We start from the raw sequence: 80,854 nt of genomic DNA, 5'->3' as shown, positions 1-80,854 counted from the left end.
GCTAATATACTAAAAATATTAGGTGTGTTTGCGGAGAATCAGATAAATTTTTAATGATATCGTTCCAAATCGCGCCCTCCGCATATAATCTTTTTTTACCTATCTCTATATCGCTTGGAATAGCCAAAAATTTTGCTTCACCGATATCAGCAGCATTCGTTCGGGCAAATCTTCCTATAAATTGCATCGTGTTCGCTAAAGACTTTTTGGGGCTGTGTATCGCTGCAATTTTTAAATTTGGAAAATCAAAGCCTTCGCCTAACATATCCACACAGATGATACCGTCGAGTTCTCCCGCTTTTAGTTTTTCGATGGTTTTCTTAATAAAACTATAGGTTTTGGTACTATCAACTTTAATAAGACTTAATGAGGTATTCTCTTTATAAAGTGTATCCAAAGCATCGGCATGTTCCTTTGTTTCTGTTCTAACCATAATGAAATGTCGTAAGCCTGCTTCTTTGTCTTCCTTAAAAACAGCTTCTGTAGCTTTAGCTATCGCTAAATCAGGATGCTCATTATTTGGCAAAACAGGATAATATCCTAAATCTCCGAAAATTTTATCCTCATATGCCTTTGATAGAGGGTAACTGAATACAATCTTTCCCTTGATTTCACGCTTATCACGCCGAAATGGTGTAGCAGTAAAGAATATTTTTTTTGCGTGAGGAAATGCTTCGATGATATTAGTCCAAGTGAAAGCGGGAACGTGATGTGCTTCATCCACCAAGATTAAATCGAATAAATTCTTAGGTGGGCCAAACGCAAGGTTAATGCCCTCGTTTATACTATTAGGTATGCCAATAACCGCATCAAAATCTTTAAGGGCTTCCCACTCTTCCATAGACTTAATCGGGGATCTAATTTCCTTAACAGTCGGTGTCGGAATATCTTTCGCAAAGACAGACGATTCTTTTAAAGTCTTTAAAGTAGAAAATTCATTTTTAATCTGTCCCCTAACCAAAACACTGGAACTAATGACCAAAACTCGATTATCCCGCAATAAATACGCTGAGAGATTTAGAACAGCAGTCTTTCCTGATCCAGTTGGCATTACAATCAAAGCAGGTTCTTTATCGTGTATAGAAAAATGAGCCCCTATCGCGTGAATCGCTCCAATTTGAGCGTTACGTAATCCGGGAGTAGCACCGTCGCTTATTGGATAATTAATCCGGTTATAGTTTGAGGAGAAATACGCCATAATTTTTATATTGGTTTGTTAAATAAAATATCGGTAGTCATAGGTTATTCCATCACGCTTAGAAAGTAGACGTCCAATTCTTGCAATTTCATTGGAGGAATTCAAAGTAGCTGGTAATTGACTATATAAATCGAATGAATTCCAATTCATTTTTGTCAAACCGAGAATTTCGTTGGCAATGGTTCCAATGTTACTTTCTCCATAATGTTTCGTGATTTTTAGCGGGCCTGGTATATATTTCCCTCCTAAATAGTACCGCCAAGCCTGATTCCTAACGGATGGAACAATACCATGTGTCCATAGAAATGCTGAATACTCGTCGAAAGCAATACAGGTCCCTCTTGGAACGGCATAATCATCCGCTTGCGGCATCCCTACTGCTATTTTAGTAGCCAAAAAACGGATATCATCGGCAAAGTTTACCTCTATTAAATCGATGTTTGTTACACCGTTACTAAGCAAACTGTCCTTTAGCCCATTGATTTCGTCCTGAGTAAAATAGTTCCTCTTGTGAACGACGACCCGTTTAGGGAGTTCATCCATTGCATTAAAGAAAAGTTCCTTTATGGATAAGCCAAATCGAAAAGCGTCATTATAAGACAAATGGGGTCTGTCTTGTTTGTCCCAATACAATTGGTCTTCAACCTTTGAGAGCTTGTATTTTAATCCCTGACCCTCTGAGTTATAGATATGACTGCACCCCAAAACAATACTGCCTCTGGCTGATTTTTTATTTGAAACGCTATACCCTATGCCTGCAAAAGCGGTACTTTTATCCAAGTTTTCTAATACCCAAGGCGTACGTAAAGACTTGACATAGTAGGACAGTGATAGCCACCAATTGATTTGACACTGCAAAACGCTATTAATTGTATCCTGTTGAATGAATTGTGTGGCCACACCCTTTTCCGCACAATAAGCTTTGATATAATCGTGCAGATCGAAATCTTCATTTTCCTCTTGAAACGAAGTATAGGATAGCCATCTATCCGGTATATAAATTACAATAACCTTTTTAACTTCATTCTTAATTTGTTGGTCGATTCTATTGATGATTTTATCCCGAAGGTCAAAAGCAGTTTCTTTCAGAGAAGATTTGATTGTCGGTTCAGGACAAGTTAACCAATTTTCCGAATCAACTAAAGGTATATTCAGACTGACTTTATATACATTAAAAAAACCCGGATAGTCGATAAGATAATCGGCATTTTTATTATTTGAACTGATTATTGTATTGTGTTGATTCAGAAACTTCGAAAATGCTTGGCTGTCTTCACGAGGGCAAATCACACCCAAGTTTATTTTTTCGTCATATAAATGACCTGTTAATCCACTGTCCGATGGAGCATTGTCTTTCAGTCCTCTCATGGGATGAAAATCCTTTGGAACTACACTCATAGCAGCATTTTTAGGAGAAAAAGCTAACTCTGGCTCTTTATATTGAATACCATTAAAATGCAATACGGCTTTAGGGAATTTTTCGCTAAGTTGTATCTCCGGTTTGTTTCCTGACTGAGAAACCTTCGAAAATAAAGGCAATCGGTAGATTTCGAAATTGAATCCAGATGCAGAGGAATGTGGATACTCTACGAGCAATTTATCGTTAGAACCTTTCAACAACAGTTTTCTCCATGAAAATAAATATTCGTCAAAGGCTTTGTTTCTTAACTTATCGAAATAGGTCCTACCTACGTCCTGCCTAACTTCCTTAGAAATTTTCGCATTTGGATCATCGGAATTTATTCTGAAATCGGGTAATAATGATAAATAATAGCGTTTTCCGTCAGTTGTGATTGACAACCTTATGGCTTCATGCGTGGAATACATGATATTTTGGAATATCCTATGAGACGTGGGCTCGGTTTTCCAGATCAAGTTTTTTCCGTTTGAACGCAATCCCTTAGGCGCTGACAATGCTCTCGTTAAGGATGATAACAAAAGATTGTATATTGCTGTGTCTTTCCACAATTCTAAATTATCAATTGGTGCGCGTGTTATCGATCCTTCAATATGTCCTTCAAAACACGTGTTTATATCGGATAATGTTCCCAACGCCCATACGTAACCTCTATGTGGAACGGCAACTATAGAATAGGGCTTAACCAAGTTTTTAATCTCTTTCCATGGCTGTAACCCCGTGGCCAAATCTGACTGGAATTGAAAGGCCTCCTTTGGTAATTTGAGAGGAAAAAGATTTCCTTTAATTATGGCATTCAATTTCCCTGTCTCAATAGAAAACGGAGAACGATTAATTTCTTGCTTTTCAGCCTTTAGGCAATCGCTAAATTTTTCAACTAATTTAGTATGATCTTTACAACATTCCTTTGCCAAACTTATCATCAGCTTGTCAAAGCCATCTGTTGGTATATAAAAAGCAGAACGTCCATGTTGTCTCGCCCAAGTTATCAAATCAAGGACTTCATCCGACGGATTCTGTCCGTACCCGCACCAGTATAATCTTCCTGATCCTTGCTTGGAATAACTTTCTTTTAACGCAGACATGATAGATTTATCTCTGCCACTATAACCTGAAACAATAAGATGCTTATCTTTCAAATAATCTATCAAATGTGATCTGAATGTTTCGTCTTGAGTCTTTAACTCTTCGTCGGTATTTTTCAGCTGTCCATACTTGTAGTCACCATGTAATTTTATCAATAGCAATTCAGATGTATTAATTGGGCGAATAATTCTTTCAACCGAATCCAACGTGACGTCGATAATTGTGTTGCCAGTCTTTATGGCTGCGTCACGACAGAGATCATCGAAGTTTGTAGTCCATATCGATTTGACTGTACCCAATTCACTAAGCAAGCACAATAACTTATAACCAACAGAGGGTTCTTTTCTTTCGCATAAACGTTGGAAATATTTACGGCGATCATCTTCAATTGGAAAGCATTTTTCTATGTAAAAAGAGTACTCTTCTATTGAACCTGCATCGGGATAAATACCTTCATTATCGAGCCATGTCTGTACAGCTTGTCTCACCTGTTCAGACTTATCATCTAATTTACCAAGTTTGTGTGTTGTTGCCTTTGAGGCGTAGATATCTCTTTTCCATTCCCACACACATTCGTCAGCAGACTTTATACCAGAGTTAATAGAGGCACCCGCACCAAGGAGTACAGTAAAAAAATCCGTTTTGCTGATCTCCACCGACCTAATGAACTGATCAAGTTCTAATATGTAATTGTTGCTCATTGAATCCTATTTCTTAAAATTCATACCGTTACAAATGTACAAATTTTTATATTTACAACGATTTTTTCGTTATACTTGCATCAAAATTACAAAAAATAATATTTTTTAAACAACATTATAGCGATATAATCGTTTTTACATACAAACAACGACGAAAATGTTAATTAGATTTGTAGCGGACAATTTCCTGTCTTTCAAGGATGAGACAGAATTTAATATGTTGACAGGGGATGTAAGACGGCATCCAAACCATGTATATTCATTCCCAAAAGTCGACATTTTAAAAAGTGCCGTCATTTATGGTGCTAACGGTGCAGGGAAATCAAATCTGATCTTAGCCATTAATTTTTTATCGGAGCTTGTGACGGCAGGATCTCTCGACAGTTTTAATGATGATGTATCATTTAAATTATCAGAAGATGAAAGACCCTCAACACTTGAAGTAGAATTTCTTATCGAAGAAGTAGGTTACTCTTATGGTATGGTCTTCATAGGTAGTACTATTCAAGAAGAATGGCTATATCTTTTAAATTATGGGAAAAAGGACGATGATCTCATTTTTGAAAGAAAGATTGATAAATCTGGGAATACTAAAATAAATATGGCACCCAAATATCTGAAAAGTCAAAAGGATCGATTGCTCATCCAAGTATATGAGGAAGATCTTCTAGAGCCAAGTGTTCCATTTATTTCGTTGGTTAAGGACAAGAAATTCAAGGAAATCAATCGGGCCTACAAGTGGATCGAGAAAGGCTTGATTGTAATCTTGCCCGGAATGCAATATGCCGGTCTAACATATAGTTTTATCGATGATGAAGATTTCAAGTCTTTCACAAATGGTCTTATAAGCAAATTCGATACTGGAATAAAAGAATTGGATATCCAAACACTTGACTTCGATCAATATTTTGGCGAGGACAACAAGCACGAAAAAGACAGGATTCTAAAATTGATAAAATCTGGGGAAATGGAACGTGTTGGAGATAGCAAAAATGCTGTCGCTATGCTCGAGGACGGGAAGCCAGTAATCAAAAAAGTAGTATCTTATCACATGACCCCATCTGGAAAAAAAGTCAAGTTTGAACTTTTTGATGAGTCTGATGGAACGTTGAGATTGATTGATTTTATTCCAGTTCTGTATATTTTGGAAAAATTTCCAATAACCGTCATGATTGATGAAATCGACCAAAGCATACATCCTACTTTATTAAAAGAATTTGTTGCGCAGATACAAGATAATCCAAATAAAGTTGGCCAATTGATTTTTACCACACATGAGTCGAACCTCTTGGATTTGGATTTATTTAGACAAGATGAAATATGGTTTGCAGAAAAAAATAAAGAGGGAGCTACCCATCTGTATCCATTGAGTGAATATAATGTAAGACCCGATTTGGACATAAGAAAGGGGTATCTTTCTGGCCGATTTGGTGCTATTCCGTTTCTCGGAGATTTAAGGAAATTAAGACTTGAAGAGTATGCCGAGGAGTAAGAATAGAGAATACAAAAAAGGAAAACCTCATAGGGATTTCCGTAAATTTGTCATTGTTGCCGAGGGACAGCGAGAGGATGACTATTTTAGCTTTTTTGGTGCTATAAATCAGCGAGTAGTTGTTGAAATCGTTCCTCGCGAAGAAGGAAAATCAGCTGCGAAGTATTTGACTGAGAGACTGGCCAAATACGACGAGGAATATGGCGTTGAGCCTGAGGACTTTGTTTGGTTTGTTTTAGATGTTGATCGATGGCCTCGTAAGGAGATAGATGATTTGCACAAACATAGCGAACAAGAAGCGAATTGGTCTCTTGCCATAAGTAACCCTTCCTTTGAAGTATGGTTACATTATCACATATTAGATGTGATTCCAGTTGAACTCGATTCTGCTAGGAAGTTGAAGAGGAATCTGGCAAACTTGGTTGTCGGAGGGTACAATAAGGACGATTTCGCAATGCTTATTGGAACTGCTACGATAAACGCTTCCAATGCTGATTTGCATAAAGATCATTACTTTCCAGAGAAATTTGTCAGCAAATTATATCAACTCTCTGAAAAACTGCTAACCTTTTTGGGTAAGCATTGGCAAACCAAGGAGTAACCGTTCTATGTTTTAATAACTTTAAAAAACTTAAGTATGAATAAACCGTATGAATTAGAATTTTATTACAAAGGTGACGTTATTGACCTAAAGTCTTTCGATATACTCCCGAATGTACCGGATATAGGAGAGGAAATATATCTCCAATGCGAAAATGAAAATATGAATGACGATGGGTATTATTTCAAAGTAATTGAAAAAAGAAGTCTTTTCTTCTCGTCACCAAGATTGAGGCAAAAGGTGATGATAAAATTGGACCGTATTGAACCTACTGATTGGTAAAATGTATTATAAATTAGGTAATTTAGTGAGAACTCAGGGCTAAGCAGATACTAATTTTTCAACAACTATTACAAGACTTATGAGTAATCAAAATACCGCAGCTCAATGTTATGATATTACAACTGCATTAGCTGGCAAAAATATCCCAGAATTTGAATTTTTACCACGTATTGGGATGATGGTTAACCTTGCTTTGCATTTACGTGGACTACCTCTTTTGGAATACGAAAAGCTAAAACTTGTTTCGGATTATTATTTCAAAATACCTCCAATTTTATTAAAGGATATTCTAAAAAATCTTGAAGAAATTGAATTCGTTAAACTCTACTCTCAAAAATCGACGATTAAGCAAATTCAACCGCAAATTCCATTTTTCGACGATATCTACTCCACGGTGGGAGAATATGCTGTTACAGAGATGGGATTTAATGAACCTGAACAATTAGCTTTAAGAATACTTTCGGAACTGACTAATTCTCCTACCGAACGCAGTAATATATACTCCCTTGGTGCTGAGAAAAAAATTGTTGATCGAAACTTACAGTTCGGAACAGAAGGCGGATATATAATGTCCAAAAGAGCAAGAGGTCGAGAAATATTGATCAGTCCTTTGTTTTTTTCAGAAAACGTTGATGTTTTTGCTGACTTAACCGCAAAATCCGGAGCCAGTACAATTAAGAGGGTATTAGAATTAGTAAAAAAGGCACAAGGTTGGCCATTAAGTATTATTGAGAAAACTATGAGTATTAACGGTGAATCAATTACCGTTCAAGAGCTCCAGATTCTTAAAAGATTGGCTCAAGATGGTGCGGTGAAACCACCAGCAATTACAACAGGTCATGCAGGACAAAATTTCTTTTTATTTACTCCCGCTCCTGGTTTGTCAAAGTTGAACCCAACTAATAGGGAAATTTATGAGCGAGCTATGGCGCTCCTCGCGTCTGTAAGACAGGGGCAGTTATTAGCTAATAAATATCCAATAAGGTGGCCTAGTGCCTTATTGAATGCATTAAAAAGAGACGGATGGCTAAAGCCAACGTCAGAAACGTATGCTCAGTATTATCAGTTGTCTGTTTTAAAAGTTGGACGTCTTGAAAAAATGCAGGATGATCGATACAGATTTGTTCTCATAAATTCTGAAGAAAATATCAGAGCATTAGATTTAGCAATTAGGTTGCTAAATGAAGGAAGCTTATCTAATATGGAAGTAGACCAAGAAGCAAGAATTGCTTTACAACAGGATCAAACTTATATTGAATCTATCGTATCTTCTGCAAGATTACGACAAACCGAAACAGTAATGTTAGGAGAAGAAGCAAAAGAAGAGTTGGATAATCTCTTACTAAAAAGTATTTCAAGATGATAAAAGATAGAAATTTAAAAATCAGAGTAATTGAGTACTTTGTTCGACGAAATTGGTATCCACATTTAGAAGTGAATGTACTTTCTCAAACTCAAATTTCAGCGGCCCCCAAGTTAGTTACAGATATTGATGCTCTTGCGCTTGCACCAGAAATAACAGGTCGGTTTCAAATTATTTTGGGCGATTGTAAAACATTAAAAGGCCAATCTGGAATTACTAGGGCTTTATGGATGAAAGGATTAATGGAGTACTTCGGAGCTAAGAAAGGGCTTATATTATTAACCAAAGATATTGAGAAGGAACACCAATTAACTGCGAATACTTTCGATGTTCAGTTGTTTTCTGATAACGATTTTAATTTCTATTCTCATGCAACAGCAGACTATTTAGAACCGCTATTTAGTTCATTAATTGATATAGATCATTGGGATCGCTTTATGGAAATCGACAAAAAATTCCCAAGATTAAAGCAGTTGTGCGAATATGCTAGAACTAATTTTTGGAACGATAAAATAAGTAATTTTCAAGTTCGATCAGGATTGTCAATCCTTAGAGTACTAAAAGGAGAATTGGACCCAGCCAATAAACTTCATCTTTCACTCGTAATGCACCATTATTCACTTATGGCAATTAGTCTAAATCAAATTATTACCGAAGTCTTTACCAGATACATTTCATTAAAAACCAAGGATGATTTAAGTAACGATTTGAAAATAATAATTTATGGAGGCATCGCTAACTACGAATACCTCAATGAACTACGCAAAAGATCCAGTGGTAATACAATACCAGATAAAGATTTAGCCTTACCTGAATGGGATACTTTCGTCGAGCTTGTAAGACTGGTGTTTGAGAACCCAATGAATTTTAATATACTTCCATTGTATTTAAAGGAATTGTCATTTTGCTTTTTATCTACTGATCCTACTAAGTATACTTATGCTAAAGGAATCTCTGAAAAAGATAAACATACATCAAATTTTGCACTTCGACTCTCTGAATATTTAAATAAAGCTTGTGGGTTACCACCAGAGTTTCATGAAGTTTATTCAAAAGCAATTGTATTTGGAGAATATTAATATACGCTTAAACCACTATTTGATTAGAGTAATTATTCAATCTACTATTAGCACTTAGAACGTCATTAGTAATCTTTATAAATGACTTTGCTTATAAATCCCCTTCAACAAAATCAAAAAACCCCCTTACTTTTACCCCTGACCCAATAAAGGATCAGGGGTTTGGGTAGGCTGGTTCAGATTAACCCACGTTTGTAAAGGATTGATAGAACGTTTCAAATGGTGCTTTTGGTTTATGGGTCCTGATACCTGCACGGATACCCGATAATTTTTCAAAACGGTTCAATGAAAAAATACTGACCGGGATACGATACTTCTTTTTGTTGCAGTAAAACTCTCCGTGGTCATCAACAATACTAAACCTTGCGTTCTTACCAAGTTGCCAAGTCGCAACTTTACAATCAGCTACACGACCACTTATTCCCCCGTCAAATACCGTATGTATTTTGGCATTGGTGAAAAGGGATTTTAGCCAAGTAAACTGTTCTTTGGTCGGCAACAACCCCAATGAAGCAAACGCACTCGAACGGTGTGGATTAATCCAATTGGGGTAATAATGGCAGAAGCACATTATATCACAAGCAGAATGACCGATAAAAAGGTCGGTGACGGATAAAGGCAAGCTATCCGTCACCAACCATACACCTTTGCTTACCGGAATACGAGCGCCGTTTTCGTTCCAACGTTCATGGTCTATGACCTGATTTCCCAATGTATAAGTAAACAGAATTTTATCTTCGACCATACCCACATAGGGAGCAAAGAAGTTCCGTACTTCGGGTTTTAATTGGAGAAATAACATTACCTCGCAACGGTGCGGGTATAGCCCCTGCTCTCTTGTTTATCATGAAGATGTTGCGCAAGGTCTTGAACGGTTTTCTCGTTCCCTTTTTCCCTTAGCTTTTTGTCGGCCATCATCATATCGGACAAAGCACGGTTATACCCCTCGCTGTACCCCTCACTTTGTGGTTCGAGCCTACCTCTTAGGTTATTGATACCACGGAATACCAAGTATGAGATACCGCCGTCCAATAGCACGGATAGGATAAGCCGTTTACTGTCTGAACGAATCCCCTTATTGTCCGTTGCCGAGTGCTGAATTTTCGTTCCGTCTTTGAGTTCCACGACTTCGCCGTTACGGAAAGCCTCCTGTTGCTTTTCCGAAAGTTCTTCGCCGTTTACTCTGATCGGGGCCTGCACTTCGTCGGGTTCATACGCAACAAATTCCCTTGTCAAGTCGTCATACTCAATGATGACTTTTTTCTTTTTGTTTCCTCCGATCTCCTGTTCCTTGCTCACTACGTTTTTTTCTCCGGCGATCAATGCTTTTTCCTCGTCGTCACTTAATAACGGGTGCCATTGTGGTTCACGATAGATCGGATGTATGTTAAGCTGGACAGTACCGTCCTCACCTCGGCTAAGGGATAACTTCGCATCCAGTTGTCGGATGGCAAACCCGTCGATATTCAGACCTGCCATACTCAACATATCGGTTCTTCTTCCTGCAAGCAGGGCATCGATATTCTCCGGACTGATACTGAACCCTCCGTCTTTGTAAAGCCCCAATTTTTCAAGTTCATTTAGGGGCATTTCATTTTCGTTGATGGGATATTTCATGATGTAATTGTTTGTTAAGTTTTAGATTTTATCTTCTGATACCATAGGCGGCAACAGCCTCCTTTTCGGCATGTACCGGGCGGTGCAGGTCTGCACCTACCTTGACAGCTTCGGGGTGCTGTTTGGCTTGGAGCAGGGAATTATATAGCCGGTCTGTCTTGGACAGGGAAAATACATTTCCAGTCGTTACGTCTTCCACACGCATACGTCCACGTTTCAGATGGCCTTGCACCCTGTACACCGTATTGTTATAGGCGATTTCATCACCCATAGAAAGGGCGGCTTCTTTCGCCTTTTGTGGTTGTGTTACGGTGTGTTCTTCGACCGCCACATCGGCGGCTGCCTTGATTTCCCTTTTTTGCTCAAATGCCAATATGTAATTAAGGATTTTTTCAGCATCGGCAGCGGCGGCGTGTATTTCAAAAGGTGTATCACGCAATATCTGAATCCAACTGTCCACGTAGGCAACGTGTTGGCCGGGATCGTGGCCGATATGGAGCTCCTGACCTATGAGCATGGATGCGATTTCGGCGCGGAGTTCCTCGCGGGCATACCCCTCTGTTCCATATCTGTTTATAAGGCGTCTGTCCAGACGGTTTTCGTGTCCTGTCCAATGGCCGAGTTCATGGAGTACGGTGGCATAGTATTTATCCGGTGCATCGAATTGCTCACGAAAAGGCATGGTAATACTGTCACGGAGTGGGCTATAAAATGCTTTATCGCCCGCTCTGTGGGTTATGGTCGCTCCCGAAGCCTGAATGAGATTTTCTGCCCTTTCGATAGGGCTCCATTGAAATTGTTTTACATCGGGTTTAACCAAAGGTTCGATACCGTTGATCTGCTCCGCATTGAACACCCAAGCGGTTGTAATGATCGGTCTGTCCAACCTTACCTGAACCTTTACGGGTTTTCCTTTTTCGTCCAAAATTGGTTTACCCTGTTCGTCTTTTTTAGGTACCAATTGGTGTAGTTTGACATACTGGATAAGGGAAGCCTTTTCACCTTTCCGTACTTGCCAGCCTTTTTCCGATGCTTGCTTAAAGGTCATCCATCGGGGGTCGTCACGGTCGGCCATCGCAAGGGAGAAAATGTTTATCCCTTTATAGCGTTTTCCTGTTGTGGCGTTGTACGGAAATTCAAAGGCCGGGCCGTTGTCATTCCACGGCTTCTGCCACGGTGCTGTGCCTTGTTCGAGTTTCTTGATGATATTCTCTGCAACTATTTCATGCAGGGATTTTGAATTTTTACTGCTCATATTCATCCACCTCCGGGGATTCGTCTTCCGGCCATTCGTCGGCGTATTCCACGCCATAAATGGCGGCTTCCTGTGGGGTTATACCAATATCCTCGCCACTGGCTAGGATACTTAGTTTTTGTTGTAGTGATCTTAAATGATAGTCCATATTATTCGATGTTTAAAGGTTTATCCGATTGTTCTCTAAGGCTGTCCAGGAATTTCAAAGGGTCAAGGTATCTCCCTTTGAATTTGACCGAGAAATGCAAATGCTCACCCGTAACTCTGCCCGTTGCTCCCGTAATACCGATGGGTTGCCCCACCGTTACCGTATCACCGGGCGAAACGAGTATTCGGGAAAGGTGTCCGTAAATGGTTTCCACGTCTCCGTGAAGTACCCGTACATATTTACCAAGTGCTTTATGCTTTCCGGTTGCTTTGACCCGACCGTCAAGCACATTGAATACAGGGTCGGAACGGGCGGCGAAATCGGCACCGTTATGGTGCGATGCCTTACCATTGATTGGGTGAATACGATACCCGAACGGTGATGTAACCTTTAGCTTGTCCAATGGCGGACTGTAATCGATAACCTGTCCATAAAGCATAAAGGGTACAAGTAGCAACCACCCGAAAACAAGGCTTGGGATAGTTAATATGTTCCGCTGATCGGCAGAACGTTCTGTTTTCTTCATGATATTTTAGTTTCGGTTGGAGTGGGAATCTGGGGTGTGTCCTGTGTCGGCATTAACTGCTCGACCATCTCCTGTACTTCTCTGTTGATACGGAAAAAATTGGACAGTAGGATTTCTTCTTTTCGATCTCCGAAGTCGTAATAGGTCGGCAGTTCGCGATAATTCGCTTCTTCCTTTTTTATGGCTTCCATGTCCAGATTGACACGGCAGTTAACCGCCGTAGTCTCGTATTTTCCCGTATAGGTTTCCATCGTATCACGGGCAACGATACCAACGATTTCACCCGCTTTTAACGATGCTATCTTTCCGGCAGGAATCAACGGTTCGAGCTTTTCGTTCAAGGAAAGCGAGGTTCTTGTACGGTCGATGCTTAGGCTTTCACCCGTTTGCTTCACCTTACCAAAAAGACGTTCCAGCCACTCCAAAGTTTCCTTGCTCCTGACCGCACCGGACAGCACATTACCCATAATGGACGTGATGGTTTCCGCTGTTTCTTTGCCGTACTGTTGGCGTAACATAGGCAACTCTTGAAGCCCCAAAACGACCCCAGATAAATTGGATCGGGCCTGTGCCACCAATATGTCCACTCGGTGAATATATAAGCTGGGGGCCTCATCCACCACTAAACCTATGGGCAGGTTACCCTTTGTATTGATAAGTTTGGTAACCCGATTAAGCACCACTGACAAACAGGTGGAATTAATGCTTTGCGTGCTTGGGTCGTTGGCGAGCACCAAGATACCGGGGTGCTTGGGGTTACTGATCTGGAGCTCGAAATCATCCGCACCGAAAACCCAAAACGTTTCTTTGGTGGCCATTCGGCTAATAAAGATTTTGAGGGTACCCACTTGCCCCTCCAACTGATCGAATGCTTTTGCCTTGTAGGCAGACATGAACGGCGATAAAAGGGAAGCGAGCTCTTGGTTACTGAACAGCGCCGTAAAAATCTGTTCATACGAAAGATTAAGAAAGGCAAGTACATGGGGCAGGCTGGAATAACGCCCATCTTCGTACCTACTGAAAAAGAAGATACAGGCGGCAAGGAAATTGACGGCGGACTGCGTAAAGAATTGGTCACTACCACCGCTTTTGTCTCCCTTTTTCAAGGCCTCAACAAGTGCTTCGGCCGTTTCCGAAGCATCGGCAAGTGTGTTTAGGTAAGCCCGCTTCATCGGGTTTACCCGTCTGCTCTTTGCGGGATCGTTGAGATTGATAACATGGAATTTGTAATCTCTGCAACGACCGCCCTGTTTGGCAAGCAGATAGTGATAATAGGCCACCTTGCCGAGATCGGGGTATTTCAGATCGTATAGGCACATCGTGAACGAATTGGCCAGCATTTGGCGGATGATCGGCATGATGATCCCGAACGACTTCCCACTTCCCGGAACCCCGCAAATGAGACACCCCCTAAATATGTTTTCAAGCGGTATATACCCTTTACGGACTTTCCCTCTGTAATAGAACAAGGTCGGGATGTTGATCGAGTACGGTGTTATAACGGGTTCAGTCGGCTGCATAAAGGATTCTTCCTCAATGTTCCAACGATCCTTTCCCAAATTGGAGCTGATGATCTTGGACACGTTATCCATTGCAACGTGTACCAAAACGGCGCCCGCAAAAGCACTCGTGACATAGGCAAGGTCACACCAATTCACTTGCCCCCATATCGGAGCCGCCCCACGCCCTTGTAACCACAAGCCCGAAAAAAGAATGAGCACCCCCAATACCAAAGGGTAACCGATCTGGCTCTTGGGATTGAGGTCTTTTTTCTTTCGGCTTAACGTTCCGACGGAGACCAAACAGATCAGTACAAGCGTAAAAAGTTTGCTGTTTATCAATTCGGCATAGAACGGCACCCTCGAAAGCCTCTCCGCAAAGAGTAGCAGACTGTTATTTGCTACCCCTGTCAAGAGGAATCTATCTACATAGAAAAACAAAAAGACTTCGAGGACAACGGATAGGTATATGCCAAATTGCAGGGAACGGTAAAGCCCCTGTTGCTCTTTGGTTTCTTCCATAAGTGTTTGTCTTTAAAGGTTGGAAGTCTTCCGCCAATTGGCGGAGGTCTTCCATGATAATTGATTTTCAAAGGTTGGGTAAAGCCGATTTAAAAGGTGTCGGCTTTCAGAATATCTCCGTACTTTATCTTTAGGTTGACCGTCCGGCCTGAAATCTGTTTTTCGGTGAGTGTTACCCGAAGTACCTTACTGCCGGGAAAGGTGGCCTTTTTCAGTACGAATATATTGCGGTGTCTTTTCTTAAACTCCGTCAATGGTTGGTATTGCCACAGGGGTTTGATTTCCACGGTCTGCACGTTCGTTGCTTTGGTGATCTTCTTGTCCTCAATGAAAAACCGGAGTTCATCTACATTGTAAGAAAGGTTCGATGTGTTGGTAAACGACACGTCAAGGAAAATATAATCACCTATCGTACTGATGCCGTTCAATGCGATACCCACACCGTAATCCCTCGTGCTTCGTACTGCACGGTGAACATTTTTTGTAAGCAGACCGAGTGCAAGGTTTTTCATCTGGCTTCGGCTCAATCCGATTTCCGATATTTCCAACGGTCGGGTGTGTTCCGGTCTGATTTCCAACATGGCCGGGATACTCGTGTCACTAATCCACAATGGGACCGTTAGGCGGTATTGCGCCACGAAGTTATCGCCGACAATGGTAATTGTTCCAAGTTCATAGTCAAGGTGTTCTGTCTGCGTGGTATCTTCATTTAATTTGATCCGCAATACATTTTCAAGGGGTAGGTCACCCGATACATGGTGCGAAGCGATGTCAACGTATTGGATGGGTTCGGGTGAAAGGATATGCACCGTATGGCCACGGTGCAGGCTTAATTCGGGAAGTGTTCCCAACCGGGTTTCCGTCGCTTGTTGACTGCGGGCGGAATATCCTACAAAACATAAAAGGAAAAGGATTAGAAAATGATGTCTCTTTTTCATGGTGAAATATTAATGGTTTTACTGTTTGTAATTCTGTTGGCTTTGGCGGAGTGCCTGCGGATCGATAAGGTACACCATCGTATTGTATTTCAGTTTGGCCCTGTTCTTCCGTATATGCTTTGATACGGCGGTCGTTGTGGATTGGAACATCCGCTGAATGGCGCTCATGACCAGTTGGCTATTGTTTTCCGCTTGCTGTTGCAGGGTAATTCCCTGCGTGGTGTTACCGCCGAGCTCTCGGCTAAACTCCCTGAATGCCGAAGCGGGCACGTACAGTCCGGGGGAACCGTCATTGTCGTACACTTCCAGCCGGACGGGCAGTATGTTGTTTCCGTGCATGATGGACGTGATGGTGAGCAGCACACGCTGTCCTGAAAAGCCTGAAATCCTTGCAAAGACGTGGCTGCCTTTCTTGACCACGTGCGGGCCGACCAATAGGTCATCCATGAGTCGGATACGTAAACGTGAATCGGCATATCCTGTCATGTTTTCGTCGATAATGGCCTGTATGAAAGTGTTGTCACTTTCGGCGCGAATGGTGTTGAACGCCCCTTGATTTGTAGCGTATTTGGAGACAGATAAGAGGGGTTGGTTTTCGAGTTCCCGTTTCGCTTCTTCCATGCGTTCACGTTCCCTGCGGGCTGCCTGTTCGTCGGGATCGTTCGCCCTTGCCATACTGTCCGCATAGGCCATCTGCATACGGAAAAGTTCCATTGGGTCGGTTTTCTCCGGTTCTTCCCTTATCGGTTCGGGTCTTCGCTGTAATGAGGAAAGGGCCTGTTGCAAGGCGCTGTCGTCGTCATCCTCCGAATCTCCATTGCCCGAAAATGGTCGTTGGTTTTTGAGTGCCCGCTCGATGGAATCAAGTCTGTGCTTTTCTTCTTCGTTGTACATTTCATCGAAACGGAATTGTTCGGCTCTTTCATCCTGTAACTGGCCTATTGCCGTATAGCCGTCTCCTCGGCGGTACTGTTCACGGTAGGCAGCAAGTTTGTCGGATAGCGCGCGGTTCTTCACGTCCTCCGATACTTCGGCAATCTGTCCCTGTAAGGGATCGCCCTCTTGCCGGGGTGCTTCCTCCTTTGCAAAACCTGTCTGGTAGACATAAAAAAACAGGCATAGAAAGGGCAGCACTATGAGGGGCAGCACATAGCGTGGTTGTCTGAAATTGATTTTCATATTGTTGAATTGTATTAAGGTGAATTGTGGGGTTTGTTGGCTTCGGACAATCGCTTTTCGAGTATCTGCATCCTGTCGATGGCGTTTTCCATCAGCAGGCTATCGGAGCTGTCTAAACTGTCTTTGTCAATCAGTCCATCAAGGACGGTACGGATTTCCAACAACTCCTTTAAGGTCGAAACGGTGGTGACGATACCGCCCATTCCATCCGTTAAGGGTTGTTGTACGAAAAGATTTGTACTGTCTTTCTTGGGTGTTTCCTTTGGGAGAAAAAGAAAACATCCAACGGAAACGAGAATACTTAGGACCATTGCTATAAATACTGTACGCGGCCGGATTTCAAGGAAATGTTTGGCACGGTGTGTACCTCCATCGATGTACTTGCCAAACTCCCTGTAAAAAGCTGTCCATACCGATGTGTCTGGCGGACGGTTAGAAGTTATTTTTTTGAACATAGGATATATCTTTGTTTTCGAGTGTTTTCCATCGGGTTATCAGTACACCGTGACCGTTGTTCTCCGTACGCATTTCGAGGTCCCGTAAATAGCCCTCGGTGACCAGCGAGCGTATTACGGTAGAGCTGCGCCGATCTATGGTCTGTTTGCCATAAAACTTAAAGTATTTCTTTACCGGATCGACGTGGATGGAGTCCGTCTGGATGGTGAGTACGGAGCTGGACGATAGCACGGAGTTAAAAAAGCCTTTTTCCCGCAGGTTGTTGTACTGCAATGCACCGGATTCATCGATCAGGTACATGGCTTTTTTCATTTGGTATTCGATGAATTTATCATCAGGTGCAAGGGTGAAAAACAGCGAATGGAATAGGTTGATATGTGTACGGTACTCGACGGGTCTGTTCACCTCCACGTCTGTCTGCCGTGCGGACATGGGTACATTGTTGGCATCGAGTATATACACCGATTTACGTGCATTGCCGACCTGTTTGTAGGCAAAAAAAGATACCGCCACTACCATGAGCAGGGCGGCGGTCAGACTTGCTCCCGCAATAAAGGTGGCAAGCCTGATCTTGGCTTCGATATTTTTTATTATCATGAAAACAGATGCTTAAAAGGTTCTAAAATTTGGCGATCATCCTCCTTGCCATGCGGGTCGCATTGGTTGCGCCACGCCCCATTGTGCTTGCGGCCGAGGTGATACCGCTTGTCGATACGATCCATGTGCTGATGCTCGGTACCGTGAGCATAGTCAGCCCTCCGATCAGGAACGTCACGATGACGATGCCGAAACTCAAAAGTCCATTACCAGCAAATACAGCCATCTTCTCCATCGTATCGCCTGTGCTGTCAACGAGTTGCTGATACCTTGTGATCTCGGCCTCCATTGCATACTGTTGGAACAGGCTGGCTATGTGCATGACCAGATAGGCAATTCCCGAATACAGGTTTACGCTAATAAACCGGGCGATCCATGTACCAAAGGAATCTCTAAAGGCAGGCAGGATTGATACGGCGACACTAAACGGGCCTAATATGATAAGGATGGTCGAATAGATGATCTGGATAATGAATATGATATAAACGCAGATACGCAATATCCAAACAGCCAACGTTTCTAAGGTATAGGTTGCCAATAGCTGTAATCCGACCTGCATACGGTTTTTAAGTTCGACTATTGGATTCCATACAGAAGCAAAACCCTCTTTTACCGTTGAGGTGACCGCATCCCATGCCTGACCGTACCACGTATCCGCTTCTTTTTCGGCGATCTCGGTTTCGGCCTGTATCGTCGTCAGTTGGTCTGCAACCTCCATCATGAGTTTTGCACGTTGCAGGCGTAAATTGTTCACCTCGATCTGTCCGCTGTCGAAAAGGCTTTCCGTTTTGGCGGCCACGATGTCGGTGGGATATGCAAGTACGCGGGTAAACGTACCCCACCAGATAATGACCATCACGAGCCCAAACGGCCGTAACAAAGGCATGACTTCCATTTTCTTGTCGCCCGCCATCATTTCGTATGATTTAATGGCAAAGAATATGAGCATAAAGATGGCAGCGAGGGCCTGCGCATCGGTTATGAACGTGTCGAAGTGCGTCCATACCGTGTTTTTCATGCCTTTGAGAAAGTACATTACACCCTCTTCGTAGACACCGTTCCCCTGCAAAAAGTTGAACGTTTCCTTAAAGGAATCGGGCACGCTTACAGGGTTTCCTTGCAATAAAAAACGTGGCATTAGCCCCGTCATGTTGATAAAGTCCATAAAGTAATCTGATTTTGGTTATTGGGTTCTTTTTAGGATGTTCTCCGCAATTTGTACGTCGGAGCGATTGCCCGAAAACTCCGGATGGTCGGGATTGTCACTACGTAGGCGGTCACGGTTCTTGGCCAATGAAAGGAATTTGGCGGCATAGTTCTTTTTGGCTTCCCATGCGGACAGTAGTTTCCTGTGTTCTCCAAGCAAACGATGGTAGGCCATTATTCGGCTGCCTCGGTCGAGTGTAGTCGTCCGGGCAGCTTCCAGCCGTTCTTTCAGTTCCGCACGTTCTTCGCTGTACCATTCCAATAGACCTTTGTTCCGCAGATAATCCCTGACATCCGGTGAAAGTCCGGCGAGCGGATCAGTGTCTGTACCGCCCGTCAAGTTTCCAAATTCTTTACGGTAATATAGAAGCCATAAGGGGTCGGCATCTGCTACCAGACCGGAATAATTGAGGGCTTCGGTTACCGCAACTTTTCGGATGGTGTCCGTATGCTTTTTATAGGCTTCGTCCGTTTGTTGCATGGCCAGTACCATACCCATCCTTAGAGTTTGCGGGCCTGTACCGCTCAACGGTCGGCGGTCGGTCTTGGGGTAGTTGGGGTGCCACGCCCAGGTGAGCCAGTAATTGGGGTTTAGACCGAGAAAGCCACTTGTCGGCGTAAACTTCTTGCGATCCCATTGCTTGTGAACCATGCGTTCCTGTTGGTGTACGATATGTTTGTCGGTCTGTCGCTTCACGTTCTGCGCCATTGTTCCCATAATGGAGAACAGGCACAACAGTAGCGTTGTGATATATTTCGTTTTCATATTCAGTCTTTAAGTAGATAATAGTTCCGTATGATCTCGTCCACTTTGCGCTTGTCCATATTGATAAAGTTTCGGTATGGGTTCGCCGTTTTCAGTACGCCGTTGATCTTCGCCCAATACATGGACCTTTCCATGCTGAACACCAACGCCCGAATTACTTTCAGTTCAAGAATGATCTTGCGCATGAGGTGGTCTCTTTTTTCGTAGTCCATCAGTACGTTCTTTCCCTCTTGGAGTACAAACTCGGAGACCTCGGCGGCAAGGTTTATTCCTCTGTCCTTTATCTGACGGGCAACGTCCTCGGCAAAGAGCAGCAGCCACGGTTCGCCTTTGGCGGTTTCCAACATTTTTGTACTGTGGGTGGCGATGTCCTGCACGAGCCTCGAAATATGGAGCGCAGAGCGGCCGGATTTCAGCGCCCGATCCACTTCGGTCAGTGATCGGTGTATCATGTTCTGCACCAGAACCACGGAAGAAAGGTTGACATTAATATCGTCTATACTTCCACGGATGTTACCGAGCATATTGTTATGGGCCTGTTCGGAAACCAACCTGACCGCACCGTTCTCGTTTACGATGGCAAGGTGCTTGGCATCATAGACTATCGTCACATAGCTTTGCCCGAAAACCGACATTGAAAGATAGATAAACAGCAGGGTTATGAGTTGCTTTTTCATGGTTTAAATTCCTCCAATTGCCTTAAAATATTATCGACTATGCGCTTGTCCTCGTTGATATAGGCCGAAAAGGGATTGAGGGAATCGAGCAGTTTTTTTCGTGTCGAATAGTACATGGTAACTGCAAGTCCACGTGATGCTCCGGCTATCTTCCGAAGCTCCTGCAGGACGTGTCCGTAAAGTATTCGCCTGTCGCTTGCTTTCATCTGGTTAAGGTCGCCGATACTGATAAAAAGTCCGGTCAGGTAGCGTGCGAGCTGCACGGCTTTTTCTGCCATATCTTTTTCTGCATCGATGGCAAGCAACATAAATTCGGGGTGTGTGGAAACGATGCCTATAATCCTTTTTTGTTGGTCTATGATCTCGGTTACGATTGGCGCGGATTCAAGCCCCATGCTAAGCCCCTGCAATGCCGTTCCCAAAACATGAAAACGGCTGTGCAGTTCTCGGTAACGGGTTTTGAGCTTTGCCGTTTCCTCACGGTTCACTTCTTCGTTGGCCGTGGTGATCGCCTGTCGGTTTCTTGCGGTGATCTGGCGGTCGTATTCATCCTTGCTGTGTTCGACCAATTGGTGGAGCAGTTCCACATTGAGCTGTGCGTTTGCTCTGGTCAGGGCGATGACCAAAAGAAACAGGGTCAGGATAAAGTATCTCATCGTTTGAGCAATCTTGAATTAAAGATAATGTCATCGGCAATCTGTTTGTCGATATTGATAAAACCAGCGTATGGGTTGAGGGAGTTAAGGATACCGCGCTGTTTCGCCCAGTACATACTCCGGTGCATCCCAAAGGCTACGCCCCGCAAGATGGTCAGTTCCGTACGTATCCGGTTGAGCAGTTTCGCCCGCTCGCCCGAATCCATCAGGTTGTCCTTTCCTCCCTTTAGTATAAAGGCGCTGACCTCGGCAGACAGGTTGGTCGCCCGTGTCTTAAATTCCCGTGCGCCCGCTTCGGCGAACAGCAGGAGTACCGGATTTCCCCTTGCGATGTTCATTGCCTTTTCTACGTCGTTAACGATGTCAAGGGAAATGCTGGCAATGTCCTTTACCGTCAGCAGGGAACGGACAACGCCGGATACCTCGCTCAATCCCTTGTAGATCTTGTCCTGTAGATCGTTCACGATCAGGAGCTGGCCGGTTACGGCGAGCTGTCCACGTTGGATAAGCGTTAGGTTGTTATTCACGCTGTTTAGCTGGCTGTTCATTACTCCGGCATGGACGCCCGTTGCGGCTGCCACAGCAGGGTCGATGTAGATCTGCCCCCTTGCATAGAAAACGGCAAAGGACAGAAGCGTTATTGCAATAAATCGTTTCATGTAAAATCAGGTTTAAAGTATTCTCTTGGTGTTTCAATGGGGGCGTTTGTCTGGTTTACCCGTCGTACAAACGTGTCCAGAGCAAGTCCGCTACTTTGCAGATCGGACACAAATGCTTCCAGTCCCGATTGATAGTTCCCATAGTGGTTTACATAGATTTCCACGGCACTTTTTTCGGGTTTCTCCGTGGTAAATGCGAGGTATTGGTAAATGCTCACTTCTACACCGAATACCTCACCCATTGACCCACGCCGGATGTAGACCTCCTTAAATCGGGAGCGACCAACGGTATTGTCCAGTTTTCCGATCGTGAATATTTTCTTCCGTTCCGTTTCCGTGATGGCAAGGAGCTTGGCAATGTCGCCATAGTTCTCTATAAACTTACTTTGGTCAAGGAGACACACGGTATCGGAATTGTTTAGGATACTGTCCTTTACCACGGCATTGCCGATTATATCCCCCAATTCCTGTGTGACCACGACCGCTTCGCCCCAAAACTTCCGTACCGTCTTGTATAGGTACAGGATATAGGAGCCCATCAATGGCGAAGCTATTGCTTTCCATGCTTCCTCGATAATCAGCGCTTTCCGTTGGTCTTTTCGATGGCGCATCTTTTGGATGAACACGTCCATAATGACCAACGTAACAATGGGGAACAAAATCTTATTTTCCTTGACCGCATCGATTTCAAAGACAATGAATCTTTCCGAAAACAGGGATGAATCGGCGGCCTCGTTCAATATGGCATCAAATTCCCCTCCACGGTAGAATTTTTTCAGCACATAGCGAAACTCGTCGAGGTCGAACGGTATCCTTTCCTCGCTCTTGATCTGGGGTATCTTGTGCAGGGCAAAGTCGTAGAACGAATTAAAGTCGAGCTGGTCGGTACCGTTCTGTTTCTCGCCGAAATAATCAGCGTAATAGGCTGAAATAACATTGGAAATTACATCACGTTCTACGGGTGATATCGTTCCGTCCGCACCTTTCCACAATAGGCAGACCAATGTGGCCAAAAAATCTTTTTTCTCGATATTGTATTCATCCTCGCCGATGGCAAAGGGGTTCATGGTGATCGGCTTGGTATCTGACCAAGTGATGTACCTCCCCCCGAAGTAGGCGCATAGACCGGAATAGGAATGTCCTGTATCAACGATGACCACATCCATATTGTACAGCATATATTGCTGTACGAGGGCATTCATAAAGAAACTTTTGCCCGAACCGGACGGCCCCAATACAAACTTGTTCCGGTTATTGATACGGTTAGTTCGCATCGGCAGGTCGGCCGGATCGATACCGACGGGGATGCCCTGTCTATCCGTGAACCGGATCAGAAAATCCGATTTTTCGTCTCTCGGCAGTGCTTCCCGAAAAAAGAAGCAAAGGGCGGCATCTGCGGTCGTCAGGAACCAGTCGTATTTTTTCAGTTCCACACCATTGCCCGGCAAGGCACAGCGGAACAGTTCCAGCTGGTTGTAGGCATTCCGCGAGGGAATGATCCCTTGCTGGAAAAGGGCGGCTTCGATAAAGTTGACCGTTTTATCGATCCTGTCCGTATCGGCACATACGATCATAGAATAATGGGCGTTCACCAGCAACTGGTTTTCACGGGCTACGTCCACCAATAAAAGGTCGATGTCCTCCACGCACATGATGTTGGCCGGATCGGGTACGCTCGAATGTCTTTTTCGCTTTACTTCAAGTTTGCCCAATGTGACCTGTTGGCCGGGTATCTCCATTAACTGGTTATAGACAATGGTACGATAACCGGGAACATGGTGCATGAAAAACATATTGTCCACCGGGAAACCACGCATACCGCTTGTCTCGGTTCTTGAAGTAAATGCCCCGACCTTTTCGGGCAGGTCTACGGAATCCGTATTGACCAAGCTAATACAGCGAACGGTCTGTTCTCCTATCTGCAACTCGCGGTCTCCGCAACGGAGATTGTTCAATGTGATATGGGGCTGTTCAAACTCCATTCCGAGCACCCTGTTCATAAAGCGGTTTATTTCGGCTTCGGTCAGGTAGGCAGGCGAAAGCCCCGCACCTACGAGCAGGTCGAACACTTTGGCCATGTTCTGTCCAAAGTTTACAAGTACCCGCTTGTCGTATGTATAGAAAGCCCCTCTTTTGATCTGGCGGGTGATGGTCAGGTAGGTTCTGATCTCGGTGTACTCCCGTCCGTCGAAGTGGTCCTGGTATTTCTGTTGCAAAAATTCAGATGCTGGTTCGGCTCTGTATTTTCGCCGGATGAACACATCCTGTTTTTGGATGATATGCCCCTCGCCAAGTATTTTGACGACACCCAACAACACCTGTTGGAATGCGGTATAGGCTTCGGGATCGGCACCATACTGTAGGACGGGATTGGTAAGCCGCATGATGACCGAAAAATCACCGCGGCTACCGTACAGCATGGCCATCCCCTGATAATGGTCGATACCCACATAGGGCATTTCAAAAGTTGACTTTTTCTCTGACTTCATAACGAATTGATAAGTGGATGGGATGTATGAACACTCCGCGATGACGGGTTTTGTCGTGCAGGCCGTTACCCTGTTTCATGAATGTGTAGGCAAGTCCGGCACCCATCAGGGCAAGGGTGGCAAAGCCGCCCAAGAACAGGTTGGTCAGTGCGCCGACAAGTCCACCGAGGGCCAGACCACCGATAAGGGAGCCTATGCCCCAATAGATAAACTTGCCCTTGAAACCGCGGTAAATAAGGGGCTTTTGCAGCCCCTTATAGATCGGATAACGCTCTTGTGTCATACGCCGAAAAACGCTTTGATGACCACCGACACGAGCACCAAGAAAAGGCAGGAACCGCCCCACGACATCAGTTCTTTGTTGATGTCCTGATCTCCGCTGTTCCACTTGATGTAAACCCGTATTCCCCCAATGAGCCCAACGACCGCGCCGATGGCCAGAATGAGTGTCGAAATAGGGTCTACGTAGCTGGTCAGCGATGACGTGGCGGCATCGATACCCACGGTACCACCTTGCGCAAATGTTGATTGAACCGCGGAAAGGCAAAGCGCGGCCATTGCAAACAGTTTTTTGGTTTTTACTGTCATAGAGATAATGGATAAAAAGTGAATAAAAAATGATTGGGCTGTTAGTGTACCCCGAAAAGGGCCTTTAATGCGGCACCGACGAGCGACAGGAACAGGCAGGAAAAGAACCATCCCATGACCTGCGCATCGATGTGGTGCTTGCCGGACTGCCAATTGCTGTACACCCGCAGTCCACCGAGCAGTCCGCATACGGCACCGATGACGAGGGCAAGATCGGAGAAACTGAAATAAAAGCGGTTGACTTCTCCGCTGACCTGATAAAACTCGTCAAGGCCGGGCTGGGCGGTGGCGCAAAGGGCAAAAAAAATGACAGTAAAAGATACTGTCACAAAACGGATTGATCGCATAACGGATTTAATAAGGAATGGCTTTGGTGTACTCGACCACGTCGTTCTGTATGAGCGATACGAGTTGCTTTAGGTTGATGCCTCCCGTGGATTGCAGGGGGCCGGACGAGATAACCGCTTTTCCCTCTTTTGCCGTGGGTTCGTTTTCTCTTTTGGATGGTTCGGGAATAACCCTTTCGGGCGGCGAATCTTCATCAAATGTCAATTCGTTTCCTCCGTCGGCCGCCCGTGGAGCGCGGCGGTGGATAAACAGGTCATACAGTACGTTTAGGGCATAGTAAATGCCATAGATGGCGGTAACGCCGAGCAGGAATTGTGTCCAGTTCATAGATCAAGGGTTTTAATGTGTTCTTTGATGTATCGGGTCAGTTCGGGATGGTTTTTTAGAAATTGGTGCAGGCTGTAAGATATGATCTTGTTCATGTCGATACCTTTGGTAACTTTCAGTTGTTTGAGCAGGAAAAGCGTCTTGTCGTCCAAACGGATTAGTAGCTTTTCCCGCCCGGTCAGTTCATGGCTTAGGATATTTTCAAACAGACGTTCCAAGTTTTCCGTTTTTTTCTTTGGTGTGTCCTTTGGTGGTTCTGCCAAGGGAATTTCTTTTGCCTGTGGCGGTTTCCCTTTCCGCATGGAATCCCGAAGCTCGTCGGCAAGGCTTTTTATTCCGCTCATACTGTTTCCTCCTTAGCAATATATTGTTCATAGATCAGGTCTAAGAGCGGCAGGATAACGGGATATAATATGATCGGTGTCTGGAACGTATTTACCCGCTGGAAGTCGATGCGGTCTGGCAGACCGGGTGCGACCGTACCGAAACCGCGCAGGACATTTTCAACTTCTGTCCGGGTTTCGTACTTGACGGTGTTCTTGATACGGTTGGGTACGAAAATCAGCGGCGCCCGCTTGTTGATCCGGCCGATGACCATTGCAAACAGCAATGTGGAATCGACGGAAAATTCGTCAAAGGCAAACGGACAGATTACCGCATCGGCGGCGGCAAATATGGGGATCAGCCCATCGTCGTCCATCTTGCCGGGCAGGTCGATCAGTACGATCTCGTTCCGTGATTTCCCTAATTTCCGCTGCATTGCCGGAAAATGGCTGAGGTCGGCGGGTACGATTTCGTACAGCGGTTCATTTTCCAGAATCTTTGCTTTCTCGGCTTTGGCGGAAAGTGATTGCTGATAGTCCATATCGAGCACCGTAACCCGCCGTTCTTGTTGTTGGGTCAGGTAGTTGGCGAGCAGTAGGGTGAGAGTACTTTTTCCCGCTCCGCCCTTTTGGTTTCCTATTAATATGAGCATAGTTTATCTGATTTAATGGTCTGTTGATGGGGGTCATCGGGTATTTGTCCGGCTCTTGCGTTTCCGTCTACGTCCGTGGACGGCCTCATCGTCAATGTCGTGGGCAATATCGATCTGGATATTCGGGATCCAATGCTCCGATGTTTCCTGCGCATGATCGGTATAGGCAGCCATTTCTTCGGATACCGATTTCCGTTCTCTTTCTGTTGGTTCCGGTCTGTCTGCTTTGGCCGATATTTCGGGGCTGTCTTCGGATGATCTGATAAATTCTGCCAACGGCATGAGGTCTTTGCCTTTATATACCATTTTCCTCGAATGGTCAATGACGGTATAACCGTATGGCGGCTTTCCGTCCTTGCCGTGGAATATGATCTGCACGCCGAATTTTCCCGATAGCATCTGCGCCATTGCCGACGTATAGCCGGATGGTGCGGACGGCCTGTTACCGGGAAGTGGGGCCGGAACATGGACGATTGCCGGATCGTACTGGCTACGGTACTTGGCAAAGACGGCTCGGAGCTGTGCCAACCGATCGATGTCTTTGTCAAAAGTGCTGATTTTGGCATCCACCTGTTCCAAAGAGACCGTGCCTTGTCTTTTGCCGTAACGGCTGATCTGATATACTCCATCGGACAGTTTAAGCGAATACCCCCGTGCTTCAAGGAGCATCATAAATTGGGCGCGTGTGGAGAAACCATAGCTCAATGCTTTTTCGATATTCTTGTCGATCTCCTGTTTTTCATCCACGCCGACGATACGGTTCAATACCTCGTAGGCACGGATTTTCTCGAAGCTGTCGTTTATTTTCTTGCCGTCTCGGTCTACCCGTGTGGAAACGATATGGATATGGTTGTTTGCGGTATCTTTATGGAATACCAAGAGGTAGGGTTGTTCACCGTAGCCCATTCCTTTCAGCCATTGTTCGGCGATGGCTGTAAGTTCTTGCTTGCTATGGGAACGTCCTTTGCAGGAAATGACGGCGTGGAGCTGTGGGTATTTCGTCCGTTTACTGGCTGCGGATTGGGCTTCCAGATAAATGACATAATCCTTTGGGCGGAGATTTTGCAGGGCCTGCAATGTACCGAAATTTGCTGTTTTCATCAGTTCGCCCTTATCCTTGTCCACTTTGTTCGTGTTATAACGAACGCCTTTGAACGTGGCGGACGGTTTCAATATTTTGACGATCATGTCTGCCCCCTCATAAGTCTGATGAGCCGTCGAACGGACTGTTCCAGCTTCCGTTGCAACCTGATGTATTCGGTCAGCAATGGGGCAAGGTCACGCATAATAGCGGAGTGCAACATTCCCTGTTGTTGCAGGGAATTGGCGTGTTTCGCCAGTTGGTTGATATTGTTGCCGGACCGCCCGATCTGTGTGCCGATACCGTCCAACAGTTTCATGATCTCGGTGGTATTGACCAGCATCTTTTTGGAGTGTTGGAGCACACGGATACGCACGATGTCCGCACGGCTTAGGCCAAGCGCTTTTTCAAGTTCAAGAAACTGCGCCCGTTCCGCTTCGCTCAACCGGAGTTCAAAGCGTCGGGTACGCTGTTCGCTTGGTAGAGGTTTTCTGTTTTGTTTGCTTTTCTTCATGTGGCTTAGGGGTTTGGGGTAACGGCTTGTATTGCCTTGAATATTTCAAGGGCGACCTGCGGAACGATGGCATTGCCGTAGGCTTTTATGCTTTCGGCCCGCCACGTAGGAAAGGTAATTCCGTCCAGTCTTTCGGAAAGCCCATCATCTCGGCCACAAAACGGGGGTTCACTTGGCCATCCCGTCCATAGGGGAATGCCGTTCCATCGATCTGATCCGCTGTCGGCAGCACTTTCAGCAAACGCTTCTGTATTTCGTTGGGCATCATCTCGGCTATTTCCTCGGTCGGTGTCCAAAGGGAGATCAGCGCATGGTACACCAAAAAATCCGTCAAGGACACTTGACCGCCATTGCCCCGTTCGTTCTTCCTGTCCTTTAGCCGTCGCCTGTCCTGTGCCTGTTCCATCGTTGTTTTTATATTGCTTATCTCGGTGGCGGTCGGCGTGGGCAACAAACCAAACCCGATCCCGTTGGTGTGGAGCGCCAACGGCAGCAGCCGGAATACACAGAACGATTGGTGTGCCGTCTTCAAGTGTGGGGAGTACATATCCTGCTGATCCGATTTCTGAAATGATGTTTCCGATAACCCGTCGTTGTAATCGGATGATGGTACTTGTTGCAGGCTGTTTGTCGTCCTCACAAAAAAGCTCAACCGCTTTGGTTTCCATTTCAGAAAGACTATCGGGTTCGAGAATGGTGAACAGTCCAGTAACGTTTTCAAGAACGATCCAATCCGGCCTTGCTTCCTTAATAATTCGGATAGTCTCCGGGAAGAGGTAACGGTCATCTTTCGCCCCCTTTCTCCGTCCGGCCTGACTGAACGGCTGGCAGGGAAACCCTCCGCTGATGATGTCGATATGTCCTCGATAGTGAGTTGCCCGAAAATCGTAGATGTCTTCATAGTGTGTTGTATTGGGCCAATAGTGTTTGAGAATGGTTCGGCAGAACGGGTCTTTCTCGCACGAGAAAACGTTTCGCCAACCCATCCATGAAGCGGCAATGTCAAAACCGCCGATGCCACTGAATAGGCTGCCGTGTCTTAGCATGGTAATGGTTTTAATGGTTTATGGATGTTCGTCGCCCTGCGGCGGTTATGGTTCGCTTTGCAGGAGAAAAAGGGAGTTGCGACCTTTTTCCTACCCTGGTACGGCCATTCCCCAGTGGGGTGTGGCTGTTCCGGGGCAAGTTGGTTTTTGTGGGTACTGCCGAGGTACGAGCGCTGTACGTACAAAAACACAACTTGCACAATACGAAACAAAAAAGTGGGGTTATACCGCAAAGGGCAAAAAAGTGGGTTAGGGGGCGTGTTTTTGGTACATAGGTTCGGGGATGGCCGATTGATAACCCACGTTTCGATCGGTCATATATCCATACATACAGCTATCGGTGTGGATGTCTGTTCGGATAACTGTATATCTGTATGCGTAACAATGTGGATAGCTATATATGTGGATATGTGCCTATATGGATAGACTGATATGTATCTATACATATATCCGTATGGCTATCTATTTGGATGTGTGTATATCGGGATATATGAATATCTGTATGTACTGCTATCTGTATAGCTGTCTATCGAAATATCGGGATATACAAATACCCGTATACGTGTATATATGGTTATCCGATTATCGGTATATACCTATATACAGTTATCTATATATCGGAATAACTGATTTCGTCCCCTCCGAAAGTCAACGTCTGGGGCCTGCCCGTTGGTGCTGTATTTCATGCTCGTTTAGGACTGCCTTTAGCATATCGTTATAATCCTTGTACGCCCCATAAACACCGGAACGGTCTTTGGCTTGTGGTACGGCTTCGATCAGCCTTTGAGTACAGTTGCGGCCGGGATCGTCGTTGTCGAAATAGACGTCCACGGTTGGTATGCCCTTGACCCGCTCGATGGCATTCTTCAATTGGACAATGGAGTTTAGGACAATGGCGGTAGGTGCAGGATCGGGGCGGTTCACTTTGAGCCAACTTAGGTAGTCCATATAGCCCTCGAAGAGAACGGCATGGCTTGGATTGCCGGGTATCACAGATATTCCCTTTTTGCCGATACTGCTCTTGAAACCTTTGGCATTGGTAAACTCCCAATTGCCTTGATCGTTCTGCCAGCCAACGGCATAAAAGGTACTTTTATTTTCGTTGTCAAGACGGTTTCTGTAATAGATTTCTTGCAGGTGTCCGTGTGCAACGTCCAATATCCCACGTTCTTCGAGGTATTTGGTCAGGACAAAGTTTCGGCCGATTGGCTGTGTTCGGACAAGTTCAAAGGTATAGCTTCTATGTTCCTGTTCCGCTGGTAGTTTGACAGGTTTGTAGGCCGGTATCATGGAGACCTGCATATCGCAGATTTCCTTTATCTTGTTTAGCACCTCGATAAAGGAGTGCTGGGGCCAATAGGCAAGGCCGAGCTGGACGATACTACCACCCTGTATGCCCGTCGAGTTCGGGCCACCTCGGTCGACCCATTTTCCACCCTCGTCCCATACCGTCAGGGATGGGGTGTCTTGCTTGGTTTCCCGTAGCATACTGTGGTAAAAAAGTTCCTTACCCGATTTGCGTACCGGATGGTGACCGAGCCGGGCCAGGAAGTCCGAAATTGGGATTTCCCGCAGATCGTCCACGTTTACATATTTTGACATAAGCAGAGATTTGGGTTATCAAAGGGGTATTACTTCTGTGTGCGGCAGTTCGTTCTTGAACATTTCCGCAAGGGATTGGTAATCGCCTCCTGTTTCATCGGTGTACAGCAGCACTCTTTGAAAATGGTGCGCACGTTTCAGCGATGCGGATATGAAATCGGGATGGTTCAATATCAGTACCGATGCGTAATGCAGATATTTGTCGCTCCGCCTTTTCAGATAGTCCACATATTCGGGGAATATGGCAAGCGCGGTTTCACTTGCCGGAATAAAGGTCATTCCTCTTGTGCCGATACAGCCCGTATAATTTTGGGCTCGTACTTCCCAACCTCCGTTTTCGTTCTGCCAACCAGCGGCACAGAAGTCTTTGCGATTGCCCTTTTGGTCGGTAGTATAATAATGGACTTCTTTGATGTTCAGATCGGCGAGTTCCCAAAGGCCGCTTTCCATGAGAAAATCCGTGATCTCTCTATTGTACCCCAATGAGCCGGTACGTTCGATCTGATAATGGGGTATCTTGGTCGCTTTGCGCTTGCGTAGTGGTCTATCTTTTTTAGTTATTTGAATTTGTATGTTACGCAATCTTTCTTCGATCTGGTCGGGCGACAGATCAGGCCAATAGGTACGGGCAAAATCCATGAGGTTGCCACCTTTGCCAAGCAGGCCAAGTGAGCTGTCAAACCAAGTATTCAATCGGTTATTGACCGTTAGGACTATTTTGTTGTTGGTTCGGTTTCTTAATACGCTTGCGTACTGAAATTCATCGCCACCCGTCGATACGGGTTCATGCCCCAATGCTTTGAGCAGGGCGGCGATGGTCAAAGGCTCATCGTGCGGTGTGTTGCTTTTGTAAGATGTCATGAGAAAAATGTTTTTGATGTGGTGGATAGTTTTTACAGATAGCGCATGGCTTCACGGGATTTGCTCACGGCTTCGATCTCCATGCGGTCGATGCGCCAAGCTGCGGAGTGGTTGCCGTCTTTGCGCGGCGTGATCAGACCGAGACCAATCCAATGCTCTACATTTTTTCGTCCATACCGCTTGAACGCTTCTGATTTTTTGAGGTACGGCCTGATGTGTCCGGTCTTGGAAAGGGCAAGTTTTGCTCCCATTTCGGCTGCATAGGAAAGCAGTGTCTGCAATTGCAGCGGTGTCAATAGTATGTGCATAGTTTCTCTGGGGTTTGATGGTTTACGGATAAAGGGAATAGGGTTTTCCCACGATGGAACCGGCAACGGGCAACGAACCCGAAATGATCCGCTCTTGTAGGCCGGTCGGTCTATCTGTCCGTTACGGGCAGATAGGTAATGCGGTTGCTTGAACCCGAAACGGTTTCAAGTTCCGATCTGTCAAGGAAAGTCTTGGAGCTGTCATCTGTATGTGTCGAGATCAGCCCTTCCCGTAACCATCTGTCAATATTGCTTCGGCCGTAAAGGCGGTAAGCCGTGGCTTTGGTCAGTTTTTCGAGAATAGGTTGTTCTTTTTTTATGGCATTACCAGCTCCCTCTTGGACTGCATTTTTTAACAGTGTCGCCAGTTCCTTGCTCGAAAGGTTGTTTGTCCGTGTTGGCATAATTTTATGGTACTGGTTTCTGAATGGCCGTTTGTAAAATAAGAGGGGGCATCATACCCCCTCCGTATATTATATTTCTTGGTCAATGAAGGTCTTTCATTTCGCTGTAAAGTCAATAACGTATCGCTACGGAGCGGACCGCTCTATATATTTCACTCGGGAATACTCACGTGGGTACATACATACCCGCCGAAACCGGCTGCCTATGGTTCATCGGAGCGGTACCCCCTGCATACAAGTATGCGGTGATAATACTGCCCTGACTGCACAATAATTTCCGGTTCTTCACCGGAAATGCTTCTTCCCCCAATGTCAAAGAACGTGTCCTTACTTGGGTCAAAATTGGCAAGCGGGCAGACGGAGCTTTCCCAATATGGGGACATTGGTATCGATTTTTTTGGTGAGGATTTTTTGCGTTTTGTAAGGGATTTTAGGTAGGTTTTGGGGTTGGGATTGGTGGATTGTCTGCGAATTAGGAGATAAATAGCGTATTCTTTCCGCTGTATGGATTTTATGGGGTTTTCGGGAATGGTATGGGTCAAACCCTTTCACAAGATGGGTATATTGGTAAGGTTATTTTTTTTTTTGGATATAACGGATATTCGGTTGATCGCTCAATTTTTTGAGCGTCTTTTATGGGGTTTGTATTTCAAGGATTCTTCGATATGTACTTGAATGGCACCGCGCATCTCATCGAGATATTTGGTGTGGCTGATGGTCTTGCGCCGGGTTATATCGACAAACATACGGTAAGCCTGTGCCAAATCTTCGCTAAAACTTTCTTCCAGCCATGCGATTATATCTGAAATATCGGCCTTTCCTCCATTGACACGTCGTGTAAAATAGATACCGTAACCAAATTCCACCAGCTCCATTTTGGTGCCTGACCACCATCGTTTGCGGCCTTGCATCATCTCTTTTAGTAGTACATTATTGGGTTCTTGGTATAACAACCGGATTCGTCCTATCAAAAAGTCTCGGAGCATCTCGTATGCCCGGAACATACCGAAAAGATGATCGAGGTCGGTAGAAAATTCGGGGTCGTCAGGCAGGAGCTCCCGCCCTGGGGGAAATAACGAACTGTTACGGCGAAGAAAAAATTGTTTGTCTTTGCTGTGCTCGTCCGTAACGTAGTATTGGTAATGAAAAGCATGCAAACGAAAGAAACGGTTCACTACGCTTATTTCTTCCATATAATAATCCCTTACCGTTTGGTCGGTACCGACTGGAACCGAGGACAGGATCTTGTGCAATTCCACTACATAGGTTTGCCATGCGCAGAAACGGGGTTTGGTATATTTGAAAAAATTGATTTCGTCCGTTTCCTCCTCGAATGGGTGGCGTCTAATGCGCTCCCTTAATTCGTTGATCGTGTCGGCAATACAGGAAAGTGATTCATTTAGGTTCTGTACGGATTCTCTGATCGATCCATTGATATACCCCAATTGCTCCAACATACCGGAATAAAGATTTTCGATTGACGCCTCTTTCATAACCACGAAGTTTATAATTCCACATAGTGCTATCCATCTAAAAGTTTATATGGTAATACCAAAGTAGGGTGAAACAAAGGCGGTTGCAAGGACGGATTATCCGTTCCTTTTCCGTCCCCGTGGGTGTTTGTTTATTTTTAATCCGAATTAGGAGCAGAGATTAAGGCTTGGGTTGTGTAGGCTAATACTCTCTGATCCTCTGTATGATTCGTTCCAACGTTTCGATGGCGATCTGTCGGTCTCTTTCTTCGGGGTTATACGCTTTGCTTCTCATTGCTTCATGAGAAATATCCTCTTTATAGGGGGTGGATAGATGCGGTGCCATGGTTCTGAAAACCTCGGTAAGTGATTTGGCGTGGATAATCCTTAAGTCATCCGTTGCCCGCAGTATCAAAGCCATTTGATCGGTAGAAAGTACACAGAGGATTTTTTGTATTGTTTTCGTTCCGTTCCTTGATGTTGTTGCTGTACTGCCTTGCAATGGTATCACGGTTAATCTCAACTTCTTTTCCAGATAAACTATCTCCTGCGAAAACCAGTTGTTGATTACCGTGTCTAAATCCCGATATTTGGGATTTAGCTTCGTGTCTGGTTTGCGGTGCAATTGGTTATAAGCCTTATAAAAGTACAATAGCTTATCCATTCTTTCTACGGTGTGTTCATAACAATTGACTTCATTTGCAAGACGGTCGGTAAGTATGTTCATGAATTTTTTGCTGTTGAAATTCATGTATATCAGCAATTGTTCCAATTGGGAAAAATCCTCTCGATTACTGCGTATCCAGTCGATTTCTTCCAATCCGTTTATAAGTTCCCTTAGGTATAATACAACTCTAAACGTTAATTCATAAGGGTACGTGGATGCTGTCACAAAATGCGTTAACTTTTTAATGAGCAGTTTCACAACAGGGTCGTGCGATATACACTTCTGTAATCTATCTGTCTTAACTTTAAATTCATGTTTGGTAACCTCAAGATAGGTGACAGGTACCCTTTCATCAAGACTGATGTATTTTGAAAATCGTGTTTCTAAAAATGAGAGCAGTTCATCAATATTTGTAAGAAGTGATTTATTCAAATCTTGTATTAATTTGATTTCTGATGTTATTTGTTCTTGGTTCCTAATAGTCTGGTCAAGCAAGGCAATTAGAGAAGCATGGTATTGTTTTATGAGCAGGTCTATTTCGTTCTCTTTATTAATTGAAAACACTTGACCTTTTATAAACGACTGCAAACACAAGATTTCTTCCCTCAAACGGCTTTCGATATGGTCTGCCTGTTCTTGGGTTATGACAGAGACATCCGTATTAGAGGGATTGAGCGTAACTGTTATTAATAAATCCAACCATTCTAATGGGTATTTTTTATATTCCATATAGATATTAAATTTGAGGAATATATCATTCCACACTATTCTTTTAATATAAATTTACTTCCTCCATAACTATATCTATTTTCTAACGATGATGATGGTGCCGGTGTTGAGGCTGTATTTTACCTGTAAAGTGAAGATAAATATGTCGGACAGTAACAATAATTACCAATATCAACACCGCAGTCAGGAAAATTGCCATAATCCAATTGAGTATTCGATGATGCAATCTTTGTACTTTTTTAACAGGCTTTTTTGAGCTAAAATTATACCGATTGGGGTCATATTTTTTCTTACGTTTTTTGCGGTTCTTCTTCTAAGCCCATAAATTGAAATCTTTTAAAATTTCATTCGCTGTATTCTTACTGCATTTAATATAGCCAATAACGCTACACCTACATCTGCAAAAACAGCTTCCCACATCGTCGCCAGTCCTCCAGCTCCGAGAACAAGTACAATCGCTTTTACACCGAATGCCAATCCGATATTTTGCCAAACAATCTTTTTGGTCTGCTTACCGATATTTATAGCCATTGGTATTTTGCTGGGCTTATCGTCTTGTATCACCACGTCTGCTGTTTCAATGGTGGCATCGCTTCCCAATCCGCCCATTGCGATACCCACATCGCTCAACGCCACAACAGGGGCATCGTTCACACCGTCGCCCACAAAGGCAACACTTTCGCCTTTGGCTTTGATTTCCTTAACCCGATTTACTTTATCTTCGGGCAATAGGTCGCCAAAGGCGTTGTCTATGCCCAACTGCTCTGCCACATATTTTACAACGGTGCTTTTATCTCCGCTAAGCATAGTTGCTTTAATATTGAGCTTGTGCAATAGGTCAATAGTTTGCTGTGCATCTTCTTTTATGCTGTCTGCAATCGTGATATAACCGACAAATTTGTTATCGTAGGCTACAGCAATAGTCGTATATACAATGCTGTTCGGGTCTAAATCGTACTGTATGCCGAACTTGTTCATCAGTTTGAAATTGCCGACCAATAAATCTTTACCGTTTACGGTTGATTTCAGTCCGTGCCCAGCGATTTCCTCGGTATTTTCCAAACGGATTGTATTATCGGGCTTGCCAACGTATTCGTGAATGGCAGTCGCTACGGGGTGAGTACTGTGGCTTTCCAATATATTGACCATTTGCAACATTTCATCTTTGTTGAATGCCGGGTCAAATACAACCTCCTGTACTTTGAAAACGCCCTCCGTCATCGTTCCCGTCTTGTCCATCACGACGTTTTGGATATTGGAAAGAGCATCTAAGAAGTTACTGCCTTTAAATAAAATACCGTTCCGTGAAGCGGCTCCGATACCCCCGAAATATCCTAAAGGGATGCTTATGACCAATGCACATGGACAGGAAATGACCAAGAATACCAACGCCCTGTACAGCCATTCTTTAAATAGATAGTCAGATACGAAAAAGTATGGCAACAGGCAAATGGCTATCGCTAAAAACACCACAATAGGTGTATAGATTTTGGCAAACTTGCGGATAAAAAGCTCCGTTGGTGCTTTCTGCGAAGTGGCATTCTGTACCAATTCCAAAATCTTGCTCAGCTTACTATCGGTGTATGCTGTGGTAACCTTGACCTGCGATACGGTATTCAAGTTTATCATCCCTGCTAAGACGACCTCACCTTTGTTTTTGGTGTCGGGTTTGCTCTCACCTGTTAAAGCCGAGGTATTGAACGATGATGTTTCGGACAATAGTTCTCCATCCAATCCCAATTTCTCCCCTGGCTTTAGCTGTATGATTTCCCCGATCTCTACGGTCTCTGCCTTTACGGTGTGCGGTTCGTTGTTTCTCAACACCGTTACTTCATCGGGTCTTTGGTCGAGCAATGATTTAATATTTGCTTTGGCTCTTGACACAGCCATTGTCTGGAATACTTCGCCTATCGAATAGAACAGCATAACGGCGACACCCTCGGGATATTCGCCAATGGCAAATGCACCGATAGTGGCAATTCCCATAAGGAAAAACTCGGAGAAAACCTCGCCTTTACCAATGCTTTGTACGGCTTCTCTGATAACAGGAAAACCGACAGGAGCATAAGCCATCACGTACCAAACAATCCTTACCCAATCGGTAAACCACGTTTGCGGAAACCAATTATCCATTGCGATACCTGCAAGCAACAGTACAAGGGAAATTAGGGCAGGCAGAAACATTTTGAAAACGTTGTCCGTACCTCCCGAATGTGAATGGTCGTGTCCGTCATCATCGCTGTGTTCTTCGTGCTTATGCTTTTTGGTACTGCAACATTCATCGTCCTGTATCAAGTGTTTTGCACCTGCTTTGGTGTATATTTTTTCTTCCTGTGTGCAACATAGCTGTTTGCCCTGTGCATCGTATTTGTGTTGATGTTCCATTTCTGTTTTGTTTAAATGTTAGCATCTGTCCGACCACTTCTTATTCTCTCCACATTGTTGTTCATGATATGCCGAACGATGTTCTTGGGAGAAAGTCTGTACCAAGTTCTTTTAGATAGTTTTCCATGATGCTTCTGTCTATGTATTACAAAGTTAAATAAGGAGAGCGTGCAATGCTATTGCAAACCCTCTTTTAAGCAATTCTCGCAAATGCCTTTACCGAACAACTTTATTTCGTCGATTCTGTAATCCCTCGTTTCACTTTGAGGGATTACAAAATCTTCTTTACAGGTCGTGTGCTTGCAAATCTTACAGTAGAAATGCAAGTGCCAATCTTTATGGGTCTTTTCATCACACCCGTCGTCGCATAGGATATACTTTGTCGTTGTATTCTCCTGTATGCTATGCACAATGCCTTTTTCTTCAAAAGTCTTCAAAGTCCGATAAATAGTGACCCTATCGGCTTTGTAAAAATGGCTTTCGATTTCTGACAGGGACATTGCCACTTGCTGTTGCTCCAAGAAGTCGTACACCAATATCCGCATACTTGTCGGATTGGTGTTTTTTTGCAACAATTTTTGTTCAATGTTCTTTTTCATGGCAAATAGATTATCAATACTCCCATCTGTACAGTTCTGCCAATGTGATATGTAAATTCATTTTTGTTTGCAGGTACTTTTGGGTCAGTTCAAAATACATGGACTGCTCTACCAAATATTCAAGGATCGTAATCTCTTTGAGGTCAACAGCCTTTTTCAACAGCTCAAGACCTCTGGTCTGCGAAATGGTGCGTTCCAACTCGTTCATGACCTTATAGAGTTCGCTTGCTCTGCTCTGCAACAGCTTCACTTGTAGGGTGTACTGACTTTGGGCGTTTTCCTGTGTTTCTTTCAATGCTTGGGTGTTCATCCGGGCATACTTCTTGGTGTTTTTTTGTTGCCACAGGGGAATGGTCATCCCAAAGCTCACGCCCCTAAAGTCTGCTTCAAATTCCTGTCCCCAAATATACCCCACATTAAATTCGGGCAGGGTCTGGGCTTTGGCCAATCTCTCCTGTGCTTCGCTCAGTTCTATCTGCTGTGTAACAGATTTGAGCACATCATTACTGGTCACAAAACGACTTTCCTCTGCAAACAGCATAGCCACATCATTGCTGATGTCTGGAAAATCTGTTGGCAGATTGACATAGGGATTCCCTTGGTTGTATCGCATCAGTTCTTGATAGGCCGTGTTCATTTCGATTACATTGAGTTCATGTTCCTTTTGGGCATTTACGGCATTGACCTGCGCCTTGTTGCGGTCAAGTATATTTACCCCTCCTGCATCGAAAGCTTTTTGGTACGATGTGGCTATACTTTCGGCATATTCCTTTTGCTGTTTGAGCACCTCTCCGAGCTGATTGTAATACACCCAATTCAAATAGGTATTGATGGCCTGATTGATAAGGTCGGCTCTATAGATATGGTAATCGGTGTTCACGATTTCGTTCTGTCTGTTCGATACATTCCTCTTATGTCCATAGACGGTCGGGAACTCGATGCTCTGCGATATGTTGTAATCCATCAATCGGCTTCTTGTAAACCGAATCGGTCTTGTATAGTTGACCCCAATCTGAGGATTGCTCGGTGTCAGCCCTGTCCGGTTCAACATTTTCTGCGCTTCGGCACTCTTTTGGTAGGCTATCAACCCTGTATTGTTGCTGTCGATAGCCTGTACGAGTGGTGCATAGTCTCCCTGCGCCTTTGTCTGGCCAATCAAGCCAAACAAAAACAGGAATACAGCTATGCACGTATGCAACGTTTTTTTATGATAGTGTTTCATGTGCTGTATCTTTATCTTTTGCGATCCATCCATATATAATTGGGATGACGACCATGTTCAACAATGTTGAGGTAACCAATCCTCCTAAAATCACCTGTGCCATCGGACTTTGAATCTCATTGCCCGGGGCATCTGCATTCAACGCTAACGGCAACAATGCCAGACCTGTGGAGATGGCCATCATCAATATCGGATTGAGCCTGTCCAAGGAACCTTGTCTAATGGCTTCGTTGACCGTATTGCCTTCGGCGACCAAGACATTGTAACGCTCGACAAGCAACAGTCCGTTTCGGGTGGCAATACCAAACAGTGAAATGAACCCGATAATGGCCGGTATGCTTATCACTCCCGAGGACAGCCATATAATGATAACACCACCGATGAGTGCCATCGGTAGATTGAACATAATCGCTGCGGCTTGCTTGGTGTCCCGGAACTGGTTATAAATAAGCAAGAAAATGATGAGTATAGCAAAGATGGATACGGTCATCAACGTGCGTGATGCTTGTGCTTCGCTTTCAAACTGTCCTCCGTATTGGATATAATAATCCTCGGGCAATTCAATCTGCTGTGCGATTCGCTCCTGTATTTCATTGACCACACTACGTAGGTCTCTTCCTGCGACATTTGCCCCGACGACGATATTCCGCTGTACATTTTCGCGGTTGATGGTATTCGGGCCGACAACAGATTTGATTTCGGCTACCTGTGACAAAGGGATTTTTTTACCGTTAGCGTCAATCATCAGGTTGGATATGTCGTCAATGGATGTCCGTTGGTCATTATTGACTTTGACGGTAAGGTCGAAAGTCCGTCCATCTTCAAAGACTTGGGAAACGACTTGCCCCGCAAGCATTGTCCCTACAAACTCCTTAAATTCGGGAACGGTAATTCCGAATTTTGCCATGATTTCCCTATTGGGGCGTATCATCAGTTGGGGACGTTCCACCTGTTGCTCAACGTTAAGGTCGGCTATTCCCTCTACATCCTGCACGGCAGATTTGATTTGGTTTCCTATGGAAAACAGTTTGTTCAGGTCTGCTCCGAATATCTTGATAGCTACGTTGGCTCTCGACCCCGAGAGCATCGCATCTATCCTATGGGATATGGGCTGTCCGATTTCAAGATTGACTCCTGATAGGTCTTCGAGTTTTTCCCGAAGTTCATTGGCGACCACATCTCTTTTTCTTTCGTCCAATACGAAAGGGGCTTCAATTTCGGAAACATTTACTCCCAAAGCGTGTTCGTCAAGTTCCGCTCGCCCCGTTTTCCTTACCGTAGTCTGTACTTCAGGAACGGTCAAGATAATCTCCTCTGCCATCCGGCCGATCCTATCGGATTCTTCCAATGAAGTCCCCGGTGTGGTCGCTACACTAATGGTAAACGAACCCTCGTTGAATGGTGGTAGGAATGACCGCCCAAATGTGGTAAATAGGGCAATTGATGCCACTAAGACCACTGCACAGGCTATGAGTACCGTTCTTTTGTAGTTCAATATCCATCCGAGCAATCTACTGTATCCAGACTTCAGATGTCTTGCCACAAAAGGCTCTTTATCTTCCTTTTTGTCTTTTTTAGCATCTTTGGCCAATAGGTAACTGCACAACACAGGTGTTAAGGTGAGTGCGATAACCGTTGAAGCAAAGAGGGAGACGATAAATGTCACGCCCAATGGGGTCAGCATTCTGCCCTCCATTCCCGATAGGAAGAAAAGGGGTAGGAACGAAGCTACGATGATAAGCGTGGAGTTCAATATCGGCATCCGTACCTCTTTGGATGCTTCATAGACCACTTTAAGGACGGACAGGCGTTCCGCAGGCGGTTTTAATCGGTTTTCCCGTAGGTGTCTAAAGACATTTTCGACATCTACAATGGCATCATCTACCAACGAACCGATGGCAATCGCCATACCGCCCAGACTCATCGTATTGATGGTCAGTCCCAATGCTTTTAATATCAATATCGAAGATAACAGTGACAAAGGAATGGCCAACAGGGAAATGACCGTCGTCCGAACATTCATCAAAAAGAAGAAAAGTACAATGACCACGAACAAACATCCCTCGTAAAGTGAAGATTGCACGTTGCCTATCGAGCTGTTGATGAAACGGCTCTGTCTGAAGGAGTCTGTCGATACGCCCACATCATTGGGCAGGTTTGCCTTTAGGTTTTCGATTTCTTCATCCAATTTGTCCGTCAGTTCCAAGGTACTGGTCGCAGGCTGTTTGGTCACGGTAAGGAGTACGGCAGGTTTTCCCTTTTCGGAAGCCAATCCCATTTTGGGTGCTTTGATCCCTATCTGTACGTCTGCTATATGTTCCAATAGGATGGGTTCGTCATTAACGGACTTCACAAGGGATTTGCCTAATAGTTCGGTATCATTGGAAGCCACCGCACCATTGATGATGTATTCATTGGCGTATTCATAGATGATACCGCCCGATTCGTTTTGGTTGAAGTTGTCCACAGCGGCAAGTGCTTCATCCAATGTCACTCCGTAGTGTTTCATACGGAATGGGTCGAGAAGTACCTGATACTCTTTGATGTCACCTCCCAATACGGTTACCTGTGCTACACCTCCTGTTGACAGTAATCTTGGCCTTATCGTCCAATCTGCAATCGTCCGTAGATCCATTAGACTTGTCGTATCGGCCGTCAGGCCGATGATGAGCACTTCCCCCAAAATGGAAGATTGTGGCCCTAAAGTTGGTTTTCCTATATTTTCGGGCAATGATTCGGCAACGGTGGCAAGTTTTTCGGACACTACCTGTCTGGCTTGATAGATGTCCATTCCCCAATCAAACTCGACCCAGACGACCGAAAAGCCTGTGGTGGACGAAGACCGAACCCGCCTTACATTGGTCGCACCGTTGACGGCGGTCTCCAAAGGAAAGGTCACCATACGTTCCACTTCCTCGGGAGCCATCCCGCTTGCTTCGGTCATGACGACGACCGTTGGAGCGTTTAGGTCGGGGAAAACATCTACCTCGATGTTGTACGCAACATATACACCTGCAAGTGTCAACAGGAGCGACCCCAAAAGAACTGCTAACCTGTTGTTAAGGGAGAATAAAATAATTTTATTTAGCATAGTTTTATCCTCCTTAATGACTGTGACCGTGTGGAATAGCCGAACTCATACTTGCAAGTTTCAGATGGTAGGCACTCGTCGCTACCAATTCCTCTCCGCTCGCTAATCCCGAAAGTATCAAAGCTCTCTTGCCGTCATCTGCTCCCTTTTTTATCTCTTTCTTCTTATAGATATGCTCCCTGTCCTTAACGTAGACAAAAAACAGCCCCTGTTCTTCTATAATAGCTGTCAAAGGTGCAGTGATAGCCTGTTCTATGGTGCGTGTCTTGAGATAGACCGTAACGAACGCACCTGTTAGGAAATGCCCTGTATTGTTGAACTCGAAAATAACGGGAATGTAAAAGGAAGAACCGTCCAAAAGTTTTCCGTATGAGACCAATTTACCGTTCAGTTCGTCTATGGAATAGCTTTCCCGGCCATTAGCTGTCTTGAAGTTGGCCGAGGTGATTTGCGATATGATACCTGCGTTCTGTTCGGATACATCCGCTTTCAATTGAATCCTTTTGTTCTTGGTTACCGTCAGTATAGGCTGTCCGACGCTGACATATTCACCATCGCTGACCAATAGGTTTTTGATATAACCCTGTGTGTTGCTCGTTATGTTCACACCACTACCTGTTGATTGGTTTGCGAGCGCATTGTATGCGACCTGTGCATTTTCATAATTGAGCTTAGCTTGGTTGTAATCGGCCATAGATATAAGGGTATCTTTCGCCAAAAGTTCGGCTCGCTCAAATTCTTTTTTTGCCGTTTCATACTGTAACCTGCTTTTTGCCACAGGGTCTCCATCCACGATGTTGCGAGCCGAAACGACCGCTATCCTCTGGCCATTGTTGACGGCAGTTCCTGCGTTCAATCCACCACCTGTAAACTTGATAATACCGCTTGTAGATGCTACTATGGTGCTTTCCTCACCAACGGGTGCAATGAGCTGACCGGAGGTTTTGATGATTTGATAGAACGGTTGCGGAGCAACTTTCTCTATGGTAAGATTTACCCGCTTCGCCTGTTCATCGGAAAATGCGACTTCGTTATCCCCAAGTTCTTCTTCGTCATGATCGTGTCCAGAATGGTCATCGTCATCTTGGCTGTGGTCATGCTCCGAATGGTCGTGGTCATCATGGCTGTGGTCGTGTCCCGAATGGTCGTGGTCATCACCGCTATGGTCATGCCCCGAATGGTCACTTTGGGTTGTTTCTTTATTATCTGATTGTTTTGTGGCAGAATTACACGCTGATAGAAGATATAACAGCACGAAGACGCCTAAAAATATTCTTTTCATTCGTTTTTTTGATTAATCATTAATTTAAAATGTAGATTATAAAGGCAATGAATCTGAGCTGTACCAAAGTAGCCCAAAAAGGAATTAGCCCGATACTTTTCCATATCAAGCTGTTATTGCCAAAACATTAAAAATTATGCATTAATCTTAGGCGGTTGCCATATTTCCCCAAAGTATCGGGGGATAAAAACAGGTTTATAATATGTAATAAACGTTGAAAGGTCAAAATCAATCACCTCACCTATGTCTGATAGGCTCTCTTGGAGAACTATTCCCGAAATAGCTCCACAGCAACCACATACGCAAAAGGGGGTACACATATCGGTAGTGTCTGAATGGTCGTGGTCATCATGACTATGGTCATGGTGGTTATGGGATGCTTCGGTCGTGTGTTCGTGACCATGAAATACATCTTCTTCAAAGTTGTCGTCACATGGTGTTACAAACAACACCATCATATACATAGCCAATATGGAAGAAAAGAATTTCATGTTATTGTCCAAAGTTAGTAAAAAACTTTTGCAATGGTATTGCAAAGTTGCATACGCTGAGATAATGTGTATTAAGATGCTTTGTAGTGTCCGCCTTAAGTCAACAATTATTATCTTTGTGTAAAGATATTCTTGAAGCGTTTTAGCTTTGAGTCCTGTACTGAAACTTAGGAACTTTCAATGCAACCGGGGCGACAAGTGGAAAACGCTCATGCTTTGGCGTGGGCGCGCTTATTGGTTGCCGGTTTCCTAAGACCTCAGTACGGTAAGTTGTTGCCTACGCTTTTTAAAAGACGGCAACGTGATGGTTTGAAATTAACTTTTTATAATATGGTGGCCGTAACACATTTCCCTAATTTCGAATACCCCGCCTCGGAAGTTTTCAAATACCTACATATCCTTCAAGATTTTACCTTGATGCTGAATGATGGGAATATTGTAAAATTTACTCCTGATGACGAGGATGCTTTTAAAAAATGGCTGGATGATAATGTAGTACAGAATATCAGAGAGGAAAAGGATTGGGTGGTGAAATAGCAATAAACCATATCACCGCCTGATAATATATTAACGTCTCCGTCTTCTTGGCTTTGTGGTTGTCCATATAAAAAACGCCCAGACACCAAAAGCTACGGCGTAACCCGGCCACGGGTTTTGCATACTCAAAGCGGCGAAATATCCAAATGTGGCAATGATACAGGTAATAAAAAATAAAATTACAGTTCTCATAGTATTTCAAATTTACGTTTTTTAATCAAAAAAGAACTACATGGGGGGTGATCCCCATGCAATTCGGTTACACTTATTAGGCAGCGATGTGCTCCGTTTTGTTCTCTTGTTGTTTTTTCTTCATCACCTTGATTTCAACTTTTCTAAGCTGTGCAATAACTTTCCGCTGTACGTCATCCACAATCTTCCAATCTTTGGCAATGTAAATATCTGTTGTGCGGTTACCCTCGTCAACGTGATTTAGTGCAAGAGCCACGTCGTCTTTGCTCATACGACAATCATTCCTTGCTGTGTTTGCAAATGTGTGTCTTGCCCAATACAAAGTAAGTTCGGGTATGCCGGTCAACTTTCGTAATTGCTCCATGCCTTTACATAATGCCCAATTAAGGGCATTGGCACTTGAATAGCGTTCACGTAATTTGCCTAAATATTTTTCCAATAAAAGCTTGGCTTCATCGACAATCTTAATACTGATAAAGGCATTGTCCTTACGCTTGCCCTGTGTCTTGGAACGGTTATAGTCTAAACGTCCGTTTCTAACATCACGTTCTGTTATTTGATACAGGTCTACGGCATTTATGCCACAAAGGTAGAACGAAAGTATATAAAGTTCCTTTGCCAATTCCGCACGGCTTCCGGGGACGGTTACACAATCCCGAATAGTCAAAACTTGTTCAAGTGTATTGTTCCTTTTCTTTGTGAGGGGTGAGGAACCAACCTTGTATTTCTTGAATGGATAATGCTTGATGCGGTATATTCCGAGGTCTTCGTTATTATACATTTCCCGTGCAGCATTGAACAATGTTCTTAAATCCCTCATGTGATTATGCAGTCCACTATCAGACAATCCTTTTTCGGTTGTGACAACTGGCTTGTTGTCTTGGTTGTAACGTGTCATTGTACGCTCTGATCTTAAATAACGCTCATACGTCATCAGCATATTTGAATTGATTTCCTTGATGGAAACTGCTGACCGATTAAAATAATCGACCAAACTGTTGCGGATTTTCCGGTGGTTGTTTGCGGTTCCGGTTCGATTTTCTTTTCTTAGACGTTCGATATGCTGATCGCAAAATTTGATAAAGTCGACATCTTCATCTTTGTCCCGTAGATAATCGCGTAGGGATTCAGCGGTAAAATAATCCAGCCGGTCGTCGAGTTCGCTAATCATCTTCCGATAATCCCGAAGCTGCTTCTCGACCTTGTCTGCGATAAACGGGTCTTTGACTTTAAAGTCTTTGGTTAATTGTTTCCTGACTACGAAATGAGTTGTGTCAAGATACTTTCTTAATCTTTTGTGCTGTACACAAATTTTCACATTGTAGGTGCCATCGTTTTTTTTGTGATGCTCGAACACCTTTGCACTAACGGTTGCCATAGTTCTTTCGAATAGGCACGTAAAAGCTGTAACACATTTGTAACACTTTTACGTGAAGTTCAACAAAAATCTATGCAAGTCTCGCCGTATCGAGGTATCCGAAATGGCGTAGAGCAGATGCTCCTAAAGTGCCCTAAGAAACGAAAAAAGCCGTTTTCCTTACGGGAAAACGACTTTTTCGACTTGTGCGCCCACCTGGGCTCGAACCAGGGACCAAAAGATTATGAGTCTTCTACTCTAACCAACTGAGCTATAGGCGCAGTGCAAACTATATATTGTTTTGCGGCTGCAAATGTACATATTTGCATATAGAAGTAGAAATTTTCATGAAAAATATCCGAAACATCATCCTTGATTACGGCAATGTCCTATTCGATATCGATTTCTCAAAATTGCGGCAATCGTTCATTGATCTCGGCATCTCGGACGTAGACGCTTTTTACGGCCACCGGGCTCAACACGCCCTATTCGATGCGTTTGACAAGGGCATCATCACCGCTGCTCAATTCCGCGACGAACTACGAAACGCCACAAACAACAGCGCGCTGAGCGACGAAACCATTGATACCGCATGGAACAGCCTGCTAATCGGCGTGAGGCCTCACCATCATGAATTGCTCCACCGACTGAAAACACAGTACCGTACCTTTTTACTCAGCAATAATAACGAAATCCATTATCAATGGATCATGGGTTACCTTAGCCGCGAATTCGGCCTCGCAGGCAATGAAAGCTTTTTCGAAAAGGATTACTATTCGCACCTTATGCGTATGCGAAAACCGGATGAAGAGATTTTTAAATTCGTATTAGACACCCATATGCTGAATCCTGCAGAGACGCTTTTCGTTGATGATAGTCCACAACATATCGAAACGGCCAGGAAATTGGGCCTCCAAGCGCATTTGCTGGATATCGACGACTCTTTGCCAAAGCTATTGAACCGATTGGGATATGCCGGTTGATTTCTGTATATTTACTGAAATAAAAGGAATGGAGGTCACACGATGTTCAACAAAAACACGCCCCAAATAGCCAGCCTGCTGCTGTCGGAGCCTTTTATGCTTGATCCAAATTTCCAGCGTTCGGTCGTGTTGCTATGCGAACACAACGACGAAGACGGAACCGTGGGGTACGTACTTAACCAACCCGCTACTATTCAACTCAGCGACGTCATGGGTGAGTTTCCGGATGCCGATTTCCCCTTGTTCCTCGGCGGTCCCGTGGCGCAGGATAGCATCCACTTCATCCACACATGCTACGACAAGTTAAATAGTGGTATCGGACTCGGAAATGGCATCTATTGGGGAGGCAACTTCGAAAGCTTGCAAATCTTGATAAAAAACGGTGACATCACCACAGATGAAATCAAGTTCTTCCTTGGTTACTCCGGCTGGAGCCCCGGCCAGTTAGCCAACGAACTGAAGGAAAATGCGTGGGTGATCAGCAACCATTATAACCCCGCCATCACCTTTGGAGATAATGGCGAGAACCTGTGGAAGGAAGCCATCGTGTCCCTTGGGCCGAAGTATGCTCACGTCGCCAACTTCCCCCAGAACCCCATGTGGAATTAAAGACAGGTTGAATCTAGGTGGAAGGGCGTATCCGCAACGGTTTGGTATCCTACCCCATTTTCCCTATCTTTGCGTGGCCTTGGGGCTACGTATGCCTCCATAATCTGCATATTCCTTTACGATCTCACCCCACATAAAGGAACAGGTCTTGGCTTTGTCTCAACCAAGCGCACAGCATTTCCATTGCGGATGCCGTTCGCTTATAAAGAAGGAAAAACGATGATGTTATTAGCAACTGATCTCGATGGCACTTTTCTCGGCGGTTCCCTCTCCAAAAAACGAAAACTCTATCGATTAATCAAGAACCAACCGGATATCAAGCTCGTTTTCGTCACCGGTCGAGGAATAGAAACCGTACTGCCCTTACTGCACGACCCCACCATACCAATACCCCACTATATCATTAGCGATGTAGGAGCTACCGTGGTGGACGGTCTGACGCTGGAACCTATCGCTACCATACAGTCTGAGATTGAGCAGCGTTGGCCCGACGAACACCTCTTGAAACAACAGTTAACCAACATCCCGGGCATCCAACCACAGGAAGTACCTCAACAACGGCGCTGTTCATTTTATTACGACGATAGTGCGGACCTCGAAGCGGTGCGTGAGATCGCTAACCGCTATCAATGTGACGTCCTCCTGTCTGCCGGCAAATACCTCGATATTTTGCCCGGCGGCGTCAATAAGGGGACCACGCTCAAAGAACTGATTAAAGCCATCGACTTTCCGGAAGACAAAGTGCTCGTGGCCGGCGATACCTATAACGATTATTCGCTTTTCGAAACTGGCTACAAAGGCGTAGCCGTGGGCAAGTCAGAACCGGCACTGCTGACGGCAATTGCCCACATGGACCATGTGTTCAAAGCCACCAAAGAAGGGGCCGGCGGCATATTGGAGGCGATGCTGCATTTCGAGCCCTTCCGTGGATACCAGCCCGTTCGGGAAAAGGAGGTCAAAAAAAAGGACATCAGCAACAAACAGCTCCTCATGGTGTACCACCGGTTGCCATTCGATATCATCACCGAAAATGGCAAGCCCAAGCGCGTCGCTCCGCGCAGCCCCAACGGCATCATCCCTTCACTCTTGGGCTTTTTCAATACGGGCCGGCCAGGGGTATGGATCGGCGAAGAAGTGGCCGGGTTGCTTGGGGATAACCCCGAACTTAGTCAGTACATTGATAAAAAGCGTTACCCTAACCTGAAAGCATCGATCATTCCGCTACCCAAAAAAGACATCGACCTATTTTATCGGGTATTTTCAAAAGAGGCTTTCTGGCCGACGATCTTCTCGTTTATCAGTAAAGCGCAGTTCAACCACGACCATTGGGAACATTACCTTAAAATCAACAAGTTGTTTGCCAAACGAGTAGCTGCCGAAGCCGAACACGGCGCATACGTGTGGATCCATGAATACAATCTGTGGATGGTGCCCGCTTACCTGCGGCAGCTACGTCCCGATCTCAAAATCGGCTTCTTCCACCATACGGCATTCCCCCCTGCGGATATTTTCAACATCATTCCTTGGCGCCATGAGATCATCGGCAGCCTGTTGCAGTGCGATTTTGTCAGCTTCCACATTCCGCGGTATGTCGAAAACTTCGTGGATGTGGTGAAAAGCCATGCACCCACCAAGGTGCTTAGCCGTGTCAACGCTGCCAAACAGTTCCTTACCTACAGTTGCGCACTCGGCATCGACCAGATGACCAAGCAGATAGCTGTAGGCGATAATACCATCCGGCTGGGCGCCCAACCCGTGGGCGTAAACATGGATAATATCCGCCGCATCTGCAAAAACACAGACACCGAAGCCCTTATAAACACCCTTCGCCAACAGACCGTTGGGAAGCGCATCGTGCTATCGGTAGAGCGGCTGGACTACGTGAAGGGGCCATTGGAAAAAATCGAGGCGTTCGGCGAATTCCTCGATGAGCACCCCGAATACCATGGCACATTGGAACTGATCAATATCTGTACACCCCCATCGCAGGGCATGAAAGTATATGAACGTATACAGGAAGAGTTAGAGCAAGCCGTGGGAAAAATAAACGGCAAATACGCCAGTATGGATTGGACCCCTATCCGTTTTTTCTTCCGGTCGGTTCCGTTCGAACAGGTCATTGCCTACTACGCCATTGCCGACGTGGCTTGGATTACCCCACTGCGCGATGGATTGAACCTTGTAGCGAAGGAATACGTGGCCGTACGTGGACTACAGGAGGATCCCGACGGCGTACTCGTTATCTCCGAATTTGCGGGCGCATCCGTCGAATTGCCCCATGCCATCCGCACCAACCCGTATGACGGCCGGAGTCTCAAAGACAGCCTGCACAGCGCATTGAGCTTAGACATAACCGAAAGGAAACTCCGCATGCAACGGCTGTTTGAAACCGTAAACCACTACGATGTGCAGCGCTGGGGAAAGGACTTCCTGGATGGGCTGAAAAAGGCGACGGCAACACGTACGCCCTGACGGTAGTACTGGATTCAAGCTACTTAAACCATTTTCGAGCACTGGCCCGCCGGTGCGGGCACCCGGGCCAACAGCACGGTCGTTTCTTACCCTCAGCGATATCTCCACTCAGCCGTTTTATATGTTCTGCCCGGGTTTTTTGCTGCTTTACAATCGTTGTCCAGCAAATCCATTCATTGCGGGCCAGCGGGGTTAGTTTATTCCATTTTTCCAATAGCTCCGCATTGGAGCGCAGTGCTCTTTTCAAATCGTCCGGCACTTCATGCACTACGCCCTCTTCAATTGCTACGTTTGTCATTTGGCATTCATTTATAACTCAATTTAGTGGGGGCCACTTTACGACTTGCAGGTCGGAAATACCAGGAAACGATAATGGCCGTCAGCAGTGTCAACGAAGGTACCACTTCCACAAACGGCTCCTTCATCACGATGTGAGAAATTGCAGCACCCGTCATCACAAAGAAAAAGCCTGCATACGCCCACTCCTTTACCATGGGAAATCCGGGCAATAAAATGACTACAACCCCCAATATTTTCCAAGTCCCTATAATGGATAGCATGTAAAGCGGGTATCCCAGCTGGGTTACGATTTCATTATAGCCACCGACCTGAAGCATTTGCTGGGTTCCACCGGCAAGCATCCCCAACGATAAGAACAGGGTTGCCACCCAATAGATGATTTTACTTTTTTTAGACATACCAAATCATATTAAGTTAACCATTACTTGCTGCAATTGATCATGCGCCATATTCAGGCCGTATGCAAACGGCATTTTCAATTGTACGGCCCGGTGTTCCGCAGACCGGTAAATAATTTGCATCGTCAATCTGCTTGTCTGTTCCGTCAATTGCTCAAACTCCAAAAACTCGAGTTGCACACCAATTTCCGAATTTTCCATTTCAAAGGTCCGTATAATCGCTTGGTTGGGCACAAATTCGTGTATGGTTCCATTTGCCCGAAACATCACATTACCCTGGTGCGAAGTTTCAAATAAATATGAGCCATGCTTTTTGTTTTCCAGTTTCAACACTTTTGTTCCCATCCATTGCTCGATAAATTCCGGCTCCTGGTAGGCCTTAAAGAGCAATGTCAAAGGCAAATCAAATTCCCGCGTTATCGTCAATTCCTGTTTGCCTTCTTCGGCATTGATTTTTGTTTTTTGTTCCATCTTTAGTTGTTTGTAGACTTTTTCATAACAGCTTCCAGTTTGTTGAACCGGTCATCCCACATTTTCCGGAATGGTTCAACGAAGTCCGCTATCTCCTTCATTTTTTCCGGATTCAAATGATAATAAACCTCCCGTCCCCGTTGCTCCTGTTGTAGTAAATCACATGCTGTCAATATTTGCAGATGTTTGGAAACCGTGGGTCGGGCTGTATCAAAATTTGAGGCTATGGCCCCTGCGGTCATTGCCTGCGTAGTTACCAACAAGAGAATGGCCCTCCTTGTCGGGTCGGCTATCGCCTGAAATACATCGCGTCTTAATTTCATCATGAAGCTATTTGGCTACAAATATAAACGTAGCTATTCGACTACACAAATTTTTATTAATTTTTTTAGGTCAGCTGCAGGCAATGCCGGTTTGTCGGAAAAAGGGATAGGCACAACAGACGGCACCCTACTGTTCCGCAAGGCGCTTCACTTCTTCCAGACCCTCCGTAAACCCGCGGTCCATTATCTCCTCCCCATCGTCTCCTTCTGGAATCTGTACAGATGTGCGGAGTGTAGTAACACCATTCCATTCAGTAAGGTAATATTCTTCCAAGGAACCGGCCCAGGCTTTCACCCTTTCACTCATCGCATCTTCCCCACCATCAATCATCTCGCCCAGATGCTCGAATACCAGTTCATAAGGCTCGTCTATGGATTTTATGGTGGCTACCATTCCATTGCCGCTACCACTTAGAAATAACGTTTTGCCTCCTACCTGCCAATCGGTCTGCATAGACCCCCCCTCCGGGTCATCCGCATTAAATGCGCTTGTCCATTTTGAATAGGTACCCGGATTCCAAAGCACGTCCCAGACTTTCTGAGCCGTCGCTTCGATCTCTTTTGTAAATTGCAATGTTTTCATCTGATGTTATGTTAACCCGTCTAACGTGCCTACTTGGCGTATCAATAATACAAACAGTTCCATAGGCAACTTAGTTTGATAACGGAACGATTTTTTTGGCTTAAACCGCAACTCGCTCAAATGTTAACTTGCTTCATGTGCCTTGCGTATGGGCTGGGTAAACCGGGCGGGGTATCCCACTTTTTAGTACCTTTATCGCCATGTTTAATACACAAACGTACCAATCGCGTCGGGAAGCACTCCTAAACGGGGGAAAACCCTCGGCTAAAACCGCGACCGAAATAGAAGAAACACGAGTTAAGTAAAATGAAGCTATTCTTAACGATATCCTTATTAGCATGCGTGTTTACGGAAAGCCACGCGCAATTGCTGAAAGCGCGCGACCTGTTCGGTCGCGCCGACTCCCTCCGTGGCCAGCTTACCCCACTGCGTACGTGCTACGATATCAATTATTATCATTTGGACGTTCGCGTGGACCCCGACAACCGGTACATCGTTGGCTCCAACCTATTTTTGTTTACGGCAACCACCGATTTCGACCGCCTACAGTTCGACCTGTTCGACAATCTCCACCTCGACAGTGTAAAATACCGCGGACAGCAGCTCCCCTTCGAGCGGGAGTTTAACGCTGTGTTCATCGATTTCCCCAAACCGATCAATTCCGGCCAGCTCGATTCGTTCACCGTATATTATGCAGGTCATCCCGTGCAAGCCAAACGGGCACCGTGGGACGGCGGCTTCGACTTTAAGAAGGACAGTAACGGAAAGCACTGGATTGCGACGGCTTGCCAAGGGCTAGGTGCCAGTGTGTGGTGGCCCAACAAAGACCACCAGTCGGACGAAGTGGATAGTATGCTCATCAGCATTAGCGTACCCAATGGCCTTACCAACGTGTCTAACGGCCGGTACCGCGGCAGTGAAGACCTAGGCGACGGCTATACGCGTTTCAACTGGTTTGTGAGCAACCCAATAAACAATTACGGCGTGGCAGCCAACATCGGCGACTACGTGCATTTTGCCGATACGTTCCAAGGTGAAAAAGGGGTGCTCGATCTCGACTACTGGGTGCTACGTGAAAATGAGGCGAAGGCAAAAAAGCACTTCGACGCCAATGTAAAACCGATGCTCCGCGCATTTGAATACTGGTTTGGCCCCTACCCGTTCTATGCCGATGGATTCAAGCTGGTGGAAACTGCCCACCTCGGCATGGAACACCAAAGCGCCATCGCCTACGGCAACAAATACCAAAACGGTTACCTGGGCCACGATGGATCGGGCACGGGATGGGGCAAGAAATGGGATTTCATCATTGTGCATGAAGCGGGGCACGAATGGTTCGGCAATAGCATCACCTCCAAAGACCTAGCCGATATGTGGATACACGAAAGTTTTACCAACTATTCCGAATCACTGTATATCGAATACCACTTCGGCAAGCGCGCAGGACAGGAATACATTCACGGCAACCGCCGCAGCATTCAGAATCTGACGCCAATTATCGGCAACTACCACGTAAACAACGAGGGCTCGGGCGACATGTATAACAAGGGCGGCGTGCTGCACAACATGGTGCGTACCATCATCGATGACGATGAAAAATGGAGGCAAATACTCAGGGGGATCAACCACAAGTTCTATCACAGCACGGTAGATTATAGTGACATCGTCAACTACATCAGTGAACAGTCGGGGAAAGACTTCTCACAGTTGTTTGCACAGTACGTACGCTACGCCAGCATCCCCACTCTCGAATTTACCTTTGCGGAAGATGGCAGCGCATTCTGCCGATGGATTGCCGACGTGCGCGATTTCGATATGCCAGTACGTGTCCGTAAACGAGGGGGCGCCTATCAGTTCATCCAGCCTACGCGGCAGTTTACGCCCGTCAACATCCCAGGACTTACGCGCGACAACCTCGACGTGGACACATTCAACTTCTACATTGGCGTGCTGGTTGAATAGTTACGCTATTCTTTGCTAAGTACCACCTTATGGCGATCAAACGCACTGACCTCGTTGATGAATCTACACAATTCCGCATACTGGTCCGCGGGGTAAGTACCCCCATATAATACCAGCCGCCGCTGATAGGAAAGCTGGTTACCTACTTGCTCCATGGTGAGCGCATAGCAGCCAAAAGGGCTGTCCAAGGTAATTTCCCATGGTCCACTCACCACGGCATAACCTGTCGGGAGCGTATAGGTAAGGTGGTCTTCATCTACATAACCCCTATTTACATAAACAGCTTGTTTCCTATCACTTAAGAAAGGTATACTAAACTGTCTATTAAAAATGTTGGGCGTCAGAAAGGTTTGGGTACCGTTTGAGGGTGCGTAGCGTGGCATCGTTACATCCAGGTTTTCTATAAGCGTGGGGGCGTCATCCATCGACTTCTGGTAATCAACGTTGCTAAAGCCGATGTGATCAACATCATATGCGGCCTTCAATAGCTTCATCTGCTCACTCCCGCTGCTTTCAGCGATCTCAAGATGGTTATCATATTGCCCACCAGAAAAGGTGGTCTGCATATGTCCGGAAACGGTGCCATCTTCTGCCAACTGCAGGTCGGCATCGCGTTTTTGCATGCTTGCCAGTGCCGCATAGGTCGGCGTGTGCAGCAGCTTCCCGCCTTCGGGCGTACAGGCCCATACGGTGCGGTCGTCTGTGAATGACCCCAAGAAACCAAATGGCAGCCGCTGGCTGGTACATTCCAACCAAACGGTATCTTGCTCAAGCGGCACACATAGGATCACATGGTTCCCCTGATCCATACTCGCAAAATCGGCCCGGATATCACGCTTGGCATTTCCCGCCTCCACTACACAATAGTAAGAAGGGATATCCACCACCGCCAATAGCGCCCGCATGTAATTGACCAGCCCCTTGCAATCCCCGTAGCCTAGCCGGTCAACCACTGCTGCCGCCGTAGGCTTAAATCCACCGATACCGATCTGCACACTCACATATCGGGTTTTGCGTTGCAGATAGCCGTAGAGTACCGCAGCTTTTTCCTTATCGTTCGCCAATCCGTCGACCAGCGCGTTAACCTCAGCGACCGTCTGCGCAGGAAGCTCCATCCCATCCGAAAGAAGTGCATCAAACATCCAACCACCAAGCTCTTCCCAGTTGGTATACTGTCCGTCATGTTTATAATAATCAAAATTAACAGGAGCAACCCTTACGATCGTCTTATAGGTTTCGGGGTCAGGACTGTAAGGCTCATACCGCCTTGCCGGGAGGTTATCGGCGGCCCACGTCGTGGCGTGACGGCCGTCATCCACATGATGTACCGGCTCGCCGGAGTAGTTCGTTACAATTACCCGCACCTCATCTTCTTCCGCGCAAATAAACGTGTATTGGCTATGCTGCACCGCAACATCCCAATAGGCGTCCGGGCGCCAAGCGGGGATAATCAGGTTCTGTTTCCGCTCCACTTCGTAGCTATAGGCCACCGTGTAGGGATAACCCGCCACTACAGGGAGGAAATGCTTTACCCGGCTGTCTTCATATAACGAAAAACCATTTACCGCGCTCTCATCCCGGCAATCGCGCTTCGTGAATTTCCGCAGTTGGAAACCCATCTCATCATACACCATACCGGAAATCTGCTTAATAGAGGTCGCTTTGTCGTAGTGAATGACCAGCCGCGCCCGTTCCTCACCAGCGCGATTGAGAACGGTGATAGCGCGGTCTACGCGGTAGCGCACCTTGGTCGGTGACAGCATGTCCACCACAATTTCCTCATGACGAACCACAGCGTCGGCGTGGCTTCTGAGTGCATGGGGAATGTGCGCCGCGGCATAATCCGATTGGGCGGCGGCACGCAACAAGCCAACCGACACCATCAACAACATCGCCAGTGTAGCTTTCATTGCCTCTCCTTTCTGCGCAACACCATATCGATCTTTTCCTGCTGGATAATCCTACTGAAAAATTCCTTTAATGCAAAGTAACTTTCGGGTGGGTAAGTCGATTTATTCAGCGCCAGCAACTGCGAAAATGTCAATATATTGTTAGACAAATCGGTTTGCGTGAGGTATCGACCGCCGCGGTCTTCCAATGCCATATTGTAATCTTCGGGCTTGGAAACCAGTTCGTAATCCGACGGCAGCTCGATGGTCATCAATACGCGTTCTTCGCTGGTCGATCCCATGTCTACGGGATAGGTGCGCTCGTCCAGGTTGAATGGATTTCTATTTACCCGATTGATAAAAAACGGATTGAAAAACAATTCTCTCACCTGCAGACTATCGTATGGTTTCACGGTAATATCATAGCGTTCAACGAACGGTTTATCCAACTCGGTAGCCCCCAAGATTTCACCTGCTTCGATCTGGAAACCCGTAAGTTTCTCATTGCGGTGTTCAATATATTCCGCCGTCGTGTTGTAATTGGCCAGCTCCTTGCGTTTGCGCCACGCGGCATAACCATAACTATTCGTCGTCAGCCGACCCCGCAATCGGCCATCAGCATCCAATTTGGCTGTCAACATATATTGGGTGGTGGATTTCTGTGTAGATTCCGGAACTATCCAATAAGAGGGTTCTGTCAAGCTGATGACACGTGTTTTTCCATTGATACAATGCAAGGGCAACAACCCAAACGGCAACAACGGATCCGACGCATCCAGCAGATAATAGGCATCGCCGATATTGACCTTGGCCACGACATAGTTGAAATCACTGAGCACAGGGTGCACATCGTTCACTACGCCATTGTCGCGTGTGGATAGAATCACCGCCTCGGCATCCAGCCCCGCGGCGAGTAACCCCGCAATTAGCGTAAGGTTAATGTCGCCGATATTGCCCACCCGCCGTTCCAACGCTTTGCTGACCCCCAATTCACTATATTTCCCCACATATCGGTTCCATCTGATATGTTGTTGGATATAACCGTAAACGGCCTTTGCTTTGCCCAGCTCGTCCAACGTATCCGTCAAGATGGTAGGGAGGATTGATTTGAATACGTTGTCGCGTTTCATTTGCCGGCCGAAGTCGGGATGGGTCACCAATTCCCTGTCTACATTTTTCCATTCCTTCGTAATCTTAATATTGGTTCCATTGAGCCTGTAAATATCAGAAAGCTCAAAATAAATAGCTGATTTAAAATTACTTGGTGCCGTCATATAATCTTCAGACACAAATGCGGGTATGTTTTTCATCCCATAGGTCATATGCGAGCAATCGATATCACGGCCGACAATCCGGAATGCACGCCGGGCAAGCTCGGCATCAGACACATCGAGTGGATACGGGCCGCGCAGAATAACGTTATAGTTATACATCGCCGGGATGATAGCCTCAAACAAACTGTTGACTTTAGGGATGTCTTCTTGCAAGTACCACGTACGGAAGTTGAAAATATGTGGGGATTGTAACCGGTAACTGTACTCGATGATACTTCCATCTTTCAGATCAGGAAACGTAAACTTGGTATGGGTGAGGTATTTACTCACCGCTTCGGTAAACAATTGACTATTGTCGAGTGGCACCTTTACGAGCTGACCACCTTCGACATTGATGGTTACTGCCTTCACTTCCGAGATCTCATCAACCCGCTCGCCGCTCTCATCCTTATGAGCAGGTATTACAATCGTGGCATGCCTATAGCCGTCACGGTTGAAAATCTTGATACGCACGTGGTACTCCATCACCAGCTGCGTATACCCTCTCGTGTCATCGTAGACCATATAGGCTTTACCATATTCATTCAATACCGCAGCATTCGAAAAACTGTCCAAGTCATTTTTTTCGAGTTTCAAGTCTTCTGCGGCAAGCGAACCGAACGCAAAATCTTGGCTATACACAGCATTGCCCAGCAGCGTCCAAATGGTTAAGGCTAAACAGGTTCTTATCATCGTTGAGGCAATATATTAACAGATCAATACAAATCGGATTTAAATCGGGTATTGTGGATAAAGTTATCAGTTTTTTTGGTAGGTTTGCACATTATTTAAAAATCTTATCATATTTGCCGGATGGGCTTATTTAACTGGTTTACACAAGAAGTTGCTATTGATTTGGGTACGGCAAACACCCTCATTATCCATAATGACAAAGTAGTGGTGGATGAGCCGTCGATTGTAGCATTTGACCGCACCACCAACAAGGTCATTGCGATAGGGCGCCAAGCCATGCAGATGGAGGGTAAAACACATGACAACATCCGGACGGTAAGGCCCTTGAAAGACGGGGTGATCGCCGACTTCAACGCGGCCGAACATATGATCCGCGGCATGATCAAGATGGTCAACAACGGCAAGGGCTGGTTTTTCCCCTCGCTCCGTATGGTCATCTGTATCCCCTCGGGAATTACCGAAGTGGAAAAACGGGCCGTGCGTGACTCGGCCGAAATCGCTGGTGCTAAGGAAGTCTACCTAGTGCACGAACCCATGGCAGCCGCTGTAGGCATCGGCATCGACGTCGAAGAGCCTATGGGGAACATGGTGATCGATATCGGTGGTGGCACCACTGAAATCGCGGTCATCGCGTTATCCGGCATCGTCTGTGACCAGTCGATACGGGTAGCTGGCGACAACTTCGACTCCGATATCGTACAGTATATCCGCAGGCAGCACAACATCATGATCGGCGACCGTACAGCAGAAAAAATAAAAATCGAAGTGGGTTCTGCCCTACCCGAATTGCAGGAGCCGCCGGCCGACTTTGCCGTACAGGGCCGCGACCTGATGACCGGCGTACCCAAGCAGATCACCGTATCGTACACCGAAATTTCCCACTGCTTGGACAAATCCATTTCTAAAATCGAAGAAGCGATCCTCAAAGCATTGGAAATCACGCCCCCCGAGCTTTCCGCCGATATTTACCAAACCGGCATCTATCTCACCGGTGGTGGCGCACTGTTACGTGGTTTGGATAAACGGGTCCAGGCAAAAACCAAGCTTCCGGTCCACGTGGCCGAAGACCCCTTACGGGCGGTCGTGCGGGGAACCGGTATCGCCCTGAAAAACATCGGCTCATTTAAGTTTTTGATGCAATAAACAACTGTTTGCTAATTGCCACTCGTCGTTTACGAGGGCAAGCGCAATGATAACGAGCAAAAAATAGGAACAGCAAAAAAGCAGCAAATGAATGAAGAACCTGTGGCTCATTCTAACTAAATATAATGCCTTCTTCTTTTTCGTGCTTTTCTTTGTATTTGCGGTATATCTCGTCGTCCAAAACAACTCATTCCAGCGAGCGTCTGCCATCAATTCGTCCAACGAGTTCATTGGCTCGGCCTATGCACGTATCAACACTTGGCAAAGTTACCTTCACCTTCGGGAAGTAAACGAACAACTGGCCAAAGAAAACGCGGGCTTGCGGGAACAACTGCAACACTTCACGGCCCCCGACAGCGTGGTGGGCGGTGCCGTTTTCGACAGTGCAGGAAACATACAATACCGCTACGTAGTGGCCAAGGTGACCAATAACAGCATCCATCAAAAAAACAACTATATCACGTTAGATAAAGGCCGGAAGCAGGGCATCGAAAAAGGCATGGGGGTAATTAGCTCCAATGGAATCGTGGGCATCGTACTGAATGTCTCGGAGCATTTTTCCACAGTGCAATCGCTGCTCCATAGCGAAACGCGCGTCAGTGCCGCCCTAGAAGACAGTGGTGCGTTCGGTTCGTTGATGTGGGGCGATAGTTACGATGCACAAGTGGGTGTGCTTAAAGACATTCCCAACCATGTGAAGGTGCGGGAAGGCGAGCAGGTATTTACGTCTGGGTTCTCGCTATTTCCACCTGGACTATTGGTAGGTCACGTCGCGCGGCTGGGCACGTCAGGTGGCGACAGTTTCCTTGACATCCATGTCAAGTTCAGCACACCCTTCCACAACCTGCGGCAGGTGTACGTGGTGGTAGATATGCTCGCCAACGAAAAGGAAGTATTGGAATCTCAAAGCGAAAACGATGGCTAAGGTGCTCACATTCAACATCGTGCGTTTTTTTGTACTGGCAGCATTGCAAGTATTCCTATTCAAAAACATGGGATATTACAATCTAGCCACCCCCTTTCCTTACATCTTGTTTGTTTTATTACTCCCAGTGGGCATCCCCAATTTCATCCTATATGTCCTCGCTTTTCTTACCGGTATTACCATCGATGGATTTTACGACACCCTTGGTGTCAACGCGGCGGCATGCGTAGCCCTGGCGTGGGGCCGCATCCTTTTTATACGCGTTACCCTACAAAGCGACCAGCACGAAAACTACATGACTCCCCTGCCCGGAACGGTGCCGTTCCGTTGGTATTTCCTTTACGTTTTTGTGCTTACTCTATTCCACCATTCGGTATTATTCATGCTCGAAACGTTCACATTCCATCAATTCCAATACACCATTACCCGTATCTTATTAAGTTGTATATTTACCGTCGTTATCATTTTATTGTTCAGTCTGCTTTTTTACCGGAAAAAACAGCGTTAAAACAAGCAGCCGCCAAGGCACATCCGTATAAATGAACGCATTTTTTGAGCGAAAATACATTGTACAAGGTATATTCATCGCCGTGGCCATCGTCATTGCCGCGCGCCTGTTTTACTTGCAATTGATAGACGATAGCTACCTGTTGTCGGCCAACAACAATGTGCTGCGCAAGATGGTCATCTACCCCGCGCGCGGCGTTATCCTCGACCGCAACGGGCAAGTGCTCGTACAGAATGAACCGGTTTATGACCTTCTGGTAACGCCCCGCGAGGTTAAAGACCTCGACACGGCATTGCTGTGCGATTTGGTGGGTATCGATCGGGAGGGTTTCGAAAAGCGGATGAAAATCGCCCGCGACTACTCCCCCTACAAAGCATCCCAATTCGAAAAGCAAATCCCTTCAACCGCCTACGCCAAACTGCAGGAACACCTGTATAAATTCCGTGGGTTCTACGTGCAGAACCGTACGGTGCGCAGCTACCCGGATAGCATCGCAGCCCAGTTCCTGGGATACATCCAGGAAGTCAACGATCGCGACATTGAACGTTCCAACGGGTTTTACCGACCAGGTGACTACATCGGGGCCAGCGGCGTGGAACGGGCGTATGAAGAACTCCTCCGGGGGCAGCGGGGGTTGAAAAACGTAATGGTCGATGCTTTCAACAGGCCCCAGGGCTCATTTGCCGACGGCAAATACGATACGTTAGCCATAGCGGGCGACGGCCTGGTCTCGTCATTGGATAAGAACCTGCAAATCCTTGCCGAGAAATTGATGCGCAATAAGATCGGTAGCGTCGTGGCCATTGAGCCGGCCACCGGCGAAATCCTCACATTTGTAAGCAGTCCAAGCTACGACCCCAACATGATGGTGGGCCGCGAACGGGGCAACAACTACATGAAATTGCTCTACGACCCTTACAAACCGATGTTCATCCGACCCATCCAAGCCCAGTACCCACCCGGGTCGGTGTTCAAGGTGGTAAGCGCCCTCACTGCCCAGCAAGCCGGCATCATCGAAGCCAACACCATTTTCAACTGTCCCGGCGGATACCGTTATGGGGGCGGTCGAGCCATTATGCGATGTACACATGTGTGTGGTTCCATTCCATTGGTCTCCGCCATCCAACGTTCGTGCAACACATATTTTGGCCATACTTATGCCCGTATGATAGACCACCGCAACAACTTGCCATCTGCCGAGGCCTACACGCTTTGGCGCGATGCGACCATGAAGTTCGGCATCGGGCATGAACTTGGCATTGACCTACCGGGCGAGCAGGATGGCCTATTGCCTACAGCCGATTATTACACCAAACACTACGGAAATGCACGATGGGGATCAGGCTTTAACATATCTTTGTCCATCGGTCAGGGAGAAATGGGCATTACCCCCTTACAGATGGCCAACATCATGGCTATCGTAGCCAACCGTGGTTTTTACTACCGGCCGCACCTCATCAAAGCCATCGGCGAAAAGAAAATCGTTAAACCGGAATTTACCGAAAAGATTTCAGCGGGGGTAGACGCAAAATATTATGATCCGGTGGTAGAAGGGCTCAGCCGGGCGGTCAACGTGCCGGGTGGCACAGGGTATTCCGTACGGATTGCCGATATCGAGATGTGCGGCAAAACAGGCACCGCCGAAAATCCACATGGAGCCGACCACGCGGTATTCTTTGCATTCGCCCCCCGCGAAAACCCCAAAATCGCTATTGCCGTGGTGGTCGAGAACGCCGGGTATGGTGGTGTATGGGCAGGGCCAATCGCTAGCATGCTGGTAGAGCAATACTTAAAAGACACCATTACCCTGCCCAAATACATCCAAGATCGCATCCACAACGCCGACCTGCTGCCTAAGGTAGAGGAAGAGGAACCAACGGAATCGGTCAAGGCAGCCCCCAAACGCCTTACAGATCCAAGGAAAGAACCGGAGGAGGTTGCGGCATGAGTAATCCCCATCGCAATAGGTTCTTCGGCGGCGAGGTAGACTGGTTCACTGTATTACTGTGGTTGCTGCTCTGCGTCATCGGTTGGTTCAATATCCATGCTGCAGTTTTCGACCCCGAACACCCGGGGCTGTTCAGCATGGAAACCAATTACGGCAAACAGTCTATCTATATCTTTTCAGCCATGCTGCTCGCTGTGGTCATCCTGATTGTAGACGCCAAGTTTTACAGTTCCTTTTCCCCAATTTTATATGCCATTACCATCCTATTGCTCATCACGGTATTGATTGTGGGGCGCAATGTGGGTGGGAACCAGGCCTGGATTCCCATAGGAAGCTTCAGATTACAGCCCTCCGAGTTTGCCAAGCTGGCCACCTGTTTGCTGTTGGCACGGTTTCTAAGTGCCCACAGCACGAAAACCCCCAACCTTAAAACCCTGTTTGCCGGTGCGGCTATTGTGGCGTTTCCGGTGGTGTTGGTTTTGCTGCAACCCGATACAGGGTCGGCCTTGGCCTTTTTTGCACTCGTATTCGTGTTCTACCGAGAAGGATACATTTCCGGACCTTGGATGTTGTTCGGGGCGCTTGCCATCATGCTGTTCGTGCTCACCCTGGCATTCAATCAATGGGCAGTGGTTACAGGGGTTGCCGTGGTCATTGGACTCGGTATTTATTATTTCCGGAAGAAACGGAAGATCATTACCAGTCTGGCTGTTCTTTTTGTCATTGCCACAGCATATGTGCTCTGCGTAGAATTTGTCTATCAAAATGTGTTGCAATCGCATCAGCGCAATCGCATCGATGTCTTATTGGGCAAGATCGACGACCCGCGGGGACAGGGCTATAACCTCAACCAGTCCATGATCGCCATCGGCTCTGGTCAATTCTGGGGAAAGGGATACTTGCAGGGCACACAGACCAAGTATAATTTTGTACCCGAGCAAAGTACCGACTTCATCTTCTGTACCGTTGGCGAGGAATGGGGGTTTGTGGGATCCATGGTGGTCATCGGCATTTACCTTACCTTATTGCTACGCATCGTCAATATCGCCGAGCGCCAGCGAACCGCTTTTGCCCGTATCTACGCGTATGGTGTGGCGAGTATTCTGTTTTTCCATTTCGCCATCAATATCGGAATGACCATCGGTATTGTCCCTATCATCGGTATCCCCTTGCCGTTTGTCAGTTATGGAGGTTCGTCTTTGTGGAGTTTCACCATCCTGCTTTTTATCATGCTCAAATTCGATGCGAATAAAAAAGGAATTGTTTAAACGCTGTGAAACAAAAAAAGCGAAGCCCAAAAAGCAAAGAAAAGCGTAATGGTTAAAAATTAAAACATAAAACAAGAAAGGTAAAATACCAAATGCGCGGCCCCCAGGGACGGGGGCACTACGCAAATGGCTGCACACATGAATGACCACAAATTTAGGAGATTTTTAACAAACTCCTAATTTTTTTGTGATTTTTTTATTTTTATTTTCACTCCGCTATAAATCTTCCTGTTCATCTACGGGTACACTACGAATAAAGTCGTCATAATAAGGGTTATCCTGATTGGAATATGTGCCATAAGCGTTCACCAGAAAACCTTGCTGACCATCGCTCGAACGGATCGCATAGGCCACAGACATATCGGCCGGATCCGATTCGCCTTCAAACCGGTAAATCTTGATAATGGTGAGCTGGTTGGGAGGAAATAGCTGTTTGCCATCCTCAAAACGAGCGCCCTCCTCTGTGATGAGGAGTTCCCGACCGTAACCTTTTTCTTCAAGCCGCTCGATCACCCGAGATAGCGGCGTCATGGGTTTGGGCATATTCATCATAGCTTTTTATTGTTACAACAGGGAAGGCACACAAATGTTTATTGGAAATTCCTCCCCTTGTGGAATACCCCCGCAGTATCAATCCCTTCGGGCTTAGCTAGGCCATGCAGCCAGCCGTTCAGGTTGGTGCAGTGATTCACGATTACATGGATGACCTCACCTTCAATCTGCAGTTTGCCTGCCACCATCAGCAGTCGCGATTGCAGGATTTCGCGGCGGTACTTCTCGAACATAGGGCCCCATACCACAAGGTTGGCAAAGCCGGTTTCGTCTTCGATAGTAACAAAAAGCACCCCCTTGGCCGTACCCGGCCGCTGCCGCACAGTGATCATTCCGCATACCTTCACAAATACCCCATTTTCCATAGTAGGTAACTTGCCGGTGGGCGTCACGCGTAGCAGCTCGAGCTTTTCACGCAGGAAACTCACAGGATGCGCCTTAATAGAGAGCCTTGTACTGGCATAATCCTGTACCACGTGCTCACCCGGCGTCATCAGTGGCAACTCAATTTGCCCTTCTTTGGTGCATTCGGACGGTTGGCCACTAAACAAAGCAACAGGCCTATCTTTCAAAGCCGAGACCATCCATAGGGCTCGGCGGCGGTCTAACCCCATCGAACGGAAAGCATCAGCATCGGCTAGCCGCTCCATGGCTGCCAGCGAAACGCCGGCATCGACCAATGCCGGGAGTACCATATACCCACGGCCACGGCCGTTGATCAAGGGCTCGCTGTCTTCCTCGCGCAGTCCTTTCACCTGCCGGAAGCCGAGACGCAGGGCATGGTGTTTCACATCGAATTCACCTTCTAGCGTGTGGTCCCAATGGGAATGGTTTACATCTACGGGCCGTATCTCAATGCCATGCTTGCGGGCGTCGATAACGATCTGTGCAGGCTGGTAAAAGCCCATGGGTTGGCTATTGAGTAGTGATGCTGCGAAGATATCGGCATAGTAGCATTTGATCCACGAAGAGATGTAGACTAACAAGGCGAAGGAAGCGGCGTGGCTCTCGGGGAAGCCGTAGCTACCAAAACCTTCCAACTGCTTGAATACGCGGTTGGCGAACTCCTCCTTATACCCCTTTTTAACCATGCCGGTTACCATCTTTTCATGAAATGCAGAAACCTGCCCCTTGGCTTTGAAAGTAGCCATACTCCGCCGGAGCTCATCGGCATCGGCAGCCGTGAACTCCGCCGCTACCATGGCGATTTCCATCGCTTGTTCCTGGAATAAAGGAACGCCTTTTGTCTTTTCCAGGATGCCTTTGATTTCTTCGGATGGATAATCTTCCGCTTCTTCCCCATTGCGCCGCCGCAGGTAAGGGTGTACCATGTCGCCCTGTATCGGACCCGGCCGTACGATAGCCACCTCGATGACCAGATCATAAAAGTCTCTGGGCCTCAGCCTTGGCAGCATGGACATCTGCGCCCTGCTTTCAATCTGGAATACGCCGAGTGTATCGGCACGGCAGATCATGTCGTATACCTCTGGTTTGTCTTGGGGGATATTGGCCAGCGTGAGGTCGCGACCGTAATGCTGTTTGACCAGGTCGAACGCCTTCCGGATACAGGTGAGCATACCGAGGCCCAGCACATCCACCTTCAGGAACCCGAGAGCCTCGAGGTCGTCCTTATTCCATTCGAGGTTCGTACGGCCTTCCATCCGGGCATTGATGATGGGGCACAGCTCGTCCAGCCGGCCCTGCGTAATGACAAAGCCACCGGTATGCTGCCCCAGTTGACGCGGGAAACCGATGTATTGGGCAATAAGCTGCAGTACCTTCCGCAGGTGTGGGTCGCGAGGATTGAACCCTTGCTCCACAAGCAACTGCTCATCGATATAATTATCCCAATGGCTGCTCACCGTGCCGGCGAGCCGCCCCACGGCATCCAACGACAGTCCCATCGCTTTGCCCACATCGCGCGCGGCGCCCCGGGCATGTACATGCGTTACCGTAGCCACGATAGCCGCCCGGTCGCGGGTATACTTTTCATAAATGTATTGGATGACTTCCTCCCTCCTTTCGTGCTCGAAATCCACGTCGATATCGGGCGGTTCGTCGCGGGCATCAGACATAAACCGGGCAAACAGCAACCGAACCTTGGTCGGATTGACCGACGTGATTTCTAAACAATAGCATACTGTCGAGTTGGCCGCAGACCCCCGTCCTTGGCAAAGGATGTTGCGCGAACGCGCGAACCGTACATAGTCGTGTACCGTAAGGAAGTAGGAAGCATAGTTTTTCCTAGCAATGAAGGCCAACTCCTGGGTGATGGCTTCCCGCACCTTATCTGGGATGCCCCCCGGGTAACGCTTTCCGGCACCTTCCCAGGTCAGCCGGGTGAGCTCCTCCTGTGGGGTATGGCCCTCCGGCACCAACTCCTCGGGGTATACATATTCCAGCTCGCTCAGCGAAAAATGGCAAGCATCGGCAATGGCTGTCGCGTTCTGGATGGCTTCGGGGTACTGTCGGAACAGACGCGCCATTTCATCGGAGGGCTTTATATAGCGCTCCGCATTGGAACACAGGCGGAAACCTGCCGTCTGGATGGTGCATTTCTCCCGAATGCACGTCAGCACATCCTGCAACTCCCGCCGTTCCGGCACGTGATAATGCACGTCGTTGAGCGCTACCATGGGTATATCCAACGTTTCACACAATTGATGGATGCGGAACAGCTTTTTAGCATCATCGCCCGTATAAGTGCGCACGGCACCGAGGCAGAAGTAACTACCCAAGGCCTCGCGGTATGCCGTAATGTGCTGGATATAATCCGGTTCCAGCTCAAACGTAGCTGTCAGTTTATCAGGCGGCACAGCGATGAAGTATATCCCCTCGCCATGCGCTAGAATATCGGCCCTATACAGGTGGCACTGCCCTTTCACGGCCCGGCGATTGCCCTTGGTAAGCAAGCGGGATAGCTGCCCGTAAGCTTCGCGATCGGTAGGATAGGCCAGTAGGCTGGGCCCATCTAAGAGGTCGATTCGACAGGCCGGGATGAGACGTATACCATGCTTGTTGGCCGCCACATGTGCCCGCACGATACCTGCAAAACTGTTTCGGTCAGTAACAGCCACTGCGCGGTAACCCAATGCCGCAGCCCGCTCCACCAGTTCATCGGGGTGCGAAGCCCCGCGGAGGAAGCTGAAATTCGTCGTTATCTGCAATTCTACATATGCCATGCGCCTGCTCCTTCCTAAGCAAAAAATCCGTGCAGGAACCATTGCCGTGAGCGATCATCTCCATAATGCCCCGCGCGAAAAAGCCAATATCGTCTTCCTTTATCATCCTCAACGCAGTAATAATCCCGGTGCTCACCAGGGTCCATCCACCATTCGCGCTCGATGCGCTCCGGTCCGTCAGCCCGCTTGATGGGATGTAACACGCCCCGGTACCGGAACAGCATCGGCGGATAATCCGGTATGGGTGCCGTTACGTCGATGGGTTCTGGTCTGGGCAATAGTCGTGTGGGCCGTAGCCCTTCAATTTTCCAGCCGGTACGCGGTAGCTCCGTAATGGATGACGCCTCGCGGAAAGCCCGCTCGGGCCAGTGATGCTCGTCGGGTAGGTAGCGGTAGACCGCTTGAATCCCAGCTCGGCCTTTCAGCCGGTCGATGAGCTCAGGCAGTGCCGTGTCCTCCAGTCCCGTGGTACTGCTCCATAACGCTTCCTGCATGGGGTCGATATCCTCAACGCCGGATGCTTCCAGCATAAACAGCTCGATACCCAGGGCGGGTTCGATCTGGGGTATTTTCAGCTTGAACAGTTTGGTCAGGTGTGGGATACTGGCCGTAGCGCGGCTGGTGGTGATATCCACCTGCACAACCTTACCGTCTACACGGTAGCCGCTAAGAATCGCCGCACGCAACCCCTTGCCCTCGCCAGAAAGTCGCTTGCAGAGCGACTCCAACAATCGCTGTATCGCGATTTCCATACCCGTTGCCGTACGGATGGGCTCGAGGCAGGGCAACCGCTCCACATAGGGCGGTATGGGCTTGAGGGGTACCATAGACTCATCTTCCTGGCCCAATGCCTGCCGCAAGCGCAGGGGCAGGCCGTCGCCGAAGCGCCTCCGCAGCACAGACGGCGGCATGTGCATGAAGCTACCGATCGTGCATAGCCCCAGCTTGTGCAGCTTCGCCGTCACTTCCGGCTCCAGCCGGAGCGCTGCAGGAGGCAGGTCCATGAGCACATCGGCCTCCCTACCGCTGTGGATAATGGGTGTTTCCCCGCCGAAACGAGCCATCGCCCAAGCTGCGCCAATGGTGCCGGCAACCGCCATCCGCACGTGGAAACCCCGCGATTGTAACCTGGACATTACGTCTTTCAGGTACCTACGCTCACCACCCCACAGGTGGGCACAGCCACTGATATCGAGGATCAAGCCGTCCGGCGATGTCAAGGCTACGGTGGGTGTATAACGGATGCACCACAAGCCGAGTACGTTCAGTAGCCTGGCAGCCAGCCCCGGCCGAGCATCTGCAACCTCCAGCACAGGCAGAAACGCCATGGCATCGGCTACCACCATTCCGGGGGTGACCCCCTGCGCTTCGGCTACCGCATTTGCCTCGGTGATGACCATCCGGCCATGCACGGGTGCTGCCAATGCGAATGGAACCGTGCGCAGGCCGGGCTTACGGATAGCATGCCTGTCTGTAGTAAGGTAGCGGAACCAGATCGACGCAAAACGCTTTTCCATATCAACTGATTTTCTTCATCCTGTTGGATGTGGAACTCATGCGCGTAGGCCGCACAATGGGTACAAAACGCCCATCGACCCACTCCAGCTGCCAGCAGCCGGGGTTACCATTGCGCACTTTCAGCAGCTCCACCTCCCACCGGGGAAAACCAACACCCGGTAGGCCCTCGTCCGGCAGGCTGGGTAGCGGCGCAATGCGCCAGCGGGCGGCGCAGGCTGTAGCGCCGATAATACGGGGGCAACTCCGCAGCATCAAGCCGGTTACCCGGCTTTTCTCCACGGCCAGCTGCAATCGGCGCGACTGTGCAAAGTCCATCTCCTGCAATTCGGCCACCACGGCCGCTAGACCATTGCATTTGAGAGCTTCCTCGGCAGCCCACAGTACATCCCGCTCGCGTGCCACCTCTACAAAAATAACACGATCTGCCTGTACGCCGAATGTACCCAGGGAGGGCGGAAACAGCATCCTTGAGGTGCTGATCCAAAGGCAAATCCCACCACCTGCCATAAGTTCGGCCAGCAACCCACTTATGAAACCACAGGTAGCCGCACTTTCTTCCCGGCATCTGTAAATGAATTCATGGACACCGAACGAAGGGAAAACGGCATGGGGAAAGGCCTCTTCTACCGGACCGAGACCAATCCGCATAGTTGTGTCGCCAGATGGGGCACATCCCTGCAAGCGCAGGATATCCCGTTTCAGCCGATCGACTATCTCACGTGTATTTTTAGTTGTCGCTGTCATGCCCTACCCAATGAGGATATCAAAGATAAGACTAATATTTTTAGTAACCAATTAATAAATAGATTCGGTCCTTGGATATTGGTTTCGATGGTTTCTCCGATTTATTACTATCTTCATCGCGTCTAACAAATTGTTTATTTTATATTTTACGAAGGTTATGAAAACAACACTTATGATTGCTGCCACGCTAGCAACCGCCGTATGTGCCTGTACGAATGCGGGGCAATCGACGAAGACGCCAACACCAGAATGGATACAACTTTTCAATGGAAAGGATCTTAACGACTGGACCGTTAAAATAGCCAAGCGTGAAGTTGGCGACAACTATGCGAATACATTCCGCGTGGAGGACGGCCTCATGAAAGTCCGTTACGATGGCTATACCGATTTTAATTTCCAGTACGGCCACATCCACTATAACACTCCTTACTCGGCCTACCTCCTCCGCGTGGAATACCGCTTTACAGGAGAACAGGCGCCTGGTGGCGAAGGCTGGGCGTGGCGCAACAGCGGGGCTATGCTCCACGGACAAGACCCCCAAACCATATTGAAAGACCAAGATTTCCCGATTTCCATCGAAGGGCAACTGCTCGGTGGCGACGGCACCAATGAACGGACCACGAGCAATTTATGCACCCCGGGAACCAACGTATTGATGGAAAAAGATGGCGAGTTGTTCACCCCCCATTGCACCAACTCCACGTCCAAGACCTACCATGGCGACCAATGGGTAACCGCCGAATTCCTGGTGCTGGCCGACTCGGTGGTACACCACATTATCGAGGGCGACACGGTGCTGACGTATTATCAACCTCAAATTGGTGGCGGTAATGTTTCCAATTACGACCCTGCGGTAAAACAAGACGGGAAAGTACTCAAAAACGGGTATATTTCCCTGCAGAGCGAAAGTCATCCCATCGATTTCCGAAAAGTGGAATTGCTCGACCTGGAGCCCTACCTGCACGATCAGGCGAAGCTACAACAAGTGTTGGAAGCAGTACGAAATGAGGATTAAAAAACCAATGGGTAGCACAAAAAAAAGCCGCTCTGCAGTGCAGGGCGGCTTTTCGCTTATTGTATCTGTAGTATTTATTATGACAAGCTATTCACAAGTTTAGTCAACTTCGACTTGTTGTTGGAAGCTTTGTTCTTGTGGATGACGTTTTTCTTAGCCAAGCGATCCAGCATGGAAACCACGCGTGGCAACAGCGTCTTTGCTTCACTAGCATCGGTGGTGTTACGTAATTTCTTAATTGCATTACGCGTTGTTTTCGCTTGGTAACGGTTCCTTAAACGCTTCGCAGCGCTGGAACGGATTCTCTTAAGTGATGATTTATGATTTGCCATGTTATATGAGCTAAATTTTCCTATCAATTTTCAGTCTGCAAAGTTACCACCTTATTTTTAATATTCAAAACAAATACGGCAAAATTTGAAACGCCCGACTTTCGCTATCTTTGCCCACTGCAGAAATGTTCACGCATGAATATTCTATATGACTAATAGGCAAATCATATGCATGTAAAACTATCCATGGATGAGTTGAAACGTCCATCTATCGAAACGTTTAAGAAACAGGCGAAACTTCCGGTCACATTGGTGCTCGACAATGTCCGCAGCATGCACAACGTCGGCTCGGCATTCCGCACTGCAGATGCATTCGCATTGGAAGAAATGATCTTATGCGGCATCACTGGCACCCCACCCCACCGCGAAATTGAAAAAACAGCACTCGGTGCTACGCAATCCGTTGCTTGGCAACACATTGCTGATACGGCACAAGCCATCCAACAGCTTCGGGATAAAGGGTACCGCGTGATGGCCGTTGAACAAGCTGCAGGCAGTTGTGCATTACACCAATTCAACCCTGTCCCAACCGAAAAGTATGCATTGGTCTTCGGCAACGAGGTGCACGGCGTGTCGGACGAGGTGATGGCGCTGGTGGATGGTTGTATTGAAATTCCCCAATCGGGCACCAAGCATTCCCTCAACATCGCCGTATCGGTGGGAATTGTGTTATGGGCATGTTACGCCAAACTGCAGCTCAGCACCTCGGTATGATGTCTGTTCGTTTACACCGCGATGCAAACCGGTAGGTGTACCATCGAAAAAATTGCTTTTCGCATACGGCCACCAGCTTGCATATCAACGCAATTTTATCTAAGTTTGCGGTGCAAAAAACCAGAACAATGAGCGTACTAGTAAATAAGGACTCCAAGGTAATCGTACAGGGTTTCACGGGTAACGAGGGCACATATCATGCCTCTCAGATGATTGAATACGGCACAAATGTAGTCGGTGGTGTCACCCCCGGCAAAGGCGGCCAAACCCATCTCGAACGACCGGTATTCAACACCGTTGCAGACGCCGTTGAAAAAACCGGTGCCAATGTATCGATCATTTTCGTTCCGCCGGCATTCGCTGCCGATGCCATTATGGAAGCAGCAGCAGCGGGCATTACCGTCATCGTCTGTATTACGGAAGGTATTCCTACAAAAGATATGATTCAGGTAAAATCATACCTTAGCGATAAAAGCGCGCGGCTTATCGGTCCGAATTGCCCCGGCATCATCACTGCCGACGAAGCGAAGATCGGTATCATGCCAGGTTTCATTTTCAAAAAAGGTTCGGTGGGTATTGTATCCAAGTCGGGCACGCTTACCTACGAGGCCGTAGACCAAACAGTCAAAGCCGGACTGGGCATCACCACGGCCATTGGCATCGGTGGTGACCCCATCATCGGCACCACTACCAAAGAAGCCGTTGAGCTGCTCATGAACGACCCGGAAACGGAAGGCATCATCGTGATTGGTGAAATCGGGGGCGGTATGGAAGCCGAAGCGGCACGCTGGATCAAAGAAAACGGCACCAAGCCGGTGGTTGGATTCATTGCCGGCCAAACAGCGCCTCCGGGACGCCGCATGGGCCACGCTGGTGCGATTGTTGGAGGCGCGGACGACACGGCCGCTGCCAAGATGAAAATCATGCGCGAATGTGGCATTCGTGTGGTCGAGTCGCCCGCCGAAATCGGCAAAGCGATGGCCGAAGAACTTGGCGTGAACGCCTAACACAACAAGATATACCGAAATATGAATGAGTGCCGGAGGAAACTTCCGGCGCTTGTTTTTTTGTCCCCTCAGATTCCCGCAGGACGACGACTTCTTTCGGGAGAAGCCCCAAACATTTCCTAACAAATTCCCTACCTTTGCCGCTATGCTATCGGATACCGAGGAGAATTACTTGAAGGCTCTGCTTCGCATCACAGCCGAGCACGACGGTGCAGGTGAAGCGGGAACCAACCAGCTGGCAGGCAGGCTGAATGTACGGCCTGCCACAGCAACGGATATGTTGAAAAAATTGCGCGAAAAGCAGCTGGTCAACTACGAAAAGTACGGAAAAATCACCCTCACCAACAAGGGGCGAAACCTCGCTGTCGCGATCATCCGGCGACATCGACTATGGGAAACATTCTTGTTTGATAAACTGGGCTTCAGTTGGGACGAGGTACATGATATTGCCGAGCAATTGGAACACATCAAATCGGAAAAACTGGTGGAACGGCTCGATCGGTTCCTGGGGTTTCCCCAATTCGACCCCCATGGCGATGCTATCCCCAATGCCAAGGGTGATTATGTGCATGAGGCGCGCCTTACCCTCGCCGAAGCCGCCGAGGGCACCCCGTATGCCATTATCGCCGTAAGGGACAACAGCCCTTCGTTTCTCCAGTATGTGAGCCAGATCGGCATCGGCATCCACAGTGAGGTAACTGTATCGCAACGGTATGAATTCGACCATTCGATCGCATTGGAAATCGGAGGTGCGAAAATCAACATCTCGGACAAGGTGGCACAAAACATTTATTGCAAACCGGTATAAGGCTTTGAACAAACGGCACTAAGCCACACACCAGGTACTAACGACTACATACTGAGCAACAACATGGCACTATCTTCAGCGATCCATATCAAGAATAAAAAGGCATATTTCGAGTACCATATCCTCGATACGTACATCGCCGGTATCCGCCTCCTCGGCACAGAAATCAAATCCATACGGGAGGGAAAAGCCAATATCAACGATGCCTTCTGCTCGTTTTTCGAAAGCGACCTCTATATACGCAACATGCACATTGCCGAATATTCCCACGGTTCATTTTACAACCATGAGGCCAAGCGCGACAGGCAATTGTTGCTCACCAAGAAAGAGCTTAAAAAGCTGAAAACGAAAGCAGACGAGCGGGGGTTCACGATCATCCCCTTGCGCATGTTTATCAGTCAACGCGGTTTTGCCAAAGTGGAAATTGCACTGGCACAGGGCAAAAAAGACTTCGATAAGCGGGACTCCATCAAGGAGCGCGATTCCAAGCGTGAGCTGGCTCGGGTGATGAAACGATGACCTAACTACCCGGCGGCCACATCGATGCCGATATTTTTCAACAATATGGAGGCATTGAAAATGGTGCACTCGCCCGGTTTGAGCTTGTAATCAAACAGCATTTCTCCTGTTCGCACCTGGATATCGAAATGGAAGTTGGCCAGCTTGCCGGGGTAATCGTCGGCCAATTTGGCAAGCTGCAGGTCGTGCGTGGCCACCATCCCCACCCCACCATCGGCAATCAGCCGTTCAATGATGGCCTTCGACCCCAGGTATTTGTCTTTGGAGTTGGTACCACGCAGCATCTCATCGATGAGAAAAAACGTATCCGCCTGGGTGCGCACGGCCCGCAATACCCCTTCAATCCGGTTCAGTTCCGCTTTAAATGTCGATGTACTCTCATTCAGCGAATCAGCGATGCGCATATAGCTTACCACATGGAAAACCGAAAGCCGCATGGAGGTGCCACATACAGGTGCTCCGCAAAGCGCCAGTACCGCATTGGTGCCCACAACACGGAGGAACGTACTTTTTCCGGCCATATTCGAACCCGTAATCAATGCCACCCGATGATCGTCCATCGCATAATCGTTTGGCACGGCCGTGTGCGGCGCAATGAGCGGATGCGATAAGCCAGCAGCTGCCACGAACGGCTGCGCCGATGCCAAAATCTCTGGAAACACCCACTTTGGGTGGTTACGCCGGAGCGTTGCTAAACTCACCAGCACCTCCAATTCAGCCACTACATCCAGCGCGCCCAACACTTGGTTACCGTATTGCTTGCGCCAGTCGAGCACCGCAAAAACTTGTTTAAAATCCCACAACGCTGCCATATTGAGCACACCACCCACCAGCATGTTCAACCGGTGGTCGAGCCGGTCAATCAATGTGGCCAGCTCGCGGAAAATCGCCGAAACCGGCTTATCGCCACCCCTCGCTCGCAACGAAGCAACCAATGCTTGCCCCCGCCCGCTTTGCCAATGGCGACTCTCTATCTGTTCGAACGACTTGGCAAAAGCACCCAGCGTCCGCCCGGCACGGTCAACCTGACCAGCGATGCGTCCTATTTTACCGCCATACGCCATGGCGGCTAACAGGTGAGCCAGTGCCAGAAAGACAGCTATCGGGATAGCCACTGGCCAAAAGACGGCCAGCCCGACAACCAGGACCATCAGCCATGGAACGATTTTTATGTAACCCCTCAAGAACGCGCTCTCCAAGGTATCGCCCCCTTTCAGAAAGCGAGCAAACTGTTGCTTGAAATCGGTACGCTGCGCCACGTTGAATAGCAGGTCTGCTTGGAATTGCTGGCACCAGGCGGTATCCGTTGCCAATTCACCAACCACCGCCTGCCGTGCCACGATGGCATCCCGGTCCGCCGGTGCGGATAGCCATGTAGCCAACAAGCGATTAGCCGCTGGAGTAGCGCATCTGTTGACCAGGGCGAACACGGACGAGGTACCGAATATATCCAGATCGCCACTATACGGATGCTTACCGTCCATATAGGTCGCACCATCAGGGTAAAGATTGGGATTGCCGTCGGCCATCGCCAGTTCGTTCTGGTTTACCGCCCGGAAATCCTCGCATGCTGCTTTCTGCGCCTCCAATTTGCTTTGCCGCCATACGAGTGCCATAAAGCCTACCACGATAAGCAGGAAAAGGCCTACAACCAACCACACGCTTTCGGTCTGCACCGCAACAAATAACGCCGCACCTCCACCAACGATGGTTGCCAGCCGCAACAGCGAATTCGTGTTTATCAACTTCCGTAAGCCCGCAAGGCGATGATCGGTCTCAGCGATATTATTGCGGTACGCGTCAAATATATCTTCCATTCCATTCATTTAAAAAAGGGGGCGCATCACCACGCGCTATCCCCGACCAGCGGAACAAACCGGAACGTATCCAGCTCAATACGTTCATATGCCTGCTCACCCACTCGCAAAACCGTCATCATCTTTTGTTCTTTCTCACTGCCTACCGGAATAACCAACAGACCACCCACGCGCAGCTGTTTCAGCATGACATCAGGTACAAACGGAGCACCTGCCGTCACCAGGATCTTATCGTACGGGGCGTGCTTCGGAACACCCTTGGAGCCATCGCCAAGGAAAAAGTGCGGCTTATAGCCCATATAGGGCAACACCTGCACGGTACGGTTATACAGGTTTTTCTGCCGCTCGATGGTATAGACTTCAGCGCCCAGTTCAACCAAAATACAGGTTTGGTATCCCGACCCGGTGCCGATTTCCAGTACACGGTCGCCGCTTTCGATATGCAGCAGCTCCGTTTGGTAAGCCACGGTGTACGGCTGCGAGATGGTCTGGCCGTCCCCTATTGGGAAAGCAATGTCGCGATAGGCTTGGTTCCAAAAGGTTTCATCAAAAAAATAATGCCGGGGCACTTTACCAATCGCCGCCAGCACACGCTTGTCTTCAATTCCACGCCGCTTGAGCAGCTCGACCAACTGCTTGCGTGCGCCACGCTCACGGTAATTGTCAATAAACTTATATGCCATTATGGTCCCAAAAATACACAGATTAGCCGAGATTACCGCAGCAGTAAAGCGTTACCCGATTTTATTTATTATTTTCGCACGGTATAAACGATACGACGAATGAGGTATTTACTTTTGGTTGTTCTCCTATCTTTTGGGGCAGCGCAACTGTCTGCCCAGGTAACGAACATCGATACCATTGCTTACCCGGATCCGATTATCCCAAAAAGCAACACATATAACTTCAACACCGATTATTGGTACACCATTGCTGTTCGCGCGTACGCGTATGAGCAATTCCCGCAGTTGCTAAACCAGCCGTCGGGACAACCCTACCACTCTTCGTATCTCAATGGCCTCCTGTTTAAAATTAACGACAACCAAATCAGCTACCGGCTCCAAGCCGCCCATTTCCGCAACAGCATCGCCTTTGATAATGAGTGCGAAGGGTGCCTGCCGCAGGTAAAGGGCAAATTCAGTAACACGGCCATTAAGGTTGGTCTTGAAAAAAGCGTGAACTATTCTCGGGTGCAGCCGTACTTCGGGGGCGATTTGGGCTTCATGGTCCAACAGCTCAATACGCGTGGATTCGGCAATGCTACCGTCTTCTCCGAAGACACCAAAAATGCGTTGCTATTTTCGCCCTTTGTGGGGGCAAAAGTGTATGTGGTACCGCGGATTGCCTTGGGAATTGAAGCCAACTTCAATATTGCATATACCTACCAAAAAGTGAACAGTTATACCGACGATTCCTTCACCGGTGTACCCAATCAAGCACGGCGTTACCGCTGGGAATATTTCTTCGCTCCTGTGGCGGCCATTACCTTACAATATAGCTTCGGACTGATCAATCAGTAAGGGTCTACATCGATTTGCACACGGACGCCTTTGTTGGCTTTATTGGTTTCAAACCGCAGCAAAGCAGCCGTCAGTTGCTCCTTTACCTTAGCAATGCTGATATCGATACGCTCGATTTTAAGTAGGATGCCGAAAATATAGAAATTGCGCACACGCCCCACCAGGGGCACCTCCGGACCGAATACACGATGCCCCAGCACCTCCCGTAACAGCGTGGCCAGCCGGACCGCGCCATCGTGTGCCGCCTGTTGCTCTTTGTGTTTCACCTCGATTTTGAAGAGCCTGAAAAACGGTGGATAGCCGAAGTTTTTCCGCTCGGCGACCTCCGCCATAAACATCCCTTCGTAGTCGTTTCCAATCACCTGTTGGATAACGCGGTGAGTCGGGGCATACGACTGGATGACCACTTTGCCGCCGCTGTTACGCCGTCCGGCGCGCCCCGCTACCTGTGCCAGCAATGAAAACGCCCGCTCATAGGCGCGGAAATCCGGATAGTTGATCAAACCATCGGCATTGATGATGCCAATAACACTAACCTTGCCGAAATCCAGTCCCTTGGCCACCATCTGCGTACCCACCAGCACATCGTATCGCTGCTCATCAAATGCCGTCAGCACCCGTTCAAACCCATACTTCCCTTTCGTGGAGTCAAGGTCGAGGCGGCCAATACGCGCGTTGGGGAGCAGCGTTCCCAGTTCTTCCTCTATCCGCTCGGTACCGAAGCCCTTACTTTCGATATGGGTGGATCCACATGCCGGGCAAACCTGCAACGGAGCCTCTGTAAACCCACAGTAATGGCAATGCAATTGACTGCTGCTCTTGTGGTAAGTAAGGCTCACATCGCAGTGGATGCACTTGGCAATGTAGCCACAGGTTTTGCATTGCAGCAGCGGAGTGTGCCCGCGCCTGTTCTGGAACAGGATCACCTGCTCCTTCGCTGCCAGCGCCTTTTCCATCTCCTCCAGCAGCGTCGCACTGAAATACGTAAACATGGTGCCCTTACGGCTTTCCTCACTGATGCTTACCGTGATGATCTCGGGCAGCTTGGCATCACCATAACGCTGGGCAAGTGTTACGAGGCCATATTTTCCTGAGCGCGCATTATAGAAGCTTTCCACCGCCGGCGTAGCCGATCCCAGTAATACCTTTGCCCCGTGGATGTGCCCCAGATAAATCGCTGTATCGCGCGCATGGTAGCGCGGCGCGGGATCAAACTGCTTATACGATGTCTCGTGTTCCTCGTCGACCACGATGAGGCCTAATGATTGGAACGGCAGGAAAACGGCCGATCGGGCTCCGACGATGACTTGGTATTCATTGTTGAGCACCTTATGCCATACTTCGGCGCGTTCGTTGTCGCTGAATCGCGAATGATACACGCCGAACTTATCTCCAAAGTGCTTGCGCAGCCGCTCAGTAATCTGTGTGGTCAACGCAATCTCGGGCAATAGGTATAGGACGTGCTGGCCGCGGGCCATCGCTGCCTCCATCAGTCGAATGTACACCTGCGTTTTGCCCGATGCGGTGACCCCATGCAGCAGCACGACGTCTTTTTCGGCAAACTGACGGTTGATATCGCTAAATGCGGCCGATTGGGCTTCGTTGAAGGTGAAATCGCCCGTTACCTCCACATCCTCGCCACCCAATCGACTTACTGCCCGCTCCTCAATAATGAACACTTCTTTTTCCACCAATGCGGCAACGATAGCTGAGCTGCAACCGCTCGCCTCCATGATGTCAGCCCGGGCCACATCGGGCTGCTGGCGGCTCAGTTGAAGATACGCCATTACCGCATCTTGTTGTTTGGGTGCCTTGGCCAGCGATTCGAGCAGCACCTTACGACCTGCACTATCGGTGTAATCGCCATGCAACCGTACAAACACTTTCATCTTGGGCTTGTACTTCGGTGCGATCTCTTCGGAAATAAGGATGAGCCCCTTGTCGAAGAGCCGTTTCAATATGGGAAAAACGCTTTTTTGGCCCAACAGCTTCACGATGTCGCTCACCTTCAGTTCGGGCGAGATATCGAGCGCATCGAGGATGAGGTATTCCTTGTCACTCAACTCCGAGCGATCGACCTCGTTACCAGCCGAAATAATACGGGTCTCGCTTGCCAGCTTCAGAGCCGAAGGCAGCGCCGCTTGCATCACTTCTCCACGTGTGCACAGGTAATACGATGATATCCAGCTCCATAATTGGAACTGCGCACCCGTTACTACGGGCGAATCATCCAACACATCGAGGATGTATTTGGCTTCGTACAATTCGGGAGGACGATCTACCACACGGCTGATGACGGCCGAATACACCTTGCTCTTGCCAAACTGCACGATGACCCGCCTACCTACAGCCACATCTGCATTCCGCTCGTACGGTACCCGGTACGTGTAGGCCTTGGCGATGGCCAAAGGCAATATCACCTCAACGAATAATGTAATACGTGCTTCTGTCTTACCGTCCGTAAACTCAAGCATTTACCCTTTGTTCTTGATGGTGGCCACAAACAGCCCTACCCACCCCAAAATAAAGCACAATCCGCCCACCGGGGTAACCGGCCCAAGGATGCCGGCTGCGCCGAAACCGGTAATATCGCGGGTGCTCAGTACATACAACGACCCAGAAAACAGCAAGATTCCTAACGTGAAGGTGATGAAGGAAAATCGGATATACGTGTTTTTCGCCCGCGAAAAGGTAGCTAGAAACAGTAGTGCCAACGTATGGTAAAATTGATAGTCCACTGCGGTCTTCCAGGCTTCGAGGTCGTCGCTGGTGATTTTATCTTTCAGACCGTGTGCGCCAAAGGCACCCAGTACCACCGCAGCTAAGCCAAAGAACGATGCAGTGAGAATA

76 protein-coding genes and 1 tRNA gene (1 of these 77 running past the window's edge) are annotated in these 80,854 nt (G+C 47.3%); 21 read left to right on the top strand and 56 right to left on the bottom strand.

The window, feature by feature from the left end:
* Window position 1: 1 nt before the first annotated feature.
* On the bottom strand, window positions 2-1,198 hold the full coding sequence (locus tag U9S71_RS05730; RefSeq protein WP_326325910.1) for a DEAD/DEAH box helicase: 1,197 nt from the start codon (window positions 1,196-1,198) through the stop codon (window positions 2-4).
* An 18-nt stretch (window positions 1,199-1,216) separates the two neighbouring features.
* Entirely contained in the window at window positions 1,217-4,402 is a 3,186-nt protein-coding gene (locus U9S71_RS05725; RefSeq protein WP_090624110.1) for an SIR2 family protein, read from the bottom strand.
* A gap of 157 nt (window positions 4,403-4,559) precedes the next feature.
* Between U9S71_RS05725 and U9S71_RS05720 the strand changes: the two genes are divergently transcribed.
* The 5 genes from U9S71_RS05720 to U9S71_RS05700 all read left to right on the top strand — a co-directional run bounded on the left by U9S71_RS05720 (window position 4,560) and on the right by U9S71_RS05700 (window position 9,219).
* Window positions 4,560-5,894 (top strand): AAA family ATPase, encoded by a 1,335-nt coding sequence (locus tag U9S71_RS05720; protein WP_090624107.1) that lies wholly within the window; start codon window positions 4,560-4,562, stop codon window positions 5,892-5,894.
* On the top strand, window positions 5,881-6,495 hold the full coding sequence (locus U9S71_RS05715; protein ID WP_090624104.1) for an RloB family protein: 615 nt from the start codon (window positions 5,881-5,883) through the stop codon (window positions 6,493-6,495). The genes U9S71_RS05720 and U9S71_RS05715 overlap by 14 nt, the downstream gene beginning before the upstream one ends.
* 36 nt (window positions 6,496-6,531) lie before the next feature.
* Window positions 6,532-6,777: a hypothetical protein gene (locus U9S71_RS05710; protein ID WP_326325907.1), complete on the top strand. Its 246-nt coding sequence runs from the start codon at window positions 6,532-6,534 to the stop codon at window positions 6,775-6,777.
* Between the two features lie 79 nt (window positions 6,778-6,856).
* Window positions 6,857-8,140: a hypothetical protein gene (locus U9S71_RS05705; RefSeq protein WP_090624100.1), complete on the top strand. Its 1,284-nt coding sequence runs from the start codon at window positions 6,857-6,859 to the stop codon at window positions 8,138-8,140.
* A complete protein-coding gene (locus U9S71_RS05700) occupies window positions 8,137-9,219 on the top strand; it encodes a hypothetical protein (RefSeq protein ID WP_090624098.1) in 1,083 nt (360 codons plus the stop codon). The genes U9S71_RS05705 and U9S71_RS05700 overlap by 4 nt, the downstream gene beginning before the upstream one ends.
* Window positions 9,220-9,400: 181 nt before the next feature.
* Here U9S71_RS05700 and U9S71_RS05695 read toward each other — a convergent pair whose 3' ends face one another.
* From U9S71_RS05695 to U9S71_RS05520, 36 genes are all read right to left on the bottom strand, one after another.
* Window positions 9,401-9,964, bottom strand: a complete 564-nt coding sequence (locus tag U9S71_RS05695; RefSeq protein ID WP_143072828.1) for a hypothetical protein — start codon at window positions 9,962-9,964, stop codon at window positions 9,401-9,403.
* Between the two features lie 56 nt (window positions 9,965-10,020).
* The gene (locus U9S71_RS05690) at window positions 10,021-10,836 is read right to left on the bottom strand and encodes a DUF4099 domain-containing protein (RefSeq protein WP_090624091.1); all 816 of its coding nucleotides are present in this window, start codon (window positions 10,834-10,836) and stop codon (window positions 10,021-10,023) included.
* A gap of 28 nt (window positions 10,837-10,864) precedes the next feature.
* Window positions 10,865-12,091 carry an ArdC family protein gene (locus U9S71_RS05685; protein ID WP_245893049.1) on the bottom strand — a complete coding sequence of 409 codons (1,227 nt, stop codon included), beginning with the start codon at window positions 12,089-12,091 and terminating at the stop codon, window positions 10,865-10,867.
* On the bottom strand, window positions 12,081-12,239 hold the full coding sequence (locus U9S71_RS05680; RefSeq protein ID WP_177195011.1) for a hypothetical protein: 159 nt from the start codon (window positions 12,237-12,239) through the stop codon (window positions 12,081-12,083). Before U9S71_RS05680 ends, U9S71_RS05685 begins: the two co-directional genes overlap by 11 nt.
* Before the next feature lies 1 nt (window position 12,240).
* On the bottom strand, window positions 12,241-12,765 hold the full coding sequence (locus U9S71_RS05675; protein ID WP_090624086.1) for a M23 family metallopeptidase: 525 nt from the start codon (window positions 12,763-12,765) through the stop codon (window positions 12,241-12,243).
* Complete coding sequence (locus U9S71_RS05670) at window positions 12,762-14,786, bottom strand: type IV secretory system conjugative DNA transfer family protein (protein WP_090624083.1); 2,025 nt, start codon at window positions 14,784-14,786, stop codon at window positions 12,762-12,764. The genes U9S71_RS05675 and U9S71_RS05670 overlap by 4 nt, the downstream gene beginning before the upstream one ends.
* Window positions 14,787-14,875: 89 nt before the next feature.
* Window positions 14,876-15,724, bottom strand: a complete 849-nt coding sequence (gene traN / locus U9S71_RS05665) for a conjugative transposon protein TraN (RefSeq protein WP_090624080.1) — start codon at window positions 15,722-15,724, stop codon at window positions 14,876-14,878.
* An 18-nt stretch (window positions 15,725-15,742) separates the two neighbouring features.
* Complete coding sequence (traM, locus tag U9S71_RS05660) at window positions 15,743-16,903, bottom strand: conjugative transposon protein TraM (RefSeq protein ID WP_090624077.1); 1,161 nt, start codon at window positions 16,901-16,903, stop codon at window positions 15,743-15,745.
* 14 nt (window positions 16,904-16,917) lie between these two features.
* Window positions 16,918-17,358 (bottom strand): hypothetical protein, encoded by a 441-nt coding sequence (locus tag U9S71_RS05655; protein ID WP_090624075.1) that lies wholly within the window; start codon window positions 17,356-17,358, stop codon window positions 16,918-16,920.
* Window positions 17,336-17,956 carry a conjugative transposon protein TraK gene (gene traK / locus U9S71_RS05650; protein WP_090624072.1) on the bottom strand — a complete coding sequence of 207 codons (621 nt, stop codon included), beginning with the start codon at window positions 17,954-17,956 and terminating at the stop codon, window positions 17,336-17,338. Before traK ends, U9S71_RS05655 begins: the two co-directional genes overlap by 23 nt.
* Before the next feature lie 22 nt (window positions 17,957-17,978).
* Window positions 17,979-19,121, bottom strand: a complete 1,143-nt coding sequence (locus U9S71_RS05645) for a TraJ family protein (RefSeq protein ID WP_245893047.1) — start codon at window positions 19,119-19,121, stop codon at window positions 17,979-17,981.
* Between the two features lie 18 nt (window positions 19,122-19,139).
* Window positions 19,140-19,928 carry a hypothetical protein gene (locus U9S71_RS05640; RefSeq protein ID WP_090624069.1) on the bottom strand — a complete coding sequence of 263 codons (789 nt, stop codon included), beginning with the start codon at window positions 19,926-19,928 and terminating at the stop codon, window positions 19,140-19,142.
* Between the two features lie 2 nt (window positions 19,929-19,930).
* Window positions 19,931-20,605: a hypothetical protein gene (locus U9S71_RS05635; protein ID WP_090624067.1), complete on the bottom strand. Its 675-nt coding sequence runs from the start codon at window positions 20,603-20,605 to the stop codon at window positions 19,931-19,933.
* Window positions 20,602-21,261, bottom strand: a complete 660-nt coding sequence (locus U9S71_RS05630) for a hypothetical protein (protein WP_090624064.1) — start codon at window positions 21,259-21,261, stop codon at window positions 20,602-20,604. The genes U9S71_RS05635 and U9S71_RS05630 overlap by 4 nt, the downstream gene beginning before the upstream one ends.
* The gene (locus U9S71_RS05625; protein WP_090624062.1) at window positions 21,258-21,920 is read right to left on the bottom strand and encodes a hypothetical protein; all 663 of its coding nucleotides are present in this window, start codon (window positions 21,918-21,920) and stop codon (window positions 21,258-21,260) included. The genes U9S71_RS05630 and U9S71_RS05625 overlap by 4 nt, the downstream gene beginning before the upstream one ends.
* Window positions 21,917-24,409, bottom strand: coding sequence for a TraG family conjugative transposon ATPase (locus U9S71_RS05620; protein ID WP_090624059.1), 2,493 nt, complete (start codon window positions 24,407-24,409; stop codon window positions 21,917-21,919). The genes U9S71_RS05625 and U9S71_RS05620 overlap by 4 nt, the downstream gene beginning before the upstream one ends.
* Entirely contained in the window at window positions 24,381-24,692 is a 312-nt protein-coding gene (locus U9S71_RS05615; protein ID WP_090624056.1) for a DUF4133 domain-containing protein, read from the bottom strand. Before U9S71_RS05615 ends, U9S71_RS05620 begins: the two co-directional genes overlap by 29 nt.
* Window positions 24,689-24,997, bottom strand: coding sequence for a DUF4134 domain-containing protein (locus tag U9S71_RS05610; protein WP_090624053.1), 309 nt, complete (start codon window positions 24,995-24,997; stop codon window positions 24,689-24,691). The genes U9S71_RS05615 and U9S71_RS05610 overlap by 4 nt, the downstream gene beginning before the upstream one ends.
* Window positions 24,998-25,038: 41 nt before the next feature.
* Window positions 25,039-25,344, bottom strand: a complete 306-nt coding sequence (locus U9S71_RS05605) for a DUF4134 family protein (RefSeq protein WP_090624049.1) — start codon at window positions 25,342-25,344, stop codon at window positions 25,039-25,041.
* A 7-nt stretch (window positions 25,345-25,351) separates the two neighbouring features.
* Window positions 25,352-25,672, bottom strand: a complete 321-nt coding sequence (locus tag U9S71_RS05600; protein ID WP_090624047.1) for a hypothetical protein — start codon at window positions 25,670-25,672, stop codon at window positions 25,352-25,354.
* On the bottom strand, window positions 25,669-26,016 hold the full coding sequence (locus U9S71_RS05595) for a hypothetical protein (RefSeq protein WP_090624044.1): 348 nt from the start codon (window positions 26,014-26,016) through the stop codon (window positions 25,669-25,671). Before U9S71_RS05595 ends, U9S71_RS05600 begins: the two co-directional genes overlap by 4 nt.
* Complete coding sequence (locus tag U9S71_RS05590; protein WP_090624041.1) at window positions 26,013-26,648, bottom strand: ParA family protein; 636 nt, start codon at window positions 26,646-26,648, stop codon at window positions 26,013-26,015. The genes U9S71_RS05595 and U9S71_RS05590 overlap by 4 nt, the downstream gene beginning before the upstream one ends.
* 33 nt (window positions 26,649-26,681) lie before the next feature.
* Window positions 26,682-27,836, bottom strand: coding sequence for a relaxase/mobilization nuclease domain-containing protein (locus tag U9S71_RS05585; protein WP_090624038.1), 1,155 nt, complete (start codon window positions 27,834-27,836; stop codon window positions 26,682-26,684).
* Window positions 27,833-28,243, bottom strand: a complete 411-nt coding sequence (gene mobC / locus U9S71_RS05580; protein ID WP_090624035.1) for a plasmid mobilization relaxosome protein MobC — start codon at window positions 28,241-28,243, stop codon at window positions 27,833-27,835. Before mobC ends, U9S71_RS05585 begins: the two co-directional genes overlap by 4 nt.
* A 5-nt stretch (window positions 28,244-28,248) precedes the next feature.
* A complete protein-coding gene (locus U9S71_RS05575) occupies window positions 28,249-29,289 on the bottom strand; it encodes a DNA cytosine methyltransferase (protein ID WP_090624032.1) in 1,041 nt (346 codons plus the stop codon).
* A 648-nt stretch (window positions 29,290-29,937) separates the two neighbouring features.
* Window positions 29,938-30,891, bottom strand: a complete 954-nt coding sequence (locus tag U9S71_RS05570; protein WP_090624025.1) for a DUF8464 domain-containing protein — start codon at window positions 30,889-30,891, stop codon at window positions 29,938-29,940.
* A gap of 18 nt (window positions 30,892-30,909) precedes the next feature.
* Complete coding sequence (locus U9S71_RS05565) at window positions 30,910-31,752, bottom strand: DUF8464 domain-containing protein (RefSeq protein WP_090624022.1); 843 nt, start codon at window positions 31,750-31,752, stop codon at window positions 30,910-30,912.
* A gap of 32 nt (window positions 31,753-31,784) precedes the next feature.
* Complete coding sequence (locus U9S71_RS05560; protein WP_090624019.1) at window positions 31,785-32,060, bottom strand: hypothetical protein; 276 nt, start codon at window positions 32,058-32,060, stop codon at window positions 31,785-31,787.
* Window positions 32,061-32,170: 110 nt separating this feature from the next.
* Window positions 32,171-32,464, bottom strand: coding sequence for a hypothetical protein (locus tag U9S71_RS05555; protein ID WP_090624015.1), 294 nt, complete (start codon window positions 32,462-32,464; stop codon window positions 32,171-32,173).
* A 614-nt stretch (window positions 32,465-33,078) separates the two neighbouring features.
* Window positions 33,079-33,957 (bottom strand): RteC domain-containing protein, encoded by an 879-nt coding sequence (locus U9S71_RS05550; protein ID WP_090624012.1) that lies wholly within the window; start codon window positions 33,955-33,957, stop codon window positions 33,079-33,081.
* A 181-nt stretch (window positions 33,958-34,138) separates the two neighbouring features.
* On the bottom strand, window positions 34,139-35,332 hold the full coding sequence (locus U9S71_RS05545; RefSeq protein ID WP_143072826.1) for a hypothetical protein: 1,194 nt from the start codon (window positions 35,330-35,332) through the stop codon (window positions 34,139-34,141).
* Window positions 35,333-35,668: 336 nt separating this feature from the next.
* Window positions 35,669-37,717: a heavy metal translocating P-type ATPase gene (locus U9S71_RS05540; RefSeq protein WP_090624007.1), complete on the bottom strand. Its 2,049-nt coding sequence runs from the start codon at window positions 37,715-37,717 to the stop codon at window positions 35,669-35,671.
* Window positions 37,718-37,893: 176 nt separating this feature from the next.
* Complete coding sequence (locus U9S71_RS05535) at window positions 37,894-38,316, bottom strand: Fur family transcriptional regulator (RefSeq protein ID WP_090624004.1); 423 nt, start codon at window positions 38,314-38,316, stop codon at window positions 37,894-37,896.
* A gap of 13 nt (window positions 38,317-38,329) precedes the next feature.
* A complete protein-coding gene (locus U9S71_RS05530; protein WP_177195010.1) occupies window positions 38,330-39,538 on the bottom strand; it encodes a TolC family protein in 1,209 nt (402 codons plus the stop codon).
* Window positions 39,522-42,629 (bottom strand): efflux RND transporter permease subunit, encoded by a 3,108-nt coding sequence (locus U9S71_RS05525; protein ID WP_090623999.1) that lies wholly within the window; start codon window positions 42,627-42,629, stop codon window positions 39,522-39,524. The genes U9S71_RS05530 and U9S71_RS05525 overlap by 17 nt, the downstream gene beginning before the upstream one ends.
* 13 nt (window positions 42,630-42,642) lie before the next feature.
* Window positions 42,643-43,911: an efflux RND transporter periplasmic adaptor subunit gene (locus U9S71_RS05520; protein WP_090623997.1), complete on the bottom strand. Its 1,269-nt coding sequence runs from the start codon at window positions 43,909-43,911 to the stop codon at window positions 42,643-42,645.
* Between the two features lie 689 nt (window positions 43,912-44,600).
* On the opposite strand from U9S71_RS05520, the gene U9S71_RS05515 reads away from it, so the two are divergent.
* Entirely contained in the window at window positions 44,601-44,939 is a 339-nt protein-coding gene (locus tag U9S71_RS05515) for a hypothetical protein (RefSeq protein ID WP_326325892.1), read from the top strand.
* 268 nt (window positions 44,940-45,207) lie between these two features.
* On the opposite strand, the gene U9S71_RS05510 is transcribed toward U9S71_RS05515, so the two are convergent.
* On the bottom strand, window positions 45,208-46,509 hold the full coding sequence (locus U9S71_RS05510) for a phage integrase SAM-like domain-containing protein (protein ID WP_090623991.1): 1,302 nt from the start codon (window positions 46,507-46,509) through the stop codon (window positions 45,208-45,210).
* 186 nt (window positions 46,510-46,695) lie between these two features.
* Window positions 46,696-46,769: transfer RNA gene (locus U9S71_RS05505), tRNA-Ile, on the bottom strand.
* Window positions 46,770-46,835: 66 nt separating this feature from the next.
* Here U9S71_RS05505 and U9S71_RS05500 point away from each other — a divergent pair.
* From U9S71_RS05500 to ggpS, 3 genes are all read left to right on the top strand, one after another.
* Window positions 46,836-47,471, top strand: a complete 636-nt coding sequence (locus tag U9S71_RS05500; RefSeq protein ID WP_326325888.1) for an HAD family hydrolase — start codon at window positions 46,836-46,838, stop codon at window positions 47,469-47,471.
* Between the two features lie 42 nt (window positions 47,472-47,513).
* Window positions 47,514-48,080, top strand: coding sequence for a YqgE/AlgH family protein (locus U9S71_RS05495; RefSeq protein WP_326325887.1), 567 nt, complete (start codon window positions 47,514-47,516; stop codon window positions 48,078-48,080).
* Window positions 48,081-48,299: 219 nt separating this feature from the next.
* Window positions 48,300-50,552 (top strand): glucosylglycerol-phosphate synthase, encoded by a 2,253-nt coding sequence (ggpS, locus tag U9S71_RS05490; protein WP_326325886.1) that lies wholly within the window; start codon window positions 48,300-48,302, stop codon window positions 50,550-50,552.
* Between the two features lie 19 nt (window positions 50,553-50,571).
* Here the strand turns inward: ggpS and U9S71_RS05485 are convergent, their stop codons facing one another.
* The 5 genes from U9S71_RS05485 to U9S71_RS05465 form a co-directional block, all read right to left on the bottom strand.
* On the bottom strand, window positions 50,572-50,850 hold the full coding sequence (locus U9S71_RS05485; protein ID WP_326325884.1) for a YdeI/OmpD-associated family protein: 279 nt from the start codon (window positions 50,848-50,850) through the stop codon (window positions 50,572-50,574).
* Window positions 50,851-50,857: 7 nt separating this feature from the next.
* Window positions 50,858-51,250, bottom strand: a complete 393-nt coding sequence (locus tag U9S71_RS05480; protein WP_326325882.1) for a DoxX family protein — start codon at window positions 51,248-51,250, stop codon at window positions 50,858-50,860.
* 6 nt (window positions 51,251-51,256) lie between these two features.
* Window positions 51,257-51,721 carry an SRPBCC family protein gene (locus U9S71_RS05475; RefSeq protein ID WP_326325881.1) on the bottom strand — a complete coding sequence of 155 codons (465 nt, stop codon included), beginning with the start codon at window positions 51,719-51,721 and terminating at the stop codon, window positions 51,257-51,259.
* 2 nt (window positions 51,722-51,723) lie between these two features.
* Window positions 51,724-52,044, bottom strand: a complete 321-nt coding sequence (locus U9S71_RS05470) for an ArsR/SmtB family transcription factor (RefSeq protein WP_326325912.1) — start codon at window positions 52,042-52,044, stop codon at window positions 51,724-51,726.
* 127 nt (window positions 52,045-52,171) lie between these two features.
* The gene (locus U9S71_RS05465) at window positions 52,172-52,627 is read right to left on the bottom strand and encodes an SRPBCC family protein (RefSeq protein WP_326325879.1); all 456 of its coding nucleotides are present in this window, start codon (window positions 52,625-52,627) and stop codon (window positions 52,172-52,174) included.
* A gap of 306 nt (window positions 52,628-52,933) precedes the next feature.
* On the opposite strand from U9S71_RS05465, the gene U9S71_RS05460 reads away from it, so the two are divergent.
* Entirely contained in the window at window positions 52,934-54,589 is a 1,656-nt protein-coding gene (locus U9S71_RS05460; protein ID WP_326325878.1) for a M1 family metallopeptidase, read from the top strand.
* Between the two features lie 5 nt (window positions 54,590-54,594).
* Here the strand turns inward: U9S71_RS05460 and U9S71_RS05455 are convergent, their stop codons facing one another.
* Both U9S71_RS05455 and U9S71_RS05450 read right to left on the bottom strand, forming a co-directional pair.
* Entirely contained in the window at window positions 54,595-56,499 is a 1,905-nt protein-coding gene (locus U9S71_RS05455) for a DUF3858 domain-containing protein (RefSeq protein WP_326325876.1), read from the bottom strand.
* On the bottom strand, window positions 56,496-58,484 hold the full coding sequence (locus tag U9S71_RS05450) for a DUF3858 domain-containing protein (RefSeq protein WP_326325874.1): 1,989 nt from the start codon (window positions 58,482-58,484) through the stop codon (window positions 56,496-56,498). The genes U9S71_RS05455 and U9S71_RS05450 overlap by 4 nt, the downstream gene beginning before the upstream one ends.
* Window positions 58,485-58,604: 120 nt before the next feature.
* Here U9S71_RS05450 and U9S71_RS05445 point away from each other — a divergent pair, with 120 nt between their 5' ends.
* The 5 genes from U9S71_RS05445 to rodA all read left to right on the top strand — a co-directional run bounded on the left by U9S71_RS05445 (window position 58,605) and on the right by rodA (window position 64,276).
* Complete coding sequence (locus U9S71_RS05445) at window positions 58,605-59,627, top strand: rod shape-determining protein (protein ID WP_326325872.1); 1,023 nt, start codon at window positions 58,605-58,607, stop codon at window positions 59,625-59,627.
* 91 nt (window positions 59,628-59,718) lie between these two features.
* A complete protein-coding gene (gene mreC, locus U9S71_RS05440; RefSeq protein WP_326325871.1) occupies window positions 59,719-60,552 on the top strand; it encodes a rod shape-determining protein MreC in 834 nt (277 codons plus the stop codon).
* Complete coding sequence (locus U9S71_RS05435) at window positions 60,545-61,060, top strand: rod shape-determining protein MreD (RefSeq protein WP_326325869.1); 516 nt, start codon at window positions 60,545-60,547, stop codon at window positions 61,058-61,060. The genes mreC and U9S71_RS05435 overlap by 8 nt, the downstream gene beginning before the upstream one ends.
* Window positions 61,061-61,091: 31 nt before the next feature.
* Window positions 61,092-63,008, top strand: coding sequence for a penicillin-binding protein 2 (mrdA, locus tag U9S71_RS05430; protein ID WP_326325867.1), 1,917 nt, complete (start codon window positions 61,092-61,094; stop codon window positions 63,006-63,008).
* The gene (gene rodA / locus U9S71_RS05425; RefSeq protein ID WP_326325866.1) at window positions 63,005-64,276 is read left to right on the top strand and encodes a rod shape-determining protein RodA; all 1,272 of its coding nucleotides are present in this window, start codon (window positions 63,005-63,007) and stop codon (window positions 64,274-64,276) included. Before mrdA ends, rodA begins: the two co-directional genes overlap by 4 nt.
* A 216-nt stretch (window positions 64,277-64,492) precedes the next feature.
* Here the strand turns inward: rodA and U9S71_RS05420 are convergent, their stop codons facing one another.
* From U9S71_RS05420 to U9S71_RS05405, 4 genes are read right to left on the bottom strand one after another with little or no spacing between them, the layout of a single operon-like run.
* Window positions 64,493-64,828 carry a hypothetical protein gene (locus U9S71_RS05420; protein WP_326325864.1) on the bottom strand — a complete coding sequence of 112 codons (336 nt, stop codon included), beginning with the start codon at window positions 64,826-64,828 and terminating at the stop codon, window positions 64,493-64,495.
* 38 nt (window positions 64,829-64,866) lie between these two features.
* The gene (locus U9S71_RS05415; protein ID WP_326325862.1) at window positions 64,867-68,010 is read right to left on the bottom strand and encodes an error-prone DNA polymerase; all 3,144 of its coding nucleotides are present in this window, start codon (window positions 68,008-68,010) and stop codon (window positions 64,867-64,869) included.
* A gap of 14 nt (window positions 68,011-68,024) precedes the next feature.
* Window positions 68,025-69,527 carry a Y-family DNA polymerase gene (locus U9S71_RS05410; RefSeq protein ID WP_326325861.1) on the bottom strand — a complete coding sequence of 501 codons (1,503 nt, stop codon included), beginning with the start codon at window positions 69,525-69,527 and terminating at the stop codon, window positions 68,025-68,027.
* A gap of 1 nt (window position 69,528) precedes the next feature.
* Entirely contained in the window at window positions 69,529-70,272 is a 744-nt protein-coding gene (locus tag U9S71_RS05405) for an ImuA family protein (protein WP_326325860.1), read from the bottom strand.
* 157 nt (window positions 70,273-70,429) lie between these two features.
* On the opposite strand from U9S71_RS05405, the gene U9S71_RS05400 reads away from it, so the two are divergent.
* On the top strand, window positions 70,430-71,287 hold the full coding sequence (locus U9S71_RS05400) for a 3-keto-disaccharide hydrolase (protein WP_326325858.1): 858 nt from the start codon (window positions 70,430-70,432) through the stop codon (window positions 71,285-71,287).
* Between the two features lie 77 nt (window positions 71,288-71,364).
* Here U9S71_RS05400 and rpsT read toward each other — a convergent pair whose 3' ends face one another.
* The gene (gene rpsT / locus U9S71_RS05395) at window positions 71,365-71,619 is read right to left on the bottom strand and encodes a 30S ribosomal protein S20 (protein ID WP_326325857.1); all 255 of its coding nucleotides are present in this window, start codon (window positions 71,617-71,619) and stop codon (window positions 71,365-71,367) included.
* A gap of 168 nt (window positions 71,620-71,787) precedes the next feature.
* Between rpsT and U9S71_RS05390 the strand changes: the two genes are divergently transcribed.
* The 4 genes from U9S71_RS05390 to smpB all read left to right on the top strand — a co-directional run bounded on the left by U9S71_RS05390 (window position 71,788) and on the right by smpB (window position 74,667).
* Window positions 71,788-72,333 (top strand): RNA methyltransferase, encoded by a 546-nt coding sequence (locus U9S71_RS05390; RefSeq protein WP_326325856.1) that lies wholly within the window; start codon window positions 71,788-71,790, stop codon window positions 72,331-72,333.
* A 128-nt stretch (window positions 72,334-72,461) separates the two neighbouring features.
* Window positions 72,462-73,340: a succinate--CoA ligase subunit alpha gene (sucD, locus tag U9S71_RS05385; RefSeq protein WP_326325854.1), complete on the top strand. Its 879-nt coding sequence runs from the start codon at window positions 72,462-72,464 to the stop codon at window positions 73,338-73,340.
* Window positions 73,341-73,365: 25 nt separating this feature from the next.
* Window positions 73,366-74,148 (top strand): metal-dependent transcriptional regulator, encoded by a 783-nt coding sequence (locus U9S71_RS05380; RefSeq protein WP_326325853.1) that lies wholly within the window; start codon window positions 73,366-73,368, stop codon window positions 74,146-74,148.
* 63 nt (window positions 74,149-74,211) lie between these two features.
* Window positions 74,212-74,667, top strand: a complete 456-nt coding sequence (gene smpB / locus U9S71_RS05375) for an SsrA-binding protein SmpB (RefSeq protein WP_326325851.1) — start codon at window positions 74,212-74,214, stop codon at window positions 74,665-74,667.
* Between the two features lie 5 nt (window positions 74,668-74,672).
* Here the strand turns inward: smpB and U9S71_RS05370 are convergent, their stop codons facing one another.
* The gene (locus U9S71_RS05370) at window positions 74,673-76,484 is read right to left on the bottom strand and encodes a MutS-related protein (RefSeq protein WP_326325849.1); all 1,812 of its coding nucleotides are present in this window, start codon (window positions 76,482-76,484) and stop codon (window positions 74,673-74,675) included.
* Between the two features lie 26 nt (window positions 76,485-76,510).
* The gene (locus U9S71_RS05365) at window positions 76,511-77,167 is read right to left on the bottom strand and encodes a protein-L-isoaspartate(D-aspartate) O-methyltransferase (protein ID WP_326325848.1); all 657 of its coding nucleotides are present in this window, start codon (window positions 77,165-77,167) and stop codon (window positions 76,511-76,513) included.
* Window positions 77,168-77,266: 99 nt separating this feature from the next.
* On the opposite strand from U9S71_RS05365, the gene U9S71_RS05360 reads away from it, so the two are divergent.
* The gene (locus U9S71_RS05360; protein ID WP_326325847.1) at window positions 77,267-78,004 is read left to right on the top strand and encodes a hypothetical protein; all 738 of its coding nucleotides are present in this window, start codon (window positions 77,267-77,269) and stop codon (window positions 78,002-78,004) included.
* On the opposite strand, the gene priA is transcribed toward U9S71_RS05360, so the two are convergent.
* Both priA and U9S71_RS05350 read right to left on the bottom strand, forming a co-directional pair.
* Window positions 77,998-80,478: a replication restart helicase PriA gene (gene priA / locus U9S71_RS05355; RefSeq protein WP_326325846.1), complete on the bottom strand. Its 2,481-nt coding sequence runs from the start codon at window positions 80,476-80,478 to the stop codon at window positions 77,998-78,000. The two genes, U9S71_RS05360 and priA, sit on opposite strands and share 7 nt — an antisense overlap.
* Window positions 80,479-80,854, bottom strand: partial view of a DUF423 domain-containing protein gene (locus U9S71_RS05350; RefSeq protein ID WP_326325845.1) — the 3' portion only. 14 nt of this gene lie beyond the right edge of the window; the window shows 376 of its 390 coding nt (coding positions 15-390); the start codon falls outside the window, past its right edge; the stop codon is at window positions 80,479-80,481. It abuts the gene before it with no gap.

Source organism: Parapedobacter flavus, from assembly GCF_035818675.1.
In the GTDB taxonomy this organism is placed as follows: Bacteria; Bacteroidota; Bacteroidia; order Sphingobacteriales; family Sphingobacteriaceae; genus Parapedobacter; species Parapedobacter flavus.
Note: the sequence above shows the minus strand (reverse complement) of the source record. Positions and strands in the feature narration are given on the sequence as shown.

Bases quoted from the DNA above. Each gene is read 5' to 3' on its own strand.
- U9S71_RS05730 (WP_326325910.1), bottom strand. From the start codon at position 1,198: ATGGCGTATTTCTCCTCAAACTATAACCGGATTAATTATCCAATAAGC.
- U9S71_RS05725 (WP_090624110.1), bottom strand. From the start codon at position 4,402: ATGAGCAACAATTACATATTAGAACTTGATCAGTTCATTAGGTCGGTG.
- U9S71_RS05720 (WP_090624107.1), top strand. From the start codon at position 4,560: ATGTTAATTAGATTTGTAGCGGACAATTTCCTGTCTTTCAAGGATGAG.
- U9S71_RS05715 (WP_090624104.1), top strand. From the start codon at position 5,881: ATGCCGAGGAGTAAGAATAGAGAATACAAAAAAGGAAAACCTCATAGG.
- U9S71_RS05710 (WP_326325907.1), top strand. From the start codon at position 6,532: ATGAATAAACCGTATGAATTAGAATTTTATTACAAAGGTGACGTTATT.
- U9S71_RS05705 (WP_090624100.1), top strand. From the start codon at position 6,857: ATGAGTAATCAAAATACCGCAGCTCAATGTTATGATATTACAACTGCA.
- U9S71_RS05700 (WP_090624098.1), top strand. From the start codon at position 8,137: ATGATAAAAGATAGAAATTTAAAAATCAGAGTAATTGAGTACTTTGTT.
- U9S71_RS05695 (WP_143072828.1), bottom strand. From the start codon at position 9,964: ATGGTCGAAGATAAAATTCTGTTTACTTATACATTGGGAAATCAGGTC.
- U9S71_RS05690 (WP_090624091.1), bottom strand. From the start codon at position 10,836: ATGAAATATCCCATCAACGAAAATGAAATGCCCCTAAATGAACTTGAA.
- U9S71_RS05685 (WP_245893049.1), bottom strand. From the start codon at position 12,091: ATGAGCAGTAAAAATTCAAAATCCCTGCATGAAATAGTTGCAGAGAAT.
- U9S71_RS05680 (WP_177195011.1), bottom strand. From the start codon at position 12,239: ATGGACTATCATTTAAGATCACTACAACAAAAACTAAGTATCCTAGCC.
- U9S71_RS05675 (WP_090624086.1), bottom strand. From the start codon at position 12,765: ATGAAGAAAACAGAACGTTCTGCCGATCAGCGGAACATATTAACTATC.
- U9S71_RS05670 (WP_090624083.1), bottom strand. From the start codon at position 14,786: ATGGAAGAAACCAAAGAGCAACAGGGGCTTTACCGTTCCCTGCAATTT.
- traN (WP_090624080.1), bottom strand. From the start codon at position 15,724: ATGAAAAAGAGACATCATTTTCTAATCCTTTTCCTTTTATGTTTTGTA.
- traM (WP_090624077.1), bottom strand. From the start codon at position 16,903: ATGAAAATCAATTTCAGACAACCACGCTATGTGCTGCCCCTCATAGTG.
- U9S71_RS05655 (WP_090624075.1), bottom strand. From the start codon at position 17,358: ATGTTCAAAAAAATAACTTCTAACCGTCCGCCAGACACATCGGTATGG.
- traK (WP_090624072.1), bottom strand. From the start codon at position 17,956: ATGATAATAAAAAATATCGAAGCCAAGATCAGGCTTGCCACCTTTATT.
- U9S71_RS05645 (WP_245893047.1), bottom strand. From the start codon at position 19,121: ATGGACTTTATCAACATGACGGGGCTAATGCCACGTTTTTTATTGCAA.
- U9S71_RS05640 (WP_090624069.1), bottom strand. From the start codon at position 19,928: ATGAAAACGAAATATATCACAACGCTACTGTTGTGCCTGTTCTCCATT.
- U9S71_RS05635 (WP_090624067.1), bottom strand. From the start codon at position 20,605: ATGAAAAAGCAACTCATAACCCTGCTGTTTATCTATCTTTCAATGTCG.
- U9S71_RS05630 (WP_090624064.1), bottom strand. From the start codon at position 21,261: ATGAGATACTTTATCCTGACCCTGTTTCTTTTGGTCATCGCCCTGACC.
- U9S71_RS05625 (WP_090624062.1), bottom strand. From the start codon at position 21,920: ATGAAACGATTTATTGCAATAACGCTTCTGTCCTTTGCCGTTTTCTAT.
- U9S71_RS05620 (WP_090624059.1), bottom strand. From the start codon at position 24,409: ATGAAGTCAGAGAAAAAGTCAACTTTTGAAATGCCCTATGTGGGTATC.
- U9S71_RS05615 (WP_090624056.1), bottom strand. From the start codon at position 24,692: ATGACACAAGAGCGTTATCCGATCTATAAGGGGCTGCAAAAGCCCCTT.
- U9S71_RS05610 (WP_090624053.1), bottom strand. From the start codon at position 24,997: ATGACAGTAAAAACCAAAAAACTGTTTGCAATGGCCGCGCTTTGCCTT.
- U9S71_RS05605 (WP_090624049.1), bottom strand. From the start codon at position 25,344: ATGCGATCAATCCGTTTTGTGACAGTATCTTTTACTGTCATTTTTTTT.
- U9S71_RS05600 (WP_090624047.1), bottom strand. From the start codon at position 25,672: ATGAACTGGACACAATTCCTGCTCGGCGTTACCGCCATCTATGGCATT.
- U9S71_RS05595 (WP_090624044.1), bottom strand. From the start codon at position 26,016: ATGAGCGGAATAAAAAGCCTTGCCGACGAGCTTCGGGATTCCATGCGG.
- U9S71_RS05590 (WP_090624041.1), bottom strand. From the start codon at position 26,648: ATGCTCATATTAATAGGAAACCAAAAGGGCGGAGCGGGAAAAAGTACT.
- U9S71_RS05585 (WP_090624038.1), bottom strand. From the start codon at position 27,836: ATGATCGTCAAAATATTGAAACCGTCCGCCACGTTCAAAGGCGTTCGT.
- mobC (WP_090624035.1), bottom strand. From the start codon at position 28,243: ATGAAGAAAAGCAAACAAAACAGAAAACCTCTACCAAGCGAACAGCGT.
- U9S71_RS05575 (WP_090624032.1), bottom strand. From the start codon at position 29,289: ATGCTAAGACACGGCAGCCTATTCAGTGGCATCGGCGGTTTTGACATT.
- U9S71_RS05570 (WP_090624025.1), bottom strand. From the start codon at position 30,891: ATGTCAAAATATGTAAACGTGGACGATCTGCGGGAAATCCCAATTTCG.
- U9S71_RS05565 (WP_090624022.1), bottom strand. From the start codon at position 31,752: ATGACATCTTACAAAAGCAACACACCGCACGATGAGCCTTTGACCATC.
- U9S71_RS05560 (WP_090624019.1), bottom strand. From the start codon at position 32,060: ATGCACATACTATTGACACCGCTGCAATTGCAGACACTGCTTTCCTAT.
- U9S71_RS05555 (WP_090624015.1), bottom strand. From the start codon at position 32,464: ATGCCAACACGGACAAACAACCTTTCGAGCAAGGAACTGGCGACACTG.
- U9S71_RS05550 (WP_090624012.1), bottom strand. From the start codon at position 33,957: ATGAAAGAGGCGTCAATCGAAAATCTTTATTCCGGTATGTTGGAGCAA.
- U9S71_RS05545 (WP_143072826.1), bottom strand. From the start codon at position 35,332: ATGGAATATAAAAAATACCCATTAGAATGGTTGGATTTATTAATAACA.
- U9S71_RS05540 (WP_090624007.1), bottom strand. From the start codon at position 37,717: ATGGAACATCAACACAAATACGATGCACAGGGCAAACAGCTATGTTGC.
- U9S71_RS05535 (WP_090624004.1), bottom strand. From the start codon at position 38,316: ATGAAAAAGAACATTGAACAAAAATTGTTGCAAAAAAACACCAATCCG.
- U9S71_RS05530 (WP_177195010.1), bottom strand. From the start codon at position 39,538: ATGAAACACTATCATAAAAAAACGTTGCATACGTGCATAGCTGTATTC.
- U9S71_RS05525 (WP_090623999.1), bottom strand. From the start codon at position 42,629: ATGCTAAATAAAATTATTTTATTCTCCCTTAACAACAGGTTAGCAGTT.
- U9S71_RS05520 (WP_090623997.1), bottom strand. From the start codon at position 43,911: ATGAAAAGAATATTTTTAGGCGTCTTCGTGCTGTTATATCTTCTATCA.
- U9S71_RS05510 (WP_090623991.1), bottom strand. From the start codon at position 46,509: ATGGCAACCGTTAGTGCAAAGGTGTTCGAGCATCACAAAAAAAACGAT.
- U9S71_RS05500 (WP_326325888.1), top strand. From the start codon at position 46,836: ATGAAAAATATCCGAAACATCATCCTTGATTACGGCAATGTCCTATTC.
- U9S71_RS05495 (WP_326325887.1), top strand. From the start codon at position 47,514: ATGTTCAACAAAAACACGCCCCAAATAGCCAGCCTGCTGCTGTCGGAG.
- ggpS (WP_326325886.1), top strand. From the start codon at position 48,300: ATGATGTTATTAGCAACTGATCTCGATGGCACTTTTCTCGGCGGTTCC.
- U9S71_RS05485 (WP_326325884.1), bottom strand. From the start codon at position 50,850: ATGACAAACGTAGCAATTGAAGAGGGCGTAGTGCATGAAGTGCCGGAC.
- U9S71_RS05480 (WP_326325882.1), bottom strand. From the start codon at position 51,250: ATGTCTAAAAAAAGTAAAATCATCTATTGGGTGGCAACCCTGTTCTTA.
- U9S71_RS05475 (WP_326325881.1), bottom strand. From the start codon at position 51,721: ATGGAACAAAAAACAAAAATCAATGCCGAAGAAGGCAAACAGGAATTG.
- U9S71_RS05470 (WP_326325912.1), bottom strand. From the start codon at position 52,044: ATGAAATTAAGACGCGATGTATTTCAGGCGATAGCCGACCCGACAAGG.
- U9S71_RS05465 (WP_326325879.1), bottom strand. From the start codon at position 52,627: ATGAAAACATTGCAATTTACAAAAGAGATCGAAGCGACGGCTCAGAAA.
- U9S71_RS05460 (WP_326325878.1), top strand. From the start codon at position 52,934: ATGAAGCTATTCTTAACGATATCCTTATTAGCATGCGTGTTTACGGAA.
- U9S71_RS05455 (WP_326325876.1), bottom strand. From the start codon at position 56,499: ATGAAAGCTACACTGGCGATGTTGTTGATGGTGTCGGTTGGCTTGTTG.
- U9S71_RS05450 (WP_326325874.1), bottom strand. From the start codon at position 58,484: ATGATAAGAACCTGTTTAGCCTTAACCATTTGGACGCTGCTGGGCAAT.
- U9S71_RS05445 (WP_326325872.1), top strand. From the start codon at position 58,605: ATGGGCTTATTTAACTGGTTTACACAAGAAGTTGCTATTGATTTGGGT.
- mreC (WP_326325871.1), top strand. From the start codon at position 59,719: ATGAAGAACCTGTGGCTCATTCTAACTAAATATAATGCCTTCTTCTTT.
- U9S71_RS05435 (WP_326325869.1), top strand. From the start codon at position 60,545: ATGGCTAAGGTGCTCACATTCAACATCGTGCGTTTTTTTGTACTGGCA.
- mrdA (WP_326325867.1), top strand. From the start codon at position 61,092: ATGAACGCATTTTTTGAGCGAAAATACATTGTACAAGGTATATTCATC.
- rodA (WP_326325866.1), top strand. From the start codon at position 63,005: ATGAGTAATCCCCATCGCAATAGGTTCTTCGGCGGCGAGGTAGACTGG.
- U9S71_RS05420 (WP_326325864.1), bottom strand. From the start codon at position 64,828: ATGATGAATATGCCCAAACCCATGACGCCGCTATCTCGGGTGATCGAG.
- U9S71_RS05415 (WP_326325862.1), bottom strand. From the start codon at position 68,010: ATGGCATATGTAGAATTGCAGATAACGACGAATTTCAGCTTCCTCCGC.
- U9S71_RS05410 (WP_326325861.1), bottom strand. From the start codon at position 69,527: ATGGAAAAGCGTTTTGCGTCGATCTGGTTCCGCTACCTTACTACAGAC.
- U9S71_RS05405 (WP_326325860.1), bottom strand. From the start codon at position 70,272: ATGACAGCGACAACTAAAAATACACGTGAGATAGTCGATCGGCTGAAA.
- U9S71_RS05400 (WP_326325858.1), top strand. From the start codon at position 70,430: ATGAAAACAACACTTATGATTGCTGCCACGCTAGCAACCGCCGTATGT.
- rpsT (WP_326325857.1), bottom strand. From the start codon at position 71,619: ATGGCAAATCATAAATCATCACTTAAGAGAATCCGTTCCAGCGCTGCG.
- U9S71_RS05390 (WP_326325856.1), top strand. From the start codon at position 71,788: ATGCATGTAAAACTATCCATGGATGAGTTGAAACGTCCATCTATCGAA.
- sucD (WP_326325854.1), top strand. From the start codon at position 72,462: ATGAGCGTACTAGTAAATAAGGACTCCAAGGTAATCGTACAGGGTTTC.
- U9S71_RS05380 (WP_326325853.1), top strand. From the start codon at position 73,366: ATGAGTGCCGGAGGAAACTTCCGGCGCTTGTTTTTTTGTCCCCTCAGA.
- smpB (WP_326325851.1), top strand. From the start codon at position 74,212: ATGGCACTATCTTCAGCGATCCATATCAAGAATAAAAAGGCATATTTC.
- U9S71_RS05370 (WP_326325849.1), bottom strand. From the start codon at position 76,484: ATGGAAGATATATTTGACGCGTACCGCAATAATATCGCTGAGACCGAT.
- U9S71_RS05365 (WP_326325848.1), bottom strand. From the start codon at position 77,167: ATGGCATATAAGTTTATTGACAATTACCGTGAGCGTGGCGCACGCAAG.
- U9S71_RS05360 (WP_326325847.1), top strand. From the start codon at position 77,267: ATGAGGTATTTACTTTTGGTTGTTCTCCTATCTTTTGGGGCAGCGCAA.
- priA (WP_326325846.1), bottom strand. From the start codon at position 80,478: ATGCTTGAGTTTACGGACGGTAAGACAGAAGCACGTATTACATTATTC.